A 114910-nucleotide genomic window follows, 5' to 3' on the forward strand; every position below is an offset into this window, starting at 1 on the left:
GGATCCTGCTCCACACATTCGGCGGCGGCGGCCGCGGAGACGCCGCGAAGCGTTAAGGCGCGACCGCACGCTCGATCAGCGAATCCGCGGGGACGGGCCAATCGAGTGGACAGTCCTTGGCGAAACGCTCTCCCGAAAAGGCGGCGTCGCCGAACAGGCTGTCGCCGCGCTGGCCGATGAGCCGTCGCAGGAGCCCGCGTCCGACCCCGCCGATCGAAAACACCCGGGGCTTGCGGCCAAGCGCGCGCGATATGCGCGCATAGAATTCGGCGGTCGAAATCGGCGCGGAGTCGGTGACGATATAGGGTCCCGCGAGACCGGCTTTAGCGGCCGCGAGCAGCGCGGCGGCGAAATTGTCGACGTGGACGATACTGCGCCGGTTGTTCATGCCGCCGACCGGCAGCGGCAGGCCGCGCCGCGCCGCCGCACGCAGCATTGCAAAGGGGCCGCCCGCGTCGGCTCCGATGAGGATCGGCGGGCGTAGGATCGTAAGCCGCGTTGCGGGATGACAGGACGCGAGGTGCAAAAGTCTGTCGTCACCACGACGTTTGCTGATCCCGTAGGGTGTCGTCGGCCGGCCCCGATACTCGTCGGACACCGTCTCTCCGGCGCGCGTCACACCGGTCAAGGCGGCAACGCTGCTGACATGGACAAAGGCCGGAACGCTGGCAGCGGCGGCGGCGAGAAACAAGCTTTCGGGCAGCGCGACATTGGCGTCCTCGGCTGCGGGCCCGATTCCGCTCTTTTCACCGGCGCAGTTTATCAGCACATCGCATCCGGCAAGTTTTTGCCCAAGCGTCGCGGCATCCTCAGTACGCCCGAGCGGCACCATGCCGACATCTTTCGCCGCAAGACGACCGACCAGATGTCGTCCGAGAAAGCCCGTGGCGCCGGCGACCGCAATACGCATTATCTTTCATACCCTTGCAACGAGCCGCGAGTTCGCGTGCCGGCTCAAGTCCGCTCTTGACGCGTCGTGCGGGAAGGCGTCAAGCGGGCGCGCAGGACGAAACGGAAATATGGCCAGAATTCTGATCAACGGGTCCCACGCCCACTATCTCTACAACTTCCGGTCTGCGCTCGCCGAGGAGATGATCCGACGGGGGCACGAGGTGCATGTAGCGTCGCCCGAATTGCGAGGCGAATTCGCCGACCATTTCCGGCGGATGGGAGCAATCCCGCACGATATCGCGCTCAAGCGGACCAAGGTCTCGTTCACCGGCGACATTCTCTATTACCGCAGCATGGTCCGACTGATCCGCGAGCAGCGGATCGATTTCGTGCTCAACTATACGATCAAGCCCAATATTTGGGGCAGCCTCGCCGCGCAAAAGGCGGGCGCACGGTCGGCGAGTATGGTGACGGGCCTTGGCTTCGCTTTCATCGAGCGGAGCGGCGTGATTCGCAAACTGACGCAGAAAATCGCGCAGGGTCTGTACCGGCTGGCGACCAATGCCAACATCCATGTCATTTTCCAGAACCCCGACGATCGCGACGATTTCATCGCGGCGGGTTGCCTGAACGAAACCGCGAAGGTGGTGATGGTCAACGGATCGGGGATCAATCTCGATCAGTTCGCGCTGACCGCGCTCCCCGATCGACCGGTGTTCCTGACGATCGCGCGGCTGCTTCACAGCAAAGGGCTCTATGAGCTAGCCGAGGCAAGTCGGGCCGTGCGGGCAGCGGTTCCGGGCACGCGGATACGGATCGCCGGAATGCTAGATACCGGGCCAGATGCGGTGACGCGCGCCGAGCTCGACGAATGGATCGCCGACGGGATCGAATATCTCGGCCTGCTCGACGACGTCCGGCCCGCACTCGCCGAGGCGTCGGTCTTCGTTTTGCCGTCCTGGCGCGAAGGTACGCCGCGCACTGTGCTGGAGGCGATGGCCATGGGTCGGCCGATCGTCACGACCGACGCGCCCGGCTGCCGCGAAACGACGGTCGACGGGCTCAACGGCCGGCTGGTGCCCTTGAAAGATCCCGACGCGCTGGCGCGGGCGATGATCGAGCTGGGATCGGATGCAGGGCTTCGCGAGCGCATGGGCGCTGCAAGCCGCAAGATCGCGCAGGATAAATATGACGTCCATCAGGTGAACGCCCGGCTGCTCGATCAGATTGGGCTTTAAGCGCTGATCTTTCCGGTCTTCTCGGGTGCGAATTCGGGAACGAGTCGCGCGATGATCCGAACTGCCGCATCGGCATCGCCGAACTGGCGGATCGCTCCGTCGAGCTGGGCGAGCGCCTGCTCAAGGTCGGCCCAAGGCCACAGGATTTCACGCGCGCGCATGATTCGGGGATGATTCGTTGACTGCGGATTGTCGCCGATCAGCAACTCCTCATAGAGCTTTTCGCCGGGCCGCAGGCCGGTTTCTACGATCTCGATATCACCGTCGGGATTGTCGCTGTCACGGATCGAAAGTCCCGACAGGCGAATCATGGTGCGGGCAAGCTCGATGATCTTCACCGGCTGGCCCATATCGAGCACGAACACTTCGCCGCCCTTCGCCATCGCGCTCGCCTGTATGACGAGCTGCGCGGCTTCGGGGATCGTCATGAAATAGCGGGTGATCTCGCGGTCGGTGACGGTGACCGGGCCGCCGGCGGCAATCTGCGCCTTGAAGCGAGGGACGACCGACCCACTCGAACCGAGGACGTTGCCGAACCGGACCATGCTGAAGATCGTTTTCGAGCCCGGCTGTTCGGCACGCGCCTGAAGGATCAGTTCGCACACGCGCTTCGAGGCACCCATGATGTTCGTCGGGCGCACCGCCTTGTCGGTACTGATCAGGATGAAGTTCGAAACCCCTGCGGCCTCCGCCGCCTCGACGCTGTGAAGCGTCCCCATGATATTGTTGCGCAATCCTGACAGCGGGTTCGCCTCCACGAGCGGCACATGTTTGTAGGCCGCGGCGTGGAAGACCGTATCAGGCCGGTAGTGTCGATAGATGCGCGTCATCGACGAGCGTTCGGACACATTGGCAAGCTCAGGGATCAGCGGGACATCGACGCCAAGCTCTTGCATCAACTCGCCGAGTTCCTGCTCGATCGCGTAAAGCCCGTATTCGGACTGTTCAAGCAGGATCAATCGGGCAGGGCCGCAACGGACAATCTGGCGGCAAAGCTCACTGCCGATCGATCCCCCGGCGCCCGAGATCAACACAGTCTTGCCGACGATCGTCTTGCCCATCAGCAGCTCGTTCGCGGCGACGGTTTCGCGACCGAGCAGCTCCTCAATCTGGATTTCGCGTAGATCGCTTACGGTGATGCTGCCGTCGATAACGTTGGTCAGATTCGGCAGCGAGCGGACATAAATCCCTTCGTTCTGGAGGGTTTCGATAATCTCGCGCCGCCGCGTGCGCGACGCGCTGGGGATCGCAAGCAATACTTCATCCACATGCGTATCGTCGAGCAGACGCTCCAGCCGGGTGGAACCGAAGACGGGCGTACCGTCGAGGCGCTGTCCGTCGAGTCGCAGATCGTCGTCGATGAAGCCTACGAGATGGACCTTCGGTTCGTGTCGCAGCGACAGTGCGAGCTGCTGCCCGGCGCGGCCGGCTCCGTAGACGAGCACACGGCGGGCGTCGACATCGACGACCTTGAGCAGGTCGAGCAGGGCGAAGCGGACAAAGATACGGCTCGACGCCAGCAGCAGGAGGAAGATAATCGGGTGCAGGACGCCTAGTGTGCGAGGTACGTCGTGGATGCGGAAGGTTACGAGGATCGCGACCAGCGGCAGAGTAAGCAGACCGCAGGCGATAACGAGATCGGCAACAGTGCGAGCACCTGAATAGCGGACGAGTGAACGATAGACACCCGCTCTCCAGGCCATGGGATACCATAATGCCAGCGCGATGGCGCTAAAGATCAGGATCGGCCTTGACGCAAGGTCCCAGACGCCGAGCCGCAGCGAAAAGGCGATCACCACCGCTGCGAAGCAGAGCATCCCGTCAACGGCCACCGCCGTGAGCTGGCGCTGACGACGGGGCCGATCAACAATGAAGTTCAGGATGGCGGCGCGAAAATGACGCCAGTATTTATCGTCGGAGATCATCATTTATTGACCAATTTCAGATGAATATCCAACACCTCGAAGCACCCGATAGGTGCTAGCGAGGTTGCGCTCAAGGGAGCAGTTACGCTTCAGCAATCTGAAAGTCCCCGCTCCGGAGGAAAATATTAGGCGCATCGCGAAACACTCTCCGCTCCAAGAACGCAAACTCGGCCCGGATGCATTGGTTCCCGCTGTTAGGCTGTCAGTTATTTTCAAACCCACCCGGATTCTCCGACTGCCACCGCCAACTACTAGCACACATAGCGTCCGCAGCGAGGTAAGCGCGCCACCCGAGCCGGTCGAAAGCCTTTGTCGTTGCGGCAACGCTGCTTGCGACGTCACCTGGTCGACGCGGGGCGATTTCGAGGGCGATGGCGTGGCCGCAGGCGCGCTCGTAGGCGGCGACGAGTTCCTTGACGGTGATGCCGGTACCGGTTCCCACGTTGATCGCCTCGCAGCCGATGGCGCGCCCACTGTAGTCGATCGCCGCGAGATGCGCGGCGGCGAGATCGACGACGTGGATATAGTCGCGCTCGCCGGTGCCGTCACGGGTGTCATAATCGTCGCCGAAGATCGCAAGCTTTTCGCGCCGGCCCACCGCCACCTGCGCGATGAAAGGCATCAGATTATTGGGGATGCCCTGCGGGTCTTCGCCGATCCGGCCCGATTCATGCGCGCCCACGGGATTGAAATAGCGCAGCAGCACCGCCGATGCGTCCGGGGTCGCTTTGGCCCAGTCGCCTATGACACCCTCGGCCATCGCCTTGGTCCGGCCATAGGGGTTGGTGGGGGCGATCGGATGATCCTCGTCGAACGGCAGATAATGTGCCTCGCCATAGACGGTTGCCGATGAGGAGAAGACGATCCGCTTGCACCCGGCCGCATCCATCGCCGCAAGCAGATTCATCGTGCCGCTGACGTTGGTCTGATAATAGAGGAGCGGGAGATCGCTCGATTCCCCGACGGCCTTGAGCCCGGCGAAATGCACGACGGCGTCGGGCGCAAATGTGGTCACCGCATCGCACAGCGCGTCGGCGTCGCGAATGTCTGCTTCGACCAGCCCCATGTCGCGGTTGGTCAATTGCCGCACCCGGTCAAGCGCGACGGGCGAACTGTTCGCGAAATTGTCGAACACGCACACCTCATGCCCCGCCGCCAAAAGCTGAACGAGCGTGTGGCTGCCAATATAGCCGGCACCGCCGGTAACAAACACCTTCACCCATCGCCTCCTTGCACCGCCTGCCTAGCGCTTAGCGCGGCGCGGTCAATTCTGAAGGGCTTAGGCGCCAGAAGCAAAGGGTGCGTTACGTGCTTTGGCTGCGACGAAAATAGAGCGCGCTCGATCCGTCGCTGGCAAAGACGGGCTCGCGGATGAAGAGCGCCGGGACATGCTGCGCAAAAGCATCGTGGGTTGCGGGCGTTAGCGCAGCAAGCTGGCCGCCGCCGATCCACAGCACCGTGTCGGCAAATTGTGCGACCAGCGACAGGTCATGGAGCACCGCGACCACCGTGCGGCCATCGGCGGCAAGCGCGGCGAGGCATTCCATCACGCGATATTGATTGGCGGGATCGAGCGCCGCGACGGGTTCGTCGACGAGCAGGACCGGCGTTTCGGCGGCGAGGACGCGTGCGAGGCAGGCGAGGGCCGCCTCGCCGCCCGACAGGCTGGTAACGCCGCGGTGGGCCAGATCGGTGCAGCCCGTTGCCGCCATTGCGCGGTCGACGGCTGCCTTGTCCTCGGCCGAGAGCCGTCCCGGTGCGGCGCCATAGGCGAAGCGGCCGAGCGCGACCATGTCTGCAACGCTGATGTCCCAGGCGAGTTCGTGCACCTGCGGCAGATAGGCAAGCCGCCGCGCGCGTTCGGCGGGGCGCAGTGAAGTGACGTCGGCGGCGCCCATGCGAATCGTGCCCTGCGCTGGCACGACGCCCGCCACCGCGCGAAGCAGCGTCGATTTGCCTGCGCCATTGGGGCCGACGATCGCGGTCAGCTGCCCCGGGTGGAAGCGGGCACTGATATCGTCGATTAGGGGCGTTCCTTGCGCCTCGACGCGCAGCGCCTCGATGATCAGGTCGTCAGTCATGCGCACCTCCACGGCCGCGGCGCAGCACGATGAGCGTGAAGACGGGCGCGCCCGCGAGCGCGGCGACGACGCCGAGGCGCAGCTCGTTGTCTGTCGGCAGGATGCGCACAACGAGATCGGCAAGCACGAGGAGCAGCGCGCCCAGCCACGCCGACGGCGCCAGTGTCCGCCCCGGATCGTGCCCCGTCCACGGGCGAACCAAATGCGGCGCGACGATCCCGACGAAGCCGACCGCGCCGGCCAGCGCCACCGCAGCGCCGGTCGCGATTCCGGTTCCGGCGACGATCGCGATGCGGGTGCGGCGGACGTCAAGGCCGTGCGCCGCGGCAGCAGTCTCGCCAAGCGTGAGCAGCGACAGGTTCGCGCGCTGGGCGAACAGGAACAGCGCGCCGACGAGGATCAGCGGCGCGGTCATCGCGAGATCGGCGAGCGACCGGTTGGCGACCGACCCGAGCGTCCAGTTGACGAGATCGGAGAGCGAAAAGGGATTGGGCGCGAAGTTGAGGATCAGCGCCATCAGCGCGCCCGCGAGGCTCGAGAGGCCGACGCCGACGAGGATCAGGCTTGCCATGCCTTGTGTCCGCACCGCCGCCGAGGCGAGGAGCAGGGTCGCGAGCGCGGCGCCCGCGATGGCGCCAAGGGGAAGCGCCCAGGGGAAGAGTGCCGCGAGCCCGAAATAGAGCGTCAGCGTCGCCCCGAGCGTCGCCGCCGCCGAGACGCCAAGGATGCCGGGTTCGGCGAGCGGGTTGCGCGTCAGCCCTTGCAGCGCGGCGCCGCATAGGCCGAGCGACGCGCCGACGACCGCGGCGCTGAGCACGCGCGGCAGCCTGATGTCGGCAAGGATGATTGCCGCGGCGGGGTCATGCCCGCCGAGCCAGCCGGCGAGCAGCGATGGCGACACGCCATCGGGGCCGGTTGCGAGCGCGAGCAGCGCGGCGAGCAGCAGCAGCGCGGCAAGGGTCAGGTTGAGGCGCGTCATCGCATATCCCTTCGCGCATCGGCGAGCGCCCTGACCGCGTGCCCCGTCAACCAATTGCCACACGAGAGCCAGCCACCGGGCACCTCGACATCGCGGGCATGGCGCGTGGCTTCGGCTACGACGGGGTGGCGCGAGGCGGTCCAATAATCCTGCCGATAGCGCGCGCTGTCGAAAAAGGCACGGAACACCAGATCGGGCGGGCGGCGCACCATCGCCTCGATCGGCAGACTGCCCCAGCCGGGGCGGGTGCGATAGGGGGTGAAGCCCGCCGCCGCCATGACCTCCGCGACCAGCGAGCCCGGACCGGTCGTCACATCGCCCGGGGTAATGTAGAGCGCGGTTCCCGCGTGCCCGCCGCCTCGGCGCGCGGCGGCGACCTCGGCATCGAAGGCCTTGACCAGCCCCGCGGCGCGCGGGTCGGCGCCGAGCGCCTCGCCTGCCTGGAGCATCTGGCTTCGGACATCGGCGAGCGTGCCGGCATAGCCGAGCTGCACGACCTTTATCCCCATCGCCTCAAGCTGGCGGTCGAGCTTCGCGCTGCCGCCATAGGAGCGCACGACGACCGCGGGGCGCAGCATCGCAATATCCTCGAGCTGCGGGCGCAGCCGCGGCAGACCCGCGGCGCGCGGCGCGGCAAAGGCGCTGTCGCTCGCCGCCTCGAAGGAAACGGCGCGGATGCGCTCCCGGGGCACGAGCCCGAGGAGCATCTGGTCGGCGCAATAATCGATGCTGACGATGCCGTGAAGGGCGGGGAGCGGCCCGCGCGGCTGGCAGGCCGAAAGGGCCGCCAGCATCGCAAGGGCCGCTCCCGCGCGCATCAGAAAGCCCAGCGGACCCCGACATAGGCCGAGCGGCCCACAGTGCCATAGCCCGCCACAGTCTGATAATCGGTGTCGAACAGATTTTCGATGCGGCCATAGACTTCGATTCCGGCAACGAGCGGGTAGCTTGCGCGCAGATCGACCAGCCAATAATCGTCCAGCGTCACATTGTTCGCGCGATCGTCGAAGCTTTTGCCCGCATAGCGCGCGGCGACCGACAGGTCGGCGCCAGCAAAGGCGCCGCCGGGCGTCCAGCCGAGTTCGGCATTGGCAAGATGCTTGGGGCGCCGCGCCAGCCGGTTGCCCTCGTAGACCGAACCGGGGGTGCGGTCGGTGGCGACGACGAGGCTGTAGTTGGCGCTGAAGCGCAGTCCCGGCGACAGCTGTACCGCGCCTTCGACCTCGACCCCTTGGCCGCGCGCGCGGTTGATATTGTCGTAGGTGCCGAAAGGACGGTTGCCCGTCGCGCAGATGGGGGGCAGGGGATTGGGGCCGGCGGGGCAGCTCACGAAATCGATAAGATTGCGCGTGTCGCGGCGATACCAGGCGATGTCGATGACCGCGCTCGGAGCGGCAGCGATGCGCACCCCGACTTCATAGGCGCGGGCGCGTTCGGGCTGCAGATCGGGATTGCCATAGGCGCCTGCGGTGTCCGAAAGCTGGAACAGCGTCGGCGCCTTGAAGCCTTCGCGGTAGCTCGCGCGCAGCGCGACATGATCGCCGAGCTTCTGCCCCGCATCGAAGGCGAGGCTGGTCGCGCCGCCAAAGTCGCGGTGATCGTCGCGGCGCACCCCCGCGGTCAGCGACAGCGTCTGGGTCGGCTTGCCGACGATCATCGCCCAAAGTCCCGTGGTCGCGGTGCGGCCGCGGTCGCTCGAAAAGGCGTCGGCGGTCAGCGAGCGCGTCCATTCGCGCTCGGCGCCCGCGATCAGCCGCACTTGCTGTCCGCTCGCGTTGCCCGCGGTCAGCCAGTCGATGCTGTACGAAAGCCGCTCGCTGCGTCCGCGCGCCTTGAAGCTCGGATCGCTGCCGGCCGCCGGGTCGTAATTGTCGCGGTTGATGTCGGCAAAGCCGAAGGCGAGCTTGTGCGAAAAGCCGGTCGTGCTCGCGTTGCCGCCCGGGCGGTGTTCGACCGAGACGGCGGCATAATGCTCGCGCGTCTTTTGATATTCGGCGGTGTCGCCGAAGCTGTAGGTCGGCGGCGCGAAGCCGTCGAGATCGACGCGGCTGTCGGCGTAAAGGCCGAAGGCGCGGACGGTCAGCGTATTGCCGATCACGGTCCGGTTGGTGAGGTTGAGCGCATATTGGCGGTAGCCGTCGCGTTCGATGCCGACCGCGGCATTGCTGATCCCGTCGGTGCGGACATAGCCGCCGCCGAGGCCGAATTGCGACGCGCCGAGGTCGGCGCGGAACTGGCCGTTGACCCGCGCCGTATCGCGCGCGCCATATTCGGCGCCGATCCGGCCGCTTGTCGCGCCGCCGACCGCGCCGGGCTCGGTGGTCGAGATGGCGACGACCCCGCCGATCGCCTGGCTGCCCCACGGCAGGCTGTTCGCGCCGCGCAGCACCTCGATGCGGTCGATCGCGCCGAGCATCAGATTGGCGAAGTCGAAGCCGCCGCCCGGCGAGGAGGGGTCGCCGACGCGCACCCCGTCGATGACGACGAGCGTCTGTTCGCCCTCGGCGCCGCGGATGCGCACATTCGATACGCTGCCGAGCGTGCCATATTGGGTGATGCTGACCCCGGGCAACCGCGCGATCAAATCGGCGGCGGTGCCGTTCTGGGCGCGGCGGATGGCGGCGGCGTCGATGATCGAGACCGAGGCGTTGCTTTGGTCGGCGCCGAGCAGATCGCCGACGACGGTGATCGTCGAACCATCGGGATCAGCGTCCTGCGCCCATGCGGGCGAGGCTGCGGCAACGGCCACGAGCGACAAGGTGGATTTCCAGAAAAATGACTTCACGAGTACCTCCAGCGTAACGGCTTGCCGTCACGCGAGGATCCTCGCCTGCGCCCGGTACACCCCGCCCGCGTGCAGATAACGGCGACGCCCTGGCAGGTCTCCTGGCTCGCCGGGTCAGCGGTGGGATGCGGCCTTCCCGGAAGACAAGCTTCCAGTGGCATGATTGCATCCACCTCGCCGGACTACAGTTGCGGGGGCAGCGCCGGATCGACCGGTCTTCCCTTTTCATGCCTGTTTCCAGGCAACCCGAGGTCACGGTGCGGGCCGCTAGCAAAAGCGGAAGCGCGCTGCAATCGCCAATTCGCAGGCCGGGGTTGGACCGGCGCGCCGTGTTTCAGGTGAAGTCGGGGTTGGCCGCGGCCGGCTCGATAGCGGGCTCGGCCGGGACTTTCCTGTCGGCGGCGCCAGAACGGCGGCCGCGAACGGCCCGGGCAACGAGGAGGGTCGCGAGCGGCCAGACGATCGTGTGGAACAGGTCCATACGCGTGTCGGGCCAGTTCCAGTTGCCGAGATTGATCCGGTCGAGCACTTCGTTGCCGCAGGCGGCGATGATGACGATGCCCAGCGGCAATATGTCATCCAGGCCCCGGCGCATCACGAGCGCTGTCGCGAGGAAGATGAGCATTCCCGCATGCAAGTGCAGCATCGCATCGGGGAGGCCTGTCGTCGCGCCGATATCGAGAATGAGGCCGTGATAATCGGCGGCGGCTTGCTGCAGAATTTGCATTGATCTCTTTCAAATTGCGCGGAATTTCGAATCGGGCTGCTGCCCCTTGCCGCGCGCTGTCTGAACCTTGCTTGTATGCGTCGAGCTTGCGCGCATTGGCAGAAAAGTTGAAGGCCCCGCCATCCGGCGGGGCCTTCGAGGCTGGTGCAGTCCTATCCACTGGAGGTGCCCGGCCCTTGTTCAAACTTCGATCGGCAAGAGCTTTTTCACCGCTACAAATATTTGTCAACGAACGATAATTTATTTCGAGCCAAATTGGATGCTATTATGCATTCGTCGATCGACGAGGATTCAGCATCGCTTTCGCTGACGCGGAAATGGACTCCGTTTCAATATACTATCTTTTTGGCGATCACTGGCTGTGCTTTTGCAACTCGCTGCAAGGATTGAAATCCGCTGCGCGGCGAGTGGACGCTGCTTCGCGATATATCGCGTGGGGCGACGGATGCTGGCGTTCATCCTGTATTGGTCCGGGTTGCAATCGTTGGCGCTTCGACCGACATTGCTACCCTAGGATCCTGACCCTAGGGAGCCGGCCATGGATTTTGCGTTCGACAATAGTTTTCACGACGCCATGCCGGGCTTTTATGCGCCCGCGGAGGCGGCGAAGCCGTCGGCGCCGAAGCTGTTGATCTTCAACCATGCGCTTGCCGAACGGTTGGGGATCGATGCGGCGGGCGTGAGCGATGCGCAGCTCGCCCGGATCTTTTCGGGCGAGGAAATGCCCGGCGGCGCCAACCCGTTGGCGCTCGCCTATGCGGGGCATCAGTTCGGGCATTTCTCGCCGCAACTGGGCGACGGCCGCGCGCTGCTGCTCGGCGAGATCGTCGCCCCCGACGGGGCGCGGTTCGACGTCCAGCTCAAAGGCTCGGGGCCGACGCCCTTTTCGCGCAACGGTGACGGCAAGGCCGCGATCGGTCCCGTGCTGCGCGAGTTCCTCGTGTCCGAGGCGATGGCGGCGATGGGCGTCGCAACGACGCGCGCGCTCGCCGCGGTGGCCACCGGCGATCGCGTCCAGCGTGAGCAGGCACACCCCGGCGCCGTGCTGACGCGCATCGCGAGCAGCCATATCCGCGTCGGCACCTTTCAGTTCTTCGCCGCGCATTTCGGCGCCGACCATGTCGCGCAACTGTCGGACTATGCCGTGCGCCGCCATTTTCCCGAGCTTGCCGAGGCGGCCAATCCGCATCTGGCGCTGCTCGACCGGGTGATCGGCCTGCAGTGCGATCTCGTCGCAAGCTGGCTCGGCGTCGGCTTCATCCACGGGGTGATGAACACCGACAATGTCGCGATCAGCGGCGAGACGATCGACTATGGCCCCTGCGCCTTCATGGACCGCTTTGCGGTGAACACCGTCTTCAGCTCGATCGACGCGAACGGACGCTATTCCTATGGCCGCCAGCCGCAAATCTTGCACTGGAACATGGCGCGCTTCGCCGAGGCGCTGCTTCCGGCGATCCATGCGGTCGAGCCCGGCGATGTCGAAGAGGCGAAGGCGCTTGCCAACGCCATTCCCGAACGCTTTCGCGCGGCCTGGTTTGCGCGGATGCGCGCGAAGCTCGGGCTGACGCAGCCGGGCGAGGGCGATGCGGAGCTGATCGACGGCTTGTTCGATCAGCTAGAGGCGCATCAGGTCGATTTCACGCTGTTCTTCCGTGCGCTCGCCATGCTGCTTCGCGGCGAGGGCGATATGTTGCAGGCGCTGCTCCCGGCGCCCGATGCCATGGCGCCGTGGATCGCCGAATGGTGGGCGCTGATCGAGCGCGAGCCCGCAGGGCCGCTTGAATGCGCCGACGCGATGGACCGGGTCAACCCGCTCTATATCCCGCGCAATCATCTGGTCGAGGCGGCGCTCGCCGGCGCCGAGGCCGGCGATATGACGGCGTGGCTCGAACTGCTCGATGTCGTGCGTCAGCCGTTCGTGCCGCGGGGCGAGTGGGAGGCTTTTGCCCACCCGGCGCCCGAAGGCTTCGGACCCTATACGACCTTTTGCGGAACCTGACCGGCGTGCCGGCCGCTGTTGAGCGGTCGCCCGGCACTTGCTAGAGCGGCCGCCAACCCAATCGAGGATCGCATCTTTGTCCCAGACTGAATCGGCGGCGACCAGCTCGCCCAAAATCACCGTGGTCGGTACCGGCTATGTCGGCATATCGAACGCGGTGCTGCTCGCGCAGCGCAACCGCGTCGTCGCGCTCGATATCGATCAGCAGAAGGTCGGCCTCATCAACGCCCGGACCTCGCCGATCGCCGATCCGGAGATCGAGGAGTATCTGGCGAACCGTCCGCTCGACCTGGTCGCGACGACCGACAAGCAGGACGCCTATCGCGACAGCGATTTCGTGATCGTCGCGACGCCCACCGACTATGATCCGGACAATAATTATTTCAACACGAGCACGGTCGAAGCGGTCATCGCCGATGCGCTGGCGCTCGCGCCGCGCGCGCTGATCGTTATCAAATCGACGATTCCGGTCGGCTTCACCGACCGCATGCGCGCCGAATTCGGCAGCGACAATATCGTCTTCTCGCCCGAATTCCTGCGCGAAGGGCGCGCGCTTTACGACAATCTCTATCCCTCGCGGATCATCGTCGGCGACACGAACCCGCGCGCCGCCGATTTCGCGCGGCTGCTCGAGCAGGCGTCGCTCAAGGACAAGACCGATGTGCTGCAAACGGGCAATACCGAGGCCGAGGCGATCAAGCTGTTCGCCAACACCTATCTTGCGATGCGCGTCGCCTTCTTCAACGAACTCGATACCTATGCCGCGATGCACGGTATCGACAGCCGACAGGTGATCGACGGGGTGGGGCTCGACCCCAGGATCGGGCAATTCTACAATAACCCGTCCTTCGGCTATGGCGGCTATTGCCTGCCCAAGGATACCAAGCAGCTGCTTGCCAATTATCAGGATGTGCCGCAGAATTTGATCCAGGCGATCGTTGCATCGAACACCACGCGCAAGGATTTCATCGCCGCCGAGGTCGTGCGCCGCAAACCGCGTGTCGTCGGCATCCACCGGCTTGCAATGAAGGCGGGATCCGACAATTTCCGCGCGAGCAGCATCCTGGGCGTGATGAAGCGCGTCAAGGCCAAGGGGATCGAGGTTATCGTCTATGAACCGCTGATCGAGGAGGATCGGCTGTTCAACTCGCGGGTCGTGCGCGATCTTGATGCCTTCAAGGCCGAGGCCGACGTGATCATCGCCAATCGCGTCGCCGACGAACTCGCCGATGTGGCCGACAAGGTCTACAGCCGCGATCTGTTCGGCGCCGATAGCTGAGCGGTTGCCACGGGGCCGCCTTTTCGACGGACCGAGCCGGTTTCCCCGAAAACCGGGTTGCGTGCGTGCGGCAGGCAAGCCACAAGTGCGCATCGGTTGTGGACAGATGGCCAGCGAAAAAAAGCGTCACGAATTGAACGGCTTTGGCGTCGATGCTCGGCGGCGGTGGGGACTATTGTCCGCGTCGCTGCTCTCGCTCGCCTGCGCCAATGCGGTCGCGGCGCAGGAGCGCGAACCGGCCGCGCCGCCGGCTGCAGAGGCTGCGACCGCGGAGCCCGCTGCGGCCGATGCGCCTCTGCCTGACGATGATGCCCCGATCGCGAGCCCATCGCCGCCGCCCGAAGGGGTCGTCTTGCCCGAGGTGGCGCCGATCATTCCCGATGACGAATTCAGGAAGGCGATCCCTCCGATCAGTGCGGAGGATGATCCCGAACTCGACAAGCCGCTCGAATCGATTGCCGATTTCGAAAAGCGCGTCGCCGATGCGGCGAAGCAGAAGGCGAACGGTACCGCCGACGCCGTGCCGCAGGTCGATGGCACGCCCGTTCCCGCGCTCGCCGACGGGCAGACGGTCGAGCCGATCGGCGATGCGCCGATAACCGATGCCGAGCTCGCTGCGCCCTTGCCGCCGCTCGAAAGCTTTGACGTTCAGCCCGTCCAGTTCGTCGATGCCGAGCCCGAGGGCGAGAACCGGCAGGTCGCCTATTCGGTGCAGGTCAATGGTCTTGCCGCAGCCGACGACAGCACCGATGCCGACCTCTCGGGGTTGTTCGGCGACCTCTCGGCGCTCTATGACGGCGATGGCAAGGCCGACAATTTCGCGATGCTGCGCGCCCGGCTGAGCAACGATGCCGAGCTGATGCAGCGCATCTTGTCGTCCGAAGGCTATTATGACGGCAGCGTCGATACGCGTATCGATCGCGCCGGCCGCGAGCGCGGGCAGCCGGTTTCCGCGGTGATCGATGTAAAGCCGGGTCCGCGCTACAGCTTTTCGGACATCATCCTCGATGCCAAGCCGACGGTGCCGCCGGGGCTGATCGCCGACAATTTTCCGCTCGCCGTCGGCGAGCCGATCGTCGCCGAACGGGTTCAGGGCGCCGAAGCGGCGATCTCGCTCAAACTTCCCGAGGAAGGCTATCCATTCGCCAAGGTCGGCCAGCGCGACATCCTGCTCGATGGCGACAAGGCAACGGGCGTCTACACGCTGCCGATCAACATCGGCCCGCGCGCCCGTTTCGGCGGCTTTGCGAGTAGCGGCGAGGAGGCCTTTGGCGCCGACCATGTCGCGATCATGGCACGGTTCAAGCGCGGCGATCTCTACGACAGCCGCAAGGTCGACGATCTGCGGCAGGCGCTGGTCGCCACCGGCCTGTTCGCGACCGTGTCGGTCGAGCCGCAGGCGACGGGCGAGAGCGCGGGCGACGATACCGAATATGTGACGATGCTGGTCAACCAGCAGGCGGGACCGCCGCGCACGCTCGCCGCCAGTGCCGGCTATGGCACCGGCGAGGGGATTCGCGTCGAAGGAAGCTGGACCCACCGCAATCTCTTTCCGCCTGAAGGCGCGTTGATCGTGCGCGGCGTCGCGGGGACGCAGGAGCAGGGGCTGGGGGTCACCTTCCGCCGGTCGAATGCGGGGCGGCGGGATCGCACCTTTGAACTGGTCGGTGAGGCGACGCGGAGCAATTATAACGCGTTCGAGGCGCTGACGGGGCGCATTGCGGCGCGGGTCAGCTATGATTCGACGCCGATCTGGCAGAAAAAGCTGACCTATGCCTATGGCGTGCAGCTTATCGCGACGAGCGAGGATGATTACAGTTTCCTGCTCGCCGATCGCGAACGCGACCTATATTATATCGTCGGCCTGACCGGACAGATCGGGATCGATCGCACCAACAGCCTGCTCGATCCGACCAAGGGATTTCGCGTCACCACGCTGATCGAGCCCGAAGGGTCGATGAGCGGGCGCTTCTCGCCCTATGCGCGCGCGCGCGTCGATGTCAGCGGCTATTATCCGGTGGCCGAGAATATCGTGCTCGCGGGCCGCGTGCGCGTTGGCTCGATCCTGGGCGCCGCGCGCGAGCGGCTGGCGCCGTCGCGGCGCTTCTATGCCGGCGGCGGCGGGTCGGTGCGCGGTTTCGGCTATCAACAGCTTGGCCCCAAGGATCCCAACAACGATCCGATCGGTGGGCGCAGCGTCAACGAAGCGGCGTTCGAGGCGCGCTACCGGTTCGGTAATTTCGGGATCGTCGGCTTCGTCGATGCGGGACAGGTCTATACCGGATCGACCCCCGATTTTTCGAACCTGCGCTTCGGCGCCGGCATCGGCGGCCGCTTTTACACCAATTTCGGCCCGATGCGGCTCGACGTCGCGACGCCGATCGACCGCAAGCCGGGTGAATCGCGGATCAGCGTCTATGTCTCGATCGGGCAGGCTTTCTGATGGCCGGGGGCGCAGCCGAGCCGATGGAGGACACGCCGCCGCAGCGGAGCAATCCATGGCCGCGCCGCGTGCTGCGCTGGACGGGGATCGTCGTCGGCGGGCTGCTCGCGCTGATCGCATTGTTCGTCGTCGGTCTCAACAGCGACGCCGGGCGCCGCTTTGTCGTCACCCAGATCGAGAAATATGAATTTTCGAACGGGATGAAGATCGGCATCGGCCGGCTCGACGGATCGCTCTATGGCGCGATGGTGGTGCGTGATTTCACGCTGTCCGATCCGAAGGGCGTGTTCCTGCGCTCGCCCGAGGTCAGGATCGACTGGCGGCCCTTTGCCTATCTGAAGAGCCATGTCGATGTCCGTTCGGCGACCGCCTCGACGATCGTGCTGCAACGGCTGCCCGCCTTCCGTCCGACGCCCGACACCGGCGAACCCCTGCTTCCCGACCTCGATATTGACATCGGGCGGCTGCGCGTCGACCGGTTCGTCGTCGAGCCTGCGGTGACAGGAGCGCGGCAGGAACTCCGCATCGATGGCAAGGTCGCGATCGCCGACCGGCGCGCGCAGGTGACGGCGAAGGCCGAAACCATCGGCGGCAAGGCGAAGGGCGACCGGCTCGCGCTGCTGCTCGACGCGGTGCCCGAAAAGAACCGACTGGCGCTGACGCTCGACGTCAACGCGCCTGCGGACGGGGTGCTGGCGGCGCTCGGCGGGTTCAAGGAGCCGCTGACGGCCAAGCTCGCCGGCCGCGGCGACTGGACGCGCTGGGACGGGCGCCTCGACGCGACGCTGGGCGCGGCGCCGCTTGCCGGGCTGGCGCTGAGCGCGCGCGACGGCACGTTCGCGGTCAAGGGTACGACGCAGGCGGCGCGCCTGTTCGCGGGCACGCCGGCGGCGCTGCTCGGCCGCGAGACGGCGGTCGATGTCACGGCGCGGCTCGCCCAGCGCAAGGCCGATCTCGACGGTCGGGTTTCGTCCGATGCGATGCGGCTCGGGATCAGCGGCGGCCTCGATCTCGGCGCCAATCGTTACGATGGCCTGCAACTGGCGTTCGTGCTGCTGCGCCCCGCCGCGATCGCGCCGGCGCTTCGGGCGAGCGGCGGCCGGGCGTCGGCGCGGCTCGATGGCGCATTTGCGACGCCGACGGTCGCGTATCGCGTCGATGCGGCGAGCCTTGCGGTCAATGATATCGTCGTCGAGGCGCTGAACCTGTCGGGCAAGGCGCGCGTCGATGCCGACCAGATCGTCATCCCGGTGACGGGCCGCGCGGCGCGTATCCGCGGGCTCGATACGGTAGCGGGCGGAACGCTCGTCGCGGTGCGGCTCGACGGCGATCTTGCCTATAAGAACGGGCGGCTGCTCAGCGATAACCTCCGCCTGCGGTCGCCGCGCATCGACTCCAAGGCGATCATCGTCGCCGACCTCAACCGCGGCTTCTACACCGGCGCCATCGACGGGCGGGTCAATAATTACCGCATCGAAAGCGTCGGCATCTTCGACATCGGCACCGATGTCGACCTGAAGCGTGTCGGTACCGACGGGTTCGAGATTGCCGGCCGCATTCGCGCGCGATCGACCCAATTGTTCAATTCGGGCGTTCGCGACCTGCTCGGCGGCAATGCCGTGGCGACGAGCGACATTCGCTATGGCACCGACGGCATCGTGCGGTTCGCCAATCTGCGCCTCACCGCGCCGCGGCTGCGCGTCACGAGCGGGCAGGGCAGCTATGCGCCGAACGGCCAGCTCCAGCTCGCGGCGCGCGCCAATTCGGTCGATTACGGGCCGCTTGGCGTCGAGGTGGCGGGCACGATCAGCGACCCGCGCGCGACGCTGCGCGCCGAGCGCCCTGGCCTCGGCATCGGCCTTGCAAATCTGGAGGCGCGGTTGACGGGCGCCCCCAACGGATACCGGCTCGCGGCGAAGGGGGAGACGGATTACGGTCCGCTGACCGCCGATGTCGTCCTGCTGACCGCCGCCGGGCCGCTGACCATCGATGTCGAACGCGCCGACCTGTCGGGTATCGGCTTCAAGGGACGGCTGCAGCAAAGCGCGGCGGGGCCTTTCGTCGGCCGGCTCGACGCATCGGGGCAGGGGCTGGGCGGGATCGTGCGGCTGAGCGCCGACGGTCAATATCAGGCGGTCGCGGCGAACATCCGCGCGAATAATGTGGTGCTGCCCGGCGCCGCGCGGCTCGCGGTCGGCAGCGCGATCGTCGATGCCGACATGATCCTTTACGACAAGCCGCGGATCATCGCCGACATCCAGCTCGCCGACACGCGCATCCGCGATTATGACATTGCGGTCGGGCGGGTGAAGATCGACTATCGCGACGGGCGCGGCAAGGCGCAGGCGCTGGTTGAGGGGACGAGCGGCGTGCCGTTCCGCATCGCCGCGAATGCCGATCTGACACCCGAGCTGTGGCGCGCATCGGTGCAGGGCCGCGCCAGCGGCATCAACTTCCGCACCGCGTCGCCGGCGCGCATCGTGCCGCATACCGACGATTATGAACTGCTGCCGACAACCATCGACCTCGGCCGCGGCAGCAGCGCGCGCCTCGCGGGGCGCTTCGGCAAGGGCGTCGTCCTCCAGAGCCGCCTTGAGCGCGCCAATATGACGATCCTCAACGCCGTCTATCCGGGACTGGGGCTCGGCGGGCGCGCGACCGGCAGCCTCGACTTCGCGCAGGAAAATTCCGACGCTTTCCCGCGTGCCGACGCGCGGCTGACGATCAACGATTTCACGCGCACGACCGCGGCGGCGGTCAGCCAGCCGGTCGACGTCAATTTCGCGGGTAAGCTGCTCGCCGACGGAGGTGAATTGCGCGCCGTGGTGCGCAAGCGCGGCAGCGTGATCGGACGGCTGCAGGCGTCGCTGCGCCCGCTCGGGCCGGGCGCGGGCGACTGGATGACGCGCCTGCGCGCCGCACCGCTCGGCGGCGGGCTGCGTTATAATGGTCCCGCCGACACGCTCTATTCCTTCGTCGGTCCCGCCGATCAGGGGCTCGCGGGCCCGGTTGCGGTGGCGGCGGACTTCAGTTGCCAGCTTGCCGATCCCTGTCTGCAGGGCGTGCTCAAGGGCAATGGCATGACCTATGAGAACCAGACCTATGGCACCAAGCTGACCGACATGGTGGTCAGCGGCCGCTTCACCGGAAACCGGCTCGAAATCGATCAGCTTACCGCCAAGGCCGGCACCGGAAGCGTCGCGGCAAAAGGCTATGTCAGCCTGTCGTCGGCCGATGGTTATCCGATGAACATCGTCGCCACGCTCGACAATGCGCGGCTGGCGCGCAGCGAGAATATCGGCGCGCGCGCGACCGGCACGCTGACCCTCACAAAAGCAGCGGGAGAGGCAGCGCTGCTGTCGGGCGACCTGCGCCTGCCCGAAACGCGCTATCGCATCGTGCGCGAGGGCGCGGCGAGCGTTCCCGTGCTCACCGGCGTGCGCCGCAAGCCGCCGAGTGGGCGCCGCCGGATCAGCGGCGACGGGCTGGCGGCGGTCGGCGGCAGCCTGTTCGACCTGATCCGGCTCGACATCCGCCTGCGCGCCGGCGAACAGATTTATGTGACCGGCATGGGGCTCGAATCCGAATGGCAGGCCGACGTCACCTTGAAGGGAACCACCGTCGCGCCGCGCGTGACCGGCGAGATCGAACTGGTGCGCGGCACGCTCGATTTCGCGGGGCGCTCGTTCAACCTCGAACAGGGCAAGGTGACCTTCCCCACCGGCGATGCCTATGATCCCGCGATCAACCTCCTCGCCACCGACACTTTCGACAATGTGACCGTCAATGTCGCGGTGACCGGGCGCGCGAGCAACCCGCAGGTCGCCTTTTCGAGCGTGCCCGGACTGCCGCAGGACGAAATCGTCTCGCGCATCCTGTTCGGCGATTCGATCACCTCGCTGTCGCCGCTCCAGGCGGTGCAACTCGCGGCGTCGCTCAACACACTGCGCGGCGGTGGCGGGGGGCTCAGCCCGCTCGGCGCGCTCCAGTCGGCGGCGGGGATCGACCGCCTGCGCATTCTGGGGCCCGACGATACGACCGGACGCGGCACCGCGCTGGCGGCAGGGCAATATATCTCGAAGGACATCTATCTTGAGGTCATCACCGATGCGCGCGGTTATACCGCGACGCAGCTCGAGATCAGCCTGACGCGCGCGCTGTCGATCCTGAGCCAGGCGGGCGGTTCGGGGCAATCGAACTTCTCCGTCCGCTACCGCAAGGATTATTGATGCACCGCGCGCTGATGCTCTTGCCGCTGTTCGCGCTGGCGGCGTGCAAACAGCCGCCCGATTTCGACCAGCGGTACGACAAGGCTGCATCCGACATCGAAGCGCGCGCGCGGGCGATGGACAAGGATCTGTCGGAGGCGGACAAGGCCGCCGCCGCGGCCGCGCCGGGCAATGGTTCGCAGACGAAGGGCTTGCCAGCCGCCTCGACCGCGTCTAACGCACCCCCGTCATCTGGGGAGTAGCCAGCCGTCCTGCCGGACGGGCCGCAGCGTCAACATACTCGGTCGAGAGGCCGTGGCGCCGCGGAAGCGCGAAAGCGTTTGGGCGAGACCAATGGCGTCGCACCTTCGTCCGGGCCGGGCGGCGGGCGCGATCGCTGTTGGAGTTCGCTTGCCGCTCGGCCCCGGAGTAACTCATGGAAGCCTTGTTCACCTCGACCGCGGTCGTCACGCTCGCCGAGATCGGCGACAAGACGCAGCTCCTCGCGATTCTGCTCGCGACGCGCTTCAAACGGCCGCTTCCGATCATCCTCGGCATTTTGGTCGCAACGCTCGCCAATCATGCGCTCGCCGCGCTGCTGGGGGCGCAGGCGGCCGCCTTCCTCGACAGCGATATCTTCCGCTATGTCATTGGCGCCTCGTTCGTCGCGATGGCGGCGTGGACGCTGATTCCGGACAAGTTCGAGGATGATGATGCGCCCAAATCGCATGCGGGCGCGTTCATGACGACGCTCGTCGCCTTCTTCCTCGTCGAGATGGGCGACAAGACGCAGGTCGCGACAATCGCGCTCGGCGCGCGCTTCCACGATGTCTTCACCGTGACGGCGGGTACGACGCTGGGGATGATGATCGCCAATGTGCCCGCAATCTTCCTTGGCCACGAACTGCTCAAGCGCGTCGATCTGAACAAGGTCCGCATGATCGCTGCGGCGCTGTTCCTGGTCATCGGCCTGTGGGTTCTGGCGCAGACCGCGGGACTGTTCGGCGCAGGTTGAACGCCGCGATCAGAACGGCTTGCAGGGCTTGCCGTTGTCGTCGAACCGGGCGGCGAGATCATATTCGCGGCCGTTCCAGCGCAGATAGGGGAAACAGAAGCCGGGAAGGCCGACCTGGATATCGGGATAATTGTCGACGCCGTGGCTTTTGAGGAAGTTTGCGAAGCCCTGGGTGGTCAGCATCACTTTCCAGCTTCCCGCCGGCGTTTTGGTCAGGACGATCGAATTGACGCCGGCCGATCCGTTGCAGAAGATGCCATTGTCGTGGATCATCGCTTCGGGTCGGCCGTCGCCATTGACGTCGCCAATGAAATCGACCTGTGCCTCCGAATGGCCGCTGTCGTCGTCGGTGCAGGCTGTCCAGCGGCCGCCCTTGACCGGCTTGATCTCGGCGGCGCGAAACAGCGCGAGGCGCTCGGTCGCCGGAAGCGCCTTGGCTTCGGGGGTTTGCGAGCCGTCCCAATCGAACAGATAGTCGCGCGAAATCGGCATCGGGCCGCTACGCGGCGGCGCGGCGCTTGCCGGGGCGGCTGCGGCCTTCCCGTCCTGGCTGCACGCCGTCGGCGCGCCGTAGCTGCCGCCCGCGAAATGGCGCGTGCCGGGGCAGGCCGAATAGCGCGCCTCGAGCGTCAGGTCGCGCCAGCCACCGGTACGCGTCTTGGCGAAGCCGACGATGCCATCCTCGGCGATCAGGCGGCGCCAGCGCCCGTCGGTGCCGAGCGTCAGCACCGCGAAATAGGCGCCGGGCTTGCCGTAGCATTTGGGATCGACATCGGCGACATGCGCCTCCGCCCGTCCGTCGCCGTTGAGATCGGCAAAGGCGACGCGCGGGTTCGACGCGCCGCCGCAGCGGTTGATCGCGCGCCCGTTTTCGAACCGGAAGCCCGCAGCTTCGAACAACTGGATGCTCTGTTCCCTGGTCAGGCGCGGCTGCGCCGTATCCTGCGCCGCGCTCTGCGCCGGACCGGCAAGCGGCAGCGCGGCCAGTGACAAACCCAACAGCAACCGGATGTCCGCCATGGTGGTCCCTCCCGTCGGGCCGAAGGCTATCACGAACCGGCCCCGCCTTGCCAACGCAAAACGCCGACGTCTTCTGCCCGGCCTCGCTTGCAATCGGGTGCGGTTTCGCGGAAGGCTGAAAGCGACAAGGCAAGCGACGACCCGCCCGGACGAGGCCGGCGCGCTTCGAGGAGAGGCTTATGGACTTCGATCTGGTCGTGCGCGGCGGGCTGGTTTTCGACGGGAGCGGCACCGCTCCCTTCGTCGGCGACATCGGCCTTCGCGATGGAAAAATCGCCGCAATCGGGCAGATAGCGGGCCGCGGGGTCGAGGAGATCGACGCCAGCGACCGCATCGTTACCCCCGGCTTCATCGACATTCACACCCATTATGACGGGCAGGCGACGTGGGAGACACGCATGGCGCCCTCCTCGAATCATGGCGTGACGACGGTGCTGATGGGCAATTGCGGCGTCGGCTTCGCGCCGTGCCGGCCGCACCAGCGCGACATGCTCGTCAAGCTGATGGAGGGGGTCGAGGATATTCCCGAGGTCGTGATGGTCGACGGGCTGCCATGGAATTGGGAGAGTTTCCCCGACTATCTCGACGCGCTCGATGCGCGCGAACTCGACATCGATATCGCGGCGCAGGTGCCGCATTCGGCGCTGCGCATCTTCGTGATGGGCGAACGCGGCGCGCAGCACGAGGCCCCGACCGCCCACGATCTGGCGCAGATGCGCGCGCTGGTCGCCGATGCCGTCGCCGCCGGAGCCTTCGGGGTCACGACGTCGCGCAACATGATGCACCGGACCAAGGCGGGCGAACTGGCGCCGAGCCTTTATTCCGAGGCCGACGAGCTGCGCGCGCTGATGGACGGCCTTGGCGATGCCGATGCAGGGGTGTTCCAGATCATCCCGGCACCGGCCAATGATGCCGAGAGCGAATTCGCCTTGCTGCGCGCACTTGCCGAACATGGGCGGCGCCCCTTGTCCTTCACCCTGCTTGACGTGCCCAACCAGCCGGGGGCGGGGTGGCGATCGATGCTCGCGGGGCTCGAACAGGCGCGCCGCGACGGGCTGCAGATGCGCGGCCAGGTCGCGCCGCGTCCGGTCGGCATGTTCTTCGGCCTCGACCTCAGCCTCCATCCGTTCAGCTCGCACCCGAGCTACAAGGCGATCGCCGCCCGCCCGCTGGCCGAGCGTGTGGCGGCGATGCGCGATCCGGCCTTCCGCGCGCGTCTGCTCGCCGAGACGGCCGAGGACAGCAATCCGGTGACGCTGGCGCTGATCGATGCGTTCCGCGCCGCGCATGAATGGAGCGACGGCCCCGATTATGAACCGCAGCGCGAGACGCGGATCGAGGCGCGCGCCGCGGCGGCGGGCAAGTCGGTTGCCGAATTCGCCTATGACCTGCTGCTGAAGGACGAAGGGCGGCGGCTCTTCTATCTGCCTGCCGCCAATTATTCGGAGGGCAATCTGAACGCGGTGCGCGAAATGCTGGGTCATCCCGATACGGTGATGGCGCTCGCCGACGGCGGCGCGCATTACGGCCTGATCTGCGACGCGAGCTTTCCGACCTATTTTCTCCAGCGCTGGGTCCGCGATGCCGATCCCGGCGACCGGATCGCGCTCGCCGACGCCATTGCCGAGCTGACCGCGCGTCCCGCCGCGACCGTCGGCATGACCGACCGCGGTCTCATCGCCGAGGGGATGAAGGCCGACCTCAACATCATCGATTTCAACGCACTGCGCCTGCATGTTCCGACAATCCGTTACGATCTGCCCGCTGGCGGGAAGCGCATGCATCAGGCCGCCGACGGCTATGTGGCGACGATCGTATCGGGCGCGGTCACCTATCGCGACGGGCAGCCGACGGGCGTGCTCCCTGGTCGGCTCGTGCGGCGGGGACGGGATGCGGCGCCAGCCGGCGCGGGCGATCCGGCGATCCCGCGTGCCGCCTAGGGTCAGCATGAAGGACGATACCGACTTCGCCGGAAAGGCGGTGCTGGTGGTTGGCGGATCGAGCGGGATCGGCAACGGCATCGCCCATGGCTTTCGCGCGCGCGGCGCGGCGGTCCATGTCTGGGGGACACGCGCGCAGGCGACCGATTACGACCCGGACGATGGGTCCGATCTTGCGGGGCTCGGCTATAGCTGTGTCGATGTCGGCGACCCCGACGCGATCGAGGCGGCGGCAATGCCGTTCGACCGGCTCGATGTGCTGATCCTGTGCCAGGGCACGGTCGTCTATCGGCGCGGCGAGTTCGAGCGCGAGGGATGGGACCGGGTGATGGCGGTCAACCTCGACAGCCTGATGCATATATCGCGCAAGTTCCGGCCGCAGCTGTCGCAAAGCGCCGGATCGATCGTCATCGTCAGTTCGATTTCGGGGCTCAAGGCCAATATCGGCAATCCCGCCTATGCCGCGTCGAAGGCCGGGGCGATCAGCCTGACCAAGACGCTGGGGCAGGCCTTCGCTGCCGACGGCATCCGCGTAAACGGCCTCGCGCCCGGTCTGGTCGATACCAAGCTGACCAAGGTGACGACGCAGAATCCCGACCGGCTGGAGGGGGCACTCGCGCATATCCCGCAGCGACGGATGGGAACGCCCGAGGACATGGCGGGGGCGGCGATCTTTCTTGCCTCGCCGCTTGCCTCCTATGTCACCGGTCATACGCTGATCGTCGACGGGGGCCTCTCGCTCTGATCGGGCGCCCCATCAATTCCTGCAGGTGACGCGCCGCGATTTTCGCGGCAGGAGAGGGCGGCTACGCGATTTTGCAGAGTCGGTGCGGGAGAGACTATTGTGTTCGACACGCTGGAACCGAGCAGCCTGCCGCCCGAGGATGAGGCGCTGCGCAGCCGCGTCCGTGCGCTCGCCGAGGCGGCGACGGCGGCGCGGCCCGCCGACGTCCGCGCCCGGTCGTGGCAAGGGTTCGACGCCGATTTCAGCCGCAAGCTCGGCGCTGCAGGGCTGCTCGGCCTGACGCTTCCCAAAGCCTATGGCGGCGGCGAGCGCGGCCCGTTCGCGCGGTTCGTCGTCGTCGAGGAATTGCTGTCAGCGGGGGCGCCGGTGGCGGCGCACTGGATCGCCGACCGGCAAAGCGCGCCGCTGATCCTGAATTACGGGACCGAGGCGCAGCGCCAATTTTATCTGCCGCGCATTTGCCGCGGCGAATTGTTCTTCTGCATCGGGATGAGCGAGCCGGGATCGGGATCGGACCTTGCGAGCGTTCGCACCCGCGCCGAGCGCACCGCGGGCGGCTGGCGGGTCAACGGGCAGAAGATATGGACGACCGGCGCGATGCACTGCGACTATATGATCGCCCTGCTCCGCACCTCGGGAAGCGCTGAGGATCGTCATGCCGGGCTGTCGCAGCTTATCATCGACCTGAAGGCGCCGGGGATCACCATCCGTCCGATCGTCGATCTGACCGGCGACGCGCATTTCTGCGAAATATTCTTCGAGGATGTCGATCTGCCCGCCGACGCGCTGATCGGCGCCGAAGGCGAGGGGTGGAAGCAGGTCACCGCCGAGCTCGCCTTCGAGCGCAGCGGCCCCGAGCGCATCTATTCGAGCGTCGTGCTTCTGGATGCCTGGGTGCGGCATTTACAGCATGTCGGGCGAGACGATGTGGCGGTGCGCGCGCTGGTGGGCGATTTCACCGCGCGGCTCGCGACGCTGCGCGCGATGTCGATCGCCTGCACCGCGCGGCTTGCGGCAGGCGAAAGCCCGGTGGTCGAGGCATCGCTGGTCAAGGATCTGGGGACGGCGTTCGAACAGCAGCTTCCGGTCGCGATCGGCGACGATCTTGCCGCGCATCCCGATGAACCCGTCTCGGACGAGCTTTACCGCACGCTGACCTATGTCACGCATGTCGCGCCCAGCTTTTCGCTGCGCGGCGGCACCCGCGAAATATTGCGCGGCATCATCGCCCGCGGCATGGGCCTTCGGTGAGGAGCCATAGATGACCGATTTCCTCGACCCTTTCGAACGGATGATCGCCGCGCTTTTTAGCCCCGCCGCGGTGCGCGCGGCGGAGCGCGGCGAGCCGGACGACAGGGCATGGACGGAACTCGTGGCCTCGGGTTTTCTCGATGCACTGGCTCCCGAAGACGCAGGCGGTGCGGGGCTGTCCTTTGCCGATATCGTACCGCTGTGGCTGGCCCTTGGCCGCCATGCGGTACCCTGTCCGGTCGGCGAAACGATGATTGCGCGCGCGTTGCTCGCGCAAGCGGGGAGGGCCGCGCCCGATGGACCGATTGCGATCGCCGCGCAAGCGCCGGGCGCCGCCGGGCGATTGATCGGTGCGGCGCTGGCGCGACATCTGCTCGTCGAATGGGAGGGCAATCTCTATCTTGCCGCTGTGGCGGGCGAAGCGGATGGCGGCGCGGGGGAACTCGCGGCATCGGTGCGCTGGGATAGCGAAGCCGCGACGCCGGTGGGGCCGATAGTCCCCGGCGGATTGCGCCGCGCCGCGGCGGTGCTGCGCGCGGCGCTGATCGCGGGCGCCGCCGACCGGCTGACCACGATGACGGCAGACTACGCGAAGGAGCGCATCCAGTTCGGCAAGCCGATCGGCAAGCAGCAGGCGCTGCAACAGCAGCTTGCCGTGATGGCGGAGGATATGGTCGCGGCGCGCATCGCGGCACATATCGGCGGCGCCGGTTCCTTCCCGCCTGTGCTCGCGGCGGCGGCGACCGCCAAATCGGTTGCGAGCAGCGCTGCCGCGCGGGTCGCGGCGATCGCGCATGCGGTTCATGGTGCGATCGGTATCAGCGAGGAATATGATCTTCAGCTCTATACGCGCCGGCTGCAGGCCTGGCGGCTCGCCGACGGATCGGAAAGCTATTGGAACCGCCTGCTCGGCGCCGAACGGCTGGCGGCGCCGTCGGGTTCGGTCGATTTCGTCCGCACTGCACTGGCACCGGCCTGACCGCCTGGCGCTGCCGAGGCAAGGGCGATAGGAACATGATATGAAGCGCCTGCCGCGGCTCGACCTCAACCTGCTCCAGATATTCGACGCCATCTATACCAAGGGCGGCGTGTCGGCCGCCGCGTCGCACCTCAATCTGTCGCAGCCCGCGATCAGCCATGCGCTGGCCAAGCTGCGCGCGATGCTGGACGATCCCTTGTTCATCCGTCAGGGCAATCGCCTCGTCCCCACCGGGACTGCACGGGCGGTCGCCGAACCGATCCATACGGCGCTGCGCGAACTGGTCGCGGCGCTCGACGGGGCGGGGAGCTTCGATCCCGCACAATCGACGCGCGATTTTCGCATCGGGATAAGGCTGGCGGGCGAGATGTCGCGCTTTCCAGCGCTCGCGTCGCGCGTGCTGGAAGAGGCGCCGCATGTCCGGCTGACGTCGACCGCCTTTCGGCGCCGCGATCTGGTCGCTGCGCTGGCCAACGGCGATCTCGACGTCGCGATCGACGTCGACCTGCCTGTCGAGGATCGGCTGTGCCGCGAACCGCTCGGTGTAGAGCCGTTGCTGGTGGCGGCGCGGATCGGCAATGGCCGCATCGACGGGACGCTCGACCTCGATCACTATCTGGCGCTCGATCATGTGTTCGCGACGCCGCGTCCGCACGGGCCGGGGATAGAGGATATCGCGCTGGCGCGGCTCGGCTTGCAGCGCCGCGTCGCGGTGCGCTGCCAGCATGCGATCACCGCTTGGCAGATCGTGGCGAAGACCGACATGCTCTGCACGCTTCCGCGCAGCCATGTCCGCATGCTGCAGGACATCTGGCCGATGCAGTTGTTCGACCTGCCGATCGCGGTCGCACAGAGCAGCAGTTATCTCTATTGGCATCGCGCGGTTCAGGCGGATGTCGGCCTCGCTTGGCTGCGCGCGATCATCCTCGAGGTGATGCGCGAAGAATAGGCGCCTATTCCTCAGGCGAATAGACTTTATTCGAAGTTATCATTTTTCCTGATGCCGCAGGGGCACTAGCCTTGGCCCCAACCAAGGAGAATAGCGATGACGCCGATCGAACTCGAAGCCGAACTCAACGACCTTAGAATGTCAAAGGAAGCGCAGCCGCTGTTCGATGCGGTGAAGCGCCACATCGCCGAAAATGTCGATCCGATCACCGAGGAGTTTTTCCGCTTGGGCGAAGGGCGCGCCGACCGCTGGAGCTGGGCGCCGGGGCAGCTGGAGCTGCTTGAAGGCGCGAAGGCCAAGGCGAAGGCGGCAGGGCTGTGGAATTTCTTCCTGCCCCACGGCGATACGGGAACCCCGCTCACCAACCTCGATTATGCCTATATTGCGGCCGAACTCGGCAAATCGCCGCTGGCATCCGAATCGCTCAACTGTTCGGCGCCCGACACCGGCAATATGGAAGTGCTGGAAATGGTCGGCACGCCCGAACAGAAGGATCGCTGGCTGAAGCCGCTCCTCAACGGCGAAATCCGCTCCGCCTATGTGATGACCGAACCCGGCGTTGCCTCGTCGGACGCGAGCAATCTGGAAACCAGCGCGACGCTCGATGGCGACGAGTGGGTCATCAATGGCGAGAAATATTTCATCAGCGGCGCCGGCGATCCGCGCTGCAAGATCCTGATCTGCATGGTCAAGACCAACCCGGAGGCGCCGCGCAAGGCGCAGCATTCGCAAATTCTGGTGCCGATGGACACGCCCGGCGTGCAGGTGCTCGGGCCGATGCGGGTGTTCGGTGCCGACCATGCGCCGCAGGGGCATATGCATATGCGGTTCGAAAATGTCCGTGTGCCGCGCGACAATATCCTGCTCGGCGAGGGGCGCGGGTTCGAGATTTCGCAGATGCGCCTCGGGCCGGGCCGCATTCACCATTGTATGCGCACCATCGGCAAGGCCGAGGTCGCACTCGACCTGATGGTCAAGCGCGGCAATTCGCGGACCGCCTTCGGTCGGCCGCTGTCGCAGCTCGGCAAGAATCTGGAAGTCATCGCGCGGGCGCGCTGCGATATCGAGGCGATGCGCCTGATCGTGCTGAAGGCCGCGAAGGCGATGGACCTGCTCGGCAATCGCGAGGCGCGCGTGTGGGTCAGCATGGCGAAGGCGATGATCCCCGAACGCGTGTGCCAGATCATCGATCAGGCGATCCAGATCCACGGCGCGACCGGCATCTCGCACTGGACGCCGCTCGCCGAGCTTTATGCCGACGTGCGCCATCTGCGCTTCGCCGACGGTCCCGATGAGGTCCACTATATGGTGGTCGGCCGCGACGAACTCGCGCGCCACTAGGGCGATGAAGGGCGGGGCGGGGGCGACGGAGCGCCGCTCGCCCCGCACCCGCCGGCGTTCGTTTTCCGCGCCGCGACCGATCAGCCTTCGAGATAGCGCGCCCAGATGCGCTTCCCCAAGCGATCGTAGCGCGTCATCGCCGCGATCAATGCGGTCAGCGCATCGCTTGGACAAAGCCTTTCGGGTAGCAGCGGATCGCGCATAATGGCGCGGATGGCCTGCCGCCCCAGGAGCAGCGTTTCGGCCGCCGCCACGGGCAGCCGGCTTTCGTCGATGCCCACCGCACTCTCGTCGAGACGGTCGGCGAGCTGCCGGTGCGAGACGCGCAGGGCATCGCTCTGCCACAAGGTCCGGAAGCGGGCATCGCGGGCGGCGTCCAGCCCGCTCGCCGCGGCAACGAACAGCGATGGGGCGGCATCGAGTTCGGTCAAATGGCGCCGCATCCCCGCAGCCCCATTTTCCAGATTGTCGGGGCGCACCCAGATATTGGCTTCGGCCTCGGCAAATCCTTCGAGGTCGAGCGCGCGCAGCGTTCGGCGCCAGATGGTGCGGTCGACGCGTTCCTGCGGCCCCGCGATGGCGACGAGCCAGCCCCCCTCCCAGGGCTGCCGCTGTTCGAGCCGGGTGCGCCAGCCCAGAATCCGCTGCTTCAGCACCTCCGCATTCGCGCCGATCGTATAGCGGCCGCGCGCGATCGCCTGAACCCGGCCTTCCGACTTGAGGCGCGTCAGCGCCGTCCGGATGCCCGGCGCCTCGATCCCGAAGGCCGCGCCAGCGCGCACCAGTTCGGCAACCGTGAACGCCGGCGGCGCGCCCGTGTCGAGCAGATCGAGGATGAGCATCCGCGCGCTCATGCCTCCGGCATCGGCCGAGTTTAGTATATTGCGTTCTGTGTCCATATCCGACAATATATGCAATAAATAAAGATGGAGAGGAAGATGCTGCCCCTCGAAGGCGTGACCGTAATCGATCTTACCAGCGTTGTCGCGGGGCCGCTGGCGACGCAGATCATGGCGCAGCAGGGGGCCCGGGTGTGGAAGGTCGAGCCGCCCGAAGGCGACCGCGCGCGTTTGCTGGGCGCGGTCGCGGCGCCGGGGTTCAGCTCGGCGCATGTCGCGCTCAACGCCGACAAGCAATCGGTCGCAATCGACCTTTCGCGCGCTGACGGGCAGGCGCTGTTGCGCCGCATGGTGCCGCAGGCCGATCTCCTCATCCATAATTTCCGGCCCGGGGTGATGGAGCGGCTGGGACTTGGCACCGATGTGCTGCATGCGCTGTGCCCCGATCTGGTCATCGCGCGGATCAGCGGCTTCGGTCAGGACGGGCCGATGGCGGGCGGGCGCGCCTATGATCCGATCGTGCAGGCCGAATCGGGGATGGTGAGCTGGACCGCCGAAGGTCCGCTGCTCGCCCCGCAATGGATTTGCGACAAGACCGCGGGCCTCTACGCGGCGCAAGCGGCGACCGCCGCGCTCGTCGCACGGGCGCGCAGCGGAAAGGGGGCGGTCGTTGACATTTCGATGCTGGAGGCCGCGGTCGCCTATGGCTGGATCGACCTCCACGGGGCGCAGGCCTTTCCCGATGCCACCTCGCGCATGCCTGACATCGCCGCCGTCTATCGCCCTTGGGCGACCGGCGACGGCTGGATCGTCGTTGTCATGCTGTCGCAATCTGAATTCGAAGGCTGGGCGCGCGCGATCGACGCGCCCGAGCTGCTCGTCGACCCGCGCTTTGCCGACATGACGACGCGCTTCCTCAACTGGGACGATCTGCGCGCGATCTCGGCGCCCCGCATCGCCGCGTTGACCACGCGTGAGGCGGTGGCCCGGCTGGCAGAGGCGGGCGTGCCGTGCGGCGTCGCCAACCGGTCGGCGGCGCTGCCCGGCCACGCCCAGATCGTCCATGACGGCTTCGTCGCGCTGACCGACCACCCGCAGGCCGGTGCGGTGCGCCGGACCCGGCCCGTGGCACGCTTCGACGGCGCGCGGCCGGGGTTCGAGACGCATGCGCCGCGCGTCGGTGAACACAGCCGGATGGTGCTCGCCGCGGCCGGCCTCACCGCCGAAGAGATCGAAACCGCCATCGCAAACGGCGCCGCCTGCTGCCCTGAGGAGACCCCATGACAACCTATCAGACCTTGTCCTATGCCGCCGAAAATCGGGTGGCGACGATCACGCTCAACCGTCCCGAACATTTCAACGCGATCGCGCACGGCATGCCGCGTGAGATCCGCGCCGCGGTCGAACGGGCGGAGGCCGATGCGGACGTCCATGTCATCGTCGTGCGCGGCGCGGGGCCGGGCTTTTGCGGCGGATACGACCTCAAACATTATGCCGAACGCAAGGGCGAGATCAGCGGGTCGCAGGACATGCCGTGGGATCCGACGCTCGATTTCCAGATGATGTGGCGCAATACGCAGGACTTCATGGCACTGTGGCGCGCGACCAAGCCCACAATCGCGCGCGTTCATGGCGCCGCGGTTGCCGGCGGGTCCGACATCGCGCTGTGCTGCGACTTTCTGATCATGGCCGACGATGCGCGCATCGGTTATCCCCCTGCGCGCGTCTGGGGCGTGCCGACCCCGGCGATGTGGGTCTATCGTCTGGGGCCGCAGATGGCGAAGCGCATGATGATGACCGGCGACCTGATCGACGGGCGCGAAGCCGAACGGATCGGGCTGGCGCTCGAAGCGGTGCCCGAGGCCGAACTCGACGATGCGGTCGAGCGGCTGGTCGGGCGGCTGCGCGGGGTTCCGCGCAACCAGCTGATGATGACCAAGACGGTGGTCAATCAGGCCTATGACAATATGGGGCTCAACAATACCCAGATGTTCGCGACGCTGTTCGACGGGGTATCGCGCCATTCGCCCGAGGGCATATGGTTCCGCGACCGTGCGCAGGAGGTCGGCTTCAAGCAGGCGGTTGCCGAACGCGACAGCGGCGATCCGATCGCGAGCCAGGTGTCGAAGCGCCTGCCCGCCGACGATTGAGGAGACGAAGCATGACCGCACTTCAGCCGATCGACCGGCTCGACACGCATGACGTGTTCAACCAGGTGCCGCCGTTCGAAAACAGGAACCTGTTTACCGGCGACCGCGCGCTGGTCGATGCAGTGAACTGCGCGGGCGCGGGCGAACATGGCGCCCGCCTCGCCGCGCTCGGACAGCGCTGTGGTTCGGCCGAGGTGATCGAATGGGGCGTCGAGGCAAACCGCCAGCCCCCCGTGCTCGAAACCTATGACCGCTATGGCCACCGCGTCGACGAGGTGCGCTTTCATCCCGCCTATCACGACCTGATGCGGCTGGGGCTCGATAGCGGCTTTGCCGCTGCGGCGTGGGACGGCAGCGCACGCGGCCATACGCTCCACGCGGCGATCCTCTTCCTGACCGGGCAGGCTGATTCGGGCACAAGCTGCCCGATGACCATGACCTATGCCGCCGTGCCGGCGCTGCGAGCCGAGCAGGCGGTTGCCGACGTCTGGGTGCCGCGCATCGCGGCGGGCCGCTACGATCCGGCCTTCCGCCCGGCGGCCGAGAAAGCGGGCGTCACGATCGGCATGGCGATGACCGAGAAGCAGGGCGGCAGCGACGCGCGCGCCAACACGACGCGCGCCGAACCGACCGGCGAGGCGGGCTGGTACAGCCTGACAGGGCATAAATGGTTCTGTTCGGCGCCGATGTGCGACGCCTTCCTGACGCTGGCCTATGCGACAAGCGGACTGACCTGCTTCCTTGTCCCGCGCTGGCTGCCCGACGGCACCCGCAACGCGGGGTTCCGCGTCATGCGCCTGAAGGACAAGATGGGCGATCGGTCGAACGCCTCGTCCGAAATCGAATATCATGGGGCGCTGGCCCAGAGGCTGGGCGCCGAAGGGCGCGGCGTCGCTACGATCATCCAGATGGTCCAGCATACGCGCCTCGACTGCGTGATCGGTTCGGCGCAGCAGATGCGCGGCGCGCTTGCGCAGGCGCTATGGCATACCGCGCATCGGTCGGCCTTTCAGAAGCGGCTGATCGACCAGCCCGCGATGGCGGCGGTGCTGGCCGACCTTGCCGTCGAAAGCGAGGCGGCGACGGCGCTCGGCTTCCGGCTGGCGCAGGCGTTCGACGAAGAGGATGCGCTGACGCGGCTGCTGACGCCGATCGCCAAATATTGGGTGTGCAAACGCGCACCGGGTCTGATCTACGAAGCGATGGAGGCGCATGGCGGCGCCGGCTATGTCGAGGCGGGGCCGATGCCGCGGCTGTTCCGCCAATCGCCGCTCAACGCGATATGGGAAGGATCGGGCAATGTCATTGCGCTCGACGTGCTGCGCGCCATCGCGCGCGAACCAGAAGGGGTGGCGGCGCTTCAGGATTTTCTGGCGGCGCAGCGCGGACGCGACGCCCTTTATGATCGCTGGGTCGAGGACATCGATCTGACGCGCGCCGACGAAAGTAGCGCACGGCTGCTCGTCGAGCGGCTGGCGCTTGCGGCGCAGGCCGCGATCCTGATCGGACAGGATAGTCCGATTGCCGAGGCCTTCTGCCGCCTTCGCCTGAGTGCGCGTGGCAGCGCCTATGGCGCGTTCGATGCAACCGTCGATGCGCGCGCCATCGTCGACCGCGCGATGCCTGCGGCATGAGCGTGCGGATCACTAACGACGGCGCGGTGCGCACCGTCACCATCGACCGCCCCGACTGCCGCAACGCGGTCGACCCGGCCACCGCAGACCTGTTGCGGCAGGCGTTCGCCGACTTCGACGCCGACGACAGCGCCGCGGTCGCGGTGCTGACCGGCGCGTCAGGTCATTTTTGCGCAGGCTTCGACCTGAAGGCAGTGGGGGCGGGCAACGAGCGTTACCAACCCGAAGGCGTCGGGCCGATGGGGCCGTCGCGCATGTTGCTTTCCAAGCCGGTGATCGCAGCGGTTGAGGGCTATGCGGTTGCGGGCGGCCTTGAACTCGCGCTGTGGTGCGACCTGCGCGTCGCGTCCGCCAGCGCGGTGTTCGGCGTCTTCTGCCGCCGGTGGGGCGTTCCGCTGATCGATGGCGGGACGGTTCGCCTGCCGCGCATCGTGGGGCAGGGACGCGCGCTCGACATGATCCTGACCGGGCGGCCGGTCGATGCGGCCGAAGCGCTCGCAATCGGGCTTGCCAACCGGGTCGTGGCGGAAGGGGAGGCGCTGGCAGCCGCGCAGGCGCTTGCCGCCGAGATCGCGCATTTTCCGGCGCTGTGCATGCGTACCGACCGCATGTCGGCCTATCGCCAATGGGATTTCGACCTTGCCGACGCGCTCCGCTTCGAGGGGCGCGAAGGCGCCGCGCCATTGCGCGCCGAAGCCGCGAAGGGGGCGGAGCGCTTTGTCGATGGGGCAGGGCGGAGCGGACGCTTCGACTGATCGCGTGACGGTCCGGCGCGTCTGCTATTTCCGGCATCCACAAAGCGACCGCACCGGTATAGATTGCCGCCGACAGCTATTCCGGCGCGGGAGGGTGAGCGATGCGGTTTCGGGTCTTTGCAGGTGCGGCGCTTGGCGCCGCGATGGTTGTGGCGATGCCCGCGACGGGCAAGGCGCCGCGCAAGGGAAAGGCGGTGGCCGACTGCCCCGCCGACCCCGCGCTGCCGCCCGATCTGGCCGATTGGGGGCGGATGAGTTCGGCCAAGACCATCTATGCCTATGGCGAGGCGCGCGCCGCCGACTGGCCGTCGCTCGGCGCGGCGCGCACGGGCCTGTTGCTCCATAAGGCCGAAAGCCTGCGCTACTGGATCGCGCCCGAGCGGCGGCAGGATGTGTTCAAATTCGGCGGCATGATCCCGGTCGAGGTGAAACGGGCCGGCCGGCTCGTGATCGCGCTCGACGCGGGCGCCTGGATCGATCTGGTACGCGACGGCAAGGCGCAGCCGGCGGCGGCGCACGGCCATGGCCCCGCCTGCTCGGGCATCCGCAAGATGGTCGAATATGACGTGACGCCGGGCCGCTACCTCGTCCAGATCGTCAATGCGCCCGAATTGTCGATCCGCGCGATGGCGGTGTTGCGCGACTGATCGGGCATAGCGGAACCGGCGCGCGCGGTTCCGATCGCGTTTCGCAGGTCAGCGTTGCGGCGCAAGACTTTCGAGCAGCGCGCCGCGCGCATCGTTCGGCAGCGGCTTGACGCCGATCAGGCGCATCAGAAGCGGATAGACCTCGATATTGTCGACCAGCCCGACGTCGCCGCGCAGGCCGCTGCCATAGGCGATGAACAAGGCGCGCATGTCGGGGTCGTCATTGTCATACCCATGCGCTCCGCCCATCACCGGGTAGGCCGGCTTGCCCGCGACGATCGTCCAGCCGTTCTCCGCGATGCAGATGATCGCCGCGACGCGCGGATTGTGCCCATAGTGAAGGCGTTCCGGCAGATCCTCGCGGCGTCGGCAGGTCATATGGTCGTGCGGCTTCAGCAGCGCGTCATAGACCCGGTCGTCGGTGCCGGCGGCGGGTTCGATCGCAGCATAGGGGCCGGTCTCCACCGCGATAATACTCGGCAAATCGATCAGGTCGGCAAGGTCGACGATCCGCGTGTCGCTGATCGCGTGCATGCCATGATCGGCCACGACCAGAAGCCGAACGGGCTGGTCGAGGTCTTTCAGCCCCGACAGCAGGTCGCCGATGCGGGCATCCACCTCGGTCACCGCAGCATTGAGTTCCGCCGAGTCCGGGCCGAAATGATGCCCCGCGGTATCGACGGCGTCGAAATAGAGCGTCACGAAGGCCGGGCGGATCGCGCGCGGGCGGCGTAGCCAGTCGAGGACCGCGTTGACGCGCTGCACATTGCTGACATTTTCATCGTAGCGCTGCCAATCGGCCGGACGCACATCGTGGATCGCGACCTCGCTGCCCGGCCAGAACATCGTTGCCGTTCGCACCCCGGCCTTTTGCGCCGTCACCCACGCGGGTTCGGCCTCGTCCCACCAGAAGGGGTCGAGCGCCTGCTTCGCATTGCCCAGGCTGAAGCGTTCGGGGGGACGCCGCGGGTCGATCATGTTGTTGCCGACGATGCCGTTGGTGTCGGGGCGTTTGCCGGTGACGATCGCATAATGGTTGGGGAAGGTCTTGGTAGGGAAGGAGGGGCGGAGCGCGCCCCGCGCGCCCTCGGCGGCGAGCTTCGACAAATTGGGTGTGATTCCGCGGTCAAGATAGTCGGCGCGGAAGCCGTCGATCGAAATCAGGATGGTGACGGGCGCGCGCTGTTCGGTGTTCGCTTCGGCGGCATAGGCATAGGGTGACGCTAGCGAGCAAAGTGCCGCGATCAGGATCATCAGGCGAGTCATGGTCATCGCGCTAGGATGGCCGCGTGACAACCGCGCGACAAGCTCATTGCGCGTTGCCGCGCCGGTTCGGCCACATCCATGCTTGCAATCGCGCTCTTGCCATGGTGCACCCGGTTTCATCCGAAACCACGGACGAAATGAAGGGGACGCGTTCATGAACAGGGGTTTGATGGCGGCGCTGCTGGTCGGCGCAGCATGTCTGGCCGTGCCGGCGACCGGGCAGAGCGGCGACGACACCAATCGCATCATCGACGAAGGCTATAATCGCAGCCAGGTGATGCAGACGGCACAGGAAATGACCGACGGTATCGGTCCACGCCTGACCAATTCGCCCGCTATGCGCCGGGCCGAAGCCTGGGCGATCGGAAAGTTCGAAGGCTGGGGCCTGTCCAATGTCCGCCGCGATGGCTTTGAATTCGGCCGCGGATGGGAAATCCTGTCGGTCAGCGCGCGTATGGTCGCGCCGCGCCCGCTCGCGCTGACCGCCATTCCGATTGCCTGGACGCCGTCGACCAACGGACCGGTGACCGCCCCGATCATCGTCGCGCCGATGTCGAAGGAAGAACATTTCGCCGAATGGAAGGGCAAGCTCGCCGGCAAGATCGTGCTCGTGTCGCTGCCGGGCGATGGTGACGAGCCCGACAAGCCGGCCTTTCGCCGCCTGAGCAGCGACGACATCGGCAAGATCGACGAGTTTCGCCAGCCCAAATATGATCCCGATGCGCTCAATCGCCGGCTGGAGCGCGTGACGTTTGCCGAAAAGCTCGATGCCTTTCTGAAGGCCGAAGGCGCGCTGGCGATGGTTCGGCAATCCTATCGCGACAGCAAGCTCGTCCATGGCGAGGGCTATAATTATCGCGTCGGCCATTCGCCTACGCTGCCCGGCATCGAACTCGCCGCAGAGGATTATCGGCGCCTGGCGCGGCTCGCGAAAAGCGGCGCGCCGCCGCAGCTCGAGATCGATTCCAACGTCCGCTACGACGACAGCGATACGCGCGCCTATAATATTATCGCTGAAATTCCGGGGACCGACCCCAAGGCCGGCTATGTCATGGCTGGTGCGCATTTCGACAGCTGGGTGGCGGGCGACGGCGCGACCGACAATGGCGCCGGCAGCGCCGTCGTGATGGAGGCTGCGCGCATCATTCGCAAGCTCGGCATTCGGCCGAAGCGCACAATCCGCTTCGTCCTGTGGAGCGCGGAGGAGCAGGGGCTGCTCGGGTCGCTCGCCTATGTCGACAAATATCTCGCGGCGCGCCCCGGCCCGACCGAGGGCGAGGACGGCAACGCGCTCTATTATGGCTGGCCGAGCCGGTACCCGATCACGCCAAGGCCCGGTTACGGCGACCTCAAGGCCTATTTCAACATGGACAATGGCTCGGGCAAGCTGCGCGGCATCTATGCCGAGGGCAATATCGGCGCGGTTCCGATCCTGCAATCCTGGCTCGCGCCCTTTACGAGCATGGGCGCGGGCAAGGTCGTTGCGGGGCCGACTAGCGGCACCGATCATGTCTATATGCAGTCGGTCGGGGTGCCGGGGTTTCAGTTCATCCAGGATCCGCTCGATTATGGATCCCGCACGCACCACAGCAGCGCCGACACCTTCGACCATCTGAAAGCCGACGATTTGCGCCAGGCTTCGGTCGTGATGGCGGGGATGCTGGTCACGGCGGCGAACAGCGACAAGACGCTGCCGCGCTTCCCGGTGCCGACGCAGCCGACGCCCTATAATCCGTTCAAATACAAGGACCCCAACGACTGAGCGACGGGTATCCGCCGGGGTCAGGCCATCTTGATCCCGGCGATGCCGTTGTCGACGACACCCGTCGCGCGTTTCGACAGCGTGCCCAGCGGCACCGTCACCTTGTCGACGACCATGAAGTGCGTCTGCCACGCGTCGCGGTTCACATCGCACACGACATAGCCGCGCTGGTCATTGGCGAATTTGAGTTCGGGATTGAGCTTCAGAAACTGGTCGGTGCCGGCGCGCAGATCGCTGCCGTCGCCGCCGCTGCTGATCGAGGTGGCAACGAATTCTGCGCCGACGACCTTGTCCTTGAGCACCAGATCGCCGCAGAAATTCTGATGCTCGTCGCCCGTCAGTACGACGCAGTTCTTGAGACCGGCGAAGCGCGACAGAATGCGTTCGCGCGGCGCCTCATAGCCCGCCCAGCTGTCGAGGTTGACGATCTTTTCGGGCTCGTCGGCCTTGCGCCGCCGGTCGAGCGACATCATCGTCACCTGCTGCGCGATCGCGTTCCACGTCGCGCCGCCTTGCGCCAGGTTTTTCGCCAGCCACTCTTCCTGCGCCTTGCCGAGAATTTGCGCATTCTTTGCAAAGACATCGGGGCAGGCGGGCTTGAACCCGTCGCCGCACGGCTGGTTGTCGCGATACTGGCGGGTGTCGAGCACCTGCATCGCCATCAGGTCGCCATAGCGGAATTCGCGGTTCGCGGCGATGAAGCCGCCGCGCGGCAACAGCGCCTTGCGCACCGGCATATGTTCGTACCACGCCTGGAACGCGGCCTGCCGGCGCAGCATGAAGACTTCGGGCGGCGGAGCGTCGGGATCGTTGCCGTCGAGGCCCATCTTCCAGTCGTCATAGACCGATACCCAGTCGTTGCGGATTTCATGGTCGTCGAAGGTCGAGATGAAGCCATGCGCCGAGCGTGCCGCCTGCATGTCGATGTCGAGCAGCGTCTGGGTATAGGCGGTGCGGAAATCGCTCAGATCCTGAAGCCCGCGGAGCGCATATTTGCGCACCGGCCGGATCGGCAGGCCACTGTCGTAAAGATAGTCCTGCTGATATTCGTAGATGAAGTCGCCATAATGGTAGACGAAATCCAGCTCTTCGCGGGCAAGATGGCGATAGGCGCCATAGAAGCCCGATTCATAATGCTGGCAGCCGCAAACCCCGAACTTGACCTGATCGGTGCGCGCGCCGGTCGCGGGCAGCGTGCGGGCGCGGCCGCGCAGGCTGCGTTCGCCGCCAGCGGTGAAGCGGTAATAATAGGGGCGGCTGGGCTGCAGCCCGGCAACCTCGACATGGACGCTATGGCCAAGCTCGGGGCGCGCCAGTTCGGTGCCGTTCGCGACGACCTTGCGAAAGCCGCCGTCCTCGGCGACTTCCCATTCGACCGGAACCGGAACCAGCGGCATGCCGCCGTGCGGCGCCATCGGGTCGGGCGCGAGGCGGGTCCAGATGACGAAACCGTCGCTCGCGGGATCGCCGGCGGCGACGCCGAGGCTGAACGGGAAATCGCGAAAGAAACCGGCCTCGGCGCGCAATATCGCCGGGGCGGACAAGCCGGCAAGCGTGGCGGTGGCAAGGAAATTGCGGCGCGAGAACATGGCGGGACTCCGGGGGGAAACGAATCGTGCTCCCCAGATAGACTAGTCATGCGTCACATCAATGATCTTGGCGGCGGGGTCAGAACCAGAAGCGGATCCCGGCAACGACGCTGGACCGCGACGGGTCGTTGCCGACGGCGCGCGCCAACTGCGCAGAGCGGCCGATCTTGCCTTCCCAGACATAGCCCAGATAGGGCGCGAATTCGCGGGCAATCTCATAGCGCAGGCGCAGGCCCAGTTCGGCACTCGACAGCCCGGCGCCAATGCCCTGTTCGCGCACGTCCTGAAGCGCGAAGTTCATCTCCGCCGTCGGCTGCAGGATCAGGCGCTGGGTGATGCGCTGGTCGTAGCTGCCTTCGATGCGGGTGGTGACATCGCCCTTGTCCGACAGGAACAGCGCCGCTTCGACGTCGAACCAATAGGGGGCGAGTCCTTCGACGCCGACAACCGCGTAAGTGGGCGAGGGGCCGGGGCCGACATCCTGACGCAGCCCGGTCTGGAAATCGAAATAGGGGCCGATGGCGCGGCTCCACAATAGCTGCCCCTCGCCGCGGTCGAACGCGCCGCCGAAGGCGCCTTCGCCCTCGCTTTTGATGACGAGCTTGTCGATGTCCCCCCCGAAGCGGGCTTCGCCGTCCCAGCTATAGGTGGTTTCGCCGGAGCCGACGCGGACTTCGGCTTGATCGAGCATGACCTTGGAAATGCTGCCGCCGCCATGCTCGGCGTAGAGCCGGGCGCGGACCGGTGCCATCGCGTCGGCGCCGAAGATCGCATCGGCGGCATCGACGCGCGGCGCGGGCGGCGGCGGCGCGTTGTCGACGGGCGGCGAGGGGGGTGGGGCTGTCGTGGGCTCGTCTGGCATGCAGTGCCCCATCGCGGCGTGTTCGGGCGGGCAGGCGGGGGACGGGGGCGGCGCAGGGATTGTGCAATGGCCCATCGCCGCATGCTCGGGCGAGCAAGGCGGCGATGGGGGCGGCGGCGGAGGTTCCGCCTTCGGCATCGTGCAATGGCCCATGGCGGCATGTTCGGCGGTACAGCCGGGCGCGGGGGCGGGATGCGCCATCGCGTCGGGTTGCGCGGCCAGCAGGAGAAGGGCGATCGGAATCATGCCACATCCTCCGCCGCGCGCACCGTCACGACCTGCATCATCCCGGCGTGCATGTGATAGAGGAGGTGACAGTGAAAGGCCCAGTCGCCCGGCGCATCGGCGGTCAGGTCGAAGGTTACCTTGCCGCCTGGCTGGACATTCACCGTATGCTTGCGCGGGGCATGTTCGCCCTTGCCCGTGACCAGTTCGAAGAAATGACCGTGCAGATGGATGGGGTGCGTCATCATCGTGTCATTGACCAGCGTCACGCGCACGCGCTCGCCCAGCGTGAAGGGAATGGGGGCGGTGACCTCGTTCATCTTCACCCCGTCGAACGCCCACATATAGCGTTCCATATTGCCGGTCAGATGGATCTGCATCTGACGCGACGGCACGCGGGTATCGGGGTTACGATCAAGCGCGACGAGATCGCGATAGGTCAGCGCGTCCGCGACATCCTCCAGCCCCTGTCCGGGCTCGCCGGTGCGATCGACCGGCATCGGCGAGATCGACTGGACGGTGGGCGTGTCCTTGACGGTCGGCGCGCTTTTCATGTCGCGCATGCTGTGCCGCATCGGTTCGCCCGGCGCGGTCATCCCATGCCCCATCGCGCCATGATCCATACCCATATCGCCCATACCCATATCGCGCATCGTCGCGAGCGGGCGGGCGCGCAGCGGCGGAACCGGCGCGGTCATGCCGGGGCGCGGCGCGAGCGTTGCGCGCGCCATACCCGATCGGTCGCTGTTCTCGGCGATGATGCTGTAGGCGCGGTCTCCCGGCTCGACGATCACGTCATAGGTTTCGGCGACCCCGATCTGAAATTCGCCCACTTTCACGGGACGGACGTTCAGGCCGTCGGCTTGCACCACGGTCATCGCAAGATCGGGCACGCGGATGTTGAAGGTCGTCATCGCCGATGCGTTGATGACCCGCAGCCGGACGCGTTCGCCCGCAGCGAACAACCCGGTCCAATTGTCGGCGGGGCCGTGGCCGTTGACGAGATAGGTATAGGCCGCCGCGGTCACGTCGCTGATGTCGGTCGGGTCCATCCGCATCGCGCCCCAGGCGACACGGTCGTTCAGCGGCTGGTCGCGGCCCGCGATCAACCCCGCAAGCGTCTGCTTGTTGTGGTTGAAATAGCCGCCCATCTGCTTGAGCTTTTTGAAGATCGCGTGCGGGTGCAGCGCGCTGTGGTCGGACAGGACGATCACATGCTCGCGGTCATAGGCGACGGGATCTGGCTCGGCGGGGTCGATGACGATCGGGCCGTAATGGCCCATCTGTTCCTGCAGCCCCGAATGGCTGTGATACCAATAGGTCCCCGACTGCCGCACCGGAAATTCATAAGTAAACGTCGCGCCCGGCGCGATCCCGGGAAAGCTGATGCCCGGCACGCCGTCCATATGAAAGGGCAGGATCAGCCCATGCCAGTGGATCGAACTATCCTCGTCGGGCAGGGCGTTGGTGACGTGCAGCCGCGCCGTGGTGCCTTCCTTCAGCCGCACCAGCGGGCCCGGGATCGTCCCGTTTATGCCGATCGCATGGCTGGTCTTGCCGTCGGCGGTCAGCATCCGGTGTGCGATGGTCAGGCGGATATCGGCGCCGCCGACCGTCGGCAGCCCCGACGCGATCGGTTGCGCCCAGGCTGGCAGCCACGGGACAAGCGCCGCCGCTCCGCCTGCCGCCAGCAGCGAGCGCCGGTCGATCGCGCCGCTCATGCGATGGCTCCGCGCAGCATCCAGAGCGCCATCGCGATCATCATCAGATTTTCGGTCAGCGACACGAAGCCCAGCGGAACCTTGCTGCTGCCGCCGACGCAGGCGCATTTGATGTCGCGGCGGTCGATATAGACCGCCTTGAAGACCGACACTGCGCCGATGATGGCGATGAACAGCGCGACCGGGATCGACAGCCAGGGGATGGCGTGCGCGGTCATCAGAACCCCGGCCAGCCCCTCGGCAAAGGGGTAGACATACGAATAGGGAACCCAGCGCCGCGCGAGCAGGTCATAATTGAGGAACATCGTCGAGAAGCTCTCGACGTCCTGCAGCTTGAGCAGCGCCAGAACGATCATGCTGAACGAAATGAACCATTCGGCGGCGCGCAGGGTGAAGGGGCTGCCGTAGGCGGCGAAGCTCGCGGCGAGCGCCATCAGCGCGGTCATCGCGAACAGTGCGATCACGGGCGTATAGCTCGTCGCTCCCGGATCGCGGACGGCAAGGCCGAAATGGCGGCGCAGATCGTCATAGCCGCCGATCCGGCGGCCATCGATAAAGGTCTGCGGCGTCGTCTTGACGCCATGTTCGGCCTTGAACGCGTCGGTTTGCGCGCGCGTCTCCAGCCAATGATCGTCGACGGTGAAGCCCTTTCGTTCGAGGAGATGCTTCGCTTTCAGGCCATAGGGACAGATATGCTGTGGCATGACCATGCGGTAGAGGGTTGCTGTCTGTGTCATGCCGCCTGTATAACCTCCGTACCATGGTACGGAGTCAAGCGATGCAGCTTTCGATCGGAAAACTGGCGGAAGCGGGCGGCGTCGGGGTCGAAACGGTCCGTTATTATCAGCGCCGCGGGTTGATGACGACGCCCGCGCGCAGTGGCGGCGAGGGGTGGGGCGCCGGCATCCGTCGCTATGATGCCGACGATGTCCGCCGGCTGAAATTCATCCGGTCGGCACAAGGGTCGGGCTTCACGCTCGAGGAAATCGCCGAGCTGCTGGAGCTTGAACAGAGCGACGATCGTGCGCGGGTCCGCAGCCTCGCCCGCCAGCGCATCGCCGCGCTCGACGCCAAGATTGCCCAGATGAGTGAAACCCGCGCCGCGCTCGCGCGGTTGGCGGACCAGTGCGCCGCGACCGACAAGGGTCCTTGCCCGATACTGGCGGCTTTCGAGCCCTGACGTCATCGCGCGGAGCGCAGCGACGACGCAATCGCCCGCTGTCGTCCGTACGCAGGGTCGATGGCTGGAGATTGCCTCGCTTAGCCCGCAATGACGAAGTTTCAGGGCGCAGCGCGGCCTAGCTGTGCAGGAAGTGCATGACGTCACCGTCGTGCACGACATAGGCCTTGCCTTCGGCGCGCAGCTTGCCGGCTTCGCGCGCCTTGGCTTCACCGCCCAGCGCGACATAATCGTCATAGGCGATGGTTTCGGCGCGAATGAAGCCCTTCTGGAAATCGCTGTGGATTTCGCCCGCCGCCTCCGGCGCGGTCGCGCCGGTATGGACGGTCCAGGCGCGCGCTTCCTTCGGGCCGACGGTGAAGAAGGTCAGCAGGTGGAGCAGCTCATATCCCGCGCGGATCACGCGCGCGAGGCCCGTTTCGTGCAGCCCCATTTCCTCGAGGAACATCATGCGTTCTTCGCCGTCCATGCCGACGAGTTCGCTTTCGATCGCTGCCGAGACGATCACCGCCTGAGCGCCCTCGGCCTTGGCGCGCGCGAAAACGGCTTCGCTGTGCGCGTTGCCGGTCGCGGCATTCGCTTCTTCGACATTGCAGACATAGAGGACGGGCTTGCTGGTCAGCAGCTGCGCCTGCCGGAGGATGCGCTCTTCATCGGCATCCTTCGGATCGGTCAGACGCGCGGGCTTGCCGTCGCGCAGCAGATCGAGCGCCTGGCCGAGCACCGATGCTGCGGCCTTGGCTTCCTTGTCGCCCTGCGCGGCCTTTTTCGCGAAAGCGGGAACACGCTTTTCCAGGCTTTCGAGGTCGGAAAGCAGCAGTTCGGTCTCGACCGTCTCGGCGTCGGCGACCGGGTCGACCTTGTTCTCGACATGCTGGATGTCGTCATCCTCGAAACAGCGCAGGACGTGGATGATCGCGTCGACTTCGCGGATGTTGCCGAGGAACTGGTTGCCGAGTCCTTCGCCCTTCGACGCGCCGCGCACGAGGCCGGCGATATCGACGAAGGCGAGCTGCGTCGGGATGATCTTCTGACTGCCCGCGATCGCCGCGAGCTTGTCGAGCCGCGCGTCGGGCACCGCGACATTGCCGATATTCGGTTCGATCGTGCAGAAGGGATAATTCGCCGCCTGCGCCGCCTGCGTCTCGGTCAGCGCGTTGAACAGCGTCGACTTGCCGACGTTCGGCAGCCCGACGATCCCGCATTTGAAACCCATTTTCCTACCCTTTTAATCAAGCCGGCGGGCAAAGACCCGCACCGGCTGCAAATCCCAGTCGAGGCGCTCATAGAGCCCCGCGGCGGGATTTCCATCCCGAACCATCAATTCCACCTTCGGACAGCCCCGCGCCCGCAGCCAGTCGCAGCCGGCATCGAGCAGACCGCGCGCGATCCCGCTGCCGCGCCGGTCGGGCTGGACGCCCAGATAATAGACCCAGCCGCGGTGGCCGTCGAAGCCGACCATGATCGTGCCGACGATCGCGCGTCCGGCTTCGGCGAGCAGGATCGTCGCGGCGTCGTGGCCGAGCGCGCGATCGAAGTCGGCGTCCGGGTCGTTCCAGGGCCGGGTGAGGTCGCAGCTTTGCCACAGGGCGACCGCGGCGTCGCGATCGGCCGGCGTCGCGGCGCGGATCAGCGTCATGGTTGCAGCCGCAGCGCCAGATCGTTCTGGAACCGCACGTCGTCGCCCTCGGCAAGCCAGCTCGCTTCGGCGGCGATCGCGCCAAGCAGGTCGGTCAGCGGTTCGATCTCGGTCTTGTGGTAATTGCCGAGGACATGGCCCGTCACGCGGTCCTTGTGCCCCGGATGACCGATGCCGATGCGGACGCGGCGGAAATCGTCGCCGATATGCTGGATCATGCTGCGGATGCCGTTATGTCCGGCCGCGCCGCCGCCCTGTTTGACCTTCACCTTCATCGGCGCAAGGTCGAGTTCGTCGTAGAAGGCGGTCACGTCCTGCGGCGCGAGCTTGTAGAAATCCATCGCGGCGCGCACGCTGCGACCGCTTTCGTTCATGAAGGTGCCGGGCTTGAGCAGCAGAATGCGGGTTCGGCCGATGCGGCCGTCCTGCAGCCAGCCCTGAAATTTCTTGGCGGGCGGCGCGAATTGATGAATGTCGGCGATTACGTCGATCGCCATGAAGCCGACATTATGCCGGTTCATCGCATATTGAGGCCCGGGATTGCCGAGGCCGACCCAGAGCTGCATTGCGGTGCCTTTCCCGGGTCCGATGGAAACGCCCCTCCCGCCGGGGAGGGGCGCATCCGGTAAGCGTTAGGCTTCGCCTTCGGCGGCTTCGCCTTCGTCCTTCGTCGTGTCGCCGTCGCTCGACTTGAGCGCCGACGGAGCGACGATGGTCGCAATCGTGAAGTCGCGATCGCTGATCGCGCTCTCGACACCCTTGGGCAGAGCGACGTTGCTGATGTGGATCGAATCGCCGACGTCGAAGCCGGTGACGTCGATGCTGATTTCGTCGGGGATCTTGTCCGCTTCGCAGACGAGTTCCAGCTCGTGACGAACGATGTTCAGCACGCCGCCGCGCTTCAGGCCGGGCGAGGCTTCTTCGTTGGCGAACACCACCGGCACTTCGACATGGACCTTGGCGTCCTTCGAGATGCGCAGGAAGTCCGCATGGATCGGGCGATCCTTGACGGGATGAAAGGCGACGTCCTTGGGCAAGGTGCGGACGGTCTTGCCGCCCACTTCGATCATCACGACCGAGTTCATGAAGTGACCCGTCATCAGCTGCTTCATCAGCAGCTTTTCTTCGACGTGGATCATCAGGGGTTCTTCGTTGCCGCCATAGACGACGGCGGGGACGCGGCCATTGCGACGCAGGTCACGCGAGGCTCCCTTGCCTGCACGTTCGCGCGTCTCGGCCGTCAGCGTCAGCTGATCGCTCATATCATTTCTCCGAGAAACAGTTGCACATATCCGTCACGCCTCCAGGGATGACCATGGCGGAAGCGGGGGCGCATAGCCGGGAACCGGCGGAAAGGCAAGCGCGATGCGGGAAAAGGGGATCGGGTCGGCGAAAAGGCGAATGTCGGTATCGCATCCCGTCTTGCCGCCCGGCTATTGCATCCTCACCACCCGGTATCCGGCCGCTTCCAGATCGGCGGGAACGCCGTCAGCGCCCACCAGATGTCCCGCACCGACCGCGATCAGCACCGTGCCGGGTTTCGCCATGCGCTGCTCCACCCACTTGGTCCAGCGCCGGTTGCGATCGGTGATGATCGCGGCGCGCGCGGCCGGGACCGCGTCGACGTCCTCGTTCACCACCTTTTCGAGTGCGGCGACGTCGCCGCGCGCCCAGGCGGCGTTCATCGCCTTCACGTCGGCGACGCCGCTTGCCGAATTGGCGAGCGCGCGCGTCAGCAGGCGGCGCTGCGTTGCGGCGTCGAGCGTTTCGAACAGCGTCAACTGCCCCCGCGCCGTCTCCAGCCCGCCGATCGGCTTTCCGGCGTCGGAAAAGCGCTGCGTCAGCCGGGCTTCGACGCCATTTTCGGGCGACAAATCGGCCTGCTGCGCGACACGCTGGCCCATCAGCACCAGGATTGCCCAGTCGTCGAGCGCATCGCCGCCGAAACCGCTGCCCGCGCCTTCTATCTTGCGATAGGCGGCAAGCGCCGCCGGATCGAGCCGGCGCTCCATCGCCAGCGGCGTGCTGCGCGGTGCGAGTTCGCGGAACACCGCGCCTGCAGCCGCGAGTTGATCGGGCGCCAGTTCGAGGACCAATTCGTCGGCCGCCGCAATCGCCGCGCCGACCTTCCCGCCGTCCCAGCGCGTGCCGGCGGGAAGCGCGTGCATCGAGCCGAGCAGGAAGATGCGCGTGTCGGCGTCTTCGACCAGCCACATCGCCGGATGCGCTTCGGTAACTGGCGTCGCAGCTTTGCAGGCGAGCAGCAGCAACGGCAAAAGGGCCGCCGCGGCGCGGCGACCCCAGGACCGAAAGGCAAGGGCGCCCCGCTGCCTCACTGGATGCGCGTCACCTTCAACCCGCGCTCCTTGAGATAATCCTGCACGCTCTTTGCTCCCGCCAGATGGCCCGCGCCGACTGCGACGAAAACCGTGCCCGGCTGCGCCATGCGCGCCTCGATCTGTTCGGCCCAGCGCGCGTTGCGAGCCCACAGCAACGTCTTGGCGACGTCGGGCGTTTCGGCAAGCCCCTCGTTCATCGTTTCGGCGAGCGCAGCCGGATCGCCGGCCCCCCATTGCCCGACCATCGTGTCGAGCTGCGGCCCCAGCTTGTCGAGATCGTTGACCATGACGTTGAGGAAGGCGATCTGGCTGGACATGGGCAGGGCATCGAAAAAGCCGAGCTGTTCGCTGAGCGTTTCGAACCCGGAGATCGGCTTGGCGGCCGCCTTTGCCGCATTGCTCAACTGCTTTTCGGCGCCCTCTTCGGGGTTGTAGCCCATTTTGGTCAGCGGCAGCACCGACAGCGTGATCCCCGCAAACCACGGCTTGAAGCCGTCGAAGCTGGCGGGCGGCAGGCCCAGGCTGGTCATCGCCGCCTGATAGGCCGCAAGCGCTTCCGGATCGAGCCGCGACGAAAGCGCCGTTCCGCTCTGGTCCAATGCCAGCGCCATGGTTTCCTTCGCCACCTCATTCTGATCTTCGGGCAGCACGAGTTCGAGTTTGAGTTCGTCCGATTTGTCGAACGCGTCTTTCACGGCGCCGTCGAACCAGCTCAATCCGGGCTTCAGCACATGCACGGTGCCGAACAGATAGACGGTGGTGTCGTCGTCCTTCACTGCCCACAGCGCGGGTTTGATCGCGGTCGTCGTTGCCGCGGCGGGCGCGGTGGCATCCTGCGCCGCGGCGCTATTGTGTCCCGGCACGACCGCGCATTGGGCGAGGGGAATGATCGCGCAGCTGAGCGCCAGTTTGCGGAAGAAGGAGGTCATCGGGCCTGCTTTCGTTTCAAAAAGGGGAGGGGCAAGAGGTTCGCTGATAATCAGCGATATTTGAACCAGAGATAGACGATCAGGTTGACGGCGAGCGTCAGGACAAAGAGCGCCATGGCATCGACCGGCGGCGCGAGGCTCGCTCGGGCGGCGACCCACCACACGGGGCAGGCGATCACAAAGGCATGGAAGCCGGCGACGCTTCCCAGATAATAGGCGTGGCGTTCATGATCGTCGACTGCGCGGAAATAGAATAGGCTGGCGACGCTCATCCCGACAACCCAGATCGCCGAGACGATGATCGCGGTTGCAGGGGTCAAGGGCGCATTGCTCGCCAGATCGCCCGACCCCTGCGCAACCTGGAGCGTCAGCGCAACCCCCGCGCCAAGGCTCATCGACGCGACCATCGTCACCCAATAGAGGCGCTTGCGCGGCGACCAGCCGGCCCAGGCTTCGCGGTTCAGGCGGATATAGAGCGCCATGCCGGCCAGTGCGAGGACGAGCGCCGCCACCGGGCCCGCCCATGTCGGCAACGGCTGGCCGCCGGTTTCGGCCAGGCCGTCGCTATAACCGGCGAAAGCGCCAGCAACGGCTCCGGCTATCATGATGATGGCAACCGGCCACAGATAACCGGGACCGGCGCGGCGTTCCTTCGGCATGTTCGTCATCATTCCTGTCCTGCAAAGCCGTCGTCGAAAATGTCTTCGATCGGCATTTCGAATAGTCGGGCCAGCTTGAAAGCGAGCGGTAAAGACGGGTCGTATTTCCCTGTCTCGATTGCATTTACTGCCTGCCGCGACACGTCGAGCCGGTCGGCCAGTTCGGCTTGGCTCCAATTGCGCATTGCGCGGAGGACTTTCAGTTTGTTGTTCATCGGCGCCTCGCCAATAGGATCCCTTCGGGCCTGCATATAGTCACAATCGCTATCCTTTTGTCAGCCGATCGAAACGCGATGCTTGGCCGCCGGGATTTTCGGGATCAAGAGGCTGGAGCGCCGCCGCGTCGGCCGCGCTCCAGCTCAAGTCGCCTGCCGACACCGGGGAGCATCGACGCGGACGAAGCCCGAAGGAGGGGATCAGCGGCCGGGCTTGATCATCAGCAGCGCCAGCTGGGTACCGCCGTCGGCGCGGGCAATGGCGCGTTCAATCTGCGGCTTTGCGGCGGCGAGGGCAGTCGCCATGCAGGCATTTTCCGAATTGCGCGCGGCAAGACCGCGAGCCGAGGTAGCGCAAATCTGGCGGGCAGCGCTGTGAACGCGCGATTCCAGCCGCTCGCGCCCCTTGGCGCTCGTCAGCTTGAGGTCGTGGATGCGGACGGTGGCGGTGGGCGCTTCATCGGCGGTCGCGGCGAGCGCGGGCGTGCCGACCAGAGCGAGCGAGAGGGCGAGGATGATGGTGCGAGCGATCATAATGGGTCTCCTTGGATCATGTCCTGGTCACGTCAACCTGTCTTTATGTCAGGTATGCATGACTATATGTCGCGATTCGCTGACCATGTCAACAAAACATGACAAAAAGTTTTGTGACCGTGACAGGGCGCGCGATTTGATCGTCGACCAAATGGTACCGAGCCTTGACCCTGCGCGCCCGCTGCGCCAAGGGCGGCGGCGATTGTTGCACCTGCGAAAGATGTGGACTCGTGGCCGATACGGCAGAAAAGAAACCACTCAGCTTTCAGGACATGATCCTGACGCTTCACGATTATTGGAGCGCGCGGGGCTGTGCGATCCTGCAGCCTTATGACATGCGGGTGGGCGCGGGGACGTTTCACCCGGCGACGACGCTGCGCAGTCTGGGGCCGGAGCCGTGGAATGTCGCCTATGTCCAGCCGAGCCGCCGGCCTACCGATGGCCGCTATGGCGAGAACCCGAACCGCCTTCAGCATTATTATCAATATCAGGTGATCCTGAAACCGTCGCCCGCCGACCTGCAGGAGCAATATCTCGGCAGCCTTGCGGCGATCGGCATCGATCCGCTGCTCCACGACATCCGTTTCGTCGAGGATGACTGGGAATCGCCGACGCTTGGCGCATGGGGGCTGGGCTGGGAAGTCTGGTGCGACGGGATGGAAGTCACCCAGTTCACCTATTTTCAGCAGATGGGCGGCTTCGACTGTAAACCGGTTGCGGGCGAGCTGACCTACGGGCTCGAACGCCTCGCCATGTATATCCAGAATGTCGACAATGTGTACGACCTGCGCTTCTCCGACCCCGTCGGCGACGTGCCGGGTTTGAGCTATGGCGACGTCTTCCTCGAAAACGAGCGCCAATTCTCGAAATGGAATTTCGAGGTTGCCGATACCGATACGCTGTTCGCGGGCTTCAAGGCGGCCGAAGACGAATGCAAGCGTGCGATCGCGGCGAATGTTCCGCTCGCCGCCTATGATCAGGCGATCGAGGCGAGCCATTTGTTCAACCTCTTGCAAGCGCGCGGCGTGATCAGCGTGCAGGAACGCGCCAACTATATGGCGCGCGTCCGCGATCTTGCGAAGGGAAGCTGCAAGGCGTGGATCGATAGTCAGTCGGAACGCTGGACCGAAAAATATCCGGGGTGGACGCTGTGACCGATTTTCTTCTCGAACTGCGCAGCGAGGAAATCCCGGCGCGGATGCAGGCGGGTGCGCGCGCCGAGCTGGAAAAGCTGTTCCGCGCGCAGATGGCGGCAGCGGGCATCGATGTCGGCGATCTGACCATCTGGTCGACCCCGCGCCGCCTTGCGCTGATCGCCAGGGGGCTTCCGCAAGCGACCGCTGCGGTCAGCGAGGAGCTCAAGGGCCCGCGCAGCAGCGCGCCGCCGCAGGCGCTCGAAGGCTTTTTGCGCAAGACCGGGCTGACGCAGGATCAGCTCGAAGACCGCGACGGCGTGTGGTTCGCCGTCATCGACAAGCCCGGCCGTGCGACGACCGAAGTGCTCGCCGAGGCGATCCCCGCGATCGTTCGCGGCTTTGCCTGGCCCAAGTCGATGCGCTGGGGGAAGGAAAGCGCGAGCAGCGAAAGCCTGCGCTGGGTCCGCCCGCTGTCTGGGATCGTCGCGATCTTCGGCGACGAGCTTGTGCCGTGCGAGATAGGCGGGATCGCCAGCGGTTTCGTGACGCGCGGCCACCGCTTTCATTGCCCCGGCGAAATCACCATCGGCTCGGCGGCGGATTATGCCGAAAAGCTGCGCGCGTGCCACGTCATCGTCGACCATGAGGAGCGGCAGGCGATCGTTCGCGAAGGTGCTGCGAAAGCCGCGGCCGACGCCGGGCTGAGCCTTGTCGAGGACGAGGCGCTGGTGATCGAGAATGCCGGCCTCACCGAATGGCCGGTGCCGCTGCTCGGCCGCTTCGACGAAGCGTTCCTGGAGGTGCCGCCCGAGGTCATTCAGCTGACCGCGCGCGTGAACCAGAAATATTTCGTCGTGAACGGCGCCGACGGCAAGCTTGCCAACGGCTTCGTCTGCACCGCGAATATCGACGCCAAGGACGGCGGCGCGGAGATCGTTGCGGGCAATCGTAAGGTACTGGCGGCGCGGCTTTCGGACGCGCGCTTCTTCTGGGAACAGGACCAGAAAAAGACGCTCGCGCAGCACGCCGAGAAGCTGGCGAACATCACCTTCCACGAAAAGCTCGGCACGGTTGCCGACAAGGTAGAACGCGTCGCGAAGCTGGCGCGCTGGCTGGTCGAGGAAGGAATCGTCGCCCCCGCGAAGGCGGGAGCCGCTGTAGGTAATGCGCCAAACGCAACGGCCCCCGCCTCCGCGGGGGCGACGGGGGAGTTGGCCGACCAGGCTGAACTTGCCGCGCGGCTGGCGAAGGCCGACCTCGTCACCGAAATGGTCGGCGAATTCCCCGAATTGCAGGGCCTGATGGGCGGCTATTACGCCCGCGCCCAAGGCCTGCCCGACGCGGTCGCCGACGCAATTCGCGATCATTACAAGCCGGTCGGGCAGGGTGACGACGTGCCGACCGCGCCGGTGACGGTGGCTGTGGCGCTGGCAGACAAGCTGGATACGATTTCTGCCTTCTTTGCGATCAGCGAAAAACCCACCGGATCAAAGGATCCTTTTGCCCTTCGCCGCTCGGCACTCGGTACTATCTCGCTAATCTTAGCGAACGGAATCCGGGTGCGACTGAGCCACCTAGTTGGGCAGGGCGCAGTGGGCTTGTCGGCAATCGCTGCCGTAAAGCAGCTGCTTGATGCTGCGGGCGAGTATAATGGCAAGCCAATCGATGCCCGGGAGGCCGGTGTTGGCGTTATTGATTTCTTCGCCGACCGCCTCAAGGTCCAGCAACGCGAAGCCGGCGTCCGCCACGACCTGATCGACGCGGTGTTCGCGCTTGGCGGCGAGGACGATCTCGTCCGCCTGCTCGCTCGCGTGAAAGCGCTCCAAGCCTTCATGGCGACCGAAGACGGCAGCAACCTGCTCGCGGGTTACAAGCGTGCGGCGAATATCCTGAAGCAGGCGGGCGAGGTGAGGGGTACCGCCGCCACGACGCCGCCGACCGAAGCCGACGCGGCATTGCTCGCCGCGCTCGACGTGGCCGAGCCCGCGGCGTCCGCTGCGGTCGCTGACGAACGCTTTACCGACGCTATGGCGGCGCTCGCCAGCCTGCGCGCGCCGATCGACGCCTTTTTCGACGGCGTGATGATCAACGATCCCGATGAAGCGGTGCGCTCCTATCGGCTCGGCCTGCTCGCGCGATTTACCGGCGCGGTGCATGGCGTTGCCGATTTCTCGAAGATCGAGGGCTGACGCGCCAGCTATCCGCCAGAGCTTATAACGAACGAAGTAAAACTGAATCGACCAACCGCGATTGCATACCTATCCAGCCGCGACCTCCTCCCCGGGGCAGCAGGAGTAAGACATGACGAAGATGGTGCATTTGTTCGGCGGCGCGGCCACGACGGCCGAGCGTTCGAAGGAATTGCTGGGCGGCAAGGGATCGAATCTTGCCGAAATGGCGTCGATCGGCCTGCCGGTCCCGCCGGGCTTTACGATCACCACCGACGTCTGCACCGCCTATTACGCCAATGGCGAAGCGTTTCCCGACGGGCTGACCGCCGACGTCGAAAGCGGCATCGCGCATATCGAGGGGATCACCGGCAAGCGTTTCGGCGACGCGGCGAACCCGCTGCTCGTTTCGGTCCGGTCGGGCGCGCGCGTGTCGATGCCGGGGATGATGGACACCGTCCTCAACCTCGGGCTCAACGATGCGACCGTCGCGGGGCTTTCCGAAGCCTCGGGCGACCCGCGTTTCGCGTGGGACAGCTATCGCCGCTTCATCCAGATGTACGCCGACGTCGTCATGGGCCTGGACCATGCCGAGTTCGAGGAAGCGCTGGAAATCGCCAAGGAAGACAAGGGCTTTTTCCTCGACACGGAGATGTCGGCTGAAGACTGGCAGGCGCTGGTCAAGGAATATCAGGCGATCGTCGAGCGCGAGACCGGCGCACCCTTTCCGCAGGAACCGAAGGACCAGCTGTGGGGCGCGATCGGCGCCGTCTTTGCGAGCTGGGAAAGCGACCGGGCGAAAGTCTATCGCCGCCTGAACAGCATTCCCGGCGAATGGGGCACCGCGGTCAATGTGCAGGCAATGGTGTTCGGCAATATGGGCGACACCTCGGCGACCGGTGTGGCGTTCACGCGCGACCCCGCGACGGGCGAGCGCGCCTGGTACGGCGAATGGCTGATCAACGCGCAGGGAGAGGACGTCGTCGCCGGCATCCGCACCCCGCAGTATCTGACGAAAATCGCGCGCGAAAAGGCGGGGGCCAAGCCGCTGTCGATGGAAGAGGCGATGCCCGAAACCTTCGGGGAACTGGGCCGCGTCTTCGACACGCTCGAAACCCATTACCGCGACATGCAGGATATCGAATTCACCGTCGAACGCGGAACGCTGTGGATGCTGCAGACGCGCAGCGGCAAGCGCACGGCCAAGGCGGCGCTGCGCATCGCGGTCGAAATGGCGGCCGAAGGGCTGATTTCCGAAGAGGAAGCGGTCGGCCGTGTCGATCCTGGCGCGCTCGACCAACTGCTCCACCCGACGCTCGATCCCAAGGCGCCGCGCGACGTTCTGACCAAGGGGCTGCCCGCCAGCCCCGGCGCCGCGTCGGGCAAGATCATGTTCGACGCCGACAGCGCCGAAAAGGCCGCTGGCATGGGCGAGGCGGTGATCCTCGTCCGCGTCGAGACGTCGCCTGAGGATATCCACGGCATGCACGCCGCCAAGGGCATCCTGACCGCGCGCGGCGGGATGACGAGCCACGCGGCGGTGGTTGCGCGCGGCATGGGGCGCCCCTGCGTCTCGGGCGCCGGCGGGCTGGCGATCGACGGCAATGCGCGCGTGCTGCGCGTCGCGGGGCGCGAGCTTCGCGAAGGCGATGTCATCACGCTCGACGGGTCGACCGGCGAAGTGATGGCGGGCGAGGTTCCGACGCTCCAGCCCGAGCTGGTCGGCGATTTCGGCACGCTGATGGGCTGGGCCGACAAGGTGCGCCGCATGAAGGTGCGCACCAACGCCGAAACCCCCGCCGACGCGCAGGTCGCGCGCGATTTCGGTGCCGAGGGTATCGGACTTTGCCGCACCGAGCATATGTTCTTCGACGCCGCGCGGATCACCGCGGTGCGCGAGATGATCCTGGCCGACAGCGAGGACGGCCGCCGCGCCGCGCTCGCCAAGCTGCTGCCCGAACAGCGCGGCGACTTTGCCGCAATCTTCGGCGTGATGGCGGGGCTGCCGGTCACGATCCGGCTGCTCGACCCGCCGCTGCACGAATTCCTGCCGACGCGCGAGGAGGATTTTGCCGATGTCGCCGCCGCGGCAGAGGTGGGGGTCGAGGCGCTGAAGGCGCGGGCGAACGAACTCCATGAATTCAATCCGATGCTCGGCCACCGCGGTTGCCGCCTTGGCGTCACTTACCCCGAAATCTACGAGATGCAGGCGCGCGCGATCTTCGAGGCGGCGTGCGACGTCGCCGCCGAAACCGGCGCGGCGCCGATCCCCGAGGTGATGATCCCGCTGGTCGCGACGCGCCGCGAATTCGATCTGATGAAGGCGGTCGTTGACGCGCAGGCAAAGGCGGTGTTCGCCGAAAAGGGGCGCGAGATCGCCTATCTTGTCGGCACGATGATCGAGCTGCCGCGCGCCGCGCTGATGGCGGGCGAAATCGCGGAAACGGCCGAATTCTTCAGCTTCGGCACCAATGACCTGACCCAGACGACGATCGGTATCAGCCGCGACGACGCCAGCCGCTTCCTGACGCAATATGTCGACAAGGGCATCTTCCTGACCGATCCGTTCGTCAGCCTTGACGTCGAAGGCGTCGGACAGCTGATCGAGATCGCCGCCAAGCGCGGCCGTGGTGCCCGCGCGGGGATCAAGATGGGCATTTGCGGCGAGCATGGCGGTGATGCACCGAGCATCCACTTCTGCGAACAGACCAGGCTCGACTATGTCAGCGCCTCGCCCTACCGTGTGCCCATCGCACGTCTGGCAGCGGCACAGGCGGCGCTGAAGAGGGGATAACGCCATGAAGAGCTGGCACCGCTATGCGATCACCCTGGTGGGCGGGATAGCGGTGGGGCTTGGCGGCGCCTGGGGTCTGACCCGTGGCGGGCTCGGCGATGGCGCGATCCGCAACGGCCCGTGGACGACCTCGCTCGGCTATGGGACGAAGGCGACCGATCCGCTGACGCGCGCGATGGTCGCGCGGTCGGGGCTGCTCGCGCTGCCGGCAAAGGAGACGCTCTACTGGATGGCGCGCACCGACGCCTCGGGCGCGCGGCTTGACGGCAATTGCCGCTACCGTCTGTCGGGAAAGCCGCTCGATGCGCGCTGGTGGAGCGTGACCGTTTATGATGCCAAAGGCTATCTGGTCGCCAATCCCGCGAATATCTGGTCGGTCAATGGCGCCAGTGTCCCGCTCGACGACAAGGGCGAATGGCACGTCACCATAGCGCCCGACCGGTCCGCCGATGGCGCTTGGCTTCCCGGGATCAAGGGGCAGCCGTTCGACCTGACGCTGCGCATGTACAACCCGGGCGCGGACTTCCGCGCCGCGCCATCGGCGGCCGCGCTGCCCGCGATCGTCAAGGAGGGGTGCTGACATGCGCCGCTGGATCGGACCGCTCGCTTTTGGCCTGATCGCCGCGCTCGCGGTCGGCTATGCGGCCATCGCCGCCATCCCCTATGGCATGATGAAGATCGCGATGGACCGGCTTGGCCGCGGCGGCATCAACCAGATGTCGCAGGGACCGCTCGCGACGCCCGCGCGCCAGCCTGTCGTGCGGCCGAGCCCCGATCTTGCCTATTCCAGCTGTCCGTTCGACCTTGCGGCGGGGCCGCTCGAGATTATGGTCGTGCCGGTCCCTGGGCGCTATTCTTCGCTCAGCATCTTCGATGCCGCGACCGACGTCGCCTACGTGCGCAATGACGTCGAAGCGGGCGGAAAACCCTATCGAATCATCGTCGCGCGCGACGGGCAGGCGGTGCCGCCGGGCGCCGAGGTGGTGCGCGTCGGCCACGATCGCGGGATTGCGCTGATTCGCCTGCTGCTGAAGGATCCTGCGGAAATCGGTTCGCTCGACGCAATTCGCCGTCAATCGACCTGCCGAACCGTCACAAAGTCGAAATAGGGGGTTGCACGCCCCGCCGACTGCTCCTAAAGGCACCGCTCCACGCACCCGTAGCTCAGCTGGATAGAGCATCAGACTACGAATCTGAGGGTCGGACGTTCGAATCGTTCCGGGTGCGCCATTTCCCTTCGGCATCGAAATTCAGGCTTCGCGGGCGCGACCGTGCATAGCTATGCCCTGTTGCATCGCTGCCGGGCCTGCGACATTCCGGACGCGATCCGGCCATGATGGACCGGCAAGGGAGAGTCATGAGCGAAGCCATCGTCACGGTCGATATCGGCGGCACGCACGCACGTTTCGCGATCGCCGAGGTGGCGGCCGGCCGCGTTGTCTCGCTCGGGCCCGAGACGACGCTGCATACAAAAGACCACGCCAGCTTTCAGACCGCCTGGCAGGATTTCGAGCGGCAGCAGGGCGGTGCGCTCCCGCGCGCCGTCGCCATTGCGATCGCGGGGCCGACGCGCGGCGAGATCATTCGCTTCACCAACAATCCCTGGATCATTCGCCCGGCGCTGATCGGCGAGAAGCTGAATGTCGACCGCTATACGCTGGTCAATGATTTCGAGGCGGTCGGCCATGCGGTCGCGCAGGCCGATGCGGGGTATTTCGAGCGGCTGACAGGTCCTGACGAGCCGCTTCCCGCAATGGGAACGGTCAGCGTTATCGGCCCCGGGACCGGGCTTGGCGTTGCGCATGTATGGCGCGACGGGACCGACTATCGCGTCCAGGCGACCGAAGGCGGACATGTCGATTTCGCGCCGCTCGACAGCATCGAGGACGCCATCCTCGCGCGGCTGCGCAAACGCCATCGCCGCGTGTCGGTAGAGCGTATCGTATCCGGTCCTGGCATCGTCGATATTTATGAAACGCTGGCGGCGATCGAAGGGCGACCGATTGCGCCGCTCGACGACAGGACGATATGGGGCCGGGCGATAGGCGGCGAGGATGCGCTGGCGGCTGCGGCCGCGGATCGCTTCTGCCTCTCGCTCGGCAGCGTTGCAGGCGACCTTGCGCTTGCGCAGGGCGCCAGCGGCGTCGTGATCGCGGGGGGGCTTGGCTTGCGTATCCGCGACCAGCTCGTCCGGTCGGGTTTCCCCGAACGCTTCGTCGCCAAGGGGCGGTTCGAGAATTTCATGGCGGCGATCCCGGTCAAATTGATCACCCACCCGCAGCCCGGCCTTTTCGGTGCCGCCGCAGCATTCGCGCGCCAGCATCGCTGAAAAAATCCGCTGGCGCGAGGACGCAAAACGCGGCAGCAAGGGGGCATGTCCGCGCGCCCCGTCCTCGGTATTATCGCCTGCAACCGCACCGTCGGGACAGAGGTCGCGCAAACGGTGATCAACCGCTATGCGACCGCCGCGATGCGCTACGCAGATTGCGCGGCGCTCATCATCCCGTCGCTTCCCGATCATATGCAAGCGCGCGAGATCGTCGGGCGGCTCGACGGCGTGCTGCTCACCGGAACGCCGTCGAATGTCGCGCCGGCGCTCTATGGCGATCCGGCGGAAGGCGAGGGGCCGTTCGATCCCGATCGCGACCGGATGATGATCGAGCTTGTCGAAGCGACGATCACCACACAGCGCCCGCTCTTCGGCATCTGCCGCGGTTTTCAGGAGATCAACGTGGCGCTGGGCGGAACGCTGCGCCGCGATACGTCGGCGAGCGACGAACTGCTGCACCATCACGCGCCCGACGATGCCGCTTTCGACGCGATGTTCGATCATCGGCACAAGGTCGATCTCGTCGAAGGCGGCCTGCTTGCGTCGGCCTATGCCGCGCCCTCGCTCGAGGTCAATTCGGTTCATTATCAAGGCATCGGTGCGCTCGCCGACAGCCTGGCGGTCGAGGCGCGCGCGCCTGACGGGCTGGTCGAGGCCTATAGCGCGCGGCCGAACGGCGCGCCGCTGCTCGCGGTGCAATGGCACCCCGAATGGGCGACCGACGGCAATGATCAGAGCCAGACCTATTTCCACCTTCTCGGCCGCGCGCTAAGAGGCGAACTATGAACCGCCGCGTCACCCGATATGATCGCTATCTCGCGCGGATCAGCTTTTCGCCCTGATTGGAGAACTCCCCTCCCGCTGGCGGGAGGGGCGGGGGTGGGGTGAGCCACAGGCGAACGTCCATCCTCTCGTCCTTCGGAGCGCGCTTGCGCGTGCACACCCCCAACCCCTCCCGCCTGCGGGAGGGGAGTTTCAGGATCAGAAACATGCCCCGTAATCACGACATCGCCGAACTGCGCCGTCTCGACGTCGCGTACCATCTTCCCGCGCAGGCCGACTGGGCCGAAATCGAAAAACTCGGCGGCAGCCGCATCATCACCCATGCCGAAGGCTGCACGATCGTCGATGGCGACGGCCACCGTATCCTCGATGGCATGGCGGGCCTCTGGTGCGTCAATGTCGGCTATGGCCGCGAGGAACTGGTCGAGGCTGCGGCAGCGCAGATGCGCGAACTGCCTTTCTATAATACCTTTTTCAAGACCGCGGCGCCGCCGACGGTGACGCTCGCGGCGAAGATCGCCGAGCTCACCGGCGGGCGCCTGCCGCACATCTTTTTCAACGCCTCGGGCAGCGAGGCGAACGACACGGTGTTCCGCATGGTGCGCCATTATTGGAAGCTGAAGGGCGAGCCCAAACGGACCGTCTTCATCAGCCGCTGGAATGCCTATCACGGTTCGACCGTCGCGGGCGTATCGCTCGGCGGGATGAAGGCCATGCACGCGCAGGGCGACCTGCCGATCCCCGGTGTCGAACATGTCCGCCAGCCCTATTTCTACGGCGAAGGGCAGGGGATGACCGAGGAGGAATTCTGCGATGCCTGCGTGGCTGCGATCGAGGACAAGATCTTGGAAGTCGGTCCCGAAAATTGCGCCGCCTTCATCGGCGAGCCGGTTCAGGGCGCCGGCGGGGTCATCATCCCGCCCAAGGGCTATTGGCCGAAGGTCGAGGCGGTGGTGCGCAAATATGGACTGCTGCTCGTGGCCGACGAAGTCATCTGCGGCTTCGGGCGCACCGGGAAGATGTGGGGGCATGAAACGATGGGTTTCACGCCCGACCTGATGCCGATGGCGAAGGGGCTTTCGTCGGGCTACCTTCCGATCTCGGCGACCGCGGTGGCGAGCCATGTCGTCGACGTGCTCAAGACCGGCGGCGATTTCGTCCACGGCTTTACCTATTCGGGCCATCCGGTCGCTGCGGCGGTCGCGCTCAAGAATATCGAGATCATCGAACGCGAAGGGCTGGTCGAACGCACCGGCAGCGTGACGGGTCCGCATCTGGCGAAAGCGCTTGCGCCGCTGGACGATCATCCGCTCGTCGGTGAAACGCGCTCGATCGGCCTCCTTGGTGCGGTCGAGATCGTCGCTGACAAGGAGACGCGCGCGCGGTTCGGCGGTGCCGAAGGGACCGCCGGCCCGATGGCGCGCGACGCGTGCATCGCGAACGGGCTGATGGTGCGCGGTATCCGCGACAGCCTGGTCATGTGCCCGCCGCTGGTCATCACCACCGAACAGATCGACGAGATGGTGACGATCATCCGCAAATCGCTCGACGAGGTGATGCCGAAGCTGCGGGCGCTCTAGCGATTTCTTGCCATTCCCGTTCGTGCTGAGCTTGTCGAAGCACTGTTTTCTTCTCTAGACGTGAAGAGAAGAACGGTCCTTCGACACGCTCAGGACGAGCGGGTTGAGGGCATATATATCCAGTAAAAGGATCGACCCCCATGCCATCCGGCCTTTTTGCGCTGCTCGATGACGTTGCCACGATCGCCAAGGTTGCTGCGGCGAGCATAGACGACGTCGGCGCCGCGGCGTCGAAGGCCGGCGCCAAGGCCGCGGGGGTGGTGGTCGACGATACCGCGGTGACGCCGCGTTACGTCACCGGCTTCACGCCCGATCGCGAATTGCCGATCATCTGGCGGATCACCAAGGGATCGCTGTTCAACAAGCTGGTGCTGATCTTGCCGGCGCTGCTGCTGCTGTCGACGTTCCTGCCCTGGGCGATCACGCCGCTGTTGATGATGGGCGGCGCCTATCTCTGCTTTGAGGGTGCGGAGAAGGTCATCCACGCACTGCAGAAGGACAAGACGAGCCTTGCCGAGGACGCCGAGATCGTGGCCGACAAGGATCATGAAGAGACGATGGTGAAGGGGGCGGTGCGCACCGATCTCATCCTGTCGGCCGAAATCATGGTGATCGCGCTCAACGAAGTGCTGGACGAACATCTCGTGATGCGCGGCGCCACGCTTGCGCTGGTTGCGGTGCTGATTACCATCGCGGTCTATGGCGTGGTCGGGTTGATCGTGAAAATGGACGACATCGGCCTGCATATGGCCAAGCGCGGATCGGCGGCGCGGCAGGCGATCGGGCGCGCGCTGGTTAACCTCATGCCCAGTCTGCTGGCGGCGCTCGCGACGATCGGCACGGCCGCCATGTTGTGGGTCGGCGGGCAGATCGTGCTGCACGGCCTGCACGAATATCATATCGGCGGCATCGCCGAAGCGCTCGAATCGCTGGCTCATTCGGTCGCGGGCGGACTTCCGCTCGAAGGGCTTTGGACGTGGCTCATCAAGGCGACCGGCGACGGTATCTTCGGATTGCTGCTCGGCAGCGTGATCGTCGGAGTGCTGCACTTCGTGCCGGGCAAGAGGGCCCATTGATTTCGTCATCCCGGACTTGATCCGGGATCCACCGCGGCGCCGGAAGTCATGGACCCCGGATCAAGTCCGGGGTGACAATGGTGCAAGGGTTGCCGTCAGCCCAGCAAAACCACCGGACTGTCGGCGCGCCAGTGCATGCTGACCTTGTCGTCCCAGGTGAAATCCTCCTGGTCGTGGCGCGACAGATTGGGGCGCGACACGCGTAGCCGCGCGCCCGATTCGAGTTCGATGTCGTAAAGGGTGATATCGCCGAGATAGCTCATGCCCTTGATCGTGCCGCGCGCGAAATTATGCCCCTCGGGGGCGTCCTGCGCCGCGGCGCGCACCGCTTTGCCTTCGCCCGGAACGTGCAGATAGATCTTCTCGGGCCGCAGCGCGACCCAGACGTCGGCGCCATGCGGGCCGGTCACGCCATGATTCAGATAGACGCGCCCCAATCCGGGGCAGTCGACCGCGGCGCGATCGGGTTCGTCGAGCGTCAGCTTGCCTTCGAAGATGTTCACCGAACCGACGAAATCGGCGACGAAGCGATTGGCGGGATATTCGTACAGGTCCGAAGGCCCGGCGAGCTGCGCCACGTCGCCCTTGTTGATCACCGCGATGCGGCTCGCCATCGACAGCGCTTCGTCCTGGTCGTGCGTCACGGTGACGAAGGTGATGCCGACCTGATCCTGAAGGTCGGCGAGCTCGAACTGCATCTGCGCGCGCAATTTGGCGTCGAGCGCGGACAGCGGTTCGTCGAGAAGCAGCACCTTCGGCCGCATGATGAGGCTGCGCGCCAGCGCGACGCGCTGCCGCTGGCCGCCCGACATCTGGTCGGGCATCCTGTCTTCGAAGCCGCCGAGCTTTACCAGCTCGAGCGCTTCGGCAACGCGGTCCTTGACCTCGCCGCCGCGCACGCCAGCGATCTTGAGGCCGTAGGCGACATTGTCGGCGACGCTCATGTGCGGAAAGACGGCATAGCTCTGGAACACCATGTTCACCGGCCGCTTGTTCGGCGGGATACCGGCCATGTTCTGCCCGTCGATCAGGATATGGCCTTCGGTCGGCAATTCGAAGCCGGCGATCATGCGCAACAGCGTCGTCTTGCCGCAGCCCGACGGGCCGAGCAGCACGAAGAATTCGCCCGCCATGATGTCGAGGCTGACGTTATCGACCGCAGTCACCTTGCCGAAGCGTTTGGAGATATTCTGGATCTGGATGATCGGCTTGGGCGCGTCGGTCATGGTCAGTGGGTTTCCGCAATGGCTTTGACGCCCTGAAGTTTCAGCGCGATGGCGGTGAGCAGGATGGTGAGGAGGATGAGCAGCGTCGATGCCGCGTTGACTTCGGGCGTCACCGAGAAGCGGACCATCGAATAGACCTTTACCGGGAAGGTGATCGTGTCGGGGCCGCTGGTGAAATAGGTGATGACGAAATCGTCGAGGCTGAGCGTGAAGGACAGCAGCGCGCCCGCGATCAGCGCCGGGCGCATGTGCGGGATCAGCACATCGCGGAACACCGCCCATTCGCCGGCGCCGAGATCCTTTGCTGCTTCCTCCTGCTCGCGGTTGAAGGTGGCGAGGCGCGATCGCACCACCATCGTCACGAACGGAAAGCAGAAGGTGATGTGGGCAATGATGATCGCGCCGAGATTGAAGGGCCAGATCAGGTCGGTCGGCCATTCGAGCCATTTGGCGAAAAAGATCAGGAAGGCGACGCCCATGCATATTTCGGGAACGATGATCGGCAGCGAAATCGTTCCGTCCACCGCGCCCTTCAACGGGAAGCGGAAACGCCAGAGCATCACCGCCGCGACGGCGCCGAGGATCAGGCTGATAAGCGTCGCGAGCGCCGCGATGGTGAGCGAGTTGACGAGCGCTTCGACCAGCACGTCGTTGCCGAGGGCCTTGTCATAATATTTGAAGGTGAAGCCGCGCCAGACGACGTTGCGCTTGCTGTCGTTGAAGCTGAAGATCATCAGCACGACCAGCGGCGCGTAGAGAAAGACCATGACCGCGCCGACCCACAGCCGCATCCATAAGGTGCGGCTATATTCGAGCGGCGCGCGCGGGGTGCGGGAAAAGATCGCCATCAGCGCGCCTCCGGCACCTTGCGCCGCATCGATTGCAGCGCGATCAGGATGAACATCGCATAGATGAGGATGAAAGAGAGCGCAGCGCCGAACGGCCAGTCGTTCGCCTTCTTGAACTGCCGTTCGATAACGTTTGCGATCATCTGGCTGTCGGTCCCGCCCATCAGGTCCGGCGTGAGATAGGCGCCGAGCGCGGGGATCAGCGTGATCATCACGCCGGCGACGATACCCGGCGCGGCGAGCGGCACGACGATGCGCATGATCGTGCGGAAATGCCCGGCGCCAAGGTCGAGGCTTGCCTCGATCAGGCTGCGGTCGAGCCGGTCAAGCGCGGCGTAGAGCGGCAGCACCATGAAGGGCAGATGGACATAGACCAGCCCGAAGACGACCGCGAAATTGTTGAAGAGCAGTTGCACCGGCTCCCATGTCGGAAGCGGCTGCATCCCGACGAGCGTCTTGAGCCAGCTCGCACCGTCCCACAGCGCGCCGAGCCCCTTGTTGGCAAAGCCCTGGGTGCCGAGTAGCATCATCAGTGCGTAGGTGCGGATCAGCAAATTGGTCCAGAAGGGCAGCATGATGCCGAGCAGCAGCCATGGCCGCCATTTCTCGCTTGCGAAGGTGATCGCCATCGCCACGGGAAAGCCGACGATCAGGCAGATCAGCGTAACGAGCGCCGCAACCGCGAAGCTTTTGCCGAAGATCGACAGATAGAGAAATTCGGTCGCGCGCTTGTAATTTTCGAGCGTTCCCGAAAATTCGATCTCGGTCAGGCCGCGGTTCTCGCCGAAGCTGTAGAACCAGACGATCGCCATCGGGATGACGAAGAACAGGAGGGTCCACAGCAGGGTCGGAACCGACACCGCCGCGAAGACCCGCTTGTTCGCTTTCCAGTCCTGCTCGGCCATCCCCCCGATGCCCCTTTCAGACCGTTACGACGCCCGCACCTTCGTAAAGGCTTCCTCGTAGAGTGGCTGAAGCTTTTCGTTGAACTTCGCATATTCGCACTTGGCGAGCACGTCCGCGGGCGGGAAGATGACCGGATTGTCCTTGTAGCTGTCGGGCATCAGCGCCTTGGCGGCGGCATTGGGGGTCGGGTAGAGGATCGTTTCGGTGATCTTCTTGTCGACCTCGGCATCGAGCATATAGTTGATGAAAGCGTGGGCGTTCTTCGGGTGCGGCGCACCTTTCGGAATGCACAGCGTATCCGAATTGAGCTGGCTGCCTTCTTTCGGCACAACGAAATCGAGATCAGGATCCTCGGTCATCGCCTGTGCGATGTCGCCATTATATTCGAGCACGACATCGACGTCGCCCTTGAGCAGCAGATCCTGCCCGTCATCCTCGTGGAATTTCTTCACATAGGGCTTTTGCTTGATCATCATCGCCGAAATGGTCTGAATATCCTCCGGCGTCAGCGAATTGACCGATTTGCCGAGATATTTGCCATAGAGGCGGAACATGTCGCCGGCCTCCGACAGCCAGGCCATGCGGCCCTTATATTCGTCGCTGTCGAACAGGACCTTCCAGCTGTCGGGCGCGGTCTTCACCTTCGACTTGCGATAGCCGATGCCCAGAACCAGCCAGGTGTAAGGCATCGAGAATTTGCGGCCCGGATCATAATCGACGTTCAGGAAGCTGGGGTCGATATTCTTCATGTTCGGGATCTGCGCATGATCGAGCGGCATCAGCATGTCGGCGCGCGCCATGCGTTCGACAAAGTCGTTCGACGGCACGATGACGTCATAGCCGGGATTGCCCGCCTTGAACTTCGCGAACAGCGTGTCGTTGCTGTCGAACAGGTCCATCGTGACATCGACGCCCGTCGACGCCTTGAAATCGTCGAGCGTCGTTTCGCCGATATAGGTGTCCCAATTGTAGAAGTTGAGCTTGGCCTCTTCGCCGTTGGCAAGTTTCTTGTCGCTGCCCTTGCTGCACGCGACGAGGCCGCCGAAGCTGATCCCGATTGCGGCGACGCCCATCGCCTGAAGCAGCGAGCGGCGATTGCGGCCCTGCGCGAGCAGTTCGTTCAAATCCATGGCTGGCCTCCCTGATTGTGACCGCAAGCTGACTCATTAATGTCGGCTTGAAAAGAGGCTTTTTTGCACCGCAACACGAATCCGTGACATTTTCGTGCGTCGTGGCCCAGGCAAGTCGCTATGCGTTGCGCAGATACCAGTCGTAGTCGATCGTCGGCACCGTCCCGAAATAGCGATCCTGTTCGACCCGCTTCACGATGCTGAACATGTCGACGAAGCGGTCGCCGAGATAATCGCGCATCAGCGCCGAGGCGTGGAAGCGGTCGACGGCCGCGAACCAGTTCGACGGCGGCTTGTCGTCGCCCGAGGCGTCGCGATCATAGCCGTTGCCGACGACCGCCGGACCCGGGTCGGTCCGGCTTGTCATTCCGTGATGCATGCCGGCGAGCACGGCGGCTACCGCGAGATAGGGATTGGCATCGGCGCCGCAGGCGCGATGCTCGACATGCCGGCTTGGCGGCGGCCCGGCCGGGATGCGGAAGGACACGGTGCGATTGTTGACCCCCCACGTCGGCGCTACGGGGGCGTAGCTGTTCGCCTTGAACCGGCGATAGCTGTTGGCGTGCGGGGCAAAGAGCGCAAAGCCGTCGCCGACGCTGCCGATCATGCCGCCGATCGCGTGGCGCAGCGCATCGGTGCCCTCCGGATCGTCGCTCGCAAAGATATTGCCGCCCGCGGCATCGTTGACCGAGACGTGGATGTGCATCCCGCTCCCTGCCTGTTCGGCGAAAGGCTTGGCCATGAAGGTCGCTTCGAGCCCATGTTGCTGCGCGATCGCCTTGACCAGGCGCTTGTACATGATGGCGTCGTCGCAGGCGCGCAGCGCGTCCGGCTTGTGGCGCAGCGTCAGCTCGAACTGGCCCGGCGCAAATTCGCTGATCGCGCTTTCGAGCGGCAGGCCCTGCACGTCGGTCGCCGCATAGAGGGCGTCGAAGAAGGGACGAAAGTCGTCGAGTTCACGCAGGCCATAGACTTCGACATTGCGCGGCGTGTCGCGGCTGTAGCCGGGGCGGGCGGGGCGCACAGACCCGTCGCGCGCGCGGCGCGGGTCGAGCAGGTAGAATTCCAGCTCGACTGCAAGCACCGGGGTCAGGCCGTCGGCGGTGTAGCGGTCGATCACGCGGCCGAGCACATGGCGGGGATCGAGGTCGTGCGGCGTGCCGTCGAGTTCATAGAAATCGACAAGGAACTGCGCGGCCTGATCGCCGCCCCACGGGGTGCGGACAAGGGTGCCGGGGATCGGCTTCATCGATCGGTCGGCGTCGCCATCTTCCCAGACAAGGCCTGTTTCGACGGTGTCCTGCCCAGTGATGTCGACGACGGTGATCGAGCCGGGGAACATGCGTCCGCTTTCATAGACAGCGAGCACTTCATGTTGGCGCAGCCGCTTGCCGCGCGGGACGCCGCCCATGTCGGTATAGATCATCTCGATCGAATCGATGTCGGGATTGGCCCGGAAGAATTCCTCGGCCTCCGCCCGCGGCGCGATCACGCCCGACGACTTCGCCATTGCCCCACTACTCCTTCAGCGCCTTGATGCAGTCGGCGAAGCCGCCGACCAGCCGGTCGATCTGGTCGTCGCCGGTCACCGGGCTCACCAACATCATATTGTGAAATGGCGCCAGCAAAATTCCCCGGTTGGCGAGGAAAATGTGGATCGCGGCCTCCAGCGCGGGGTGCATCGCCGCCCTCGCCTCGCCGCCGCTGCGGGGCGGGACGGGACAGGTCAGAAACTCGACGCGGGCGCCGACCTGCGTGACGTGCCAGTCGAGCGACGCAGCGGCGATTTCGCGCTCCAGCCCCGTGACCAGCCGCGCGGCACCGCGCAGCATGGCGTCATAGGCGGTGGGGGTGATGACCTCGCCGAGCATGACGTCCATCGCGGTGATCGCAAGCGCGTTGGCGGAGAGCGTCGTGCCGATGCCGCTATGCCCCGGCGGGCGCGCCCGGTTGAGCGCCGCCATGCGATCCGCGACCGCGACGCTGAAACCATAAACGGCGCACGGCACGCCGCCGCCGATCGACTTTCCGACGACCATCAGATCGGCCATCGGGCCATGCGTGCGGGCATGGCCGCCATAGCCCGACGAGATGCTGTGCGTTTCGTCGAAAACCAGCAGTGTGCCCGTCTCGTCGCACAGGCTGCGCAGCGTTTCGAGGAAGCCCGGCGCGTCCTGCACCATGCCGACGTTGGTCATGACGGGTTCGGCGAGGACGCAGGCGATATCGCCGCCGCGCAGCGCGGCGGCAAGCGCGCCCGCATCGTTGAACTCGATCACCGTCGTCGTGCCGCGAAGATCGTGGACCTGGCCGATCAGGCTGGCGCGCATCACCGGCGCGCCGTCTTTCAGATCGACGAACACATCGTCGACGGCGCCATGATAGGCGCCGTTGAAGGTGAGGATTTTCGGGCGCCCGCTGATCCCGCGGCACCAGCGGATGACGGCGCGATTGGCTTCGCTCGCCGTGGTCGTCACCTGCCATTGCGGAAAGCCGAACATGGCCGAAAGCTTCGCGGCCAGCGCGGCACCGCGGGCGGTGGGCAGCATATAGCTCAGCCCCTCGGCCGCCTGCCGTGCGAGCGCGGCCGCGAGCGCGGGCGGCGAATGGCCGAACAGGCTGGCCGTGTCGCCAAGGCAGAAATCGTCATAGGTCCGCCCGTCGATGCTGGTCAGCGTCGCGTCCTTGGCCGAGGCGGCGACGATCGGGGCCGGGCTGGGCCAATCCTTCATCCAGTGGAAGGGCACCGACTGGAACCAGCCGGTCGCCGCGGCCTGATGCGCGAAAGCGTGCGGGTTGTCGGCGCGGAAACGATCGGCCTCGCGCGCGGCGACGCCGGCGATGGCGGCGTCGGCGATCATCCCAGCCTGTCTTTCAGTGCGTAATAGAGAAGGCCCAGCGTCGCGAGCGGGCGGCGCAGCCATTTGCCGCCGGGGAAGGGGCGCGACGGCAGGCTCGCGAGCACGTCGAAGCGTTCGGCGGTCCCCGCCAGCGCCTCGGCGATCAACTCGCCGACGGTCGTCGTGATCAGCGCGCCATGCCCCGAAAATCCGTGGGCGAAAAAGACGTTCCCGCGCCGCCCGATATGCGGCAGCCGGTTCATCGTCACCGCGACCGCACCGCCCCAGCCATAGTCGATCTTGGTATCGGCGATCTGCGGAAACACCGCGACCATGAACGGACGCACGAACGCGGCGATGTCGCGCGGCGGCGTCTGCGAATAACGCTCGCCGCCGCCGAAGATCAGGCGCTTGTCGGCCGACAGGCGGAAATAGTTGAGCACGAAACGGCTGTCGGCGACCGCGGCGTCGCTGGGCAGCAGTGCATCGGCGTTCGCGAGCGGCGCCGTCGCGATATTATAGTTCATGATCGGTACCGTGTAGCGCCCGAGGTCGGGCTCGACCTCGCCGATCCAGCTATCGGTGGCGTCGATGACGTAACGAGCTTCGATGATGTCCCGTGTTGTGAACAGCCCGCTCGATCCGTCGCTGAAGTTTACAATTTGTTCGACGCGTTCATTCTCCAGGATGCGCACCCCCATGGCCTCCGCCGCCTTCGCTAGGCCGATGGCATAATTAAGCGGGTGGAAATGGCCGCCCTGCGGATCATGGATTCCACCATGATATAAGGGGCTCGAGATATGCGCGCCCATCGCGGATTTTGTGACGACTTCGGTTGTATAACTGAAGCGTGTGTCGAGAAAGGCGGCTTCGCGTTGCATGGCGTCGAAGTCTTTCGGCGTCCACGCTGCCTCCAGATGGCCCGCTTTTAGGTCGCAATCGATGCCATGGTTTTCGATCCGCGCTTTGACGCGATTGTTGCGCCAGCACAGGTCGAACAGTGCATCGGCGCGCTCGCGGCCGAACTCTTCCTCCAACTCGGATGTAGTCCAGCGCAATCCCGGTATCAGCTGCCCGCCGTTGCGCCCCGAGGCCCCGAAGCCGACATGCTCGCGCTCGATTAGGATCACCGAAAAGCCGCGCTCCGCGCAGGCCAAAGCGGCCGAAAGGCCTGTGAAGCCGCCGCCGATCACAGCGACGTCGCACTCCAAATCGTCCGCCGTTGAACGAAGCGGCCGCCACGGATTCGCCGTCGCGGCATAATAGCTGTGGCTCAGCGGGTCGGTCATGGCGTCGCGCGCGTCAAACGCGCATCAGCAGATGTTCGCGCTCCCAGCTCGACACCACCGACTGATAGTTGAACAGCTCATAATCCTTCACGGCGTAGAAGATTTCGAAAAAATCGTCGCCGAGCAGGTTGCGGACCTTCTTGCACGAGCTGAACCGGTCGAGCGCGGCTTCCAGCGTGCGCGGCAGGGTGCGGGCGCGGTTATAGGCGCTGCCGGTGATCGGCTTGGGCGGAACCATGCGGTCGATCATGCCGATATAGCCACAGACGAGCGAGGCCGCGATCGCCAGATAGGGATTGCTGTCGGCGCCGGGCAGGCGGTTTTCGACGCGGCGGTTATTCTTGTCGGACACTGGGATGCGAAAGCCGCATGACCGGTTGTCGACGCCCCACTGGACGTTGATCGGCGCCGCGCTGTCGGGACGCATCCGGCGAAAGCTGTTCACATTGGGCGCCCACATGGGCGAGATTTGCGGCATGAAGCGGATCAGCCCCGCGACATAGGATCGAAAGGCCGCGCTGTCGCGGCCGTTGGCGGTCGCGAACAGGTTGCGCCCCGTCTCGGCATCGACGACCGATTGGTGAATGTGCATCGCGCTTCCCGGCTGACCGGCCATCGGGTTCGCCATGAAGGTGGCATAGACGCTGTGTTGTTTCGCGACGTTGCGGACGACGCGTTTGAAGAGAAACACCTCGTCGGCGAGCCGCAGCGGATCGCCGTGCATGAAATTCACCTCGAGCTGTGCGGCGCCCATTTCGTGGATCATCGTGTCGATATCGAGCCCCATGAGCTCGCAATCGTCATAGATATGATCGATGATATCCTCATATTCGTTCATGGCTTCAAGGCCATAGGGCTGGCTCGCGGTTTCCGCCCGGCCCGACTGGCCGGTCGGCGGCGTCAACGGAAAGTCGGGGTCGGTGTTCTGCGAGACGAGATAGAATTCGACCTCGGGCGCGATGATCGGCTTCCATCCCTTGTCCTGGTAAAGGCCCAGCACCTTTTTCAGGATCGTCCGCGGCGCGATATCGACCTCGGTCCCGTCGCCATTATAGGCATCGGCAATGACGAAGGCCGTCGGCGAGGTGAAGCCCGGCGCGACGCAGATGGTATCGGGGTCGGCAAGCAGGATCTTGTCGGGATCCTTGTCCCAGATATCGTCGATATCCTCGGGATAATGGCCGTCGATCGTGCAGATGAAGACGCTGCCGGGGATACGCAGCGACTTGTCCTTGACCGAAGCGAGGAATTTCTTGGCGGGCAGAACCTTGCCGCGCTGGACCCCGTTGATGTCGGGAACGATACATTCGACTTCGTCGATATTATGGTCGCTGATCCATTGTTCCAGATTGACTGACATGCGCCCCCGATTGGGCCGAGGAGCCGGCCCGTTTGTGGAAGGTGCAGCGTATAGCGAAGTCCGCCGGAGCGCCAGAGGGGCCGTTATCGGTCATTTCGGGCATTGCCAGTCGCACGGTAGCTCGCCAGATTGCGCCCAGATTACGCATCGTCATTGCGAACGGATTGCCGCGTCGCCTTCGGCTCCTCGCGATGACGATTCTTGGGAAGAGGAACATGACGATGCAGGGTGACAACGACCAGCTGGCAAGCTTCTGGATGCCCTTCACCGCGAACCGTTCCTACAAGGCCCATCCGCGCCAGCTCGTCGCAGCGAGCGGGATGTATTATCAGTCGGGCGACGGGCGCCGGATCCTCGACGGCACCTCGGGCCTCTGGTGCAGCAATGCCGGCCACTGCCGGCCCGAAATTGCCGAAGCCATCGCCAAGGCGGCGACAACGCTCGATTTCGCGCCGACCTTCCAGCTTGGCCATCCGCTGCCCTTCGAGCTGGCGCAGCGTCTCGCGGCGCTGATGCCCGAAGGGCTCGACCGGATATTCTTTACCAACAGCGGGTCCGAATCGGTCGATACCGCGCTCAAGATCGCGCTCGCGGTGCAGCGCGCGAAGGGGCAGGGGACGCGCACGCGGCTGATCGGGCGCGAGCGCGGCTATCATGGCGTCGGTTTCGGCGGAATCAGCGTCGGCGGGATCGTCAGCAATCGCCGCACCTGGCCGGGGCTGCCCGGAACCGATCATCTGCGGCACACGCACGATCTGGCGCGCAACGCCTTTACGCGCGGTTTCCCGGCACACGGCGCCGAACTCGCCGACGACCTTCAGCGGCTCGTCGACCTGCATGGCGCCGAAACGATCGCGGCGGTGATCGTCGAGCCGATGGCGGGATCCACCGGCGTGCTGATTCCCCCGGCCGGTTATCTCCAGCGGCTGCGCGAGATCTGCGACCGGCATGGCATCATCCTGATCTTCGACGAGGTAATTACAGCATTCGGCCGGGTCGGCGCGGCGACCGCTGCCGAGGCGTGGGGGGTGACCCCCGATATCATCACCATGGCGAAAGGGCTCACCAACGCGGCGGTGCCGATGGGCGCGGTCGCGGTGAAGAGCGAGCTGCACGACGCGGTGATCGAAAGCGTGCCGGGCGGGATCGAGCTGTTCCACGGCTATACTTATTCGGGCCATCCGCTTGCGAGCGCGGCGGGGCTCGCGACGCTCGATCTTTATGCGCGCGAGGGGCTGTTCGAACGGGCGAACGAACTCGCCGGCTATTGGGAGGATGCGGCGCACAGCCTGAAGGGGCGGCGCCACATCATCGACATCCGCTCGATCGGGCTTGTCGCCGGCATTGAGCTCGAACCGCGACCCGGCGCCCCGACGGCGCGGGCGATGGAGTTGTTCCACGCCGCCTTCGACAATGGGCTTCTGGTCCGCGCGACGGGCGACATCATCGCGCTGTCGCCGCCGCTGATCGTCGAAAAGGCGGAGATCGACGCGATGTTCGGCAAGCTTGCCGAGCTTCTGGAGCGCATCGATTGACGGCTCCGCTCTGGCGGGCGCACAAAAAAGGGACCGCACATGCGGCCCCTTTCTGCAATCGGTTCTGAACCGGGACAGGCTCCCGGTCCGTCCTCAGCGCTTGTCGACCGGGACGTAGGCGCGCTGCGTCGGGCCGGTGTAGAGCTGGCGTGGGCGGCCGATCTTCTGCGCGGGGTCCGAGATCATCTCGTTCCACTGCGCGACCCAGCCGACGGTACGGGCGAGCGCGAACAACGCGGTGAACATCGTGGTCGGGAAGCCGATCGCCGACAGGATGACGCCCGAATAGAAGTCGACATTGGGGAAGAGCTTCTTTTCGACGAAATAATCGTCGTTGAGAGCCATTTCCTCAAGCTGCAGCGCGACGTCGAAGACCGGATCGTTGACCTTGAGCGCGGTGAACACCTCGCGCACGGTTTTCTGCATCACCGTCGCACGCGGGTCGTAATTCTTGTACACGCGGTGGCCGAAGCCCATCAGGCGGAACGGGTCATCCTTGTCCTTCGCGCGCGCGATATATTCGGGGATGCGTTCGGGGCGGCCGATTTCGCGCAGCATGTTGAGCGCGGCTTCGTTGGCCCCGCCATGCGCCGGTCCCCACAGGCAGGCGATGCCCGCCGCGATGCACGCGAAGGGATTGGCGCCCGACGAACCCGCAAGGCGAACGGTCGAAGTCGACGCATTCTGCTCATGGTCGGCATGCAGGATGAAGATGCGGTCGAGCGCGCGGACGACCGCCGGATCAACCTCATATTCCTCGGCCGGAACGCCGAAGGTCATGCGCAGGAAATTATGCGTGTAGCTGAGGTCGTTTTGCGGATAGATGAAGGGTTGACCCACCGAATATTTATAGGCCATCGCCGCGATCGTCGGCATCTTGGCGATCAGGCGGTGGCTCGCGATCATGCGCTGGTGCGGATCGTGGATTTCGGTCGAATCATGATAAAAGGCCGACAGCGCGCCAACGACGCCGCACATGATCGCCATCGGGTGCGCGTCGCGGCGGAAGCCGCGATAGAAGGTCGCAAGCTGTTCGTGCAGCATCGTGTGGCGCGTGATCGTGGTATCGAACTTCGCCAGCTCGTCGCCGCTCGGCAATTCGCCGTTCAGGAGCAGATAGGCGACCTCCATGAAGGTCGAATGTTCGGCAAGATCGCCGATCGCATAACCGCGGTGGAGCAGGACGCCTTCGTCGCCGTCGATATAGGTCAGCTTCGACTCGCAGCTCGCGGTCGAGGTGAAGCCCGGATCATAGGTGAAGGCGCCGGTCTGGCCGTAGAATTTGCGGATGTCGACGACGTCGGGACCGACGGTGCCCTTCAGCACCGGACTCTCGACAATCTTGTCGCCCAGGGTGATTTTCGCGGTCTGGTCGGTCATATTTTTTCCCCTGATCTGCGGGCGGGAGAGTGAGTGGCTACGCCCCTGCCGGATAATTGTGCGCTGCGTCAAGTCGCGCCAGGCTCTCGTCGCGCCCCAATAGCAGCAAGACGTCGAAAATGCCCGGCGAAACGGTGCGGCCGGTCAGCGCGGCGCGCAGCGGTTGAGCCAGCTTGCCAAGGCCAACTCCGGCCGACTCGCTCGTCTCGCGCACCGCCGCCTCGATGGCATCGTGCGACCAGTCGCCGAGCGCGCGCAGGCGGTCGGTGACATTCGCCAGCAAGCCTTCCGGGGCTTCGGCGATCAGCGCGGCAGCTTTCTCTTCGACCGCCAGCGGACGCACAGCAAACAGGAAGACGGCGCCCTCGGCAATCTCGTCCAGCGTCTTGGCGCGCGGCTTGAGCACGTCCATCGCGCGCGCCAGCAATGCGCGGTCGTCGCTGTCGAGCGCGCGGCCGACCAGCGTCTCGATGCGCGGCGCCACCAGGCCCGCAAGCCGGGCATCGTCGGCCTCGCGGATATAATGACCGTTCAGATTCTCGAGCTTCTTGAAATCGAAGCGCGACGGCGAGCGGCCGACATTGGCAAGATCGAACCATTCGACCGCCTGCTCGCGGCTGATGATTTCGGCATCGCCATGCCCCCAGCCGAGGCGGAGCAGATAATTGTTCACCGCCTCGGGCAGATAGCCAAGCTCGTCGCGATAAGCATCGACGCCGAGCGCGCCGTGGCGTTTCGACAGCTTTGCGCCATCGGCGCCGTGGATCAGCGGGACGTGCGCATAAACCGGCTCGCGCCACGCCATTGCACGGATCAGCGCGAGTTGGCGGAAGGCGTTGTTCAGGTGATCGTCGCCGCGGATGACATGGGTGATCCCCATGTCGTTATCGTCGACGACGACGCTGAGCATATAGGTCGGGGTGCCGTCGCTGCGGAGCAGGATGAAATCGTCGAGCTCGGCATTCTGGACCGTCACCTCGCCCTGCACGCGGTCGTGGATCGTCACCGCACCGTCCTGCGGCGCGCGCAGGCGGAGGACGTGCGGCGCGGCGGGATCGCCGTCGTCCCGGTCGCGCCACGGGCTGCGGACGCGGAAGGGGATGCGCTTTTCCTGCGCTTCGGCGCGCATCGCGGCGAGTTCATCCTGCGTCAGATAGCAGCGATAGGCCGCGCCTTTGGTGAGCAGCTCGTGTGCAACCTCGGCATGGCGTGCCGCGCGCGCGAACTGATAGACGGTCTCGCCGTCCCAATCGAGGTCGAGCCACTGCATCCCGTCGAGAATCGCGTCGATCGCGGCGTCGGTCGAGCGTGCGCGGTCGGTATCCTCGATCCGCAGCAGGAACTTGCCCCCGTGATGGCGTGCGAAAAGCCAGTTGAACAGCGCGGTCCGCGCGCCGCCGATGTGCAGATATCCCGTGGGAGAGGGGGCGAAGCGGGTGACGACGGCGGCGCCCGTCGCTTCGGGGGTCGCTTTTGCCAATTCGGTTTTGTTTTCGGTTGCCACTCTGGCCTCTTTCACTCAGGCTGCCGGCCGCGAACAGGGACCGCGGCGGATTTCGGGGCTGCCCCTAGCATGGCGACAAGCACGCTTCAAACGCCCATTGCCGCGCAAACGCTTTCATGGTTCGGCGCCTTGCCGGCGGCGCTCGAGAGGCGCCTGGAGACCGAGTGCGAGCGGCTGCCGCTCTGGCTTCCCGTGGCCTTCGGCGCGGGGATCGCGCTGTGGGTCGCTTTGCCGACCGCGGCGCAATGGATCGGGCTTCTTTGCGCCATGGCGGGGATGGCGGTGCTGCTCGCACAGCCGCGCCCCGACCTGCTCGTGACCGGCGACGGGCGGCATATCGCGGCCGCCGTGCCGGGCGGCGGCTATGCCATGCTGCGCGATCGTGCCGGCGATTTCGTACGCGACGCGATGGCCGAAGCGGCGGGGATCGACACGCCGCTCGTTGCGCTCGGCGATCTCGACCATGTCGATTGCAATCGCGATTTCTGCCGCTGGACACAGGGCAGAGGCGATGCGCCGCGCGTCATCCTCGCCGCGCACGGCGCGACCGGATCGCGGGTGAGGAGATGGCGGCCGCCTGCGCCGCCGCCGATGTGGTCATCAGCGAACGCTGGCTACCGCGCGAATGCGTCGCGCGCTGGCTGACGATCGACCGCGATACGCTGGAACAAAGCGGCGGCCTTGTGCTCTATCTGGGCACAAAGCCGCGGCTCGTTTCGGCGCTGCGCGCGGGCGATACGCATCCATGGCGTCGCCCGCACGAGCTTAGTGGTAACGACGAAGCAGTCCCGACAGCCGACCTTGCACCATAACGCGATCGGCTTCGTAACGCTGCGGTTCATAGGCGCTGTTGGCGGGATCGAGGCGCACCATCCGGCCTTCGCGGTGGAAATATTTGAGCGTTGCGTCCTGTCCGTCGACGAGCGCGACGACGATATCGCCCTCGCGCGCGGTACTAGCCTTCTGGATCAGCGCATAATCGCCGTCGAAAATCCCCGCCTCGACCATCGAGTCGCCCGATACTTCGAGCGCATAATGTTCGCCCGCGCCGAGCAACGCGGCGGGAACGGCGAGCCGGTTATAATCCTCGAACGCCTCGATCGGGACGCCCGCTGCAATCTTGCCGTGCAGCGGCACTTCGATAATGTCGTTCGCGGCGATGGGCTTCAGCGCCGGTGCGGGCTTGCGCAGCGGCACCACATTGTCGCTTTCGCTCCGTGTTTTGGGTTTGGCCGCGTCGGGCAGCTTCAACACTTCGAGCGCGCGCGCACGATTGGGCAGGCGGCGCAGGAAGCCGCGCTCCTCCAGCGCACTGATCAGCCGGTGGATGCCCGATTTCGACTTGAGGCCCAGCGCCTCCTTCATTTCCTCGAACGACGGCGAGATGCCGCTGGCGTCGAGCCGTTCCTGGATGAAGTGGAGCAGTTCATGCTGCTTCGCGGTCAACATCGGTCGTTCTCCATGATGGCGTTGCCGGACATAAGGGGAACGATAGTGGAACAGACCGGAACTTGTCAAGCGATCGCGATATAGCTTGCAAGCTCCCCCGCCGCGCGGGGTGCCGCGCCGATATCGCGGACGATCAGCGCGTTGGCGGAGATCAGCGGTTGCGTCTGGCCGCTGTCCTGTCCGTCGCAGGGGGTGAGCAGCCCCTTGTCGAGGCGCGCGCGCAAATAATCGCGCCTTGCCCCGCCGGGGCCGAGTGGAACCGCGAGTGGCGCCTTTTCCAACACCGGCAGCGGCGCGGCCGCCCCGGCAAGGTGGCGGACGAGCGGTAGCACAAAGAGCGTCGCGGTCACGAACGCCGACGACGGATTACCCGGCAGGCCGAGCAGGATCGCATCGCCGATCCGGCCGGCGATCAGCGGCTTGCCGGGGCGCATCGCGATCTTCCAGAAATCGAGCAGCCCGCCCGCATCGTCGAGCGCGCCGCGGACATGGTCGTGATCGCCCACCGACGCGCCGCCAACGGTAACGATGACATCGTGCCGCCGCGCCATATCGCCCAATATATTGGCGAGAACGCCGCGATCGTCGCGCGCGCGCAGTGGCAGCGTGACGTCCGCGGGTTCGGCGGCGAGCATCGCGGCGAGCATGGTGCCGTTGCTGTCGGGTATCTGGCCGGGCGCGAGCGCACGCCCGGGCGCGACCAGTTCGTCGCCTGTCGTCAGGATCGCGACGCGCGGGCGTCCCCCGACGATCAGGTCGCCCGCACCGCCCATGATGGCGGCGGCGAGCGCGCCGGGAGAGAGGCGACATCCCGCCGTGAGCAAATGTGCCCCTGCCGCAAAGTCGCTCGCTCGCGGGCGGACATGGCGTCCACGCGACGCGGGGCCATCGCCGGTGAGCGTCAGGCGCGCGCCATCGGCGATGACATCCTCTTGCACCACCACGGTATCGGCCGTGTCCGGCAGCATCGCGCCGGTGAAGATGCGGATCGCTTCGCCGGGGCCGAGCGCGTGGGCGGGCGCGGTGCCGGCGGCGACTTCGCCGGCGATCGTCCACGGGCCGGGCATATCGGCAAATCGGATCGCATAGCCGTCCATCGCCGACAGCGCCGCGGCGGGCTGGTCGCGCCCAGCGACGACGTCCTGTGCAAGATAGCGCCCGGCGCATTGCGCCACGCCGATATTGTCGGCGCCGAGCGGCGGCTTCAGCGCCAGCAGCCGCGCCTGGGCCTCTTCGACCGCGAGCAGCGCGCTCATGCGGCGCGCCAGTCGCCCGACCGGCCGCCGCTCTTTTCGAGCAGGCGGATATCGCCGATTACCATGGCCCGGTCGAGCGTCTTCGCCATGTCGTAGAGCGTCAGCAATGCGACGGACGCGGCGGTTAGCGCCTCCATCTCGACCCCCGTCGGCCCGGTCGTCGCGGCGGTCGCACGGACCGAAATGCCATCGGCCTCCCAGTCGAAGTCCACGGCGACGCTGGTCAGTGCCAGCGGGTGGCAGAGCGGGATCAGCTCGGCGGTTCGCTTGGCCGCCATGATGCCGGCGATGCGCGCGGTCGACAGCACATCGCCCTTGGGCGCGTCGCCAGCGCGGATCGCGGCGAGCGCTTCGGGCGTCATCGTGATGCGGCCGCCGGCGACGGCACGCCGACCGGTCGCGGCCTTCGCGCCGACATCGACCATATGCGCCGCGCCGGTTTCGTCGAGATGTGTTGGTCGGTTCGTCATCGATGCGGTCCTTTGTCAGTGCGCTTCGGACAGCGGGAAGGACACGGACACGCGTGTGCCCTTACCGACTTCGCTTTTAATATCGAGCTGGCCGTTATGCCGTTCGCTGATGTGCTTGACGATCGCCAGCCCCAGCCCGGTGCCGCCGACCGAGCGACTGCGCGCTTCGTCTACGCGGTAGAAGCGTTCGGTGAGGCGCGGGAGGTGATCGGGCGCGATCCCTTCGCCTTCGTCCTGGACCGACAGACGGACGCGGCGGCCTTCGCGCGTCAGTTCGACCGTCACCGGGGTGCCGGGGCGGCCGTATTTCATCGCGTTGGAGACGATATTGTGGACGAGCTGGCCGAGCTGCGCCGCGTCGCCCAGCACCGGCTGTGCAGCGTCGCCGAGGCGATCGACAATGTCCTGCGGCCGCGCCTCCGCACTGTCCTTCATCTGGGCGAGCGTATGGCGGACGATGGCGGCGAGATCGACCGGGGTGGTCGGGCGGCGGAAGCGATCGGCTTCGACCCGCGAGATCGACAGCAGGTCGATGACGAGCTGCTGCATCCGCCGCGCCTCGCGCTCGATGATCGCGAGGAAACGGTTGCGCGTCGGGGCATCGGCCTCGTCGTTCATGTCCTGCAATGTCTCGACATAGCCGAGGATCGCGGCAAGCGGCGTGCGCAGTTCGTGACTGGCGTTGGCGACGAAATCGGACCGCATGCGGTCGGCGGCATCGATCGCCGAGCGGTCGGACAAAAAGATGATGCGGCCGCCGTGCGACAGCGTCGCGATCCGCATTGTCCAGCGCTGGCCGGGCCGCGGATAGTCGGCGAGATCGACGGTCATCGCGCCCGTGTCGACGTCGCCAGCCGACAGCCATTCGGCCGCCACCGGATGGCGGATCGCGGTACGGATGTCGGCGCCGACGATGTGGCGTCCGAGCAGGCGGACCGCTGCATCGTTGGCGATGGCGACGACATTGTCGATTACCCCCAGCACCGGTTCGCGCTCCTGATCGGCCCAGCGGGTGAAATCGGGATGGCGCAGCAGCAGCGGCGGTTCGACGGGGACCGGAGAGGCAGCGGCAGGCGGCGTTGCGGCGGGCGGCGGCTGCGCGCCATAAACAAGGACCGCGCCGAGCGCCCCTGCGAGTGCCAGGATCGCGATCGAGGCGAGGTCGCCGCCGACAAGCGCCGCGAAAATCGCCGCGACGGCGACAAGCGTCAGCGCCGCAACCAGGCTGGACAGGCGGTCGAACATCGACGCTGCGCCTCGCACGAAGCGGCGCGGCGCGCAAGGCGCTTCGCGGGCCGGTGCATCGGGTTACCATCGCGGCGCAGCCTGTCCCAAAGCGGGAAGGGCGCGGGAGGCGGCCGGTCTTTTGCTTTTCCTAAAGGCTTCACTGGTTTAATGCGCGGCCATGGAAGACAGCGACATCCCGAACGAAGCGCCGGCGACCGGCGACGAAACCGTTCCCTCGCGGCGCAAGATGCTCGCGCTCGGCGCGGTCGGCGTGTCGGCGGCGCTGACCATCCGCCCCGCCTTTGCACAGACTGCGGTATCGGTGATGAACTGCCAGATTCCGGTGCCCGACGCATCGGCCGCCGGCCGCTATATCGACGCCGCCGGCAAGCTTGTCCCACCGGGGACCCAGGGGGCGTTTCCGGGCGCACCGCGGCCGTTCACCGGCGAGGAAGTGAAGCGCGCCTTTCGCGGCCAGACGCTGCCAGGCACCAGCTACAACCAGTCGCAGGCCTATCTGCAATATATCCGGCGCTTGCAGGCGGGGCAGAGCGGCTTTACCTGTTTCGCATCCATCCAGATGCCGCGCTGATCGTCGCTCCCCCCTTTGCGATGATGGTTCGCCGGCATCGCAGACAAAGGGACAGATGTGAAACTAGCTTCGCTGAAAGCCGGGCGCGACGGCCGGCTCGTCGTCGTTTCGGACGACCTCGCCTGGTATGCCGATGCGGCCCATATCGCGCCGACGCTGCAGGCGGCGCTTGACGACTGGGCGGAAACGGCGCCGCGGCTGAAGGCGCTCGCCGAGGACATCAATCACGAGGCGATCCCGCGCGAGCGCTTTCACGAGCGCGACGCTGCTTCGCCGCTGCCGCGCGCCTATCAATGGGCCGATGGCAGCGCCTATGTGAACCATGTCGCGCTGGTGCGGCAGGCGCGCGGCGCCGAAATGCCCGAAAGTTTCTGGCACGATCCGCTGATGTATCAGGGCGGCAGCGATGCCTTTCTGGCGCCGCGCGATCCGATCCCGCTCGGCGATCCGGCGTGGGGCTGCGACATGGAGGCCGAGGTGGTGGTCGTCACGGGCGACGTGCCCATGGGCGTCGATGCCGAAACGGCGCGGAGCCACATTCTGCTCGTCGGCCTGACCAACGACGTGTCGCTGCGCGGGCTGATCCCCGGCGAACTGGCCAAAGGCTTCGGCTTTTTCCAGTCGAAGCCGTCGAGTGCGATGTCGCCGGTGTTCGTTACACCCGACGCGCTCGGCGACCGGTGGCAGGACGGCAAGCTGCACGGCACGCTGTGCGTCGACCTCAACGGCCAGCCGCTCGGCCGCGCCGATGCCGGCGTCGACATGACCTTCGACTTCGGCCAGCTGATCGCCCATGCCGCAAAAACGCGCGACCTGCGCGCGGGGACGATCATCGGATCGGGGACGGTGTCGAACCGCGAGGCCGATGGCGGACCCGGCAAACCGATCAGCGAGGGCGGGCTCGGCTACAGCTGCCTTGCCGAGGTGCGGACGGTCGAGACAATCCGCGACGGCGAGGCGAAAACGCCCTTCATGCAGGCAGGCGATACGGTGCGGATCTGGATGGACGACGAGCGCCACCACAGCATCTTCGGCGCGATCGAACAGACGGTCGCCTGACGCGCCGGCGGCAAAAAAGAAGGGGCGGGAATGATCCCGCCCCTTTTTTGTTGGGTTTGCGATGCGGCGTTCGTCAGGGCTTGCCGCCGCCGAGGCTGCCGCCCGACATCGCATCGCTGAGCGAGCAGGCCGCCGGGCCCAGGATAACGATGAACAGCACCGGAAGGATGAACAGGATCAGCGGTACCGTCATGATCGCGGGCAGGCGCGCGGCCTTTTCTTCGGCGCGCATCATGCGTTCGTTGCGGAATTCCGCCGACAGGACACGCAGCGCGCTGGCAAGCGGCGTCCCGTATTTTTCGGTCTGGATCATGGTGGTGACCACGCCCTTCACCGATTCGAGATTCACGCGATACGCCAGATTTTCGAACGCTTGCCGCCGTTCGGTCAGGAAGCCGAGTTCGATCGAGGTCAGCGCGAATTCCTCGCCCAGTTCGGGATAGGCACGGCCGAGTTCCTTCGAAACGCGGGAAAAGGCCGAGTCGACGGTCAGACCGGCTTCGGCGCAGATGACCAGCAGGTCGAGCGCGTCGGGAAGGCCTTTGCGGATCGCGTCGGTGCGCTTTTGCCGCTTGTTCTGGATGAACAGGTCGGGCGCCTTGTAACCGAGGATGAGCATGGCCATCGTCGCGCCCGAACGCTTGAACGGCGTCAGGTCGGGCCACATGTCGACCCAATAGATGAGCAATGCCGCGATACCGCCGAAGACGATCGGCAGGACGAGGCGGCCGAAGATGACCGCGACGGCCAGATCCTTCGACCGGATGCCGGCCTGCGCCAGCTTTTGCTGCACTTCCTTGATCTGGCTGTCCTGCAGCACCTGCAGCTTGCCGAGGAAGGTGCGCATCTTGTCAGCGGTATGGTTCTTGCGGACGAGGCGCGCGCGGCGCTTGGCGGTCGAGGCGGTGATGCCGGCCTTCAGCTGTTCGCGGCGATCGTTGAGCGCCTTCACGCGCTTCGCCATCGGGTCGCGAACGGTCAACGCGCCGTAAATGGCCACCATGACCGCGAAGATGCCGACCGCAACGAGCATGGTCGAGGCCCAGACGACGTCGACGCCCAATAGCGTCGGGCCCTGCTGCGCTCCGGAGAAGGCGGTGAGGAGGAGGGTGCTGTTCATGCTGCGTCCTTCCTCAGATTTCGAACGAGATCATGCGCGACATGATGAAGGCGCCGATGCTCATCCACACCAAACCGCCCAGGCCAGCGACGATCAGCCGCTGTTCGAAGAAGAAGCCCTGCAGATAGCCGGGGTTCATCGACCAGACGACGCCGAAGACGAAGAACGGCAGGGCGCCGACGATATAGGCCGAAGCCTTGGCTTCCGAAGACATGGCCTTGATCTTCAGCTTCATCTGCGCGCGCTTGCGCAGCACGTCCGACAGATTGGCCAGCGTTTCGGCAAGATTGCCGCCCGTTTCGCGCTGGATCGCAATGGTGATGCAGAAGAACTGGAATTCGGGCGTGCCCAGCATTTCTGCCGATTCCTGCAACGCCTGTTCCATCGTGTTGCCGATGCGGATGCGTTCGACGATCCCGCGAAACTCCTCGCCGACGGGGCCGGGCAGTTCCTGGCTCACCACCTGAAAGGTTTCGGTCACGGGAAGCCCCGATTTCAGGCCGCGAACGAGCAGGTCGATCGCGTCGGGAAAACGCGCATTGAATTTGAGGACGCGCTTTTTGATGATCCGCCCGACCACCATATGCGGAAGCCCAACCCCGGCGAGCAGCCCGAACATCAGCGCCAGCATGAAAGGCGCACGCACGGACAGCATGCCGCCCGCAACGACGACGAACAATGCCATCGACGCAAACATATATTTGCTGAGCGTCCAGCCCTTGCCGGTCCGGCGAAGGCGCAGTTCCATCAATTCGCGCCGCGGCATCAGGCTGCTGATGCTGGCGTTGCCGCTATTGCCAGCGGCAGCGATCGTCTTGCGCATCTGGGCCGCGACGACCGCCTCGGTCGAGGCCGCGTGGCGATCCTTCACCGACGACAGGCGGCGGCTCTTGGCCTTGCCGGCAGAAGGTCCGGCGAAAGCCAGCGCCAGCATGCCGACCGCCAGCAACGCGGCGCCGAATGTTAGGATGATTGGCAGGTTCATGATCGCCCTTTGCCCCGTTCCCGCTGTGGTCGCGGCGGCGGCCGGCCTGCGCCAGCCCCCGTCACGTGCTTATTTCGCGCCTTTTTTGACGAGCGTACCCAGGCCGCCCAGCTTGCCGAGCAGCGAGCCGCCCGATTTCGCTTTCGCCGGTGCCACCTCTTCGGCTTCGGCATCGGCCCCGTCGAGGACGACGCGCGTCAGATTGGCCCAGACCTGGCCGGCCTTGGTTCCCTTGCACACCTCGGCATAGGATTTGCCGAGCTTGGCCGCCTGCGCGACAAGCTTGGGGTCGAAGGGGACCACGATATCGATCGCGCGCTCGATCGACGATTCGAACTCCTTGCGCGACAATTCGCCGATCGTGGTCTGGAACTTGTTCGCGACGAGCACGACGCGCGCGCCCGGCACATTCTGCTTGAACCACGACAGGAGACGGATCGTATCGCGCGCCGAAGCCAGCGTGACGTCCGTGACGAGCAGGATCGTCCCGCATTCCGACACCAGGTGCGGGAAGGGGATGAGAACCTGACGCGGAATATCGACGATCGTCATCTCGAACGCGTTCCGCAGCTCTTCCTCGAGCTGATAGAAGGCCGAACCGTCGGTCATCACCGGCTGGTGGATCGGCGCTTCGGCCGACAGCAGGCTGAGCTTGTCCGAGGCGCGCACCATGGCGCGTTCGATGAACAGCCCGTCGATACGGCTGGGATTGTCGATCGCGTCGATCAGCCCGCGGCCGGGTTCGAGATCGAGCGTCAGCGCACCGGTGCCGAAATGCACGTCGAGGTCGAGCAGCGCGGTCTGGCGGTCGGCCTGTTCGCTGATCGCCCAGGCGAGCGAGGTCGACACCATCGAGGCGCCGACGCCGCCGCGCACGCCGACGACCGCCATCATGTGGTGCAGCTTGTCGTCATGCATGTCGGCATGCTTGGGGGCCGAAAGGATCGCCTGCGCATTGGTCAGCGCGTCGCGGACCTGATCGAGCGACAGCGGTTTCAGGAGGTAATCCTGAATGCCGCTCGACAAGAGATCGCGATAGAGGCGAACGTCGTTGACCTGGCCCGCCGCGATGACGACGGTGCCGGGTTCGCAGACCTCTGCCAGCGCGTTGATGTCGTTGATCGGATCGCCCGACTCGGACATGTCGACGAACAGGATGTTCGGGCTCGCCGAGACCGACAGCGACTGCACCGCGTTGCGCAGGCCGCCCTTGTTGCACTTCTCGATGGGCCAGCCCATGTCGGCGGCGGCGACGCGGATCAGCTCCAGCGTATCGTCGTCGCACACAAAGGCGTTGAACGGGTCACGCAGCCCGGCTGCTTTGAAAGGCGCGTTCACTGGCTTCCTCCGCTGTTGCTGGTCGCCTGTCCGCGCAGGTCGCCTGCGCCCGTCGGCGGTTTGTCGCGATAGGTCTTGATCGCTCGGGTGGCGGTCGTCGGATCATTGTCGCGCTCGCTGGTGCCCTTGATCAGATCGTTGGGATCGGCGACCATCGCGGCCAGATTGCTGTTCGTCGCGCAGCCATAGTTGGCCGAGGTCGCGTTGTTGACGTTGATCGCCGAACGGCTCGACCAGTTGGGGCAGCTCGGCACCGAGGCCGAAGCGCGCGTCACGATCACGCGAACATAGCCCGGCGCGACCGCGCCCGTCGTCACCGGTACATCGCCGCTGAGCAGCAGGCCGCGGCGTTCGACCATCTCGCGGATCGTTTCCTTCGCGCCGATGCTGCCATAGGCCGACGGGTCTTCGATCGCGATGCGGTCGCCGTAGCGGACGTTCATGGCATCGAGCCAGCCCTGCAGACGGCCTTGCTCGCTGGGGGCGAGGTCACCGCCTGCCGCCGCGACGTCGAACTGGTAGATATCGTTGCGCACGACCGGCTGATGTACCGATTCAAGGCTGCGATTGCTGTTCGCGGCGCCTGCGCAGCCGGCGAGAGTGGTTGCCAGCGCCAGGACGGTCCAAGTTGCGATTTTCTTCATCACGTTGCTCCTGTTTGCCAGCATCACTTCTTGAGGTTGAAGCCGGGCGCCGCATCGGGCGAGCCCGCGCGCGGCCTGTCGGCATCGTTCACCGACGTGTCGAGGCGCGGTTTGGGACGATCGCCGCCCGTCACGCCATCGGTCTGCTGATTGAGCAGCAGGCGCTGAAGGTCGCTTGCGTCCTGATAGCCATCGGTCGGCAGCTTGATCTCGTTCGCCGACACCGGCTTGACGAGATAGGGTGTGACCACGATCACCAGTTCGGTTTCGCCGCGGCGGAAGCTGTCCGATTTGAACAGCATGCCCAGGATCGGCACGTCGCCGAGGCCCGGCACCTTGTCGATGGCGCCGATCGAACGGTTGTTCATCAGGCCCGCGATCATGAAGCTTTCGCCCGAACCGAGTTCGACCGTCGTTTCGGCGCGGCGGATGGTCAGCGCGGGGATCTGGAAACCGTCCATTTCGATCGCGCCTTCGGTCGACAGTTCCGACACTTCCGGACGGACGCGCAGGCTGATGCGGCCGTTCGACAGCACCGTCGGCGTATAGGCCAGGCTGACGCCATATTTGCGATATTCGATCGTCGTGCCGGCGAAGTTGCCGGGGATCGGGATCGGGAATTCGCCGCCCGCCAGGAAGTCGGCGGTTTCACCCGAAATCGCCGTGAGGTTCGGCTGTGCCAGCGTCACGACCATGCCCGAGCGTTCGCCGAGATCCAGCGAAGCCATCAGGTCCATGCCGAACAGACGGCCGGCGGCCCCAAAGCTGTTGGTGCCCGTGGGAACATTGAAATTATAGGCGGTCGTGCCAGGCGCAACCGGCGGTTCGCCTTCGCCGGGATATAGGATCGAGCCCGGCGAGCGGCCGCGCACGATGCTGCCGAGGAAGCCGTTGCCCATCGCCCCGTCGCGATCGCGCGACAGCACGTTGCCGCTGATTTCCTTGACGAGCGTGCGGTTCACTTCGGCGATGCGGACCTGCAGGTTGACCTGCAGCGGCGTCGCGGTGCGCAGGCGCGAAAGCACCTTCGTCTGTTCACCGACAAACGCCTGGACGAGGCGTTCGGCCTCGGCCGCATCGTCGGGCGACTGGACGGTGCCGGTCAGCAGGACGAAGCCGTTCATCGTGTTCGACTGGATCTTCGCGTCAGGCATTGCGAGCGCGAGCATCTGGTCGATCGTTTCGATATTGTTGCCGACGCGGGCGACCGTCGAATAGACAACGCGGCCGTTGCCGTCGGTCGCATAGATGCTCGTTTCACCCGGCGCCTTGCCGAAGATGTAGAGCTGGCGCGCCGAGCGGACCTGAACGTCGGCAACCTGGTCGTTGGCGACGAAGACGTCCGACATGGCGGCCGGCAGGCTGACCAGGCGGCCGCGGCCGACCGACAGGTCGATGCTGCTGCTGGCGTTCTGAATGGCCTGCGCAACGGCTTGCTGCGCGGGGGCGGAGATCAGCGTCGCTGCAACCAGGCCGACGGCCAGGGTGCGGGCGAGGGCCGCCGCCTTGAAATTGGCTTTGCTGTGCATCTTACTTACCCCCAACCGGAACTGCGGTCACTTTGTCGCCACGGGTCACGCGGACCACCGGGCCGATCGGCACGGCGGCGGCCTGCGGGCTGCCGGCTGCGATCGGCATGCCGGCGGGCGGACGCGGCGCCGAGACCCGGCCGCTGACCGGAATCCAGAAGCGCGAGACGTCGCCGCCCGTGGTAGCGGTGCGCGACGGGGTCGGACGACCGGCGGCATCGGCCATCATCCGGCGCTCGGCCGCGCTGCCGCCCTTGGTCGGCACGTTCACGTCGCCCGACGCGATCGCCGCTTCGAGTTCGCCGGTGTTTTCGGCGAGCGGACGCAGCGCGAGCGAGAGCTTGCCCATATTTTCGGCGACCGCGATGCGTTCGGCGATGTCGGGCGTTGCTTCCAGCGTCACCGAGCCGAAGGTGCGCACCGGCGTCTTGCCGGTTTCGTCTTCGGCGTCGTAGCGCTGGTCGGTGGCAAGGACGCGGACGTTCCGCACGATGGTTTCGGCGGTGTAGAGCTGGTCGTCGGGATAGGAACTGCCTTCCTTGACCGCGATCGTCTGCGCGAGCAGCACGTCGACGCGGTCGCCCGGGAAGACGAAGCCGGCAACGCCCTGTTCCTGCGAAACCTTGACCGTGACGGCGCGCATGCCCGGTGCGAGAGCGGCGGCGAGGAAGCCGCGGTCATCGGGATGGACGAGCGAACCCTGGGTCAGCGGCTGGCCGGCGGTGATCGGGTAGCGCACGACGGTGCCCACCAGCGTATTCACGTCGGTCTTGTCCTTCAGGAAGTAGGCCTTCTCGACCAACTCCTTCGGCCACGGCTGATAGCGGAAGCTGTCGGGGCCGATGATGGTGCCCGTCGGCAGCTGCCGCGTCGCGACGAGGATCATGGGGCCGTTGATTTCGGGCGCCGCTGCTGCGCGCGCCGTCGGTGCGGAGGAACCCCGCATCATCTGGTTGACCCCGAACGCCGCGCCGATCGCAATGATCAACGCGCCGACGATCAGCATAATCTTTCGCGTATCCATGACGGTTTTTCGCCTCCTACACCCACCGGACGCGGGGATGCTTGCCCTCAGGTCGATCCGATAAACTGAAACTGGTTAAGATAGTGTTGGTGAAGCGCCCAAAGGCCCCCGACGGCGATCGCAAGCCCGTAGGGAACCTCTATCGCTTTGTCCGTAGGACGAATTTTGGACTGAATCAGCATCACAGCCGACAGGATTCCGCCCCCGATCGCCATGATGGTCAGCATGGGAAAGTACAAATAAAGTGGAATCCAGAGCATCACGGCGCCGATCATCTTCACATCACCGCCGCCCATCGCTCCCAGAGCGAAGAGACCGGCGAACACCGCGAAGACAGCAAAAGCGGCGCCGAACTGCATCGGCATGGCGGGCCAGAATGCCATGCCCGACACGATCCAGAAGGGGATAGCGAAGAGGGCGATGGTCGCATTGAGGCCGTTCGAGATGGTGCGCGAGCGCAGGTCGCTGACCGCCGCGGCGATCATCAACAAGGCGAGCAGCGCCATCAGGCCCAATGCGATGATTTTCTGGTCCATCCCGCCGCTGTAGCGACTATGGCTTATCAAATAGTAACCATGAGCGTGCGCCCGCCGGGTTGCATTCCGCGGGCCAGCGGATATGCGGCGTCGCATGTCCGACCCGCGCCCATCCTCCACCGACGTGCTGATCGTCGGCGCGGGCATAGCCGGTGCAAGCCTGGCCGCCGCGCTGGCGTCGCACCGCCGCGTGCTGATGGTCGAGGCCGAGGAGGTGCCCGGCTATCATGCGACAGGCCGGTCGGCGGCCTTCTGGCACGAAAGCTATGGCGGCCCCGGCGTGCAACCGCTGTCCGCTGCGTCGTTCGAGGCGCTGGCGCGGCCCGCCCCCGATTTTTCCGACAAGCCTTTCCTGACGCCGCGCACCGCGCTGACCATCGGTCGCGGCGGTGCGGAGACCGCGGCGGTCGATGCCTTCGTCGCCGAATTTCGCGCCAAGGGGGTGGCGGTCGACCGCATGGGGTTCGACGCGATGGCGGGGCTGGTGCCCGGTCTGCGACCCGAATGGACCGCCGCCGCCTATGAAGCGGCATGCAGCGACATCGACGTCGGTGCGTTGCACGCGGCCTATCTGCGCGCGGCGAAGCGCGGCGGCGCGGTGCTGGCGCCGCGCGCGCGCTTCGATGGGGCGCGCCGGGTCGCCGGCGGCTGGGAGGTGAGCGTCGGAGGCGAAACGCTGCGCGCCGAGCTGATCGTCGATGCGGCGGGGGCGTGGGCCGATATGGTCGCTGCGCGCTGCGGGATCGCGCCGGTCGGCATCCAGCCCTATCGGCGGACGGTGGCGCAGCTTCGCCTGGGCGTGCCCATCACCGCTGACTTGCCGCTGATCGTCCACGTCGGCGGCGACTTTTATTTCAAGGGCGCCGGAGAGGGGCGCGTCTGGCTGAGCCCGCACGACGAGACGCCGTCCGAGCCGTGCGATGCCGCGCCCGAGGAGTGGGACGTAGCGGTCGCGATCGAACGGATGCAGTCGGTGGTCGACTGGCCCGTCGCCGCGGTCGAGCGCAAATGGGCCGGGCTGCGCAGCTTCGCCCCCGATCGCCTGCCGGTCTTCGGCGCCGACCCGGCGGAGCCCGCTTTCGTCTGGTGCGCGGGGCAGGGCGGTTTCGGCATCCAGACGTCGCCCGCGATCGGCGCGCTGCTCGCCGCACAGCTTGGCGCGCCGGCGCCGGGCGGAGCGATCGGCGCGGTCGATGCCGCCGCCTATGCGTCGGGCCGGTTCGGCGCGCGCTGATACTCGGCGCTTGCGCGCGCAAATCAGGGGTTTAGGATGCGGGAGCCGCGTCGCCCGTGGCGCGGCTGACCAGTGGAGGTACCCGTGGCCCATTATTTCGAGATCAAGAAGAACAAGGCTGGCGAGTTCGTCGCCTATTTCAAATATAACAGCGAAACGATCTTCTGGACCGAAGGCTATAGCAGCAAGGCATCGGCGAAGAACGCCATCGAGTCGATCAAGAAGAACGGCCCTGCCGCGGAAACTCGCGAAGCCGAATGATCCCGGCGGCGCGGGCGCACGGTGCGCCCGCGCCAGCTGCTACGCTCGAGCGATCTACAGCTTGGGCAGCGTCACGCCCTGTTGCCCCATATATTTGCCGGCGCGGTCGGCGTAGCTCGTCTCGCACGGCTCGTTCCCCTGCAGGAATAGGAACTGGCAGGCGCCTTCGTTGGCATAGATTTTGGCGGGCAGCGGGGTGGTGTTGGAAAACTCCAGCGTCACATGGCCCTCCCAACCGGGTTCGAGCGGAGTGACGTTGACGATGATGCCGCAGCGCGCATAGGTCGATTTGCCAAGGCAGATGACGAGGATGTCGCGGGGGATGCGGAAATATTCGACCGTCCGGGCGAGCGCGAAGCTGTTCGGCGGGATGATGCAGACGTCGGTTTCGCGGTCGACGAAGCTGTTCGCGGCAAAATCCTTGGGATCGACGACCGCGCTGTCGACATTGGTGAAAATCTTGAATTCGGGCGCGACGCGCGCATCATAGCCGTAGGACGAGAGGCCGTAGCTGATGCAGCCGTCACGCCGCTGCGCCTCCACGAAGGGTTCGATCATGCCCTGCGTCCGGGCGGCTTCGCGAATCCATTTATCGGAAAGAATGCTCATGCCGCTGTCTTGTCGGTCCTCGGCGGCTTGCGCAAGCGGTCAGTCGGGGATCATCCCCAGATCCTTCGGCCCGAAGGCGGCGGGGAGCAGTTCGCTCAGGCGATAGGTGGCGACCGCGCTGCCGTCGCCCGAAGCGCAGTGGACGAGGATATCGGTTTTCGACCGTTCGGCGGCTTCGTTCAATATCTGGCGGCAGCGGCCGCAGGGGTTTACCGGATCGCTGCCGATCAGTGCATCGCCCTCGGGACGCCCGCCGATGATGGCGACCTCGGCGAGTTCGCCGATCCAGCCTTCGTTGGCGATCTTGGCGATGGCGGTCGTTTCGGCGCAGAGCGTCAGACCGTAGCTCGCGTTTTCGACATTGGCACCGGTCACGACATCGCCGTTTTTCAGCAGCAGCGCAGCGCCGACATGAAAGCCCGAATAGGGGGCGTAGGCGCGGCTCGCGGCATCGCGCGCGGCATCAATCAGGGCGTCGCGGGTGTCGGTCATTGTTCCTGTCCTTCGGGTCGCAACACGTTCCAGCCCACCGTTCCGCCGGCGCCGGTCAGCCGGACATAGTCGTTCGCCTGCCACATCGCCCAAGGGTGAGCGCCATATTCGGGTTCGAAAAAGTCGCGGCGCAGCCAGGTGGTGCGCGCAATTCCAGCGGTGACGCGATAATCGGCCTCGAAGGCGGGGCCGGGCGCGATCACGCTGCGCTTGCCCGTATGCGCCTCGATCTGCGCGAGGAAGGTCGCGAGTTCGCTGAGCAGCAGCGCGCGCGTCGGCCGGTCGGGGCAGCGGTCGTCATAGTCGAGCCATACCACCGGCGGCAGCGCATCGGCGCGGCGCGCGACGTGGCGGATGAAATTGGCCGCCTGGTCGGTTGCCAGCTTGCACAGGCTGTAGCGATGGATCGCGCCGACCTGCACCCCGACGACGCGCGCCTGCGCGGCGTTGCGGGCATATTGCGGATCGATGCCGTCGGCGCCGTCGGTCGCCATGACATAGGCGAAATCGGCGCCCGCCGCCTTGATCGAGCCCCAATGGACCTTGCCATTGTCGGCGGAAATGGTGACGCCCTGAATCGGATAGAGCGCGCGGTCGGGCGTCCAGCGCGCCGCCCACCACAGTGCGAGACCGGCGAGCAGCAGGACAAGGACGAACCCGCCGCCGATCCGGCGCGCCAGCCGGGCGGCGCGTGCCCGCCAGTCGGACAGGCCTTTCGTTGCGGTTTTGCCCTTCGTTTTTGCCCCCGCGCGCATCGTCATCCCTTGATGTGAAGGACGCAGATCAGCGTGAAGAGACGGCGCGCGGTGTCGAAATCGACCGCGATCTTGCCGTCGAGCCGGTCCATCAGCATTTCGGCGGCCTCGTTGTGCAGCGCGCGGCGCGCCATGTCGACAGTCTCGATCTGCTGCGCGGTCGAGGTCTTGATCGCCTGATAATAGCTGTCGCAGATCGCGAAATAGTCGCGGATCGGACGGCGGAAGCGCCCGAGGCCCAGGATTACCGCTTCGAGCGGCGAGCCGTCCTCGCGGCTGATCTCGAAGATCAGGCGGCCGTCCTCGACGCGGAGCATCAGGCGATACGGGCCGGCATAGCCATCGGGGTGGCCGCGCTGCGGCACGAACTTGTTGTCCTCGATCAGGTCGAAGATTGCGACGCGCCGCTCCTGTTCGACATCGGGGTTGCGCCAGACGATCGAACCCTCGTCGAGCTCTACCGAGATGATGCGCTGTTTCGATGGGTCGGCGTCGGTCATGCTGTCCGTGCTTCTACTTGGCCGGGCGCGAAGGGCAAGGGCGACTTATTCACAGCATTCCACAGTTATGATAGGTTGATCGGTATCGTCGATTGCGCTGTGCCCTCCTTCGACGCATGAAAGCTGTTATGCCCGAGCTTGCCCTTTTTCCTGCCCCGGTCCCGACCGGGAACGAACGCCAATTGCCCCGCAATATCGAGGCTGAGGCCGCCTTTCTGGGCGCGATCCTGATCGACAACCGAGTCGTCGAGGATCTGCCGGTGCAATTGACCGCGGCGCATTTCTTCGAACCGCTGCACGGCCGCATCTATGGGCAGGCAATGGCGCTGATCGAGCGCAACAGCATCGCGACGCCGGTTACGCTGAAGCCCTTTTTCGAAAATGACGAGGCTATGAAGGCCGTCGGCGGGGTCGGCTATCTGGCGCAGCTGACCGGCAGCGGCGCGGGCCTCATCGGCGCGCGCGACTTCGCGCGGCAGATTTTCGACCTGGCGCTGCTGCGCGAATTGGTCGGCGTCGGGCGCGGATTGGTCGAGGGGGCGCTCGACACCAGCGAAAGCGTCGACCCGCATGCGCAGATCGAGGAAGCCGAAACCGCGCTTTACCGGGTCGCGGGCGGCGAGGCCGAAATGGGGTCGGTCAAGAGCTTCAGCATCGCGAGCCTCACCGCCTTGCAGGCCGCCGAGCGCGCGCTCAATTCGGGCGGTCACCTGTCGGGGATCACCACCGGCATTTCGAGCGTCAACGCCAAGATCGGCGGCATGCACAATTCGGACCTGATGATCCTCGCCGGGCGTCCGGGGATGGGCAAGACCTCGCTCGCGACCAACATCGCCTATAACGCCGCCGAACGCTGGCGACGCGACGAGGAGGACGGGATTCCGCCCGAAAAGAATATGGGCGCCAAGGTCGCCTTCTTCAGCCTCGAAATGTCCGCCGACCAGCTCGCGACGCGCGTGCTGGCCGAACAGTCCGGGGTGTCGGGCGAGGCGCTGCGCATGGGCAAGATCAGCAAGGAGCAGTTCCAGCAATTGTCCCGCGCCGCGCAGGCGCTGCAGACGCTGCCGCTTTTCATCGACGATACGCCCGGCCTGACGATCGCCAGTCTGCGCACCCGCGCGCGCCGCCTGCAGCGCCGCCACGGCATCGGCTTCATCATCGTCGACTATTTGCAGCTGCTGCAGGGCTCGTCGAAGAGCGGCGACAATCGCGTGCAGGAAATTTCGGAAATTTCACGCGGATTGAAAACGCTGGCGAAAGAGCTTCACGTTCCGGTGATGGCGCTGTCGCAGCTCAGCCGTCAGGTCGAAAGCCGCGAGGACAAACGGCCGCAGCTCTCCGACCTTCGCGAATCGGGATCGATCGAGCAGGACGCCGACATGGTGCTCTTCGTGTTCCGCGAGGATTATTATGTCGCCGCGCGCGAGCCCAAACGCCCGGTCGAGGGCGACGATATCAAGATCCACGCGGCGCATGAGGAATGGGCCGCCGAAATGGAACGTGTCTTCGGCCTCGCCGAACTGATCGTCGCCAAGTCGCGTCACGGCTCGACCGGCAAGGTGCGCCTCCACTTCGACGCCAAGACGACGAAATTCCAGGATCTGGCGGACGAGAGCATGGCCTATGCGGATTATGAGTAGATAGCCGCGCCCTGTGCCCCTGCGAAGGCAGGGGCCCATCACGAGGTTTTGCAATCAAAAGCCTGCGTCTGACGAAGGGGCAGGAGATGGGCCCCCTGCCTTCGCAGGGGCACGCGGGTCTGTTCTCAGAACGCCGGATCGTTCGCCGGATTGTCGTCGATCGGCGTCACGGCTTCGTGGATGCCGCATTCGGTCTTGTCCCAGCCGCGCCAGCGGCCCGCGCGCGGATCTTCGCCCGGTTTGACCTTCGAAGTGCAGGGCGAGCAGCCGATCGAGGGATAGCCCTCGGCCTCGAGCGGATGGCGCGGCAAGTCGTGCTCGGCGAAATAATCGTCGAGCATTTCGCGCGTCCAGTTGGCGAGCGGGTTGAATTTCAGGCGGCCGGTGTTGCCGTCGAGCTCGAAGCGCGGCAGGCCGGTGCGCGTCGACGATTGGAAGCCCTTCCGGCCAGTGATCGACGTGTCGAAATCGGCGAGCGCCTTTTCGAGCGGCTTGACCTTGCGGATTTCGCAGCAGCCGTCGGGATCGTACGACCAGCGCAGTTCGGTCGCGTCCTTTTCGGCGAGCTCGGCGGCATCGGGCGTGAGATTGACGAGATTGAGGCCGAGCCGCGCGGCAAGTTCGTCGCGATAGGCCAGCGTTTCGGGGAAATGCTTGCCCGTGTCGAGGAACAGCACCGGCATGTCGGGCGCGGCGCGCGTCACCAGATGGAGCAACACCGCACTCTCGGCGCCGAAACTCGACACGATCGCGGTCTCGCCGAGCAGACCCGCGCCGATCACGCTCGCGACGGCCTCGGCCGCATCCTGGCCGCGGAAGAGGTTGTTGAGGCGGATGACGTCGGCCTGCGTGAAGCGCGGCGCCACGTCGATCCGGTCGCGGGTGCGGTCTTCGGGCAGGGCCTTCACCTCAGCCATGCCTCAGCTTCCAGATTGGCACGCTGCCGTCGGCGGCGTCCTGATAGACGTTCGCATAGCGGCTGAGCGCCGCGTCGACGTCGGCACGGTTGAGCCCCGCCTGCGGCGCGAAGCTGTCGAAGCCGCAGCGGCGCATGAAGAAGACGAGGTCGACGAGGATGTCGCCCTCGGCGCGCAGTTCGCCCTCATAGCCTGCCTCGCGCAGGATGCGCGCGGAGGTGAAGCAACGGCCGTCGCGAAAGCGCGGGATACCGATCTCGACCAGCTTGACGCGGGCGAGGTGCGGGATCAGGCGGCTCGGGTCGTCGCCGGCCTCGACGCGGACCGCGCTGGCGCCGTCCTGTTCGAGGAAGGCGTCGAGCGAGACCGCGGGCTCCTCGATCGGGTCGTCGTTCCGGAAACGCAGCGCATCAGCCATAAATAGCCTCCTTGAAGGCGTCGAAGCCGACGCGGCGATAGGTGTCGAGAAAGCGCTCGCCGGGGTCGCGGAGCGTGCGATAGCATTCGACCGCGCGCTCGACCGCGTCGACGACGCCGTCCTCGTCGAAGCCGGGGCCGGTGATCTTGGCCTGCGTCGTATCCTCCGCGCCCGAACCGCCGAGCAGAAGCTGGTAATTCTCGGTCCCCTTGCGGTCGACGCCGAGGATGCCGATGTGCCCCGCATGGTGGTGGCCGCAGGCGTTGATGCAGCCCGAAATCTTGATCTTGAGTTCGCCGAGGTCGCGCTGGCGGTCCATGTCGGCGAAGCGCTGCTGGATCTTCTGCGCGACCGGGATCGAGCGCGCATTGGCGAGGGTGCAGTAATCGAGGCCGGGGCAGGCGATGACGTCGGTGACGAGGTCGAGGTTCGCATCGGCGAGCTTTGCCTCGCGCAGCGCTTCCCATACCGCGTAGAGATCGGCCTTGCGGACGTGCGGCAGGACGAGGTTCTGTGCGTGGGTCACGCGCACTTCGTCGAAGCTGTAGCGTTTCGCGAGGTCGGCGACGACCTCCATCTGCTCGGCGGTGACGTCGCCGCCGATGCCGCCGATCGGCTTCAGGCTGATGTTGGCGATCGCATAGCCCGGCGCCTTGTGCGCGATGACCTGCTGATCGACCCACAAAGCGAAATCGGGGTCCGACCGGTCGATCTCCTCGGGCAGGCCCGTCTCGAACGGCGGCGGGGTGAAATGGGCCGCGATGCGGTCATATTCGGCCTGCGGGAAATCGGTGCCGAGGGTCAGGAAATGCGCGAACGCTTCCTCGACCTGACGGCGGAATTCCTCTTCGCCGAGATCATGGACGAGGATCTTCATCCGCTGCTTGTGGATATTGTCGCGCCGCGCGTGGAGGTTCCACACGCGCAATATCGCCTGGATATAGGAGAAGATCTGCGCTGCCGGGCAGAAATCGCGAATCTTGTAGGCGATGAAGGGCGTGCGCCCCATGCCGCCGCCGGCATAGACCTCGAAGCCTTCCTCGCCCTTCTCGTTGCGGACGATGCGCAGCGCGCAGTCGTGCCAGCGCAGCGCCGCGCGGTCGGCGGGCGACGAGATGACGCAGATTTTGAACTTGCGCGGCAAATAGCTGAATTCGGGGTGAAAACTCGTCGCCTGCCGCAGCAACTCGGCCCAGGGGCGCGGGTCGCAGATTTCGTCGGCGGCGGCGCCCGCATATTGGTCGGCGGAAATGTTGCGGATGCTCTCGCCGCTGGTCTGGATCGCGTGCATCTCGACCGTCGCCAGCTCGGCGAGGATGTCGGGCGCTTCCTCCAGCTTGATCCAGTGATATTGGAGATTCTGCCGCGTCGTGAAATGGCCGTAGCCGCGGTCATATTTGCGCGCGATTTCGGCGAGCTTGCGAAGCTGGCGCGAATTAAGCGTGCCATAGGGAATGGCGACGCGCAGCATATAGGCGTGAAGCTGAAGATAGAGGCCGTTCTTGAGCCGCAGCGGCTTGAACTGGTCGTCGTTCATGTCGCCGGCGATGCGGCGGCGCACCTGATCGCGAAAATCCTCGACGCGGGCATCGACCATCGCCTGGTCGTACTTGTCATATTGATACATGTCAGATCACCCATTCGCCGGCGGCCGGGTCGGCGGGTTTCAGGGAAAGGTCGGGACGCACGGTCGGGCCGAGCGCGCGGATGCGGTCCTTGATATGCGCGGGGCGCGGCCCCTTCGGCGTTTCGTCGGCGCTGATGATGTAGCCGCCGTTGACGCGGCGCGCGCCGTCCTCGGCGGCGAGGATCGCCTCACCATGCTCGCCGACGTCGGCGGCGTCCTCGACATGGATCGACCAACCGCGGCCGGTCCACCAGATAACGGCGCCTGTTTTCAGGTCGTTGCCGGTTAAGATTCGCATGAGATGTCCTTCAGAGCAGTCGAAATAGCGGGGGCGCCGAGGCAGTCGAGCGCATCGGCCCGCGCCGCGACCTTGCCGACGATGATCAGCGCGGGGCTGGCCACCTGCTCGCGCGCGACGAGATCGCCGAGGTCGGTGAGCAGGGTGCGCAGCACGCGCGCGTCGGCGCTGGTGCCGCGCTCGACCACCGCGACGGGCAGGCCGGGCGAGACGCCGTCGGCGATCAGCTTGTCGGCGATGGCGGAGGCGGTCGCGAGGCCCATATAGATGACGAGGGTGCGACCGTGCCCCGCGAGCCCCGACCAGTCCTGATCGGTCAGATCCTTGCACTGGCCGGCGACGAAGCTCACCGCGCTCGCATCCTCGCGGTGGGTAAGGGGGAGGCCCGCCTGCGCGGCGCAGCCCGCGGCGGCGGTGATGCCGGGGATGACCTCGCAGGCAACGCCCGCGTCGCGCGCCGCGTCGAGTTCTTCGCCGCCGCGCCCGAAGATGAAGGGATCGCCGCCCTTCAGCCGCACGACCTGCTTGCCGGCGCGCGCCTCGCGGACGATCAGTTCATTGATGAGCCCCTGCTTCATCGTGTGGCGGCTGCGCTGCTTGGCGACGCTGATCCGCTCGACATGCGCCGGGATCAGCGCGAGCACGCCCGCGCCAACCAGCCCGTCATGAACGACAAGGTCGGCGCTTGCCAGCAGTCGCGCGGCGCGCAGCGTCAGCAAGTCGGGATCGCCCGGCCCGGCGCCGACGAGCCACAGCTTGCCCGCCAAAGAAGGTTGCTTTTCCATGCCACCCTAATTGGTCGGGGGGCGCCGGAATCGCAAAGCAGGCTTTGTTGGCGAGGGTGAAGCTAAAATTGCCTCCGACCTGGCGGTCAGAGATATTTCTTCGTCACCAGCTTCGGCGTGTCGTCATCGCGCAGGCCGACCCCGATCGAGGCGCGCAGCGCATCGCTTTCGGAACTGGCTACCGGATAGGCGCAATAGTCGGCGGCATAAAAGGCGCTCGGTCGGTGATTGCCGGACAGGCCGACGCCGCCAAAGGGCGCGGCCGACGAGGCGCCGTTGGTCGGCCGGTTCCAGTTGATGACGCCGGCGCGGGCATTCGCCCAGAACTGGTCGTAAAGCTGGGGCGTCCCGCCGATTAGCGCCGCCGAGAGGCCAAAGGCGGTGTTGTTCGCCTCGGCAATCGCGGCTTCGAAACTGTCGACGCGGATCACCTGGAGCAGCGGTCCGAACAGTTCGATATCGGGGCGTTCGGGCATCGCGGTGACGTCGATGATGCCGGGGGTAAGGAAGGGGCGGTTTGCATCGGGCCGCGTCATGTGGCGGATCACCTGGCCGCCGTTCGACATCAGGATCAGAAAGCTTTCGGTCAGTCCGTCGGCGGCCTCGTTGTCGATTACCGGCCCCATATAGGGGGCAGGGTCGGCGTGGGGATGACCGACGATCAGCCGTCCCGAGAGCGTCTTGACCTCGGCGAGCAGTTGGTCGGCCAGATCCTGTTTGACGATCAGCCGCCGGGCATTGCTGCACCGCTGGCCCGCGCTCAGGAAGGCGGACTGGACAACGATCGTTGCCGCGGTCGCGATGTCGGCGGTGTCCCAGACGACGATCGGATTGTTGCCACCCATTTCGAGCGCGACGATCTTCCCCGGCTGTTCGGCGAACTGGCGGTTGATCGCGACCCCGGTGCGCGCCGACCCGGTGAACAGCAATCCGTCGATGCCGGGATGCGCGGCCAGCGCCTTGCCCGCGTCGGGTCCGCCGATGACGAGCCGCACGACTTCTTCGGGAACGCCGGCGCCGTGGAGCAGTTCGACAAGTCGCGCGCCAACCGCAGGGGTTTTTTCCGACGGTTTGAACAGCACCGAATTGCCGGCGATCAACGCCGGCACGATATGGCCGTTCGGCAGATGCGCAGGGAAATTATAGGGGCCAAGGACGGCAAGCGCGCCATGCGGCTTGTGGCGCACCGCGTTGCGCAGCCCCATCGCGCCTTCGATCCGGCGGTTGGGGGTGCGTTCGGCATAGGCCTTGATCGAGATATCGACCTTGTTCGCGACCGATTCGACCTCGGTCCGGGCTTCCCACAAGGGCTTGCCGGTCTCGCGCGCAATCAGATCGGCGAGCTGTTCGCCATCGGCCTTCACCCGGTCGGCAAAGCGGCGCAGCGTTTCGGTGCGGAAGGTGACGGGCTTCGCGGCCCAGGCGGGCCAGGCGGCGCGCGCGGTTGCAACTTCGGCGTCGATGTCACTGATACGGCCGCGCCATAATTCGGCGCCGGTTGCCGGCTCGAAGGACAGAAGGTCTTCGCTCATCCCCGTTCCCCCGTCGATTTGGGCGCGCAAAGGCGCCAGTGCGCTCGATCATTGGGGGGCGGCAAAAGCATTGTCGCCCTCTTATCTGCGAAAGCGTACGGCGGCAACCGCGATAGGCCCCGCAACAGCGAAAGCGGGCCGATTGTCACGGGCGCGACACGGTGACTTGCACCGGCGCGCGCGGTTCGCGATAGAGGCGGATAGTATCGGCTTAAGGGGACGGGCAATTTTGGCGCGACAGGATGCACAGCGCGAATGGAGCGATCATTTTTGGTGGTCGGCCGACGGCGTTCGCCTGCACGCGCGCATCTATGACGGACCCCCGACCGCGGCGGAGGCGCCGCCGATCCTGTGTATGCCCGGCTTGGCGCGCAACGCCCGCGATTTCGAGGCGCTGGCACCGCATATAGCGGCGCAGCGGCGCGTGATTGTGATCGAGTTCCGCGGGCGAGGCGAGAGCGCCTATGCCAAGGATCCGATGACCTATGTCCCGCTGACCTATGTCCAGGATGTCGTCGCGTTGATCGACGAGCTGGCGATCGCGCGCTTCGCGACGGTCGGCACGTCGCTCGGCGGGCTGGTGTCGATGTTCCTTGCCGCCAGCCTGCCGGGTCGTCTCGTCGGCGCCGTACTCAACGACGTCGGCCCTGAACTCGAGGTGGCAGGGCTCGATCGCATCCGCGACTATATCGGAGCCGGCGGCAGCCAGCCGACGTGGATGCACGCGGCGCGCGCCTATGCCGAGCTCAACGCCGCGGTTTATCCGGACTATGACATTCACGACTGGCTGCGCATTACCAAGCGCACCCACCGGCTGACCCCCGAAGGACGCATAGTCACCGATTACGACAAGCAGATTGCGGCGCCGCTGCGCCTTGCCGGCGATCAAGAGGGTATCGACCTGTGGCCCGCCTATCGCGCGCTCGGCGCTGCACCGGTGCTGATCCTGCGCGGCGCGCTGTCGGACATTCTCGCTGGAACGGCTGCCGCAAAAATGCAGGCCACGCTGCCCCATGCGACGCTGGTCGAGGTTCCGGGCGTCGGTCATGCGCCGACGATGGACGAGCCCGCGGCGCGCGCGGCGATCGACGCCTGGATCGCGGCGCTTCCCGCCGCGTGACCGAAGTCGGCGCGATCGAGGAGCGGGAGCATCCGGTGCGCATCCTTCACCTTCACTCGAGCTTTTCGCTCGGCGGCAAGGAGGCGCGGTCGGTTCGCCTGATGAACCTGATGGGCGACCGGGCGCAGCACACGATCCTGTCGGCGGTCCCCGATGCGCTCGGCGCGCGCGATGCGATCGATCCGGGGATCGACGTCAGCTTTCCAACCGATGCGCCGCCGCTCGCCGGGCGGCCGTCGCTGGCGCGTTTCCGCGATCTTGCGACCTATATCTACCGCTTCGACCTGGCGCTCAGCTATAATTGGGGCGCGATGGACGGGGTGATGGCGCACCGGCTCTACTGGCATCGCTGGTGGTATCAGATGCCGCCATGCCTGATTCATCACGAGGATGGGTTCAACGAGGACGAAAGCGTCCGGCGCAACTGGAAGCGCAACCTCTATCGCCGCTATGCGCTGCGTACTGCCGCGGGCGTCGTCGTTCCCTCGACACTGCTCGCCGGGATCGCGGCGGACGAGTGGAAACTGCCGCCCGATCGCATCCATCTGATCCGCAACGGGATCGACGTTGCCGCCTATGCCGCCGCGCCGTCGGTGCCCATCCCGGGCTTCGTCCGCCGGCCGGGCGAGGTGGTGATCGGGACGGTAGCGGGGCTACGCAAGGTCAAGGATCTGCCGCGCCTCGTGCGCGCGGTCGCGGCGCTGCCGCCGCATGTGCGGCTGGTAATCGTGGGGGAGGGGCCAGAGCGCGCGGCGATCGCCGCCGAGGCGGCGGCGTGCGGCATGACCGACCGGCTGGTGCTTGCAGGGTTCATGCCCGAACCGGCGCGCTGGATCGGTCATTTCGACCTGCTCGCGCTTTCGTCGCGTGGCGAACAGGCACCGATTGCGGTGATCGAGGCGATGGCGGCGGGCCTGCCCGTCGTCAGTCCGGCGGTCGGCGATGTGACGGCGATGGTGGGCGAGGCGAACCGCCCGTTCATCGCGGCGGATGAGGCGGGTTTTCGCGCCGCGCTGGCGCGCCTTGCGGACGATGCGGCGTTGCGCGCAGCGGTGGGTGCGGAGAATCGGCGCGTTGCCGCCGAGCGCTTCACCGAATCCGGGATGGTCGCGGGCTATCAAAGCCTCTATGCTCGTGCGCTGGAAGGTTATGACGTTTTTACGGGGCGTTTCCTGGGGTCGGACTCCGCCTTCGATTGACAAAGGCGGTCCGGTTCCGCTTACGGAAACGGAAAATGGGGGCTGGCGCGCGGCTGCGCAGCCGGCGGAGAGAGAGAGGTTTATAGTGTTCAAAGGTTTGAAGCCCATCCTTTACGGCGGACGCGAAGTCTGGCCGCTGGTCGAGGGCGGGAAGGGCGTGTCGGCGACCAACCATATGTCGAGCGGCGCCTGGGCCGCGGCCGGCGGGATCGGCACCGTTTCGGCGGTCAACGCCGACAGCTACGACGCCGAAGGCAAGATCGTACCGCAGGTCTATCGCGCTGCGACGCGCCGCGAACGGCACGAAGAACTGGTCCGCTACGCCATCGACGGCGCGGTCGAACAGGTGAAGCGCGCCTATGATCTCGCCAGCGGAAAGGGCGCGATCAACATCAACGTCCTGTGGGAAATGGGCGGAGCGCAGCAGGTATTGGAAGGCGTGCTCGAACGCACCAAGGGGCTGATCACCGGCGTCACCTGCGGCGCGGGGATGCCGTACAAGCTCAGCGAAATCGCCGCGCGGCACAATGTTCATTATCTGCCGATCATCTCGTCGGCGCGCGCGTTTCGCGCGCTCTGGAAGCGCGCCTATCACAAGGTCGCGCATCTCATGGCGGCGGTCGTCTACGAAGATCCGTGGCTCGCCGGCGGGCACAACGGCCTGTCGAACGCCGAAGACCCGCTCAAGCCCGAAGATCCCTATCCGCGCGTCAAGGCGCTGCGCGACACGATGCGCGCCGAGGGGATTTCGGACGAGGTGCCGATTGTGATGGCGGGCGGCGTCTGGTATCTGCGCGACTGGAACCACTGGATCGACAATCCCGAATTGGGCTCGATCGCCTTTCAATATGGCACGCGGCCGCTGCTGACGCAGGAAAGCCCGATCCCGCAGGCGTGGAAGGACCGGCTGCGCACGCTCGACGAGGGCGATGTGCTGCTCCACCGCTTCTCGCCCACCGGCTTTTATTCGAGCGCGGTGCGCAATCCTTTCCTGCGCGATCTCGAAGCGCGGTCGGAGCGGCAGATTCCCTATTCGAAGCAAGAAGCGGGCGACCATGTCGCGCAACTCGATGTCGGCGTGAAGGGCCGCAATTTCTGGGTGACCCCCCACGACCGCGACCGCGCGCGCGACTGGGTGGCCGAAGGCTATACCACGGCGCTCAAGACGCCCGACAATACGGTCGTCTTCGTCACCGAAGAGGACAAGGCCGTGATCCGCAAGGATCAGGCCGATTGCATGGGCTGCCTGTCGCACTGCGGCTTTTCGGCGTGGAAGGACCATGACGATTATTCGACCGGTTACCTCGCCGATCCGCGCAGCTTCTGCATCCAGAAAACGCTGCAGGACATCGCGCACGGCGGCGACGTCGACCAGAATCTGATGTTCGCGGGCCACGCCGCGTTCAACTTCAAGACCGATCCCTTTTATTCCAACAACTTCACCCCGACGGTAAAGGAACTGGTCGACCGGATTCTGACGGGGGATTGATGGACCCCGTCGCCCCCGCGCAGGCGGGAGGCGACGGGTCCTCTAAGCCCACCCCTCCAGCACCTGATCGGGCGGCCGGTGCCCGTCGCACCAGGCGCGGATGTTGGCGATGACCTTTTCGCCCGACGCCTCGCGGCCCTCGATTGTCGCCGAGCCGAGGTGGGGTAGCAGCACGACATTGTCGAGCGCGAGCAGGTCGGGGTCGACCGCGGGCTCGTGCGTATAGACGTCAAGCCCCGCGCCCGCGATGCGACCGGTCTTGAGCGCCGCGATCAGCGCCTTTTCGTCGATGATTTCGCCGCGTGCGGTGTTGATCAGATAGGCGGTCGGCTTCATCGCGCCGATACGCGCCGCGCTGACCATTTCATGGGTTTCGGCGGTGTGTGGGCAGTGGATCGTGACCACGTCGCTGATCCGCAACAGCGTGTCGACGCTCGCATGATAGCTCGCGCCCAATTCCTCTTCGATTGTTTCGGGTAGGCGGCGACGGTTGTGATAGTGGATCGACAGGCCGAAGGCGCGAGCGCGCCGCGCGACGGCGAGGCCGATGCGTCCCATGCCGACGATGCCGAGCAATTTGCCGCCAACGCGGTGGCCCAGCATCGCGCTCGGCGCCCAGCCCTGCCATTTGCCCGAGCGCATCAGCTTTTCGCCCTCGGCCAGCCGGCGCGGGACCGACAGGATCAGCGCCATGGTCATGTCGGCGGTGTCCTCGGTAAAGACTCCGGGGGTGTTGGCGACCATGATGCCCTTCGCGCGCGCCGCGGCGAGGTCGATATGGTCGACCCCGGCCCCGAAATTGGCGATCAGCTTGAGCCGGTCGCCCGCGGCGCCGATGATCTCGGCGTCGATCTCGTCGGTCACGGTCGGCACCAGCACGTCGCAATCGGCGACTGCGGCCTTGAGCTCGTCCTTGGTAAAGGCGTGATCGTGCGCCGACAGGGCGACATCGAACAATTCGGCCATGCGCGCCTCGACCGCCGGCATCAACTGGCGGGTGACGATGACGCGCGGGCGTTTGGGGCGGGATGAATCGGGCATGGCGCCGATAGAGCGCGGCGGCGCGTGGGGGTCAAGAGGGCCAAGCGTGCGCCCACGCGAAAGCCGCTGTGGACGAACGGGGCGAAGGCTGCGGCGAACGGTTGAAAAGCGCCCCCGATTTTGACAAGGCAGGCGAATGACCAGCCGCACGATATTCGCCCTCCTGACGCTGGCCGTGGCGACCGGACCCGCCGCGGCGCAAAGCGATCCCGAACTGCCCTATTGGGCGTCGATCAGCGTCGACGAGGCGCGGATGCGCAAGGGGCCGTCGCCCGATGTGCCCGTCGTGTGGGAATATCGGCGCAAGGATCTGCCCGTCAAAGTGGTCGCGCGCCACGATATATGGCGCAAGATCGAGGATCCCGACGGGACGCAGGGGTGGATGGCGGCGCGGCTGCTCAGCCGCACGCGCACCGCGATCGTCACCGGCGGCATCCGTCCGATGCGCGAAAAGCCCGACGCCGCCGCGGCGATCGCCTTTCGCGCCGAGGCCGGTGTGGTCGGCCGCATCACCGACTGCAAGGACGGCTGGTGCCTGTTCAACGTGAAGGGCCGCAAGGGCTGGATCGAAACCGACCACATATGGGGCGATTGATCACCCGCAACCCATGACCCCGCAACGCATGACAAAGGGGCCGGCAGTCGCCTGCCGGCCCCTTCTCTCGTCACCGTTGGCGTTTAGCGCCAGCGGAAGTGGTTGTAATAGACGCGAACGACCTTGCCCGTGCGCACATTGACCAGCAGCAGGTCGTTATAGTGGCGGACATAGGCCAGGTTGCGGCCCGCCTTCGGCACACCCCAGCGCGCATCATAGTTCAGGCGATAGGTCGGGGCGTAATAGGTCGAACGCAGCGAATTGCCGACCGCGAAGCGGTGATAGCTGAACGGCGCACGCCAGTTCTGGTAGCGATTGTCGCGGCGCCAGTCGCGCTTGTCCTCGCGATATTCGCGCTTCGCGTCGCGCACGTCGCGGTGGGCATCGCGCACATCATGGCGATCGCCATAGCGCTTCGCATGGTTGAGGTCGCGCTGTTCCTGGCGAATATCCTGCCGATCGCGGGCGAGCTCGCGGGTCTGGGCCTGCGCCATGGCGGGGACCATCATCGCGGCGATCAGGCCGGCGGTGAGAATTTTGCTCTTCATAATGCCATTCCTTGTCTTGCCGTCAGGGGGAGGGGATCTGCCCGATGACAGGGAAAGGATTAGGCGAGTCGATTTGAACGGAGCCGGAATGCCGCGTTTATTTTGAGGACATTAGTGTCGCAAAGTGTCGCGCGGGTTGAAAAATGGCCGCGGCGCGATCGTCGCCATGCTTCGTCATTGCGAACGGCGGAGCCGCGCGGCAATCCAGAGCCGGCATAAACCGCTCTGGATTGCTTCACCCGGCTTTCGCCGGGTCGCAATGACAGCATGGAGCTGGCTTAAACCAACTCGACCGCGACCGCGGTGGCTTCGCCGCCGCCGATGCACAGGCTTGCGATGCCGCGCTTCTTGCCGTGGCGCTGAAGCGCGGCGATCAGCGTGGTGATGATGCGCGTGCCGCTGGCGCCGATCGGATGGCCGAGCGCGGTCGCGCCGCCGTGGACGTTGATCTTGTCGTGCGAAATGCCAAGGTCGTGCATCGCGAACATCGCGACGCAGGCGAAGGCTTCGTTGACTTCGAACAGGTCGACGTCGCCGATCGACCAGCCGGCCTTCGCCAGCACCTTGTTGATCGCGCCGACCGGGGCAACCGTGAAATCCTTGGGTTCCTGCGCGTGCGCGGCATGCGCGACGAGCTTGGCGACCGGCTTCTTGCCCTTCGCTTCGGCGACCGACTGGCGCGTCAGTACGACCGCGGCAGCGCCGTCGGAGATCGACGAGCTGGTCGCTGCGGTGATCGTGCCGTCCTTGGCGAAGGCGGGGCGCAGCGTCGGGATCTTGTCGGGGTTGCCCTTGCCGGGCTGTTCGTCGGTGTCGACGACAACCTCGCCCTTGCGGGTGGTCAGCGTGACGGGCGTGATTTCGGCGGCGAAGGCGCCGTCGGCGATCGCCGCCTGGGCGCGCTTCAGCGATTCGATCGAATAATCGTCCTGCGCCTGGCGGCTGAGCTGATAGGCGTCGGCGGTGTCCTGCGCGAAAGTGCCCATGGCGCGGCCGGCGTCATACGCGTCCTCCAGCCCGTCGAGGAACATATGGTCATAGGCGGTGTCATGGCCGATGCGCGCGCCCGAACGATGCTTCTTGAGCAGATAGGGGGCGTTCGTCATCGACTCCATGCCGCCTGCAACGACGAGATCGATGCTGCCTGCGGCGAGCGCCTCGGCGCCCATGATGACGGTCTGCATGCCCGAACCGCACACCTTGTTGACGGTCGTCGCCTGCACCGACTTGGGCAGGCCCGCCTTGATCGCCGCCTGACGTGCCGGCGCCTGGCCGAGCCCGGCGGGCAGCACGCAGCCCATATAGATGCGTTCGACATCGTCGCCGGCAACGCCCGCGCGCTCGACCGCCGCCTTCACCGCGGTCGCGCCGAGATCGGTCGCGCTCGCGTCCGACAACACGCCCTGCATGCCGCCCATCGGGGTGCGGGCATAGGAGAGGAAAACGACGGGATCGGTGGCGGTCATGGCAAAAGACTCCGTAGGGGAAAGGTCATCGGTGGCCCGATTAGCGCCTTTGCTGCACTTGCGAAAGGGGGTGGGGTAGGGGGATCGCCCTAAACGATGCGCGTTTCAACTTGAAACCCGCTGCAGAGCGTGGTCAAACAGGCGCAATCATATGGGGAGACGGGTCATGGCCACCGCCATCAAGGAAGATATCGCCAGCGAAACCGCGCGGATGCAGCGCGTGCTCGAAACGCAGCGCGTCAGCTTTACCGCCGCGATGCCCGAAAGCCTGTCGGTCCGCACCGACCGCATCGACCGCGCGATCGCGCTGCTGGTCGATCATGCCGAGGATTTCGCCAAGGCGGTGAGCGAGGATTTCGGCCATCGCAGCCGCGAACAGACGTTGATGACCGACATCATGCCGTCGGTTAGCGCCCTCAAACATGCCAAGAAGCATATGGCGGCCTGGTCGCGCGGCGAAAAGCGCAAGCCCACCTTTCCGCTCGGCCTGCTCGGTGCGAAAGCCGAAGTCGTCTATCAGCCGAAGGGCGTCGTCGGTGTGGTCGCTCCATGGAATTTTCCGGTCGGCATGGTCTTCGTGCCGATGGCGGGGATATTGGCCGCGGGCAACCGCGCGATGATCAAGCCGAGCGAGTTTACCGAGAATGTCTCCGACCTGATGGCGCGCCTTGTCCCCGACTATTTTGACGAGAGCGAAATGGCGGTATTCACGGGCGGGGCCGATGTCGGCGTCGCTTTCTCGAAGCTGGCGTTCGACCATCTGATCTTCACCGGGGCGACGAGCGTCGGCAAGCATATCATGCGTGCTGCGGCGGATAATCTCGTGCCCGTGACGCTCGAGCTGGGTGGCAAGTCGCCGACGTTCATCGGGCGCAGCGCGAACAAGGACCTCGTCGGTCAGCGCGTTGCGCTCGGCAAGATGATGAACGCGGGGCAGATCTGCCTGGCGCCCGACTATCTGCTCGTCGCCGAGGATCAGGAGGGCGAGGTGATCGACAGCGTGAGCAAGGGCGTCGCGTCGCTCTATCCGACGCTGCTCAAGAATGACGACTATACGTCGGTCGTCAACGGCCGCAATTTCGACCGCCTGCAGGGCTATCTGGCCGATGCGCGCGAGAAGGGCGCCGAGGTGATCGAGGTCAATCCCGCGAACGAGGATTTCGCGAGCGCCAACGGCCACAAGATGCCGCTTCATATCGTGCGCGGCGCGACCGACGATATGAAGGTGATGCAGGAGGAAATCTTCGGCCCGATCCTGCCGGTCAAGACCTACAAGACCATCGACGAGGCGATCGATTATGTGAATGCGCACGATCGTCCGCTCGGCCTTTATTATTTCGGGCAGGACAAAAGCGAGGAGGACCGCGTGCTGACGCGGACGATTTCGGGCGGCGTTACGGTCAACGACGTGCTGTTTCATAATGCGATGGAAGACCTGCCCTTCGGCGGGGTCGGACCGTCGGGAATGGGCAATTATCACGGGCTGGACGGCTTCCGCACCTTCAGTCACGCGCGCGCCGTCTATCGCCAGCCCAAGCTCGACGTCGCCGGGCTCGCCGGCTTCAAGCCGCCCTATGGCAAGGCGACCGCCAAGACGCTGGCGAAGGAATTGAAGAAATAGCTTGGCAAGCGGCGGCGCTTCGCCCTAGGGGGAGCGCCGCGCTTTCGGGCGATGCGCCCGTGGCAGGCCCCTGTGGTGAAATTGGTAGACGCGCTCGACTCAAAATCGAGTTCCGCAAGGAGTGCTGGTTCGAGTCCGGCCAGGGGCACCATAACCGAGAATCGACCTTCAGACGCGTAACGGCTCTGGCGGAACCCGCATGGCAGGCCGCGCATTGCATTCGCATTCCGCTATGGAGGTTTGCAGATGGTGCAACGCGCCTATTGGAAGGGTCAGATCCGCCTCGCGCTGGTGTCGATCCCGGTCGAAATCTATCCGGCGACCAAATCGGGGGCGAGCGTCAGCTTTCGCCAGATCCACGAACCGAGCGGCAAGCCGGTCAAATATGAAAAGGTGGTGCCCGGCATCGGCGCCATCGATACCGATGATATCGTCAAGGGCTATGAGGTGTCGAAGGGCCAGTATGTCCTGCTCGACGAAGAAGAGATCGAGGCGGTCAAGCTGGAGAGCAAGCGCACGCTCGAACTGGTCCAGTTCGTCGACGCGAGCGACATCGACATCCTCTATTATGAAAAGCCCTATTATGTCGTCCCCGCCGACGATCTGGCCGAGGAAGCCTATATCGTGCTGCGCGAAGCGCTGCGGCGAACGAAGAAGGTGGGGCTGGGGCAGCTTGCGCTGCGCGGTCAGGAGCAGCTCGTCGGGCTGCGTCCCTGCGGCAAGGGGCTGGTGCTCGAAGTGCTGCGCTATGCCGAGGAAGTGAACAAGGCCGCCAGCTATTTCCGCGACGTGCCCGCGAGCAAGCCCGACGCCGACCTGCTCGATCTCGCCGAAACGCTGATCGACAAGAAGAGCGGCAAGTTCGACGCCGCCGACTATCACAATCACTATGTCGATGCGCTGAAGCGCGTCATCGCCAAGAAAGCGAAAGCCAAGGGCAAGCGCGTGCTCGAGGATGTCGGGGAGCCCGCCGATGTGCGCGAAGGATCGAATGTCATTGATCTGATGGCAGCGCTCAAGGCGTCGGTCGACGGCAAGAAAACGGCCGCCGCTGCGACGAAGAAGAAGGCGCCCGCCAAAAAGGCGCCGGCGAAAAAGCGGGCATAGTCTCGTGAACGCCGGATTGCCCTCGGCTATTGTGTGCCCCTGCGAAGGCAGGGGTCCATCATCCGGCCTCGTGCCATTTTCCTACGGTTCGGCTCGCATCGCCCGCTTCGGTGATGGGCCCCTGCCTTCGCAGGGGCGCAGACAAGGTGGAACGCGATGACCCTTGCCGACCCTCTCGCCCAATATAACAAGAAGCGCGATTTCAAGCTGACCCCCGAACCCGCGGGCAAGGTTGCGAAGGGGGGCGGCAATCGCTTCATCGTCCAGAAACACGACGCGACGCGCCTCCATTACGACTTCCGGCTCGAAGTCGATGGCGTGCTCAAGAGCTGGGCGGTCACCAAGGGGCCGAGCGCGAACCCCGACGACAAGCGGCTCGCGGTGCGCACCGAAGATCATCCGATGGCCTATGCCGATTTCGAGGGGGTGATCCCCAAGGGCGAATATGGCGGCGGTTCGGTGATGCTGTGGGATCGCGGCACCTGGGCGCCGGTCGCGAGGAAGAGCGCGAAGGATCTGGAAAAGGGCCATCTTCACTTCACCCTCGACGGCGAGCGGATGAAGGGCGAATGGCTGCTCGTCCGCATGAAGCCTCGCGCCGGTGAAAAGCGCGAGAACTGGCTGCTTTGCAAGATCGACGACGCCTATGCGGGGGGCAGCGACGACTTGACCGGCCGCTACCTCACCAGCGTCCTCACCGATCGCCCGATGGCCGAGATCGCGGGCGACGAAGACGGCGAGCAATCGCTGAAGGGCGCAAAGGGCGAAGCGTTCGCGAAGAAGATGGCGGCAGCGGCGGCGCACAATCGCAAGGTCGCCAAAGGCTCAAAAGCCGGCGCCAAGCCGCCCAAATTCCGCAAGCTGCAGCTGGCGACGCTCGTCGACAGCGTGCCGGCCGGCAACAACTGGTTCTACGAGATCAAGTTCGACGGTTATCGCGCGCTCGTCGCCGCGGCGGGGGATCAGGTCGTCGTCTACACGCGCAGCGGGCTCGACTGGACCGACAAGTTCGCCCCGCTCGCCCGCCCTATCGCCGCGCTCGACCTGCCGCCGTGTCTGATCGACGGTGAGATCGTCGCCTATGGCAAGGACGGCAACCCCGACTTCTCCTCGCTCCAGGCAGTCCTGAAACGCGGCCACGGCGCGCAGGACGAGGCGACCGACCTGCATTTCTTCGCCTTCGACCTGCTCGAAGAGAACGGCAAGTCGCTCACCGCACTCGGCAATCTAGAACGCAAGGAACGTCTCGAGGCGCTGCTCCGCGATGCAGCGCCGCCGATTGCGGTCGCCGATCATGTCATCGGCGCGGGCGAAAAGCTCTATGAGGCGATGTGCGGCGCAGGGCAGGAGGGCATCATCGCCAAGCGCGCCGATGCACCCTATGCCGGCCGCCGGTCGAAAAACTGGGTGAAGGTCAAATGCACCCGCCGCCAGGAATTCATCATCGTCGGTTGGAAGGAGAGTTCGGCGAAGGCACGTCCCTTCGGCTCGCTACTTCTCGCGCAGCGCGAAAAGGGCGAGCTTGTCTACAAGGGCAATGTCGGCACCGGCTTCGATGCCGATACGATGGCGATGCTCGCGGCGAAGTTCGCGGGCCGCGCGCGCAAGACGGCGCCGGTCGATGTCGACAAGGCGGCGGCGCGCAAGGTCCATTGGGTAAGGCCCGACCTTGTCGCCGAGATCGCTTTCGCCGAATATACCGCCAGCGGCTCGGTCCGCCACGCAAGCTTCGCCGGGCTGCGCGCCGACAAGGAGGCGAAGGACGTGAAACCCGAAACCAAGGCCAAGGCTCCCAGCGCGGTCAGCGACGTGAAGATCAGCAGCCGCGACCGCGTCATCTTCCCTGAGGCAAAGGCGACGAAGGGCGACCTCGCCGACTATTATGCCGCGGTGGCGCCGGTCATGCTCCCCCACCTCGCGCGCCGCCCGGCCAGCCTGGTCCGCTGTCCGCAGGGACGCGCGAAGCAATGCTTCTTCCAGAAGCATGATTCAGGCTCTTTCGGCCCGCACGTCCACCACGTTCCGATCGAAGAGAAGGACGGCGGCGTTGAGGATTATCTCTATGTCGAGGATGCGGACGGCATCCTCGCCTGCGTCCAGATGGGGACGATCGAATTTCACGGCTGGGGCAGCCACGTCGATACGCTCGAACAGCCGGACCGCATGGTCTTCGACCTCGACCCCGACGAAGGGCTCGACTTCGCCGACGTCAAAAAGGCCGCGGCGGATTTGAAGCGCCAACTCGCCGACATCGGCCTCGTCAGCTTCGCGATGCTCTCGGGCGGCAAGGGCGTCCATGTCGTCGTGCCGCTCGATCCGGGGCACAGCTGGGACGCGCACAAGGATTTTGCGAAGCGCTTTGCCGAGGCGATGAGCCTTGCCGAACCCGATCGTTTCGTCGCGACGATGAGCAAGGCAAAGCGCAAGGGAAAGATCTTCATCGACTGGCTGCGCAACCAGCGCGGCAGCACCGCAATCATGCCCTATTCGGCGCGCGCGCGGGCGGGGGCGCCGGTGGCGGTTCCCATCGACTGGGACGGGCTGGCCGCCATCGACAGCGCGCGCCACTGGACGATCGCAGACGCCCGCGCCTTGCTCGATCGCGCCGCGAGCCCCACGCTGAAGGGATGGGGATTTGCGCGGCAGGCGCTGCCCGCGATCTGACCCCGCATCGGCGCTGCGATCCTCCCGCTTTCGAGGCCCGAAAAATACGATGCTTAGCCATTTAATGTTGCAATTCTGGCACCGTTAAAATGGGGAAAATGTGCAAATTATTCATAATCGGGTTGCATGCTTATCGGGTGGTTCGGTCAACTTGTTGAAAGCAGGTTAACCTTACTCGGGACATGATTGAATATTTTACAGAATTCGGATATTCTTGCCCGACCAGGCGTGAATATTCTCCGCTAGTTCGATGCCATTTCCTTCCATCGGGATGGCATTGTGGATCAGGAGGATGGAATGATCGAACCCCGCTTTTCGGGCACGGCGCACGAACCCAGGGCCGCGACCGATGGCGATCGTCGTGGGGGGGACCGTTACCGGACGGTCTGGCGGATCGCAAAAGTCGTGCGCGACAATGATGTCGGGCTGTGGCGCGTGCGCAATATTTCCGATCGCGGCATGCAGCTTGCGGCCGACGTTCCCGTCCATGTCGACGAAAATCTGGACATCTATCTGTCCGACAGTGTCGTGCTGAAGGGCAAGATCGTATGGGCCGACGGTGGCCGCTGCGGCGTCGCCTTTCACGAGGAGATCGACGGCGCCGGCCTGCTCAAACAGCTTGCTGCCGAACAGCGCGCTTATGGCTATCGCGCCCCGCGCATCCCGCTCCACTCGCGCGCCAAGGCGCAGGTCGATGGGGTCGAAAGCATCATCGAGCTTGTCGACATGTCGCAAAGCGGCGCGGGCTTCGTCCATGGCGGACATCTTGAGGTCGGGCGCCATCTGCACCTGACGCTGGCCGACGGGCTGGAGCGCAAGGCGATCGTGCGATGGGCGCGCGGCGGCCGCGGGGGACTCTGGTTTACCGAACCGCTGAACCGCGTCGATCTGGAAAGCATTCGCCGCTTCGAGGGCTGAACCGTTCAGGCGATCGCCTTTGCCGTGCCGTCGCGGACGATCTTCGCCCAAGGGTTGAGATCGGCTTCGGCAACCTTGACCAGCCGGTTGTGGTCGCGGTGCCGGAAAGGCTCGTCGCGGCCATGCACCATCAGCATCGTGTCGGAGACATAGCTCCACGATCCGTCAGCATGGAATTCGACGTCGAGCTGATAGCTGTCGGTACGGAACGCCGCTTC

At 65.7% G+C, this 114910-nt stretch carries 104 protein-coding genes, 2 tRNA genes and 2 riboswitches (2 of these 108 cut by a window edge); of the genes, 47 read left to right on the forward strand and 59 right to left on the reverse strand.

Annotation, left to right across the window (positions count from 1 at the left end):
- Positions 1 to 56, forward strand: the final stretch of a protein-coding gene (locus L0963_RS13730; protein WP_234180073.1) for a sugar transferase. The gene continues 502 nt to the left of window position 1, outside the view; the window shows 56 of its 558 coding nt (coding positions 503-558); its start codon lies beyond the left edge, outside the window; it ends in the stop codon at positions 54 to 56.
- Here L0963_RS13730 and L0963_RS13735 read toward each other — a convergent pair.
- Positions 53 to 910, reverse strand: a complete 858-nt coding sequence (locus L0963_RS13735; RefSeq protein ID WP_003044752.1) for an NAD-dependent epimerase/dehydratase family protein — start codon at positions 908 to 910, stop codon at positions 53 to 55. The genes L0963_RS13730 and L0963_RS13735 overlap by 4 nt on opposite strands.
- A 109-nt stretch (positions 911 to 1019) precedes the next feature.
- On the opposite strand from L0963_RS13735, the gene L0963_RS13740 reads away from it, so the two are divergent.
- Positions 1020 to 2129 carry a glycosyltransferase family 4 protein gene (locus L0963_RS13740; RefSeq protein WP_003044750.1) on the forward strand — a complete coding sequence of 370 codons (1110 nt, stop codon included), beginning with the start codon at positions 1020 to 1022 and terminating at the stop codon, positions 2127 to 2129.
- On the opposite strand, the gene L0963_RS13745 is transcribed toward L0963_RS13740, so the two are convergent.
- The 7 genes from L0963_RS13745 to L0963_RS13775 form a co-directional block, all read right to left on the reverse strand.
- On the reverse strand, positions 2126 to 3961 hold the full coding sequence (locus tag L0963_RS13745; RefSeq protein ID WP_234180075.1) for a polysaccharide biosynthesis protein: 1836 nt from the start codon (positions 3959 to 3961) through the stop codon (positions 2126 to 2128). The genes L0963_RS13740 and L0963_RS13745 overlap by 4 nt on opposite strands.
- Positions 3962 to 4256: 295 nt before the next feature.
- A complete protein-coding gene (gene galE, locus L0963_RS13750; RefSeq protein WP_234180077.1) occupies positions 4257 to 5273 on the reverse strand; it encodes a UDP-glucose 4-epimerase GalE in 1017 nt (338 codons plus the stop codon).
- A gap of 85 nt (positions 5274 to 5358) precedes the next feature.
- Positions 5359 to 6135, reverse strand: a complete 777-nt coding sequence (locus tag L0963_RS13755) for an ABC transporter ATP-binding protein (RefSeq protein ID WP_234180079.1) — start codon at positions 6133 to 6135, stop codon at positions 5359 to 5361.
- Positions 6128 to 7114: a FecCD family ABC transporter permease gene (locus tag L0963_RS13760; RefSeq protein ID WP_234180081.1), complete on the reverse strand. Its 987-nt coding sequence runs from the start codon at positions 7112 to 7114 to the stop codon at positions 6128 to 6130. The genes L0963_RS13755 and L0963_RS13760 overlap by 8 nt, the downstream gene beginning before the upstream one ends.
- A complete protein-coding gene (locus L0963_RS13765; RefSeq protein WP_234180084.1) occupies positions 7111 to 7908 on the reverse strand; it encodes an ABC transporter substrate-binding protein in 798 nt (265 codons plus the stop codon). Before L0963_RS13765 ends, L0963_RS13760 begins: the two co-directional genes overlap by 4 nt.
- A gap of 23 nt (positions 7909 to 7931) precedes the next feature.
- Positions 7932 to 9899, reverse strand: coding sequence for a TonB-dependent receptor plug domain-containing protein (locus L0963_RS13770; RefSeq protein WP_234180086.1), 1968 nt, complete (start codon positions 9897 to 9899; stop codon positions 7932 to 7934).
- A 74-nt stretch (positions 9900 to 9973) separates the two neighbouring features.
- A riboswitch (cobalamin riboswitch) is annotated at positions 9974 to 10163 on the reverse strand.
- Between the two features lie 70 nt (positions 10164 to 10233).
- On the reverse strand, positions 10234 to 10626 hold the full coding sequence (locus L0963_RS13775) for a hypothetical protein (protein WP_234180088.1): 393 nt from the start codon (positions 10624 to 10626) through the stop codon (positions 10234 to 10236).
- 538 nt (positions 10627 to 11164) lie between these two features.
- On the opposite strand from L0963_RS13775, the gene L0963_RS13780 reads away from it, so the two are divergent.
- The 6 genes from L0963_RS13780 (at position 11165) to L0963_RS13805 (ending at position 21573) form a co-directional block, all read left to right on the forward strand.
- Positions 11165 to 12628, forward strand: a complete 1464-nt coding sequence (locus tag L0963_RS13780; RefSeq protein ID WP_234180090.1) for a protein adenylyltransferase SelO — start codon at positions 11165 to 11167, stop codon at positions 12626 to 12628.
- A gap of 76 nt (positions 12629 to 12704) precedes the next feature.
- A complete protein-coding gene (locus L0963_RS13785) occupies positions 12705 to 13907 on the forward strand; it encodes a nucleotide sugar dehydrogenase (protein ID WP_234180092.1) in 1203 nt (400 codons plus the stop codon).
- Between the two features lie 106 nt (positions 13908 to 14013).
- A complete protein-coding gene (locus L0963_RS13790) occupies positions 14014 to 16350 on the forward strand; it encodes an autotransporter assembly complex protein TamA (RefSeq protein ID WP_234180094.1) in 2337 nt (778 codons plus the stop codon).
- A complete protein-coding gene (locus tag L0963_RS13795) occupies positions 16350 to 20579 on the forward strand; it encodes a translocation/assembly module TamB domain-containing protein (RefSeq protein WP_234180096.1) in 4230 nt (1409 codons plus the stop codon). Before L0963_RS13790 ends, L0963_RS13795 begins: the two co-directional genes overlap by 1 nt.
- Positions 20579 to 20821 (forward strand): hypothetical protein, encoded by a 243-nt coding sequence (locus L0963_RS13800; RefSeq protein ID WP_062902189.1) that lies wholly within the window; start codon positions 20579 to 20581, stop codon positions 20819 to 20821. The genes L0963_RS13795 and L0963_RS13800 overlap by 1 nt, the downstream gene beginning before the upstream one ends.
- A riboswitch (yybP-ykoY riboswitch) is annotated at positions 20800 to 20978 on the forward strand. (Overlaps the previous gene by 22 nt.)
- Before the next feature lie 16 nt (positions 20979 to 20994).
- On the forward strand, positions 20995 to 21573 hold the full coding sequence (locus tag L0963_RS13805; RefSeq protein WP_234180098.1) for a TMEM165/GDT1 family protein: 579 nt from the start codon (positions 20995 to 20997) through the stop codon (positions 21571 to 21573).
- Positions 21574 to 21582: 9 nt separating this feature from the next.
- On the opposite strand, the gene L0963_RS13810 is transcribed toward L0963_RS13805, so the two are convergent.
- The gene (locus L0963_RS13810) at positions 21583 to 22593 is read right to left on the reverse strand and encodes a hypothetical protein (protein WP_234180099.1); all 1011 of its coding nucleotides are present in this window, start codon (positions 22591 to 22593) and stop codon (positions 21583 to 21585) included.
- A 179-nt stretch (positions 22594 to 22772) separates the two neighbouring features.
- Here L0963_RS13810 and L0963_RS13815 point away from each other — a divergent pair, with 179 nt between their 5' ends.
- The 6 genes from L0963_RS13815 to L0963_RS13840 all read left to right on the forward strand — a co-directional run bounded on the left by L0963_RS13815 (position 22773) and on the right by L0963_RS13840 (position 29798).
- The gene (locus L0963_RS13815) at positions 22773 to 24533 is read left to right on the forward strand and encodes an N-acyl-D-amino-acid deacylase family protein (RefSeq protein WP_234180101.1); all 1761 of its coding nucleotides are present in this window, start codon (positions 22773 to 22775) and stop codon (positions 24531 to 24533) included.
- A 7-nt stretch (positions 24534 to 24540) separates the two neighbouring features.
- Positions 24541 to 25278 carry an SDR family NAD(P)-dependent oxidoreductase gene (locus L0963_RS13820; protein ID WP_234180104.1) on the forward strand — a complete coding sequence of 246 codons (738 nt, stop codon included), beginning with the start codon at positions 24541 to 24543 and terminating at the stop codon, positions 25276 to 25278.
- 99 nt (positions 25279 to 25377) lie between these two features.
- On the forward strand, positions 25378 to 26529 hold the full coding sequence (locus tag L0963_RS13825; protein ID WP_234180106.1) for an acyl-CoA dehydrogenase family protein: 1152 nt from the start codon (positions 25378 to 25380) through the stop codon (positions 26527 to 26529).
- 10 nt (positions 26530 to 26539) lie between these two features.
- Positions 26540 to 27508 carry an acyl-CoA dehydrogenase family protein gene (locus L0963_RS19700; RefSeq protein WP_326490192.1) on the forward strand — a complete coding sequence of 323 codons (969 nt, stop codon included), beginning with the start codon at positions 26540 to 26542 and terminating at the stop codon, positions 27506 to 27508.
- A gap of 40 nt (positions 27509 to 27548) precedes the next feature.
- Positions 27549 to 28457, forward strand: coding sequence for a LysR family transcriptional regulator (locus L0963_RS13835; protein WP_234180108.1), 909 nt, complete (start codon positions 27549 to 27551; stop codon positions 28455 to 28457).
- Between the two features lie 96 nt (positions 28458 to 28553).
- Positions 28554 to 29798 carry an acyl-CoA dehydrogenase family protein gene (locus L0963_RS13840; protein ID WP_234180109.1) on the forward strand — a complete coding sequence of 415 codons (1245 nt, stop codon included), beginning with the start codon at positions 28554 to 28556 and terminating at the stop codon, positions 29796 to 29798.
- A gap of 80 nt (positions 29799 to 29878) precedes the next feature.
- On the opposite strand, the gene L0963_RS13845 is transcribed toward L0963_RS13840, so the two are convergent.
- On the reverse strand, positions 29879 to 30697 hold the full coding sequence (locus L0963_RS13845; RefSeq protein ID WP_234180111.1) for a hypothetical protein: 819 nt from the start codon (positions 30695 to 30697) through the stop codon (positions 29879 to 29881).
- Positions 30698 to 30736: 39 nt separating this feature from the next.
- On the opposite strand from L0963_RS13845, the gene L0963_RS13850 reads away from it, so the two are divergent.
- The 5 genes from L0963_RS13850 to L0963_RS13870 all read left to right on the forward strand — a co-directional run bounded on the left by L0963_RS13850 (position 30737) and on the right by L0963_RS13870 (position 35823).
- Positions 30737 to 31921, forward strand: coding sequence for a CaiB/BaiF CoA transferase family protein (locus tag L0963_RS13850; RefSeq protein ID WP_234180113.1), 1185 nt, complete (start codon positions 30737 to 30739; stop codon positions 31919 to 31921).
- Positions 31918 to 32787, forward strand: a complete 870-nt coding sequence (locus tag L0963_RS13855) for a crotonase/enoyl-CoA hydratase family protein (protein WP_003044683.1) — start codon at positions 31918 to 31920, stop codon at positions 32785 to 32787. The genes L0963_RS13850 and L0963_RS13855 overlap by 4 nt, the downstream gene beginning before the upstream one ends.
- A gap of 11 nt (positions 32788 to 32798) precedes the next feature.
- Positions 32799 to 34421, forward strand: coding sequence for an acyl-CoA dehydrogenase family protein (locus L0963_RS13860; protein WP_234180115.1), 1623 nt, complete (start codon positions 32799 to 32801; stop codon positions 34419 to 34421).
- On the forward strand, positions 34418 to 35176 hold the full coding sequence (locus L0963_RS13865; RefSeq protein WP_234180117.1) for a crotonase/enoyl-CoA hydratase family protein: 759 nt from the start codon (positions 34418 to 34420) through the stop codon (positions 35174 to 35176). Before L0963_RS13860 ends, L0963_RS13865 begins: the two co-directional genes overlap by 4 nt.
- A 101-nt stretch (positions 35177 to 35277) precedes the next feature.
- On the forward strand, positions 35278 to 35823 hold the full coding sequence (locus L0963_RS13870) for a hypothetical protein (RefSeq protein WP_234180119.1): 546 nt from the start codon (positions 35278 to 35280) through the stop codon (positions 35821 to 35823).
- Between the two features lie 48 nt (positions 35824 to 35871).
- Here L0963_RS13870 and L0963_RS13875 read toward each other — a convergent pair whose 3' ends face one another.
- Positions 35872 to 37089 carry an alkaline phosphatase family protein gene (locus L0963_RS13875; protein WP_234180354.1) on the reverse strand — a complete coding sequence of 406 codons (1218 nt, stop codon included), beginning with the start codon at positions 37087 to 37089 and terminating at the stop codon, positions 35872 to 35874.
- 154 nt (positions 37090 to 37243) lie between these two features.
- On the opposite strand from L0963_RS13875, the gene L0963_RS13880 reads away from it, so the two are divergent.
- A complete protein-coding gene (locus L0963_RS13880) occupies positions 37244 to 38851 on the forward strand; it encodes a M20/M25/M40 family metallo-hydrolase (RefSeq protein WP_442800565.1) in 1608 nt (535 codons plus the stop codon).
- A gap of 20 nt (positions 38852 to 38871) precedes the next feature.
- Here the strand turns inward: L0963_RS13880 and L0963_RS13885 are convergent, their stop codons facing one another.
- The 4 genes from L0963_RS13885 to L0963_RS13900 all read right to left on the reverse strand — a co-directional run bounded on the left by L0963_RS13885 (position 38872) and on the right by L0963_RS13900 (position 43985).
- Complete coding sequence (locus L0963_RS13885) at positions 38872 to 40440, reverse strand: alkaline phosphatase D family protein (protein WP_062902203.1); 1569 nt, start codon at positions 40438 to 40440, stop codon at positions 38872 to 38874.
- 79 nt (positions 40441 to 40519) lie between these two features.
- Positions 40520 to 41548, reverse strand: coding sequence for a copper resistance protein B (locus tag L0963_RS13890; RefSeq protein ID WP_234180121.1), 1029 nt, complete (start codon positions 41546 to 41548; stop codon positions 40520 to 40522).
- Positions 41545 to 43248, reverse strand: coding sequence for a copper resistance system multicopper oxidase (locus tag L0963_RS13895; RefSeq protein ID WP_234180123.1), 1704 nt, complete (start codon positions 43246 to 43248; stop codon positions 41545 to 41547). The genes L0963_RS13890 and L0963_RS13895 overlap by 4 nt, the downstream gene beginning before the upstream one ends.
- Positions 43245 to 43985 (reverse strand): glutaredoxin family protein, encoded by a 741-nt coding sequence (locus L0963_RS13900; protein ID WP_234180125.1) that lies wholly within the window; start codon positions 43983 to 43985, stop codon positions 43245 to 43247. Before L0963_RS13900 ends, L0963_RS13895 begins: the two co-directional genes overlap by 4 nt.
- A 41-nt stretch (positions 43986 to 44026) precedes the next feature.
- Between L0963_RS13900 and L0963_RS13905 the strand changes: the two genes are divergently transcribed.
- Complete coding sequence (locus L0963_RS13905) at positions 44027 to 44428, forward strand: MerR family DNA-binding protein (RefSeq protein WP_003044661.1); 402 nt, start codon at positions 44027 to 44029, stop codon at positions 44426 to 44428.
- Positions 44429 to 44546: 118 nt separating this feature from the next.
- On the opposite strand, the gene ychF is transcribed toward L0963_RS13905, so the two are convergent.
- From ychF to L0963_RS13950, 9 genes are all read right to left on the reverse strand, one after another.
- The gene (gene ychF, locus L0963_RS13910; RefSeq protein WP_003044658.1) at positions 44547 to 45644 is read right to left on the reverse strand and encodes a redox-regulated ATPase YchF; all 1098 of its coding nucleotides are present in this window, start codon (positions 45642 to 45644) and stop codon (positions 44547 to 44549) included.
- A 12-nt stretch (positions 45645 to 45656) separates the two neighbouring features.
- Entirely contained in the window at positions 45657 to 46067 is a 411-nt protein-coding gene (locus L0963_RS13915; protein WP_234180128.1) for a GNAT family acetyltransferase, read from the reverse strand.
- Positions 46064 to 46633 carry an aminoacyl-tRNA hydrolase gene (gene pth, locus L0963_RS13920; RefSeq protein ID WP_234180129.1) on the reverse strand — a complete coding sequence of 190 codons (570 nt, stop codon included), beginning with the start codon at positions 46631 to 46633 and terminating at the stop codon, positions 46064 to 46066. Before pth ends, L0963_RS13915 begins: the two co-directional genes overlap by 4 nt.
- A 66-nt stretch (positions 46634 to 46699) precedes the next feature.
- Positions 46700 to 47329 (reverse strand): 50S ribosomal protein L25/general stress protein Ctc, encoded by a 630-nt coding sequence (locus L0963_RS13925; protein WP_003044652.1) that lies wholly within the window; start codon positions 47327 to 47329, stop codon positions 46700 to 46702.
- A gap of 171 nt (positions 47330 to 47500) precedes the next feature.
- Positions 47501 to 48343: a TraB/GumN family protein gene (locus L0963_RS13930; protein WP_234180131.1), complete on the reverse strand. Its 843-nt coding sequence runs from the start codon at positions 48341 to 48343 to the stop codon at positions 47501 to 47503.
- 56 nt (positions 48344 to 48399) lie between these two features.
- Positions 48400 to 49335 carry a TraB/GumN family protein gene (locus tag L0963_RS13935; RefSeq protein WP_234180133.1) on the reverse strand — a complete coding sequence of 312 codons (936 nt, stop codon included), beginning with the start codon at positions 49333 to 49335 and terminating at the stop codon, positions 48400 to 48402.
- A 50-nt stretch (positions 49336 to 49385) separates the two neighbouring features.
- Positions 49386 to 50003, reverse strand: coding sequence for a hypothetical protein (locus L0963_RS13940; protein WP_234180135.1), 618 nt, complete (start codon positions 50001 to 50003; stop codon positions 49386 to 49388).
- Complete coding sequence (locus L0963_RS13945; RefSeq protein WP_062766601.1) at positions 50003 to 50209, reverse strand: helix-turn-helix transcriptional regulator; 207 nt, start codon at positions 50207 to 50209, stop codon at positions 50003 to 50005. The genes L0963_RS13940 and L0963_RS13945 overlap by 1 nt, the downstream gene beginning before the upstream one ends.
- 201 nt (positions 50210 to 50410) lie before the next feature.
- Entirely contained in the window at positions 50411 to 50743 is a 333-nt protein-coding gene (locus L0963_RS13950; RefSeq protein WP_234180137.1) for a UrcA family protein, read from the reverse strand.
- 272 nt (positions 50744 to 51015) lie between these two features.
- On the opposite strand from L0963_RS13950, the gene L0963_RS13955 reads away from it, so the two are divergent.
- The 10 genes from L0963_RS13955 to L0963_RS14000 all read left to right on the forward strand — a co-directional run bounded on the left by L0963_RS13955 (position 51016) and on the right by L0963_RS14000 (position 62609).
- Positions 51016 to 51897, forward strand: coding sequence for a glycine--tRNA ligase subunit alpha (locus tag L0963_RS13955; protein WP_234180357.1), 882 nt, complete (start codon positions 51016 to 51018; stop codon positions 51895 to 51897).
- Positions 51894 to 54068 (forward strand): glycine--tRNA ligase subunit beta, encoded by a 2175-nt coding sequence (glyS, locus tag L0963_RS13960; protein WP_234180139.1) that lies wholly within the window; start codon positions 51894 to 51896, stop codon positions 54066 to 54068. The genes L0963_RS13955 and glyS overlap by 4 nt, the downstream gene beginning before the upstream one ends.
- Positions 54069 to 54180: 112 nt before the next feature.
- On the forward strand, positions 54181 to 56841 hold the full coding sequence (gene ppdK / locus L0963_RS13965) for a pyruvate, phosphate dikinase (RefSeq protein ID WP_234180141.1): 2661 nt from the start codon (positions 54181 to 54183) through the stop codon (positions 56839 to 56841).
- A 4-nt stretch (positions 56842 to 56845) separates the two neighbouring features.
- Positions 56846 to 57421, forward strand: coding sequence for a DUF1214 domain-containing protein (locus tag L0963_RS13970; RefSeq protein ID WP_234180143.1), 576 nt, complete (start codon positions 56846 to 56848; stop codon positions 57419 to 57421).
- Position 57422: 1 nt separating this feature from the next.
- Positions 57423 to 57950, forward strand: coding sequence for a DUF1254 domain-containing protein (locus tag L0963_RS13975; RefSeq protein ID WP_234180145.1), 528 nt, complete (start codon positions 57423 to 57425; stop codon positions 57948 to 57950).
- A gap of 44 nt (positions 57951 to 57994) precedes the next feature.
- Positions 57995 to 58071 (forward strand) — tRNA-Arg (locus L0963_RS13980).
- A 127-nt stretch (positions 58072 to 58198) separates the two neighbouring features.
- Positions 58199 to 59170: a glucokinase gene (locus L0963_RS13985; protein WP_234180147.1), complete on the forward strand. Its 972-nt coding sequence runs from the start codon at positions 58199 to 58201 to the stop codon at positions 59168 to 59170.
- 45 nt (positions 59171 to 59215) lie between these two features.
- On the forward strand, positions 59216 to 59956 hold the full coding sequence (locus L0963_RS13990) for a gamma-glutamyl-gamma-aminobutyrate hydrolase family protein (RefSeq protein ID WP_234180149.1): 741 nt from the start codon (positions 59216 to 59218) through the stop codon (positions 59954 to 59956).
- Between the two features lie 203 nt (positions 59957 to 60159).
- A complete protein-coding gene (locus tag L0963_RS13995; protein ID WP_234180152.1) occupies positions 60160 to 61533 on the forward strand; it encodes an aspartate aminotransferase family protein in 1374 nt (457 codons plus the stop codon).
- A 140-nt stretch (positions 61534 to 61673) separates the two neighbouring features.
- On the forward strand, positions 61674 to 62609 hold the full coding sequence (locus L0963_RS14000; protein ID WP_234180153.1) for a DUF808 domain-containing protein: 936 nt from the start codon (positions 61674 to 61676) through the stop codon (positions 62607 to 62609).
- 95 nt (positions 62610 to 62704) lie between these two features.
- Here L0963_RS14000 and L0963_RS14005 read toward each other — a convergent pair whose 3' ends face one another.
- From L0963_RS14005 to L0963_RS14040, 8 genes are all read right to left on the reverse strand, one after another.
- Positions 62705 to 63835 (reverse strand): ABC transporter ATP-binding protein, encoded by a 1131-nt coding sequence (locus L0963_RS14005; RefSeq protein ID WP_234180155.1) that lies wholly within the window; start codon positions 63833 to 63835, stop codon positions 62705 to 62707.
- 2 nt (positions 63836 to 63837) lie between these two features.
- Positions 63838 to 64683: an ABC transporter permease gene (locus L0963_RS14010; RefSeq protein ID WP_234180157.1), complete on the reverse strand. Its 846-nt coding sequence runs from the start codon at positions 64681 to 64683 to the stop codon at positions 63838 to 63840.
- The gene (locus L0963_RS14015; RefSeq protein WP_062766636.1) at positions 64683 to 65588 is read right to left on the reverse strand and encodes an ABC transporter permease; all 906 of its coding nucleotides are present in this window, start codon (positions 65586 to 65588) and stop codon (positions 64683 to 64685) included. Before L0963_RS14015 ends, L0963_RS14010 begins: the two co-directional genes overlap by 1 nt.
- Positions 65589 to 65612: 24 nt before the next feature.
- Positions 65613 to 66719, reverse strand: a complete 1107-nt coding sequence (locus tag L0963_RS14020; RefSeq protein WP_234180159.1) for an ABC transporter substrate-binding protein — start codon at positions 66717 to 66719, stop codon at positions 65613 to 65615.
- 118 nt (positions 66720 to 66837) lie between these two features.
- A complete protein-coding gene (locus L0963_RS14025; protein WP_234180161.1) occupies positions 66838 to 68229 on the reverse strand; it encodes a glutamine synthetase family protein in 1392 nt (463 codons plus the stop codon).
- A gap of 7 nt (positions 68230 to 68236) precedes the next feature.
- Positions 68237 to 69580 carry a transaminase gene (locus tag L0963_RS14030; RefSeq protein WP_234180163.1) on the reverse strand — a complete coding sequence of 448 codons (1344 nt, stop codon included), beginning with the start codon at positions 69578 to 69580 and terminating at the stop codon, positions 68237 to 68239.
- Positions 69577 to 70848: an NAD(P)/FAD-dependent oxidoreductase gene (locus L0963_RS14035; protein WP_234180165.1), complete on the reverse strand. Its 1272-nt coding sequence runs from the start codon at positions 70846 to 70848 to the stop codon at positions 69577 to 69579. Before L0963_RS14035 ends, L0963_RS14030 begins: the two co-directional genes overlap by 4 nt.
- 13 nt (positions 70849 to 70861) lie before the next feature.
- Positions 70862 to 72208: a glutamine synthetase family protein gene (locus tag L0963_RS14040; RefSeq protein ID WP_062902220.1), complete on the reverse strand. Its 1347-nt coding sequence runs from the start codon at positions 72206 to 72208 to the stop codon at positions 70862 to 70864.
- Positions 72209 to 72423: 215 nt separating this feature from the next.
- Here L0963_RS14040 and L0963_RS14045 point away from each other — a divergent pair, with 215 nt between their 5' ends.
- Positions 72424 to 73743, forward strand: coding sequence for an aspartate aminotransferase family protein (locus tag L0963_RS14045; RefSeq protein ID WP_234180167.1), 1320 nt, complete (start codon positions 72424 to 72426; stop codon positions 73741 to 73743).
- Between the two features lie 93 nt (positions 73744 to 73836).
- Here L0963_RS14045 and L0963_RS14050 read toward each other — a convergent pair whose 3' ends face one another.
- Together L0963_RS14050 and gltX are read right to left on the reverse strand one after the other, a co-directional pair.
- A complete protein-coding gene (locus tag L0963_RS14050; protein WP_062902222.1) occupies positions 73837 to 75123 on the reverse strand; it encodes a citrate synthase in 1287 nt (428 codons plus the stop codon).
- 37 nt (positions 75124 to 75160) lie between these two features.
- Positions 75161 to 76627: a glutamate--tRNA ligase gene (gene gltX / locus L0963_RS14055; RefSeq protein ID WP_234180168.1), complete on the reverse strand. Its 1467-nt coding sequence runs from the start codon at positions 76625 to 76627 to the stop codon at positions 75161 to 75163.
- A 69-nt stretch (positions 76628 to 76696) separates the two neighbouring features.
- On the opposite strand from gltX, the gene L0963_RS14060 reads away from it, so the two are divergent.
- Positions 76697 to 77272, forward strand: coding sequence for a hypothetical protein (locus L0963_RS14060; protein WP_234180170.1), 576 nt, complete (start codon positions 76697 to 76699; stop codon positions 77270 to 77272).
- 120 nt (positions 77273 to 77392) lie between these two features.
- Here the strand turns inward: L0963_RS14060 and lexA are convergent, their stop codons facing one another.
- From lexA to L0963_RS14080, 4 genes are all read right to left on the reverse strand, one after another.
- Positions 77393 to 78076, reverse strand: a complete 684-nt coding sequence (gene lexA / locus L0963_RS14065; protein WP_217373286.1) for a transcriptional repressor LexA — start codon at positions 78074 to 78076, stop codon at positions 77393 to 77395.
- Between the two features lie 65 nt (positions 78077 to 78141).
- Positions 78142 to 79332 carry a molybdopterin molybdotransferase MoeA gene (locus L0963_RS14070; protein ID WP_234180171.1) on the reverse strand — a complete coding sequence of 397 codons (1191 nt, stop codon included), beginning with the start codon at positions 79330 to 79332 and terminating at the stop codon, positions 78142 to 78144.
- On the reverse strand, positions 79329 to 79802 hold the full coding sequence (gene moaC / locus L0963_RS14075; protein ID WP_234180174.1) for a cyclic pyranopterin monophosphate synthase MoaC: 474 nt from the start codon (positions 79800 to 79802) through the stop codon (positions 79329 to 79331). Before moaC ends, L0963_RS14070 begins: the two co-directional genes overlap by 4 nt.
- Positions 79803 to 79817: 15 nt before the next feature.
- Entirely contained in the window at positions 79818 to 81047 is a 1230-nt protein-coding gene (locus tag L0963_RS14080; RefSeq protein WP_234180176.1) for a sensor histidine kinase, read from the reverse strand.
- Positions 81048 to 81207: 160 nt separating this feature from the next.
- Here L0963_RS14080 and L0963_RS14085 point away from each other — a divergent pair, with 160 nt between their 5' ends.
- A complete protein-coding gene (locus tag L0963_RS14085) occupies positions 81208 to 81621 on the forward strand; it encodes a hypothetical protein (protein ID WP_234180178.1) in 414 nt (137 codons plus the stop codon).
- 57 nt (positions 81622 to 81678) lie between these two features.
- A complete protein-coding gene (locus L0963_RS14090) occupies positions 81679 to 82680 on the forward strand; it encodes a fumarylacetoacetate hydrolase family protein (protein WP_234180179.1) in 1002 nt (333 codons plus the stop codon).
- Between the two features lie 73 nt (positions 82681 to 82753).
- Here L0963_RS14090 and L0963_RS14095 read toward each other — a convergent pair whose 3' ends face one another.
- The 7 genes from L0963_RS14095 to L0963_RS14125 all read right to left on the reverse strand — a co-directional run bounded on the left by L0963_RS14095 (position 82754) and on the right by L0963_RS14125 (position 89856).
- Positions 82754 to 83800 (reverse strand): type II secretion system F family protein, encoded by a 1047-nt coding sequence (locus L0963_RS14095; RefSeq protein ID WP_217373288.1) that lies wholly within the window; start codon positions 83798 to 83800, stop codon positions 82754 to 82756.
- 13 nt (positions 83801 to 83813) lie between these two features.
- Complete coding sequence (locus L0963_RS14100; RefSeq protein ID WP_062902231.1) at positions 83814 to 84785, reverse strand: type II secretion system F family protein; 972 nt, start codon at positions 84783 to 84785, stop codon at positions 83814 to 83816.
- Between the two features lie 69 nt (positions 84786 to 84854).
- Positions 84855 to 86123: a pilus assembly protein CpaE gene (locus L0963_RS14105; RefSeq protein WP_234180181.1), complete on the reverse strand. Its 1269-nt coding sequence runs from the start codon at positions 86121 to 86123 to the stop codon at positions 84855 to 84857.
- Positions 86120 to 86767: a CpaD family pilus assembly protein gene (locus L0963_RS14110; RefSeq protein ID WP_234180184.1), complete on the reverse strand. Its 648-nt coding sequence runs from the start codon at positions 86765 to 86767 to the stop codon at positions 86120 to 86122. Before L0963_RS14110 ends, L0963_RS14105 begins: the two co-directional genes overlap by 4 nt.
- Before the next feature lie 23 nt (positions 86768 to 86790).
- Positions 86791 to 88296 (reverse strand): type II and III secretion system protein family protein, encoded by a 1506-nt coding sequence (locus L0963_RS14115; RefSeq protein WP_217373290.1) that lies wholly within the window; start codon positions 88294 to 88296, stop codon positions 86791 to 86793.
- 1 nt (position 88297) lies between these two features.
- Positions 88298 to 89320, reverse strand: coding sequence for a Flp pilus assembly protein CpaB (gene cpaB / locus L0963_RS14120; protein WP_062902234.1), 1023 nt, complete (start codon positions 89318 to 89320; stop codon positions 88298 to 88300).
- 47 nt (positions 89321 to 89367) lie between these two features.
- A complete protein-coding gene (locus L0963_RS14125; protein WP_234180186.1) occupies positions 89368 to 89856 on the reverse strand; it encodes an A24 family peptidase in 489 nt (162 codons plus the stop codon).
- Positions 89857 to 89950: 94 nt separating this feature from the next.
- On the opposite strand from L0963_RS14125, the gene L0963_RS14130 reads away from it, so the two are divergent.
- A complete protein-coding gene (locus L0963_RS14130) occupies positions 89951 to 91090 on the forward strand; it encodes an NAD(P)/FAD-dependent oxidoreductase (protein ID WP_234180188.1) in 1140 nt (379 codons plus the stop codon).
- An 84-nt stretch (positions 91091 to 91174) separates the two neighbouring features.
- A complete protein-coding gene (locus L0963_RS14135) occupies positions 91175 to 91351 on the forward strand; it encodes a YegP family protein (RefSeq protein WP_082657463.1) in 177 nt (58 codons plus the stop codon).
- A 54-nt stretch (positions 91352 to 91405) separates the two neighbouring features.
- Here the strand turns inward: L0963_RS14135 and dcd are convergent, their stop codons facing one another.
- Genes dcd through L0963_RS14155 form a run of 4 tightly spaced genes read right to left on the reverse strand, consistent with a single transcriptional unit; the run spans position 91406 to position 93707 of the window.
- A complete protein-coding gene (gene dcd / locus L0963_RS14140; protein WP_058813255.1) occupies positions 91406 to 91960 on the reverse strand; it encodes a dCTP deaminase in 555 nt (184 codons plus the stop codon).
- 39 nt (positions 91961 to 91999) lie between these two features.
- Positions 92000 to 92452 (reverse strand): cytidine deaminase, encoded by a 453-nt coding sequence (locus tag L0963_RS14145; RefSeq protein ID WP_217373294.1) that lies wholly within the window; start codon positions 92450 to 92452, stop codon positions 92000 to 92002.
- A complete protein-coding gene (locus L0963_RS14150) occupies positions 92449 to 93207 on the reverse strand; it encodes a glycoside hydrolase family 25 protein (protein ID WP_217373295.1) in 759 nt (252 codons plus the stop codon). Before L0963_RS14150 ends, L0963_RS14145 begins: the two co-directional genes overlap by 4 nt.
- A gap of 2 nt (positions 93208 to 93209) precedes the next feature.
- Positions 93210 to 93707, reverse strand: a complete 498-nt coding sequence (locus L0963_RS14155; protein ID WP_003044535.1) for a UPF0262 family protein — start codon at positions 93705 to 93707, stop codon at positions 93210 to 93212.
- Between the two features lie 128 nt (positions 93708 to 93835).
- Between L0963_RS14155 and L0963_RS14160 the strand changes: the two genes are divergently transcribed.
- Positions 93836 to 95347, forward strand: coding sequence for a replicative DNA helicase (locus tag L0963_RS14160; protein WP_234180190.1), 1512 nt, complete (start codon positions 93836 to 93838; stop codon positions 95345 to 95347).
- Between the two features lie 125 nt (positions 95348 to 95472).
- Here the strand turns inward: L0963_RS14160 and L0963_RS14165 are convergent, their stop codons facing one another.
- The 6 genes from L0963_RS14165 to astD form a co-directional block, all read right to left on the reverse strand.
- Positions 95473 to 96264 carry a phosphoadenylyl-sulfate reductase gene (locus tag L0963_RS14165; protein ID WP_234180192.1) on the reverse strand — a complete coding sequence of 264 codons (792 nt, stop codon included), beginning with the start codon at positions 96262 to 96264 and terminating at the stop codon, positions 95473 to 95475.
- The gene (locus tag L0963_RS14170; protein ID WP_234180194.1) at positions 96257 to 96682 is read right to left on the reverse strand and encodes a DUF934 domain-containing protein; all 426 of its coding nucleotides are present in this window, start codon (positions 96680 to 96682) and stop codon (positions 96257 to 96259) included. Before L0963_RS14170 ends, L0963_RS14165 begins: the two co-directional genes overlap by 8 nt.
- Positions 96675 to 98309, reverse strand: a complete 1635-nt coding sequence (locus L0963_RS14175) for a nitrite/sulfite reductase (RefSeq protein WP_234180197.1) — start codon at positions 98307 to 98309, stop codon at positions 96675 to 96677. Before L0963_RS14175 ends, L0963_RS14170 begins: the two co-directional genes overlap by 8 nt.
- A 1-nt stretch (position 98310) precedes the next feature.
- Positions 98311 to 98607: a DUF2849 domain-containing protein gene (locus L0963_RS14180; protein ID WP_234180199.1), complete on the reverse strand. Its 297-nt coding sequence runs from the start codon at positions 98605 to 98607 to the stop codon at positions 98311 to 98313.
- Positions 98595 to 99392, reverse strand: coding sequence for a uroporphyrinogen-III C-methyltransferase (gene cobA / locus L0963_RS14185; protein WP_234180200.1), 798 nt, complete (start codon positions 99390 to 99392; stop codon positions 98595 to 98597). Before cobA ends, L0963_RS14180 begins: the two co-directional genes overlap by 13 nt.
- Positions 99393 to 99478: 86 nt before the next feature.
- Positions 99479 to 100924 (reverse strand): succinylglutamate-semialdehyde dehydrogenase, encoded by a 1446-nt coding sequence (gene astD / locus L0963_RS14190; RefSeq protein WP_217373302.1) that lies wholly within the window; start codon positions 100922 to 100924, stop codon positions 99479 to 99481.
- A gap of 229 nt (positions 100925 to 101153) precedes the next feature.
- Here astD and L0963_RS14195 point away from each other — a divergent pair, with 229 nt between their 5' ends.
- From L0963_RS14195 to L0963_RS14205, 3 genes are all read left to right on the forward strand, one after another.
- Entirely contained in the window at positions 101154 to 102044 is an 891-nt protein-coding gene (locus L0963_RS14195; RefSeq protein WP_217373303.1) for an alpha/beta fold hydrolase, read from the forward strand.
- Entirely contained in the window at positions 102041 to 103243 is a 1203-nt protein-coding gene (locus L0963_RS14200) for a glycosyltransferase (protein ID WP_234180203.1), read from the forward strand. Before L0963_RS14195 ends, L0963_RS14200 begins: the two co-directional genes overlap by 4 nt.
- Before the next feature lie 85 nt (positions 103244 to 103328).
- Positions 103329 to 104732: an NAD(P)H-dependent flavin oxidoreductase gene (locus L0963_RS14205; RefSeq protein ID WP_234180205.1), complete on the forward strand. Its 1404-nt coding sequence runs from the start codon at positions 103329 to 103331 to the stop codon at positions 104730 to 104732.
- Positions 104733 to 104774: 42 nt separating this feature from the next.
- On the opposite strand, the gene L0963_RS14210 is transcribed toward L0963_RS14205, so the two are convergent.
- Positions 104775 to 105773, reverse strand: coding sequence for a 2-hydroxyacid dehydrogenase (locus L0963_RS14210; RefSeq protein WP_186403057.1), 999 nt, complete (start codon positions 105771 to 105773; stop codon positions 104775 to 104777).
- Between the two features lie 136 nt (positions 105774 to 105909).
- Between L0963_RS14210 and L0963_RS14215 the strand changes: the two genes are divergently transcribed.
- Positions 105910 to 106368 carry an SH3 domain-containing protein gene (locus L0963_RS14215; RefSeq protein ID WP_003044512.1) on the forward strand — a complete coding sequence of 153 codons (459 nt, stop codon included), beginning with the start codon at positions 105910 to 105912 and terminating at the stop codon, positions 106366 to 106368.
- Positions 106369 to 106451: 83 nt separating this feature from the next.
- Here the strand turns inward: L0963_RS14215 and L0963_RS14220 are convergent, their stop codons facing one another.
- The gene (locus L0963_RS14220; RefSeq protein ID WP_003044510.1) at positions 106452 to 106916 is read right to left on the reverse strand and encodes an RcnB family protein; all 465 of its coding nucleotides are present in this window, start codon (positions 106914 to 106916) and stop codon (positions 106452 to 106454) included.
- Positions 106917 to 107194: 278 nt separating this feature from the next.
- Entirely contained in the window at positions 107195 to 108382 is a 1188-nt protein-coding gene (locus tag L0963_RS14225; RefSeq protein WP_058813245.1) for an acetyl-CoA C-acyltransferase, read from the reverse strand.
- A 166-nt stretch (positions 108383 to 108548) separates the two neighbouring features.
- On the opposite strand from L0963_RS14225, the gene L0963_RS14230 reads away from it, so the two are divergent.
- The 5 genes from L0963_RS14230 to L0963_RS14250 all read left to right on the forward strand — a co-directional run bounded on the left by L0963_RS14230 (position 108549) and on the right by L0963_RS14250 (position 114692).
- On the forward strand, positions 108549 to 110003 hold the full coding sequence (locus L0963_RS14230) for a coniferyl aldehyde dehydrogenase (protein ID WP_234180207.1): 1455 nt from the start codon (positions 108549 to 108551) through the stop codon (positions 110001 to 110003).
- A 66-nt stretch (positions 110004 to 110069) separates the two neighbouring features.
- Positions 110070 to 110154: transfer RNA gene (locus tag L0963_RS14235), tRNA-Leu, on the forward strand.
- Between the two features lie 95 nt (positions 110155 to 110249).
- Positions 110250 to 111110: a non-homologous end joining protein Ku gene (gene ku / locus L0963_RS14240; RefSeq protein WP_234180209.1), complete on the forward strand. Its 861-nt coding sequence runs from the start codon at positions 110250 to 110252 to the stop codon at positions 111108 to 111110.
- A 156-nt stretch (positions 111111 to 111266) separates the two neighbouring features.
- Positions 111267 to 113774, forward strand: a complete 2508-nt coding sequence (gene ligD, locus L0963_RS14245) for a DNA ligase D (protein ID WP_234180211.1) — start codon at positions 111267 to 111269, stop codon at positions 113772 to 113774.
- Positions 113775 to 114071: 297 nt separating this feature from the next.
- Positions 114072 to 114692: a PilZ domain-containing protein gene (locus tag L0963_RS14250; RefSeq protein WP_234180212.1), complete on the forward strand. Its 621-nt coding sequence runs from the start codon at positions 114072 to 114074 to the stop codon at positions 114690 to 114692.
- Positions 114693 to 114697: 5 nt separating this feature from the next.
- On the opposite strand, the gene L0963_RS14255 is transcribed toward L0963_RS14250, so the two are convergent.
- Positions 114698 to 114910 carry the 3' portion of an FABP family protein gene (locus L0963_RS14255; RefSeq protein WP_186403050.1) on the reverse strand. 447 nt of this gene lie beyond the right edge of the window, so 213 of the gene's 660 nt are visible here — the last part of the coding sequence; the start codon falls outside the window, past its right edge — the gene reads right to left on this strand; its stop codon occupies positions 114698 to 114700.

Source organism: Sphingopyxis sp. NFH-91 (assembly GCF_021401285.1).
GTDB classification, from domain to species: domain Bacteria; phylum Pseudomonadota; class Alphaproteobacteria; order Sphingomonadales; family Sphingomonadaceae; genus Sphingopyxis; species Sphingopyxis terrae_A.

Bases quoted from the DNA above. Each gene is read 5' to 3' on its own strand.
- L0963_RS13880 (WP_442800565.1), top strand. From the start codon at position 37,244: ATGAACAGGGGTTTGATGGCGGCGCTGCTGGTCGGCGCAGCATGTCTG.
- L0963_RS14080 (WP_234180176.1), bottom strand. From the start codon at position 81,047: ATGTTCGACCGCCTGTCCAGCCTGGTTGCGGCGCTGACGCTTGTCGCC.
- L0963_RS13925 (WP_003044652.1), bottom strand. From the start codon at position 47,329: ATGAGCGATCAGCTGACGCTGACGGCCGAGACGCGCGAACGTGCAGGC.
- L0963_RS13900 (WP_234180125.1), bottom strand. From the start codon at position 43,985: ATGACACAGACAGCAACCCTCTACCGCATGGTCATGCCACAGCATATC.
- L0963_RS13855 (WP_003044683.1), top strand. From the start codon at position 31,918: ATGACAACCTATCAGACCTTGTCCTATGCCGCCGAAAATCGGGTGGCG.
- L0963_RS13815 (WP_234180101.1), top strand. From the start codon at position 22,773: ATGGACTTCGATCTGGTCGTGCGCGGCGGGCTGGTTTTCGACGGGAGC.
- cobA (WP_234180200.1), bottom strand. From the start codon at position 99,392: ATGGAAAAGCAACCTTCTTTGGCGGGCAAGCTGTGGCTCGTCGGCGCC.
- L0963_RS13985 (WP_234180147.1), top strand. From the start codon at position 58,199: ATGAGCGAAGCCATCGTCACGGTCGATATCGGCGGCACGCACGCACGT.
- L0963_RS14010 (WP_234180157.1), bottom strand. From the start codon at position 64,683: ATGGCGATCTTTTCCCGCACCCCGCGCGCGCCGCTCGAATATAGCCGC.
- L0963_RS14145 (WP_217373294.1), bottom strand. From the start codon at position 92,452: ATGACCGACACCCGCGACGCCCTGATTGATGCCGCGCGCGATGCCGCG.
- L0963_RS14215 (WP_003044512.1), top strand. From the start codon at position 105,910: ATGACCAGCCGCACGATATTCGCCCTCCTGACGCTGGCCGTGGCGACC.
- L0963_RS14005 (WP_234180155.1), bottom strand. From the start codon at position 63,835: ATGACCGACGCGCCCAAGCCGATCATCCAGATCCAGAATATCTCCAAA.
- L0963_RS14095 (WP_217373288.1), bottom strand. From the start codon at position 83,800: ATGAACAGCACCCTCCTCCTCACCGCCTTCTCCGGAGCGCAGCAGGGC.
- L0963_RS13945 (WP_062766601.1), bottom strand. From the start codon at position 50,209: ATGAACAACAAACTGAAAGTCCTCCGCGCAATGCGCAATTGGAGCCAA.
- L0963_RS13790 (WP_234180094.1), top strand. From the start codon at position 14,014: ATGGCCAGCGAAAAAAAGCGTCACGAATTGAACGGCTTTGGCGTCGAT.
- ppdK (WP_234180141.1), top strand. From the start codon at position 54,181: ATGACGAAGATGGTGCATTTGTTCGGCGGCGCGGCCACGACGGCCGAG.
- L0963_RS14230 (WP_234180207.1), top strand. From the start codon at position 108,549: ATGGCCACCGCCATCAAGGAAGATATCGCCAGCGAAACCGCGCGGATG.
- L0963_RS13990 (WP_234180149.1), top strand. From the start codon at position 59,216: ATGTCCGCGCGCCCCGTCCTCGGTATTATCGCCTGCAACCGCACCGTC.
- astD (WP_217373302.1), bottom strand. From the start codon at position 100,924: ATGAGCGAAGACCTTCTGTCCTTCGAGCCGGCAACCGGCGCCGAATTA.
- L0963_RS14155 (WP_003044535.1), bottom strand. From the start codon at position 93,707: ATGACCGACGCCGACCCATCGAAACAGCGCATCATCTCGGTAGAGCTC.
- L0963_RS14085 (WP_234180178.1), top strand. From the start codon at position 81,208: ATGGAAGACAGCGACATCCCGAACGAAGCGCCGGCGACCGGCGACGAA.
- L0963_RS14210 (WP_186403057.1), bottom strand. From the start codon at position 105,773: ATGCCCGATTCATCCCGCCCCAAACGCCCGCGCGTCATCGTCACCCGC.
- ku (WP_234180209.1), top strand. From the start codon at position 110,250: ATGGTGCAACGCGCCTATTGGAAGGGTCAGATCCGCCTCGCGCTGGTG.
- L0963_RS14130 (WP_234180188.1), top strand. From the start codon at position 89,951: ATGTCCGACCCGCGCCCATCCTCCACCGACGTGCTGATCGTCGGCGCG.
- L0963_RS13935 (WP_234180133.1), bottom strand. From the start codon at position 49,335: ATGACCTCCTTCTTCCGCAAACTGGCGCTCAGCTGCGCGATCATTCCC.
- cpaB (WP_062902234.1), bottom strand. From the start codon at position 89,320: ATGGATACGCGAAAGATTATGCTGATCGTCGGCGCGTTGATCATTGCG.
- L0963_RS13780 (WP_234180090.1), top strand. From the start codon at position 11,165: ATGGATTTTGCGTTCGACAATAGTTTTCACGACGCCATGCCGGGCTTT.
- L0963_RS14175 (WP_234180197.1), bottom strand. From the start codon at position 98,309: ATGTATCAATATGACAAGTACGACCAGGCGATGGTCGATGCCCGCGTC.
- L0963_RS13760 (WP_234180081.1), bottom strand. From the start codon at position 7,114: ATGACGCGCCTCAACCTGACCCTTGCCGCGCTGCTGCTGCTCGCCGCG.
- L0963_RS14015 (WP_062766636.1), bottom strand. From the start codon at position 65,588: ATGGCCGAGCAGGACTGGAAAGCGAACAAGCGGGTCTTCGCGGCGGTG.
- L0963_RS14045 (WP_234180167.1), top strand. From the start codon at position 72,424: ATGACGATGCAGGGTGACAACGACCAGCTGGCAAGCTTCTGGATGCCC.
- L0963_RS13775 (WP_234180088.1), bottom strand. From the start codon at position 10,626: ATGCAAATTCTGCAGCAAGCCGCCGCCGATTATCACGGCCTCATTCTC.
- L0963_RS13820 (WP_234180104.1), top strand. From the start codon at position 24,541: ATGAAGGACGATACCGACTTCGCCGGAAAGGCGGTGCTGGTGGTTGGC.
- L0963_RS14060 (WP_234180170.1), top strand. From the start codon at position 76,697: ATGGCGACAAGCACGCTTCAAACGCCCATTGCCGCGCAAACGCTTTCA.
- L0963_RS14025 (WP_234180161.1), bottom strand. From the start codon at position 68,229: ATGGCGAAGTCGTCGGGCGTGATCGCGCCGCGGGCGGAGGCCGAGGAA.
- L0963_RS13875 (WP_234180354.1), bottom strand. From the start codon at position 37,089: ATGACTCGCCTGATGATCCTGATCGCGGCACTTTGCTCGCTAGCGTCA.
- L0963_RS13865 (WP_234180117.1), top strand. From the start codon at position 34,418: ATGAGCGTGCGGATCACTAACGACGGCGCGGTGCGCACCGTCACCATC.
- L0963_RS13890 (WP_234180121.1), bottom strand. From the start codon at position 41,548: ATGATTCCGATCGCCCTTCTCCTGCTGGCCGCGCAACCCGACGCGATG.
- L0963_RS14225 (WP_058813245.1), bottom strand. From the start codon at position 108,382: ATGACCGCCACCGATCCCGTCGTTTTCCTCTCCTATGCCCGCACCCCG.
- L0963_RS13870 (WP_234180119.1), top strand. From the start codon at position 35,278: ATGCGGTTTCGGGTCTTTGCAGGTGCGGCGCTTGGCGCCGCGATGGTT.
- L0963_RS13800 (WP_062902189.1), top strand. From the start codon at position 20,579: ATGCACCGCGCGCTGATGCTCTTGCCGCTGTTCGCGCTGGCGGCGTGC.
- L0963_RS14050 (WP_062902222.1), bottom strand. From the start codon at position 75,123: ATGACCGACCAGACCGCGAAAATCACCCTGGGCGACAAGATTGTCGAG.
- L0963_RS13740 (WP_003044750.1), top strand. From the start codon at position 1,020: ATGGCCAGAATTCTGATCAACGGGTCCCACGCCCACTATCTCTACAAC.
- L0963_RS14100 (WP_062902231.1), bottom strand. From the start codon at position 84,785: ATGAACCTGCCAATCATCCTAACATTCGGCGCCGCGTTGCTGGCGGTC.
- L0963_RS14150 (WP_217373295.1), bottom strand. From the start codon at position 93,207: ATGCGCGCGGGGGCAAAAACGAAGGGCAAAACCGCAACGAAAGGCCTG.
- L0963_RS13915 (WP_234180128.1), bottom strand. From the start codon at position 46,067: ATGACGCTGATCCGCGCCGCGACGCCGGCCGATCGCGACGCCGCGGTC.
- L0963_RS13835 (WP_234180108.1), top strand. From the start codon at position 27,549: ATGAAGCGCCTGCCGCGGCTCGACCTCAACCTGCTCCAGATATTCGAC.
- pth (WP_234180129.1), bottom strand. From the start codon at position 46,633: ATGCAGCTCTGGGTCGGCCTCGGCAATCCCGGGCCTCAATATGCGATG.
- L0963_RS13995 (WP_234180152.1), top strand. From the start codon at position 60,160: ATGCCCCGTAATCACGACATCGCCGAACTGCGCCGTCTCGACGTCGCG.
- L0963_RS13905 (WP_003044661.1), top strand. From the start codon at position 44,027: ATGCAGCTTTCGATCGGAAAACTGGCGGAAGCGGGCGGCGTCGGGGTC.
- ychF (WP_003044658.1), bottom strand. From the start codon at position 45,644: ATGGGTTTCAAATGCGGGATCGTCGGGCTGCCGAACGTCGGCAAGTCG.
- L0963_RS14070 (WP_234180171.1), bottom strand. From the start codon at position 79,332: ATGAGCGCGCTGCTCGCGGTCGAAGAGGCCCAGGCGCGGCTGCTGGCG.
- L0963_RS13940 (WP_234180135.1), bottom strand. From the start codon at position 50,003: ATGACGAACATGCCGAAGGAACGCCGCGCCGGTCCCGGTTATCTGTGG.
- L0963_RS19700 (WP_326490192.1), top strand. From the start codon at position 26,540: ATGACCGATTTCCTCGACCCTTTCGAACGGATGATCGCCGCGCTTTTT.
- L0963_RS13860 (WP_234180115.1), top strand. From the start codon at position 32,799: ATGACCGCACTTCAGCCGATCGACCGGCTCGACACGCATGACGTGTTC.
- L0963_RS13755 (WP_234180079.1), bottom strand. From the start codon at position 6,135: ATGACTGACGACCTGATCATCGAGGCGCTGCGCGTCGAGGCGCAAGGA.
- L0963_RS13765 (WP_234180084.1), bottom strand. From the start codon at position 7,908: ATGCTGGCGGCCCTTTCGGCCTGCCAGCCGCGCGGGCCGCTCCCCGCC.
- ligD (WP_234180211.1), top strand. From the start codon at position 111,267: ATGACCCTTGCCGACCCTCTCGCCCAATATAACAAGAAGCGCGATTTC.
- L0963_RS14160 (WP_234180190.1), top strand. From the start codon at position 93,836: ATGCCCGAGCTTGCCCTTTTTCCTGCCCCGGTCCCGACCGGGAACGAA.
- L0963_RS14220 (WP_003044510.1), bottom strand. From the start codon at position 106,916: ATGAAGAGCAAAATTCTCACCGCCGGCCTGATCGCCGCGATGATGGTC.
- L0963_RS13895 (WP_234180123.1), bottom strand. From the start codon at position 43,248: ATGAGCGGCGCGATCGACCGGCGCTCGCTGCTGGCGGCAGGCGGAGCG.
- L0963_RS14165 (WP_234180192.1), bottom strand. From the start codon at position 96,264: ATGGCTGAGGTGAAGGCCCTGCCCGAAGACCGCACCCGCGACCGGATC.
- L0963_RS13885 (WP_062902203.1), bottom strand. From the start codon at position 40,440: ATGTTCTCGCGCCGCAATTTCCTTGCCACCGCCACGCTTGCCGGCTTG.
- L0963_RS13970 (WP_234180143.1), top strand. From the start codon at position 56,846: ATGAAGAGCTGGCACCGCTATGCGATCACCCTGGTGGGCGGGATAGCG.
- moaC (WP_234180174.1), bottom strand. From the start codon at position 79,802: ATGACGAACCGACCAACACATCTCGACGAAACCGGCGCGGCGCATATG.
- L0963_RS14000 (WP_234180153.1), top strand. From the start codon at position 61,674: ATGCCATCCGGCCTTTTTGCGCTGCTCGATGACGTTGCCACGATCGCC.
- L0963_RS13955 (WP_234180357.1), top strand. From the start codon at position 51,016: ATGATCCTGACGCTTCACGATTATTGGAGCGCGCGGGGCTGTGCGATC.
- L0963_RS14110 (WP_234180184.1), bottom strand. From the start codon at position 86,767: ATGAAGAAAATCGCAACTTGGACCGTCCTGGCGCTGGCAACCACTCTC.
- L0963_RS14115 (WP_217373290.1), bottom strand. From the start codon at position 88,296: ATGCACAGCAAAGCCAATTTCAAGGCGGCGGCCCTCGCCCGCACCCTG.
- L0963_RS13850 (WP_234180113.1), top strand. From the start codon at position 30,737: ATGCTGCCCCTCGAAGGCGTGACCGTAATCGATCTTACCAGCGTTGTC.
- L0963_RS13795 (WP_234180096.1), top strand. From the start codon at position 16,350: ATGGCCGGGGGCGCAGCCGAGCCGATGGAGGACACGCCGCCGCAGCGG.
- L0963_RS13950 (WP_234180137.1), bottom strand. From the start codon at position 50,743: ATGATCGCTCGCACCATCATCCTCGCCCTCTCGCTCGCTCTGGTCGGC.
- dcd (WP_058813255.1), bottom strand. From the start codon at position 91,960: ATGAGCATTCTTTCCGATAAATGGATTCGCGAAGCCGCCCGGACGCAG.
- lexA (WP_217373286.1), bottom strand. From the start codon at position 78,076: ATGTTGACCGCGAAGCAGCATGAACTGCTCCACTTCATCCAGGAACGG.
- L0963_RS13845 (WP_234180111.1), bottom strand. From the start codon at position 30,697: ATGGACACAGAACGCAATATACTAAACTCGGCCGATGCCGGAGGCATG.
- L0963_RS14170 (WP_234180194.1), bottom strand. From the start codon at position 96,682: ATGGCTGATGCGCTGCGTTTCCGGAACGACGACCCGATCGAGGAGCCC.
- L0963_RS14020 (WP_234180159.1), bottom strand. From the start codon at position 66,719: ATGGATTTGAACGAACTGCTCGCGCAGGGCCGCAATCGCCGCTCGCTG.
- L0963_RS13735 (WP_003044752.1), bottom strand. From the start codon at position 910: ATGCGTATTGCGGTCGCCGGCGCCACGGGCTTTCTCGGACGACATCTG.
- L0963_RS13805 (WP_234180098.1), top strand. From the start codon at position 20,995: ATGGAAGCCTTGTTCACCTCGACCGCGGTCGTCACGCTCGCCGAGATC.
- L0963_RS14035 (WP_234180165.1), bottom strand. From the start codon at position 70,848: ATGACCGACCCGCTGAGCCACAGCTATTATGCCGCGACGGCGAATCCG.
- L0963_RS13840 (WP_234180109.1), top strand. From the start codon at position 28,554: ATGACGCCGATCGAACTCGAAGCCGAACTCAACGACCTTAGAATGTCA.
- L0963_RS13975 (WP_234180145.1), top strand. From the start codon at position 57,423: ATGCGCCGCTGGATCGGACCGCTCGCTTTTGGCCTGATCGCCGCGCTC.
- L0963_RS13810 (WP_234180099.1), bottom strand. From the start codon at position 22,593: ATGGCGGACATCCGGTTGCTGTTGGGTTTGTCACTGGCCGCGCTGCCG.
- L0963_RS14180 (WP_234180199.1), bottom strand. From the start codon at position 98,607: ATGCGAATCTTAACCGGCAACGACCTGAAAACAGGCGCCGTTATCTGG.
- L0963_RS14125 (WP_234180186.1), bottom strand. From the start codon at position 89,856: ATGGACCAGAAAATCATCGCATTGGGCCTGATGGCGCTGCTCGCCTTG.
- L0963_RS14030 (WP_234180163.1), bottom strand. From the start codon at position 69,580: ATGATCGCCGACGCCGCCATCGCCGGCGTCGCCGCGCGCGAGGCCGAT.
- L0963_RS14040 (WP_062902220.1), bottom strand. From the start codon at position 72,208: ATGTCAGTCAATCTGGAACAATGGATCAGCGACCATAATATCGACGAA.
- L0963_RS14250 (WP_234180212.1), top strand. From the start codon at position 114,072: ATGATCGAACCCCGCTTTTCGGGCACGGCGCACGAACCCAGGGCCGCG.